Here is a 115,343-nt window from a genome sequence, read left to right as displayed (position 1 = left end):
AAGAACGCTCTGATGCCGTCGTTCACGTGCTCCGCGTCGACGCCGCGCGACGGTACGGGGTGCGTTGCCAGGGCGCGCAGGGCTTGGTTCAGGTCCGACAGCCACTGATCGGACGGATCGACCTGACCGTCGGGAGTCATGCCGGCGCAGATGGCCGCGTCGGCGACAAAGGTGCTGACCTCCCCGCGCATCCTGCGACCGTTGTCCTGCCACTCCCGCCACCGCTTGACCGTAGGCTTCGGTACGCCCTGGATCGCGTTGGCGGCAACGTTCTGGTCGAGGTATTCGCCATCGCCCCACTCGGGGTCGGCGTAAACGACCCGAAGCCAGGCGTCCTCGCCCGCATCGATCACGCGGCAACCAACCGAGTGCAAACGCCCGGTGTGCAACGGTCGCCCGACCCGCTCGACACCGAACTCCCGCGCGGCCCACTCCAGATGCCCCTCCATCCAATCACGCCGCCGCCGACCGTCGTCGCTCACCGCTCACCCTCTCTCGGCTGGCTGCTCCTCGGGGACAGCATCGCCTACGATGGCGCGAGTTGGCTCGAGGACCCAGTGACCGGAGGTTTCAGTGGCGGCCGTACGACCTGACACTTCCAGTGCTCTGTTTGCTGGGGTTGCGGCTGCGCAGAGTGACGGGCGGTTGCCGTCGGTCAGTGCTGGGGTGGTTCGGGACGGGGCCTTGGTGTGGACCGGGGTGCGGGGGCGGTTCGCGACGGCGGACGGCGGTGCGCCTGGGGCGGATGTGCAGTATCGGATCGGGTCGATCACTAAGACGTTGACGGCGATTCTGGTCCTGCAGTGCCGGGACGACGGGTTGCTGTCGTTGAACGATGCTGTGGGCAAGCATTTGCCGGGGGTCGCGTTCGGGGACCGGACGGTTCGGCAGTTGCTGGCGCACAGTGGCGGGATGAACGCGGAGCCGGTCGGTCCGTGGTGGGAGCGGAACCCCGGCGTCACGTTCGACGAGCTGACCGCGGCGATGGACGATGCGCAGGCGGTCGGTCCGGCGGATCGCCGGCACCACTACTCGAACCTCGGGTACGGCCTGCTCGGCGAGATCGTCGCCCGGCTGCGGGGCGCGTCGTGGCTCGAGCTGGCGCAGGCCCGGATTCTTGATCCGCTCGGCATGACCCGGACGACGTACTTTCCCTCGAGCCCGGCGGCCGAGGGTTTCTCCGTGGACCCGTTCAGCGGGCAGTTGGTGCCGGAGCCGGCGTACGACTCGGGGGCGATGGCGCCGGCCGGGCAGCTGTGGAGCACGATCGAGGATCTGGCGCGGTACGCGATGTTCTGGATCGATCCGGTGCACGAGGTGCTCAGCCGGGACTCGGTCGAGGAGATGACCACGCCGGTCGCCGCCGATCCGCGGGAGAGACTCACCGCGTCGTACGGCCTGGGGTTGCGGTTGATCGCGGATGATCCGCACCTGCTGATCGGTCACACCGGCTCGATGCCTGGGTTCCTCGCGGGGCTGTTCGTCGATCGGGTACGGCGGGTCGGCGCGGTCACCCTGGGCAACGCGACGTACGGCCGGGTCGCGTCGCTGGCGCCTGATCTGGTGCGCATCCTGATGAGCCACGAGCCGCCGATCGCGCAGGAGTGGGTCCCGGAGCCGCCGCTGGCGCAGGGTGCTGAGCTGCTCGGTCACTGGTACTGGGGCAACACGCCGCTCACGATCTCCGCGACGGCCGGCATTCTGCAGCTCTCCGGTGGTCTCAGCACCCGGCTCGCACCGCTCGAACCCGACCTGTATGTGGGCCGCGACGGCTACCTGGCCGGCGAGAAGGTCCGGGTCGTCCGCGACGGCGACACGATCTCGCACCTCGACGCAGCGACATTTGTCCTGACCAGAACGCCGTACGGCGGCTAGGCTGTAGCGCACTGCATGGAGTAGATCAGGGGTAGATCACCCGGCTGCTTACCGGGAGGGCGCAGGTTCGAGTCCTGCCTCCATGTCTGATGGAGCTGTCTCACATCCAGAGGACGGGGGTTCCGGATGCCGGACGAGCCGATGGTGACCGCTTCGGCCGAGTACGCGGTCGGCCGCCTGCAGCACGCGCTCGAGCGCGCCCTGGTCGCGGACGATCTCGCCGTACGCCGGCGCGCCGCGGCCCGGGTCGATGCCTGGCGCAACGTTCTCGACGGGATGGCGTCGGGACGGCTGACGGTCGGCTCGCGGACGCCGGTCGCGGACACCCCCGCGTGGGTCACGCTTGAGGTGGCGCACGGCGGGTTCGCGACCGGCCGGTACCTCGCCGAGGTCCCGGTGGATCCGGACGAGCTCGCCCGGGTGCCGGCCGACGCGCCGGGGGAGACGGATCGCGAGCGGGTCAACCTCTGGTACCTCGGCGACGAAGGGCTCGCGGAGCTCGGGCAGGCGCTCCGGACCGGGCGGTACCGCGTGGATGTCCCGGAGGAGTCGGCGCTGCTCGTCGTCGCGTGGTTGCTGGAGAACCGGCACGACGCCGCGGCACTGGACCTCGTGGCCGAGCTTCGTCCGCTGCTGCACCGGCTGCGGTTCACGCCGACGTTCACCCCGTCGTCCTTGCCGTCCGGAGCGGTCGTCCGACTGCAATCGGTGGGTGAGGTCGGGGACATGTTGCGGCGGGCAACGGTCCGACCGCAGATCGCCGCTCAGCTGGAGACGCTGCGCGTCTGGAACCCGCTGTACGACCGGCTGGTCGCGCTGTGGTGCGACACGGTCGACGGCGACCTCCCAGAGTTGGTCAGCTCGGAGCAGGTCGTGGGTGGCTGGCCGTGCCGGGTCTGGCCCGACGACTGGGTCGAGCGGCGGCGCCAGTGGCTGGACGACTACGAGGCGGCGGCCACCGTCCATCGGACCTCCCAGCGGCACGCGAAGAGCAACTTCGCCCGCCTGCACGCAGTCCTGGAACAGTGCCCGGTCGACAGTTCGGCGCTGAGTGGACGCGACGTGGGCTGGATCCGGCGTGCGCTCGCCAACACGGTCAGCGCCCACGGAGCGCCAGGATCCGAGCCGCGGGCGGCCTTGCGTATGACACAACGCTCGGTGGCCGCGCGTCCGACGTACGCGACGTTGGCGCACGTGCTGGGCGCTCGGCTGGACCGCTTCCCGCGGGACGGTGGTCTGCCGTCGCTCGACCCGATCGACGGTGCGGTCGACGGTCAGGAGGCGCCTGCTGCCGCCGGAGCCGCGATCCCGCCGCACCTGCTGGCGAAGGCCGCGCGGGCCGTCGAGGCTCCGATCGGCGAGCTGGTGGATCGTGGGGTGATCAGCTCGGGGGAGGTGCTCGCCCGCGTGCTGCCCCAGATCACGTCCCAACTGCTCGCGGCGAACATCGAGGACCCGTCGCTCGCGACGGCGTACGCGCAGACGTACGCCGCGTTCCGGCGCCGGCGGAGTCTGCTGCTGCTCAACCTCGAGCACCAGGTGCGCTTCGACGAACTGCCGTGGGTTGAGGCCGTCGCGCCGTACCGCGACCGGCGTGAGCAGTCGACCCGCGCCGCCGCGCAGTCGCTGCGCGAGACGACGGTGGTGGCGCTCACCGCCTTCCCGCACGCCATCCTGCCGAACCCGCTGGTCGGGGAGTTCGGGGCACTCGCCGCGCAGGCAGACCTGAAGATCCCGCTCGTCGAGGAAGTCGCCGCGGACATCTTCATGGGCACGTTCACCATGAAGTGGCGGTCCGCGGGCTGCGTCGCGAGCCGGGTGCTGTTCGGTACGACGTACGCGCGGTACTACGACCTGCCGACGTCCTGGCCGACCGTCGAGGAGCCGAAGGGATGGCGCAAGCGGTGGGGCAAGCCGACCGCTGACGACTTCGCCGAGGCCTGCAGTATCCGCGCGAAGGAGGCGCAGAGCGCCGAGAAGCCTGGGTACGTCGCGCAGAACGGCACGGAGCTCGAACAGGCGCAGATCCTGACGTCCCACAACCTCGCCGCGCTCGTCGACGCCATCGATCTGACCGACTGGCTGCGCGAGGCCGCGCCTGAGCTGGCGGGCCGTGCGTTCGCCTGGGCGGTTCAGCGGCAGACGCAGCCGGCGCCGACCTGGATCAGTGCGCTCCAGGGCATCAAGAACTCGGCGTACGCGTGGCGGCAGGCGATCTTCTTCCTGAGCTTCTGCACCCCGGCCGCGCAGCAGGACGTGCTGGCCGAGCTCGACGGTCGCGCCGGTGTCCTCGGTCCACGCTTCGCGCCCGCTGTCATCGGTCTGCGGCAGGTGATCGCAGGGGAGTGCTTCGACGCGACGGGCCGGACGAGCGGCGGGCGCCGGCTGCTCGGCTGGAGTGCCGGACCGCACTGGTGCATGCCGGATCCAGCTGGTTCGTGAGGATGTTCACGTCTCGGGTGCCCGAGTTGACACGGTGAGTGAGCCGGGCAAAAGTTAGGGCTGCCTTAGTAAGGGTTGCCTTACTCGACAACTTCCCCGGGAGATCTGGATGTCGCAGCCCGCGCGCCTGACCGCGCTGCCCGCCCCCGCCACGGCCCCTGTTCAACTCCGTGACCCGTTCGCTGCCCGCTGGCCGTTGGCGTCGACGGTCTCGGACCGTGAGCGTGGACCGTTGCCGCACGGTTCGCCGGGAGCGGTACTGCGCCGGGCCGCCGAGGTACTGGGGGAGCCGCGGGTGCCGTCGACCGGGGTGGGGGAGCCCGCCGCGCTCGACCTGATCGCGGGCCTGCTGGACGAGACCGGGATCGACCTGAGCCACCCGCACGCGGCGGCGCACCTGCAGCCGCCGGTGCTCCAGGTCGCGGTCGACGCGGACGCGCTGGCCTCGGCGTCGAACGCCTCGATGGACACCTACGACTCCGGTCCGGCGACGCTCGCGATCGAGCAGTGGGTCGTTCGGGCCCTCGCCGACCTGGCCGGCTTCGGTCCGCGAGCCGACGGCGTACTGACTCCCGGCGGCTCGATCTCGAATCTGCTCGCGGTACTGATCGCCCGCGACAGCGCGGCCGCCGCCGCGGGCGTCGACGTACGGCGGAACGGGCTGCGCGGGCTCGACCGTCCGGTCGTGTTCTGCTCCGAACTCGCGCACTTCTCGGTCCAGCGAGCCTGCGCCGCCCTCGGGCTCGGTGAGGAGGCCGCGATCACGATCGCCTCCGACGAGAACTTCCGGATGCGCACCGACGTACTCGCCGACGAACTCGCGAAGCCCGGCCGTACTCCGGTCGCGGTCATCGCCACCGCCGGTACGACGGACTTCGGGTCGATCGACCCGATCGCGGCGATCGGGGAGTTGGCCCGGCGGTACGGCGCCTGGGTGCACGTGGACGCGGCGTACGGGTTCGGGGCGTTGTTCTCCGAGCGGCTCGCGCCGCTGCTGGTCGAGGTCTCGCTGGCGGACTCGGTGACGCTCGACCTGCACAAGATCGGCTGGCAACCCGCCGCGACCAGCGTGCTTCTGGTGGCCGACCGGACCCGCTTCTCCGCGTTCGACCGGTCGGTGGACTACCTGAACCCGGCCGACGACATCGACTCCGGGCTGGACGGGCTGCTCGGTCGGAGCCTGCAGACCACCCGGCGGCCGGATGCGGTCAAGGTTGCCACCACGCTGACGGCATACGGGCGGGCCGGACTGGGCACGATGCTCGACACCTGTCACGAGCTCGCGCACGCCGCCGCGGCCCGGGTCGTTGCCGACAGCAACCTCGAGTTGCTGGCGCCGGTGACCCTGACCACGGTGTTGTTCCGGGTCGCCGGGCAGGGGCTGGAGGCGGCGGACAGCGTTTCGCTGGACGCTCTTCAGGGTGAGGTCCGGCGCCGGTTGCTGACCTCCGGACGGGTGCTGATCGGCCGGACCAAGGTGCCGGCCCGCGGCAGCCGCCCGGCGGCGGTCGCGTTGAAGCTGACGCTGCTGAACCCGAATGCCACCGCGACGGACATCGAAGACCTGCTCGACCAGGTCGTGGCCACCGGCCTCGACGTCCTGACCGGCGAAGGAGCGGCGTGAGAGTAGCTTTTGATGCCCACCTGAATGCGATTCTGCGGTGCTACACGCGGGAGGCTGCGGTTCCGGTGGCTGTCGGACCGTTGAGCTTTCAGGTGGGTGGGGCGACGGTGACCGCCGCGGTGGAGCATGCGTCGCGGACGGGGCTGCACCGGTTCAGCGACGTACTGCTGGACGGTGTGGCGCCGGCTCCCGAGGAGCTGGTGCGGGTGCTGTCGGCGGATGCGGATCCGGCTGAGATCGAGGATCTGGTGGCGCGGACGGCGGAGTCGGTGCGGAACGTCGACGTGTTCGTGGCGGCGGCCGACGGGGAGCGCGGGCCGGGGCGGTTTCTGGAGACCGAGCAGGCGTTGTTGTTCGGGCATCTGCATCACCCGGCGCCGAAGAGCCGGGACGGACTGAGCGGTGCCGAGCTGGCGGCGTACTCGCCGGAGCTCGGTGGCCGTTTCGCAGTGCACTGGTTCGAAGCCGACGCCGAGCTGGTGTCGTCGGACCAGGTGGCCGGCGCGCCCTCGCTGCAGGGACTGGACGCTGTGCAGCTGATGGGCGCGCTGGCCGGTATCACCCCGTCGGCGGGCCGGGTGCTGATCCCGGCCCACCCGTGGCAGGCCGAAGCGGTTGCGTCGCGGCCGCGGGTCGCCGCGCTGATCGAGGAGGGCCGGGTCAAGGCACTCGGGCCGCACGGCGCGCAGTGGTACCCGACGTCCTCGCTGCGGACGGTTTTCCATCCGGATCTGCCGGTGATGCTCAAGCTGTCGCTGGGGCTGCGGATCACCAACTCGCGGCGGGAGTCGACGCCGACCGAGCTTCGGCGTGGTCTCGAGATCAATCGGCTGCTCGACGCGGCGTACAACGCGGGGACGGCGACGGCGCATCCGCGGTTCTCGATCGTCCGCGACCCGGCGTGGGTTGCTCTTGACGAGGGTGGACCGACATTGACCGGTCTTGACGTCGCTGTCCGAGAGGTGCCCGCCGACGTCAACAGTTACGCCTGTCTGGCAGGTCTCGTCGCGCCGCGTCCCGGTGGGGTCAGCCGATTGAGCTCGTACGCCGAAGAGGACCCGGCAGGATGGACGGCGGCGTACATCGACAACGTGCTGATTCCGATGCTGCACCTGTACGCCGAAACGGGCATCGGACTCGAAGCCCATCAGCAGAACACCCTGGTGCGGCTGGACGGGCTAGGGCGGATCAAGGGCGGTGCGTATCGCGACAACCAGGGGTACTACCTCGCGTCGTCGTACCTGAAGGGTCTGTTGGGGGTCACCGGGCTGCGCGACTCGACACTCGCGGTGGTGGACGATCCGATCGTCGACGACCGGCTCACGTACTACCTGCTGCACAACCAGGTGCTGGCCGTCGTCGGTTGTCTGGCGGCGGACGGGGTCGCAGATGAGAGTGAACTGCTCGGTGTGGTGCGGGATCGGCTGACACTCGCGTTGCCGTTGCTGAAGGCGGCTGGGCCGGACGGTGATCGGCTGGCGCGCCGATGGCTCGACGCGGACACGCTGCCGTGCAAGGCGAACATGCTGACTCGACTGCGCGGCATCGACGAGGTGGTGGCTCCGCTGGACGCGCAGTCCGTCTACCTCGACATCCCGAACCCGCTGCGGTGAGTGATCTGTTCGCGCTACGCCCCGCAATACCTGCTGACGCTCCTCGCATCGCACTGTGGATGTCACAGCCTCATGTCCAACGCTGGTGGCATCAGAGCTGGTCGGCGGAGCGCTGGGCGCAGGAGATCGAGCAGCAGTCGGCCGGTGACCACTCCGTTCCTTGCGTGGCCACCGTCGACACAGAGGAGATCGGGTACGTCGAGTTGTACCGCGTACGCCACGACCGGCTGGCGGGGTACTACGCGTACGACGAGAACGACTGGGGCGTCCACGTGGCGATCGGCGACGTCACACGCGTCGGCCGCGGTCTCGGGCGCCGCCTGCTGCGTGCAGTGGCCGATGGCGTGCTGGCGGACGAACCGGCTTGTCAACGCGTCGTCGCCGAGCCGGACATCGAGAACACGCCATCCGTCCGGGCCTTCCTCGCGGCGGGCTTCGATCCGCAAGGGGAGCTACAGCTGCCCGAGAAGACAGCCCTACTGATGGTCCGCACCCGGACCGTGGAGGAGTGACATGTACGACGTGATCGCGATCGGCTGTGGGCCGTTCAACCTCGGACTCGCCGCGCTGGCCTCCGAGGTCGACGACATCGAGCTCGCCGTGCTGGACAGCCGGCCCGAGTTCACCTGGCACCGCGGGCTGATGTTCGACGACGCGATGCTGCAGGTGTCGTTCCTGGCGGACCTGGTGTCATTGGTCGAGCCGGCTCACCACCTGTCGTTCCTGTCCTACTTGAAGGACAGTGAGCGGCTGTACCAGTTCTACGTGCGGGAGAAGTTCCATCCGACGCGGCGGGAGTACGAGACGTACCTGCGGTGGTGTGCGGCCCAGTTGGACTCGCTGCACTTCGGTCACCACGTGCGGGACGCGGTCTGGAATGGCGCATCGTTTGAGCTGACGGTGGAGCGCGGCGACAGCGTTGAGCAGTTCGAGGCTCGGCATCTGGTCGTTGGTGTCGGCACTGAGCCGTCCATCCCCGCAGCGCTCGCTGGACTGCCGACTGAACGCTTCCTGCACTCAGCGGACTACCTGTTCCGTCGGGAGGACTTGCTGCGCACAGGTCACGTCACCGTCGTTGGCTCCGGTCAATCGGGTGCTGAGTGCGCACTGGACCTGCTGCGGTCCGAAGGCCCAGCGGTGTCCTGGTTGACGCGTACGCCGTCGTTCGCACCGCTGGACTACTCCAAGCTCGTGCTGGAGATGACTACGCCCTCGTACGTCGACTACTTCCACGGACTCGACGAGCCGACGCGTGACCGGCTCGTGAAGGAGCAGTGGCGGCACTACAAGGGCATCTCGTCGGAGACACTGGACGACATCCACGATGCCTTGTACGCAAGGGATCTGAGCGCTGCGCCGGTGGAGCTGCAGTGCGGCGTGGCGGTGGTGTCGGCGGTGGCGCGTGCCGATGGGCTCGAGCTGACGATGCTGCACGCGGACAGCGGGAAGCCGTTCCAGCACACCACAGACGCCGTAGTCGCCGCCACCGGGTACCGGAACCGGCCGCTGCCTTTCCTGTCCAGCGTGCAGGAGCAGTTGCGCCACGACGCGGCCGGCCGGTGGGTGATCAACCGCGATCACAGCGTCGACGCTGCCGACGCGCTGGCAGGCCGGATCTTTGTCGCGAACGCGGATCTGCACAGTCACGGTGTCGCGGCGCCGGACCTGGGCATCGGAGCGATCCGGAACGCGGGCATCCTGAACAGCATCGCCGGCCGCGAGGTCTTCCGGTTGCCGAAGTCCACCGCCTTCACGACGTTTGCGATCCCCGGATGAGCGTCTGGGCGCGGTGTTCGGCCGAATTGCTCGCCAAGCTGATCTCACAGTTCTGCACGGAGGGCTTGCTGACGCCCGAAGGCAATCGTTTGAGCTTGGGTGCGGTGTCCTATGTGTTCGAAGCGAGTCGTGGTGGTTTCGGCAGTTGGCGGGTCGATCCCGCGTCGATCCGGCGTACCACGTCCGGCATTCTCGGGAACGGCGAGAGCGAGGTGGCCACTGACCCGGTGCAGTTCTTCGTCGAAGCGGCCGACGTACTGCAGCTCGACGGCTCCACGGTGGCCGGGTATGTCGCCGAGTTGACGAGCACGCTGGCGGCCGACGTACGGATGGCCAAGTCCGCTGCGCCGGCTGAGGAGCTTCTGGGTCTGCACCACAGCCGGCTGGAGGGACACCTCACCGGCCACCCGCTCCTGGTCGCCAACAAGGGCCGCCTGGGCTTCTCAGCCGCCGACAGCGAACGCTACGCCCCCGAGGCCCGCACACCGCTCCACCTCACCTGGCTCGCCGTCCGCCGCGGCCTCGCCGAGTTCCGCGGTACGCCGGACCTCTCGGAGCACTCGGTCATCGCACGCGAACTGGACCCGTCGACCGTGGAAGCGTTCCGCGCCAAGCTGGACGATCCGGACGCGTACGTCTGGCTCCCGTGCCACCCCTGGCAACTCGACCACGTAGTCCGCACCCAATGGGCCCGCGAATTGGCCACCGGCGAGATCGTCGCCCTGGGGCAGAACCCGGACGAATACCTCCCGACCCAGTCCATCCGCACCCTGGTCAACATCACGCAGCCCGACCGCTACCAGGTCAAGCTCCCGCTCAAGATCCTCAACACCTCCGTCTACCGAGGCATCCCCGAGCACTGCACGTTGGCCGCACCAATGATCACGCAGTGGCTCCGCGGCCTGTGGTCCCGCGACGAGACCTTCCGTGCCCTCGGCACCGAACTCCTCGGCGAGGTCGCCTCCGTGACCGTCCGGCACCCCGAACTCTCGACGCACGCCGGCATCCCGTACCAGTGGACCGAGACCCTCGGCTGCATCTGGCGTGACCCCGTCGACGCTCGCCTCCGCGAAGGCGAGACGGTGTGGCCGCTGGCCGCCGTACTCCACCCCGGCTTCACCGCGACCGCGATCAGCCGCAGCGGAACCGATCCCCAGACCTGGCTCAGCCATCTCCTGGCGACGATCCTCCGGCCGCTGCTCCACCTCCTCCACCACTACGGCATCACCGTCAATCCGCACGGCGAGAACCTCGCCATCATCTGCGCACCCAACGGCCTCCCCGCCCGCCTGGTGATCAAGGACCTGGTCGACGACATCAACATCTCGACCGACCCGATCCTTGCCCGCGGCCCCGAGCCCGACTCGCACGCCAGAGTCCTCCCACGCAAACCCTGGCCCATCCTCCGCCAGTACGTCGTGGACGCCCTCCTCCTCGGTGTCCTCAACCCCTTGTCCGCCCTCACCCTGATCCCCGAGGACACGTTCTGGGGCCTGACCCGCGGCGAGGTAGACCGCTACACCACCACCCACCCAGAACACACCGCCCGCCTCACCGCCACCGCCCTCACCGCCGAAACCTTCACCCGCTACCCCCTCAACACCTACCGCCTAACCCTCGGCTACACCGACCTGGCCACCCGCCCCCCAATCCCCAAAACCGGCACCATCCCCAATCCTCTGCACGGTGCTCGAGCCGTCCCGCCAGCCGAATAAAGAACCGATGCCCGCCCGGAATTTCCCGGGCGGGCGTCGGCAGTAAACAGATGGATCAGTGCGCCATGATGTTCGCGAGATGGTAAAGGCCGAAGCAGAAGATCAGCACGATGCCTACCAGAATCAGAGTGAGCAGCTGCTTCCACAGCGAGACCATCAGCACCGCGCTCGCGAGCGTCACCAACGTTGCGAGAATCTGCGTGTGATGCATGATGTCCCTCTCTTTCTCTGTCACTTCCTCGATGTGTCGTCGTTGGCTACCGTCCGGCCGGAAGGTGGCGTTCATCCAAGGGTTCGCACTTCTATTGCACCCGACGACAATCGGCTGTCAATCCACAGAATTTGGCGCCGGGTAACGCGCCAAATTCGTTGAGTTTATTTGGCTGCCGGCCCTGCCTCGACGATTTGGCGACCGCGGAACGATACGCGGGCGGCGGTTGCCGTACTACTCCCTGCCAGTTGGCAACGCCGTTCTGCCAACTGGCAGGAATCGGCTGTCTGGTGGGCCAAAACTTGTCACGCGGATGGTTACTCCGGGCGCGCGGCGGTCGGATAGTCTCCCGCTGTGTCGACGACTGCGCCGGAGACGGGCGCCGAGCTGTCCGCCAGCCTGCCTTCAATGTCCGCGGGCCGGAGGCCCAGGCGTCCCCGATTTACGCTCGATGATTGCCGAAAGCAAGATCCCGAGTTCGAACGCCTGCTGTCAGATGTCGCCACCGAGTACGACGTCTACTGGCGGGCACTCGAGGTACGTACGCTCCTGCATTTGCCGCGCGTTGCTCGCCCCGACGGCACTATGTCTTCAGGTGCGGTGCACGCTGAACTGAAACGCAATGCGAAACAGTTGCGCAGCGATCAGTGGGAAATCAAGGACATCGTTCCGACGGATGAATTCTTGCTGTCCGATCTGCGTTTCACGGCCATTGACAGCCGGCAGGCCGATCAGGTCTTCAGTAAACTTCATTATCTGCGCAGTGCGCGGCCTGGGTCGATGAACTTCGCGCTGGTGGACCCGCTCAACCATCTGCCGGTGACGCTGTGCAGCGTCTCTCCTCTGGACTGGGCGCGGGTGGGCAGACGGCTGCAAACACAGTTCGATGTCCCGAACGGTGCGGCCTGGGACGTGTCCCGCGTCTACTCGCACAGCGTTGCGCCGAAGTTCGCGATTTCGCACCTCTTGTCGCGCGTCCGGCAGGTCATGGCGCGCGAGATCCCGGAGGCGCAGGTCCTGACCACAGCGGTCGACCCGAACCTCGGATTCCTGGGGACCAGTTATCGCGCCGCGAACTGGCAACAGTGGATGTCGATCGAGGCGCGGCCCTATCTCTACGTCGATGGTGCGTACGCTAGTCCGCGGCAACTGCGCAGTCAGTGGGGCGGCGCGAACCTCACGCTGTTGCGCGGGCAGTATCGCAAGACGGTCTTCGAGCAGAGCCGCGCGAAACTATTGGATTCACTGATCTTCTGCTGCCGGCTGCGCGAGGTCACCGAAGCCGTTCCGGCCGACGAACGGCGCCGTATCCGGCGCTGATGCCTGCGGAGTAGCGCTGGGTTCGTTGATGCGGAAGGACCGGCCCAGGAGGGCATCGATACTGCTGCGCGCCGGCATCCAATCGGGCTGCGAATAGTTGGCCGCGGCGCACGACATCGCCGCTGCCGCCCAGAGAGCGACCTCGCTCGAGAAGACGCCGTTGCTGTCGATGAGCTTGGCTGCGAGAGCGGCGCAGAAAGCGTCGCGGGCGGCGGAGGTCTCCTTGTAGATCGTCGGCACGATAGGAACACCCAGAGGGTCTTTCGCGCGGTTCGAGTAGACGGTGCACCCGCCGTTGACGAGAAGGCACAGCGTGTCGACTCCGAAGGCGAGAAGATTCCGCGCCACGGGATCCGGGTTGAACGGCACCTGTCCCTGCGCAAAAGGCCCGAGTTCCCAAGGGTGTGCGACGAGGTAGTCCATCCGCGAGAGTGCCTCGTGCGAGATGCGTTCGTTGGTGTACGGCTGGCCCGGAGTGACGATCGTCAAAGGACGGCTCTCTCGCACGCGATGGGCGATGGCGAGCACTTCCTGGACCGTGTCACGGGGTACTTCGAAGGTCATGAGTACCGCATCGCAAGCCTCGATCTGAGGCTGGCAGTCGCGCAGATCGCCGGGGGAGAGATGAATCTCGGCGTCGTTGCGCCAGTTCACGGCGATGCTGTCGCCGAGCTCCTTCTCGAAGACACCGGTGAAAGGAGTGCGAGCCCCGCGGACCCGTTTGACCAGCGACGTGTTGACTCGCTTGCGCCGAAGGTAGTCGAGAATTTCGTCGCCGAACCTGTCGTCGGCGACGGCGGCGACGAGATAAGTGTCCAGACCCAGATGAGCAGCGGCGACGGCCTGGGTGAGGCCCTTGCCACCCGGCGTCAGGTCGAAGCTGAACGCTTCGCTGGAGGTCTCGGGATCGGGCAGGTTCCGCGCTCGGAATATGACATCCATGACTGCGCCGCCGACGATGACGACGCGGCCCGCTGATTCGCCGCTGCGAGCCCCGACGAGGTCGGTCTGCGTGCGGTGCCTCGGTTCGTCGGCGTAATTGCGATGGATCAGGGATCCGGCCAGAGTGCGGAGTACCGCAGGCTCAGTGCTGCCGCGCAATGATCGGTCACTGGGAGCCGTGTCCGGTTCGGCTCCCAGAGCGCGATGGATGCGATGCCAGTTGCTGAGCAAGGTCTGACGGCGGCGCGTCACAGAGGGGTTGTACAGCGAGCGCGTGATGTGGACTTCGAGGCCGGCCTCCGCATACGTCTCTAAATGAAGTCTGAGGCCGAGAACGGCATCCGCGATGATCTGCTGAGTCCCGACCAGGTCTTCACGCACGCAGCTCTGGACGAGCCTGAATGCGGCCACGGCCAAGTCGTCGAGCTGATGAAGTGTGGCGTAGTGACGGGTCGCGGCGAGGTCGATCAGAGGAGCTGTGAGGCCGGTTCTCTCCGAGCTGAGCCGCTCAAGGGTCAGGCCGTCGTGAGTTCGGAGCTTCTCCAGCATGCCGGCGAGCAGCAGCACCTTGTCTGCCTGATTGTCGCTGCCGTCGATCATTCGCTCCCACCGACTTCATGCACTGTCGGCTGCCGGGACGCCGCCACACAGTGTGAGCAAGTGTGCCATTGACCTGTGTCACTCGCAGCGCCGGTTCGCTCGTTTCGATATGTTATGAAACTGGCGAGTCTCGCGGGTCGCCGTGCCGACTCGAGGTCAGGAACTTGGAAGGACGCCTCGGTCGGTCCTTCGGCAAAGTGGTCGGACATGTGTGCGCCCCCAGCACCGCGAGGTCAACACAGCCATTATGCGATTGCCCAGGGCAGCTCGCTCTGGTTGCCTGCGCGTCGTGTATTTGCAGTGCTTTCCGGAAACGATCGGCTTCCCGGAAAGTCGGTCGCTTTTGTTGTGGCAAGCAAATGTTTTCAGGGTGTCGGTAAGGCTGTGGGCGGGAGGGAACCGGTTGGTGGGTGGGTGCGTCTGGTTGGTGTTGTGACGTAGGCTGCTGCGGTCTGTCGATCGGCCAGGTCGGTGGGGCGAACACGGGGAGCACGATGAAGACTGGGCATGTCGAGCTTGCGAGAGCTCAGCAGGAGCGGTGGGAGTCGGCGTACGCGCGGCAGCCGCGGTTGCACGGGTCGGAGCCTTCGGCGGCGGCGCGGTGGGCGGCCGAGGCGTTCGGTGCCGCGGGCATCGATGACGTGCTGGAGCTGGGCGCGGGGCACGGGCGGGACGCGTTCTTCCTGGCCAGACAGGGATTCAGCGTGCATGCGACGGACTTCAGCGAGGCGGCGCTGGACCAGTTGCGTCAGGAAGCGCAGCGGGCCGGGCTCGACGATCGCGTGACCGCCGCGCTGCACGACGTCCGTGATCCGTTGCCGCCGGCCGACGCCACGGTCGACGCGGTGTTCGCGAATCTCCTGCTGAACATGGCGTTCTGGCCGTCGGAGTTGCGTTCGCTGGTGGCCGAGACGCACCGGGTGCTCGGCCCGGGCGGCCGGTTCGTGTACGCCGTGTGGTCGACCGACGACCCGTGCTCGCGGTACTGGCAGCAACTGGACGGTGGCCTGTCGATGCACGACGGGTTCGTGGGACGGTTCTTCGACGACGCTCTGGTGACCGAGCTCGGCGCGAACTGGCAGCTCGACGACGCGACGCCGTACCAGGAGGGGCAGCGGCGGATGCTCCGCGTCACGATGACGAAACAGTAATCAAGCTGAAGCCGGGTCTAGGAGTGCCGGTTCCGAACAGGTGACGTTGCCTGCGGTTCCGGCGCGCCAGATTGCGGTGTGGTCACCAAAGCGAAAAGTTGCATTGACGAACCCGACCGGTTCCGACAGGCTCTGTCCGCGTCTCACCTTCAAGCATCGGAGATACAGCAATGCAGTGGTACATCGACGTCCTGAAGAAGTACGCCGTGTTCGACGGACGGGCCCGGCGCAAAGAGTACTGGATGTTCGTGCTCTTCAGCGCGATCGCTTCGATCATCCTGTCCATCCTGGACCGGGTCCTCGGGCTGACCTACGGCGCCGGCGGCTCGTCCGGCTGGCTGCAGACGATCTACGGTCTGGCCGTCCTGCTGCCCACGATCGGTGTGGCGATCCGGCGTATGCACGACACCAACCGTTCCGGCTGGTGGATCCTGATCAACCTGATCCCGTGTGTCGGGTTCATCTGGTTCATCGTGCTGGCGGCCCAGGAGGGGACCGCTGGTGACAACCAGTACGGTCCGGACCCGAAGGGCGCCGAGCGGTTCGGCGGCCCGGGCCAGGCGGGGCCGGCCGAGCCGGGCTACCCGACCGTCTGATCAGCAAGCAAAGAACGCCCCCGCGACCAGCACGGTCGCGGGGGCGTTCTGCGTTCTCAGTTGGCCTGGCTGACGCTCGACATGTTGAAGTCAGGCACCAGCAGCGGCGGTGTCGCGGTCCGGGAGAAGTAGTCGCCCCACTCCCGCGAGAACGACGGCACGGTCGTGCCGGCGGACGTGAACCGGGCCAGCAGATCGACCGGGCTCTCGTTGAACCGGAAGTTGTTCACGGCACCGGTCACCTCGCCGTTCTCGACCAGGTACACACCGTCCCGCGTCAGACCCGTGAGCAGCAGGGTCTGCGGATCGACCATCCGGATGTACCACAGGCAGGTCAGCAACAGACCGTTGTCGAGCCCCGCCACCAGATCGTCGGTCGAGCCGCTCGCGCCGTCCACCGTGACGACGTAGTTGTCGATGTCCGGCGTCGCCGTCGGTACGTCGATCAGCTCGGCCGTGAACCGACTCGTCATCAGGTGCTCGAGCTTCCCGCCGCGGATCCAGTCGGTCGCCGCGAGACTCAACCCGTTGTCGAACACGCTCGACGAACCACCGGAGGACCGCGCCACCGCGAACGCGAACGCCTCGAGGCCGGCCAGCGCCGGGTCCGAGTGCAGGGACACTGGCTGCGTCGACAGCGTGTCCCCGAGCCGGGTGCCGCCGCCGGGCTTCGAGAACACCGTCCGGCCCTCGAACGCGTCCCGCCCGTCGAGCTGCCAGAACAGGTACGTCATCAAGTCCGCGACCGCGGCGGGCGGCAGGATCGTCGGGTGCCGGCCGGCGTCGACCGCGACCGAGCGGGCGGCCCAGCCGAGCCGGCGAGTCAGCTCGGCGTCGAGCGCGAGCGCGTCCACGTCGCTGAAGTCGCGCGTCGCGGTGCCGACCCAGGCCGAGTGGCTGAGGTCGGCGTTCTTACCGGTCGACGAGACGTAGCCGCGGGGCAGCGCCTGACGCAGCCGCAGTCCGGTCGAGGAACCGACGTACAGCGTGACGACCTCGTGGTTCGCGAAGCCGTAGAGGCGGCGCTTGTCCGCGTCGGCGCGCTTCAGCGACTCACCGAGCGTGGGCGCGAACTTCTCGTAGACGCCCACCGAGGTCACCTCCGGCTCCAGCTCCCAGTCGGCGCTGACGGTGCCGTCGACGAGCGGGCGCGCGTCCTCGGCGGGCCCGGCCGCGCGGGCGGTCGCGATGGCCGCCGAGACGATCTCGCGCAGTGCGTCCTCGGTGACCGAGGAGCGGCCGATGACGCCCGCCGCCGTACCCTCGCCGGAGCCGACCGTGGCGATCACGGTGACGCTCGAACCGCGCATCGCGCCGTTGGTGGTGAGTGTGTTGTTCGCCCAGCGCAGGTTGGTGCTGGAGGTCTCCGCGACGATCACGACGCAGCCGTCGGCGCCTTCGGCCGCGGCGAGTGCGAGACCCCGCTCGATGGTGTCCTGCGGGGTGAGTTGAATGCCCGTCACCGGCCGGCCTCCTGAGTGGTGTTGAGAATGCGGACGCCGCGGAACAGCGCGGACGGGCAACCGTGGCTGACGGCACCGGACTGCCCCGGCTCGGCCTTGCCGCAGTTCAGCGCGCCGCCGAGGACATAGGTCTGCGGGCCGCCGACGGCCTCCATCGAGCCCCAGAAGTCGGTCGTGGTGGCCTGGTAGGCGACGTCGCGCAGTTGACCGTCGAGCTTGCCGTCGGTGATCTTGTAGAACCGCTGACCCGTGAACTGGAAGTTGTACCGCTGCATGTCGATCGACCACGACTTGTCGCCGACGATGTAGATCCCGTTCGTGACCCGGCTGATCAGCTCCTCGGTCGAGGGGCCGTCCGCGGCGGGTTGCAGCGAGACGTTGGCCATTCGCTGGATCGGGATGTGGCCCGAGGAGTCGGCGTACGCGCAGCCGTTGGAGCGCGGGGTGCCGAGCACGTCCTCGTTCTTCTTCGCCATCCGGCGGTCGACCTGGTAGCCGACCAGGATGCCGTCCTTGACCAGGTCCCACTGCTGGCCGGCCACGCCCTCGTCGTCGTACCCGACGGTGGACAGGCCGTGCTCGGCGGTGCGGTCGCCGGTGACGTGCATGACCGGCGAGCCGTACTTCAGCGTGCCGAGCTGGTCGAGGGTGGCGAAGCTGGTGCCGGCGTAGTTCGCCTCGTAGCCGAGCGCGCGGTCCAGTTCGGTGGCGTGGCCGATCGACTCGTGGATCGTGAGCCACAGGTTCGACGGGTCGACGACGACGTCGTACGCGCCGGCCTCGACGGTCGGGGCGGCCATCTTCTCGGCCAGCCAGCCGGGGATCCGGGCGAGCTCGTCGTCCCAGTTCCAGCCGGTGCCGGTCATGTACTCCCAGCCCCGGCCGGCCGGGGGAGCGGTGGACGACATCGAGTCGAACCGGTCCTCGGCGACCGCATGCGCGGTGATGTCCGGGCCGATCCGGACCCGCTGCTGCGTGTACGACGTCCCAGCCGTGTTCGCGTAGTACTTGCACTCGTGGATCGTGGCGACGTGGACGCCGACGTGCGCGACGCCGTCCGCCTTCAGCAGCCGGTCGCTGTAGTCGGTGAGCAGCGCGACCTTCTCCGCCCGCGGCACGCTGAACGGGTCGATCTCGTACGCCGAGATCCAGCGCACGTCGTCGTACACGGGCTCGTCGGCGAGCTCGATCGTCTCGGCGTTGATCGGGCGCGACACCTGGGCCATGTTCACCGCCTGCTCGGCGAGACTGACCGCTTCGTCGACGGTGAGCGCGACGCCGGCGGCGAAGCCCCAGGTGCCGTCGTGGATGACGCGCACCGCGAGGCCCAGGTCTTCGTCGTCCTTCGCGCTCTCCAGCACGCTGTCACGCAGGGAGATGGACTCGGACCGGATCCGTTCCAGCCGGAACTCGGCGAACGTCGCGCCGAGATCGCGGGCGCGCTGCAGGGCGGCCGCGGCCAGCTCCTGCCGGGGCAGAGCGAGGAATGCTGCGTCGATATCAGGCACGAAACCGACCCTATACAGCCGCTCGCCGGACCGGCGAAGGTTATCCCCAGGCTTAGAGCCGGGCCGCCAGCTCGAAGCCGTCGAACAGCCGCCCGCCGTACCCGTCGAGGATGCGATCCACCGCGACCACGAGCCGGTCGTCCGTGGCCCGGACGCCGTCCATCAGGGCCACCGCGTGATCGGTGCCGTGCGCAACGTCGTACGCCGCCACCTCGCGCAGCAACCCCTTGCCGGTACCGGACCAGTGGCCGGCGCCGGTCAGCAACAGACGCGCCGCGTCCTGCCACAGCACCGACGCGATCGCCAGGCGGGTATCGCCCGACGCATCGGTCAGATCGTCCACCAGGTTGGTGATCGTGTACCGCAGCAGGTCCAACTCGTCACCCGACAACGGGCGAGGCCCAGCCGCCACCTCGGCCCGGAACTCGTCCTGCAGACGCGCCCCAAACCCATCCGTGTCGAGCAGTACGACGGATTCGCCGACCAACCGCATCATCGTCGGCTGCCGCCGGTCCTGGTCCTTGTCGGCGAAATAGCGCAGCGACTTCTCGGTGTGCACGAACAGTTCGACGGGCCAACCGCCGTACCGTAGGGACCGCCGGCGTGGTGCCGGTGGGCCGTCGAGCAGCACCGTGATGTCGAGATCGGACGTCGGCCTCGCCTCGCCACGCGCAACACTTCCACCCAGCCAGGCGGCTCGGGCGTCCGGATACAGATCGTTGACGAGTTGGCGTGCCAGGTCCATCAGGACAGTGTCAGCCATCGCAGGAGTTCACGGTACGCATTTGTCGGCGGGATGTGACCGCCCACGTAGTACCGGCGCTCGGCGTGCGGCATGGCCGCGGCGAGGTGGTCCGCGTGCTTGCCCGCACGTTCGTCGGCGGACCCGTGCCAGATGCTCACCGGCACCGTGATGTCCGCGAGGTCGAAGCCCCACGGACCGGCGAACGCGATGTGGTCGTCGATCCACCCGTCGTGACTGGTCACGAAGGTGGCGGTCAGGCGGGCCATGGCGGCCGGGTCCTCCCGAGCCGGCGGACCGGGCGGCGAGCCGGGATCCGGCGGGAACTCCGGACCGCCCTCCTCGACGGCGGCCATGATCGTCCGGGCCGTCTCCTCGAGTTGCGGCCGCAGGTCACTCCGCGCAGCCAGCCAGGAGGTGCGGTTGCGCCGCGGATCCGCTCGTTCCTCGTCCTCGGTCGGCTCCGGACCGTCGACGATGGCCGGCGCGATACCGCCGGTGATCGCGCAGCGGGTGACTCGATCGGGCAGGAGCGCGGCGCACGCCAGCGCATGCGGCCCGCCTCCCGAGCCGCCGGTCACCGCGAAGCGTTCCCACCCGAGCGCGTCCGCCAGCGTCGCCGCGTCCTCGACCACGGACGCCACAGTCCGGCCGGGTTGGCGCGTGGATCCGCCGTACCCTGGCCGGTCCGCGACAGCCATTCGCAGGCCCGACTCCTCAATGGCTCCGACCGCGTCCGGACGCTTCCAGCGGGTGCTGGGCGTACCCCCGAAGGAGATCGCAGGGAGACCGCCATCCGAGCCGTAGAGGGTGTAGAGAACCATCCGGTCGCCGACCTCTAGGAGTCCTTCCACGCAGCGGAGCGTAACCGGCCGAATAGGGCTAACCCCAATCTGGAGTTACCGACCTGAGATTCTCGGAATTCGAGATGCGGGCGAGGTGGTGGAAGGATGCGGCCTAGGTTTTGTCGGCTGCAGCTTCGAACCTGTCGGGAGTACTTGTGAGTTCCTCGGTCGCCGGGACCGTATCGCCCACCCGGCAGGCGTTACGCCGGCTCCGGCGCGACCGCAGCGCGCGGATCGGCGTCGCGCTGGTCGGTCTGCTGATCGTGATCGCGGCGGCGGCCCCGCTGCTGGTCGCACTGTCCGGCCAGGACGCGACGACGTACCACATCGATCTGCTCGATCCGGGCCGCGGGAACGCGCCGCGCGGCGCTCTCGGCGGGGTGAGCGGCAGCCACTGGTTCGGGGTGGAGCCGCTGACCGGCCGGGACCTGTTCGCGATCGTCGTGCTCGGTCTGCGGACGTCGCTGTTCATCGCGGTCGTGGTCACCGCGATCACCACCGTGGTCGGCACGCTGGTCGGGATCAGCGCGGCGTACCTGGGCGGCTGGTACGACGCGGTCGTGTCGCGGCTACTGGACTTCCTGTTCGGGTTCCCGCAGCTCGTCTTCATGATTGCCCTCGGCATCATTATCCCGGCGCGCTTCCCGCGCTGGCTGCTGCTGATCCTGGTACTGAGCTTCTTCGGCTGGGCCGGACTGGCCCGGCTGATCCGGAACCAGGCACGCTCGCTGGTCGCCCGCGAGTTCGTCGAGGCGGCCCGCAGCGTCGGCTCGAGCAGTTGGATGGTCATCACGCGTGAGTTGTTGCCGAACCTGCTCGGTCCGGTCCTGGTGATCGCCACGCTGGCGATCCCGGGGTACATCGGTGCCGAGGCCGCGCTGTCCTTCCTAGGTGTCGGCGTGCCTCCGCCGACGCCGAGCCTCGGCCGCTCGATCTCGGACTCGATCGCCTGGGTGTACACCGGCGCCGACCCGTGGTTCCTGCTGTTCCCGGGCATGATGCTGTTCTTCGCCGTGCTCGGCTTCACGCTGCTCGGTGACGGGGTGCGGGACGCGTTCGACGTCCGGTTGCGGAGGACGAACTGATGCCCGATCTCGTCTGGTTCCTCATCCGGCGGCTCTTCGCCGCCCTGCTGGTGATGCTCGCGCTGAGCCTCGCTGTCTACCTGGTCTTCTACGCGATCCCGGCCGACCCGGCGCACCTCGCCTGCGGCAAGCCCTGTACACCAGACCGCCTGGAGCAGGCCCGGCACTTCATGCAGCTCGACCAGAGCACCCTGCAGCAGTACCTGAGCTTCCTCAAGGGCATCTTCGCCGGCCGCACCTTCGGAGACGGTACGGCGGCTGTGCACTGCAACGCACCGTGCTTCGGGTACTCGTTCCCCCTGGCCCGTCCGGTCACCACCCTGATCCTGGACCGGTTGCCGATCACCGCCTCGATCGCGCTCGGTGCCGCCGTACTGTGGCTGCTCCTCGGCGTCTCGCTCGGGGTGGTCGCGGCGCTGAACCGCGGCCGATTCCTCGACCGGGCCGCCATCGGGGTCGCGCTGGTCGGGGTTTCGACGCCGTCGTTCCTGCTCGGTCTGCTGGCGATCCTGGTGTTCGGGTTCTGGCTGAACATGGTCCCGGTGAACGGCTACGTGCCGCTGACCGAGAGCCCGGTCGACTGGGCCTGGCACCTGATCACGCCGTGGATCGTGCTGGCGATCCTGCAAGCAGCGTCGTACATCCGGCTGACCCGATCGCAGATGCTCGAGGAGCTGAACCTCGACTACATCACCAGCGCCCGGGCGAAGGGTGCCGGTGAGGCGCGGGTGGTCCTGACGCACGGGCTGCGCGGCGTACTGGTCCCGGTGGTGACGCTGTTCGGCCTCGATCTCGGCGCGCTGCTCGGCGGCGCGATCCTGACCGAGAAGGTGTTCAGCATGCAGGGCCTCGGCGACCTGCTGATCACCGCGGTCGGTCAGCTCGACGTGGCCGTGGTCGTCGGCGTCACGTTGTTCTCGGCGTTCCTGATCATCCTCGCGAATCTGGTGGTGGACGTGGTGCACGGTGTGCTCGACCCGCGGGTGAGTCATGGCTGAGCCGGTGCTGGAGGTCCACGACCTGCACGTCACGTTCAGCACCGAGGGCGGCCCGGTGCCGGCCGTCGACGGCATCGACTTCGCGGTCGCGCCGGGCCAGACGCTGGCGATCGTCGGCGAGTCCGGCTCCGGCAAGAGCGTCAGCTCGGCCGCGGTGATGGGCCTGCTGCCGTCGAACGCCGAGGTCACCGGTGAGGTGCTGCTGAACGGCCGCGAGCTGATCGGCCTGCCGAACGACGACCTCCGCAAGATCCGCGGCAACGACATCGCGATGGTCTTCCAGGACGCCTTGTCCGCGCTGAACCCGTACTACAGCGTCGGCTGGCAGGTCGCCGAGGCGTACCGGCTGCACCACGACGTCTCCAAGAAGGTGGCGCGGCAGCGGGCCGTCGAGATGCTCGACAAGGTCGGCATCCCGGACGCGGCCCGGCGGGCCGACAGTTACCCGCACGAGTTCTCCGGGGGAATGCGGCAGCGGGTCGTGATTGCTATGGCTCTGGTGAACGACCCCAGAGTGCTGATCGCGGACGAGCCGACGACCGCACTCGATGTCACCGTGCAGGCGCAGATCATGCGCCTGCTCGACGACGTCCAGGCCGAGTTCGGAACGGCACTGATCCTGATCTCGCACGATCTCGGGGTGGTCGCCGAGGTCGCCGACGACGTCCTGGTGATGTACGCCGGGCGCGCGGCCGAGCGTGGCACCGTCCGCGACCTGTTCTTCCGCGCGGCGCATCCGTACAGCCTGGGTCTGCTCGGTGCGATGCCGCGGGTCGACGTACCGCCGAAGCCGCGGCTGACCACGATCCCAGGGAGCCCGCCGACGCCGGGGGCGATCGCGACCGGGTGCCCGTTCCAGCCGCGGTGCGCGTACGCGCATCTGGTCGGTGAGCGGTGCGTGACCGAGCGTCCCGAGCTGACGCCGCGTCCGGGGGAGGGCGACCACGAGGCCGCTTGCCATCTGGGCCGCCGTCCGGAGGTGATCGAGTGAGCACCGTGAGTACCAAGCGCGATACCGACGAGCTGCTGCGTCTCAAGGACGTCAAGAAGTACTTCGGCCTGCGCGGCGTCCCGTGGCGGCAGGCGCAGGCCGTGCGCGCGGTCGACGGCGTGAACCTGCTCGTCCGCAAGGGCGAGACGCTCGGCCTGGTCGGCGAGTCCGGCTCGGGCAAGTCGACGCTCGCGCGGGTCGCCACCCGGCTGCTCGACCCGACCCAGGGCCGGGTCGAGATCGGCGGCGAGGACGTCACCAAGGTCCGCGGCCGCCGGCTCCGCCCGATCCGCCGTCGGGTCCAGATGGTGTTCCAGGACCCGCAGGCCTCGCTGAACCCTCGGCAGTCGGTCGGCACCATCCTGAGTACGCCGTTCCGCGCGCAGGGCGTCCGCCCCACGCGGGCCCAGCTCGTCGAGCTGCTGGAGCAGGTCGGGCTCGCCGAGCAGCACCTCGAGCGCTACCCGCACGAGTTCTCCGGCGGTCAGCGGCAGCGGATCGGCATCGCCCGGGCGCTGTCGGTGAAACCCGAGCTGGTGGTGTGCGACGAGCCCGTGTCGGCGCTCGACGTCTCGGTGCAGGCCCAGGTGCTCAACCTGCTCGCCGACCTGCGCGACGAGCTCGGTCTCTCGTACGTACTGGTCGCGCACGACCTGGCCGTCGTACGCCAGGTCGCCGACCGGATCGCGGTGATGTACCTCGGCACGATCGTCGAGGAAGGCCCCGCGGAACAGGTGTACGACGCTCCGGCGCATCCGTACACGAAGGCGTTGCTGTCCGCCGTACCGGTCCCGGAGCCCGGCGTGGTCCGCGAGCGGATCGTGCTGACCGGCGACGTACCGACCCCCATCTCGCCGCCGTCCGGATGCCCCTTCCGGACCCGGTGCTACAAGGCGCAGGACGTATGCGCGACCGAACGACCGGTACTCGAGCCTGTCGAAGGTTCGACCGAACACCGGGCCGCCTGCTACTTCCCTGAGCCCCCCACCCCTGAGAGGACCCCATGAAACGCATAACCCGGGCAGTCGCGGTAGCGGCCGTGCTCGCGCTGGCGGCGGCCGCCTGCAACGCCAACGACAAGTCCACCGCCGGTGCCGGCAGCACCGCGGCCGCGGAGCAGGGTGGAACCTTCCACATCCTGACCACCAGCAAGGAGATCAGCCTCGACCCGGCCAAGAGCCAGAACCTCGGGATCAGCTCGATCCACCTGGTGCTGCGCGGCCTGACGTCGTGGAAGACCTCGCCGGACAAGGCGGCCGAGCTGGTCCCGGACCTGGCCACCGACACCGGTCAGGTCAGCGACGGCGGCAAGACCTGGACGTACAAGCTGAAGCCGGGTCTGAAGTACGCCGACGGTTCGCCGATCGTTGCCGCCGACATCAAGTACGGGATCGAGCGGTCGTTCGCGCCGGAGCTGTCCGGAGGTCTGGGCTACCACAAGTCGCTGCTGGTCGGCGGCGACAAGTACACCGGTCCGTACAAGGGCGGCGAGCTCGCCTCGGTCGAGACACCCGACGACACCACGATCGTCTTCAAGCTGAACAAGGCGTACGGCGACTGGCCGTGGATCGTCAGCATGCCGGCGTTCTCGCCGGTGCCGAAGAAGGCCGACACCGACCCGGCGCACTACGGCGAGAAGCCGATGGCCAGCGGTCCGTACCAGGTGAAGTCGTACGCCCCGGGCTCGAAGCTCGAGCTGGAGCGCAACCCGAACTGGGACAAGTCCACCGACCAGGCCCGCACCGGCCTGCCGGACTCGATCGTCCTGGACATGGGCCTGCAGCCCAACGTGGTGAACCAGCGGCTGATCGCGGACGCCGGCGACGACAAGTTCGCCGCCACCACCGGTACGTCGGTCCCGGCCTCGCTGATCCCGACGATCAACGGCAACCCGGCCGTCAAGGCTCGGGTCGCGACGTCGCCGGCCGGTGCGCTCGAGTACCTGGCGATGAACACCAAGCGCCCGGCGCTGGCCAACCCGGCCGTCCGCAAGGCGATCGAGTACGCCGTCGACAAGCAGGCCGTCCAGGTCGCCGAGGGTGGTCCGGAGTTCGGCGGTGAGATCGCGAGCACGCTGATCACGCCAGGCATCGAGGGGTACAACAAGTACGACCTCTACCAGGCGCCGCCGGCTGGTGACCCGGAGAAGGCCAAGCAGATGCTGGCCGCGGCCGGGGTGAGCAACCTGAACCTCGTGCTGGTGGCCGACAACGCGACCGGTCTGGATGTCGCGCAGGCGATCCAGCAGGGTCTGAAGCGGGCGGGAATCACCGTCCAGATCAAGCCGCTGGACAACGAGCCGCTGACCGACCTGATCACCGGCAACAAGCCGGACTTCGACCTGACCGTGTCCAGTTGGCTGCCGGACTTCCCGAGCGCGATCGGCAACATCCAGCCGCTGTTCGGCACCTCGGAGATCGGCAACGGCGGGTACAACATCTCCCGCTACTCCAACCCCGCCGTCGACACCGCGATCGCCGCCGCCACCGCCGAGACCGACCGCACCAAGGCCGCCGGTATGTGGGGCTCCATCGACAAGCAGATCATGGCCGACGCCCCGATCGTCCCGCTCGTCTACGCCCGCAACGCCTTCCTGCACGGCTCGAAGGTCCAGAACTTCTACCTCTCCTCCTACCCGCCCTACCCCAACCAACTAATCATCGGCCTCAGCAAGTAGCACGTCGCCCCACGCGACGTAGTACCGGCCCCTGGGATGAGTAAGCCACTCGTCCCAGGGGCCGTGGCATACCGGCGGAGGACGGCGTGCCGTGGTGAGTGGATGAGACGGCCGCGATCCAGCCGTACGGATCAACGGGTAGTGCACGCTGAACCGACGGCTGCGCCGCACCGACCAACGGGTAGTGCACCCGCGAGAGGCCGTACGCGCCACCCGCCGCACGCTGAACCGCAGCACCGAGGCCGCCGCACTACCCGTTGTTCGGTACGCCGCGCCGCCGCACTGCCCGTTGTTCGGTACGGATCAGGTGCGGCCTTCGGTGTCTTGGGCTTCGAAGAGGGTTGGTTGGGACTCGGGGTCGAGGCCCCAGTCGGCTCGCATGACTTTGTAGCCGGCCTTTTGGGCTGCCGCGACGACCTTTTCGTCGTCGTCGACGAGGATGGCTACCGGGCGTTGTTCGGCGAGGCGTTTGAGGCGGCCGAGTTTCATCAGCGCGGACGGGCGGCGGTCGGTGTTGCCGCGCATGTAGACCTTGCCGGCGGGGAAGCCGTTGTCCTTCAGCCATTTCTCGGTGATCCGCCGGGTGCGCTCCGGGCGGCCGGTCAGGTAGACGATCTCGTGGTCCGCGGCGAGCGTCGTCGCGACCGCGAGACCTTCGTCGAGGACCGCGTCGTCCTTGGCGTGCGTGAAGAACGAGTCCCAGTCCTTCGGCTTCTGCTCGATGAAGCGGAGCCGCTTGCTGGTGTCGGACAGCGTCGCGTCGATGTCGAGTACGGCGTACGGCCGGTCGTCACTCATGGGCACCAGCCTCCCAGGTACGCCGGTCGATCGCGTACAGCACCTCGCCGAACTCGGTTCCGGGCAGCGGGTCGTCGAAGTGCTCGTGGTACACCTTCAGGAACCGTAGCCCCGAGCGCCGCATCACCGCCCGCGACCGGTGGTTGACCGCCATCGTGTCCGCCACCACCCGTTCCATCCCGAGCGCGAAGGCGTGCGCGATCAACGCCTTCGTCCCCTCGGTCGCGTAGCCCTTGCCCCACGCCGCGCGGTGCAGCCGGTACCCGACGCCGACGGTCGCCGGGTCGTCGGTCGGTTGCATCCCGAACCACCCGACGAATCCCTCGGGCGCTTCCGCCGCGAACGTCCCGAGCCGCGGATGCTCGGCGTACACCTTCAGGATCTCCGGCAGTACGACGTTCTCGATCTCGGACCGTGGTGTCGGTGCACCGGTCAGGAACCGCATCACCTCGGGATCGGAGTCCAGCTGCACCAGGAGCTCGACATCGTCCGCGGTGAACCGGCGAAGCACCAGCCGCTCGGTCTCCAGGTACGCAGTCACCACGGGATCGTAGGACCTTCGCGAGTGAAATGCTGGCGATATGTCAGAGGTATGGATGATCACGGGTGCCAGCGCGGGGTTCGGCCGGGCGCTGGCGGACGAAGCATTGGCCGCGGGGCACACCGTCGTCGCTGCGGTCCGGCGGCCGGAGGCCATGGAGCTGGAGCACGAGCGGCTGTCGGTCGTGAAGCTCGACGTGACCGATGGCGACGCGATCCCCGAGGTCGTGGCGGGTGTGCTGGCCGAGCACGGGCGGATCGACGTACTGGTGAACAACGCGGGCCGGGGGATGGTCGGCGCGGCGGAAGAGACCACCGACGACGAACTGCGTGGCCTGATGGAGCTGCACTTCTTCGGGCCGGTGGCGTTGACCAAGGCGGTTCTGCCCGGGATGCGGGAGCGCAAGAGCGGCACGATCGTGCAGCTGACCAGTCAGGGCGGCCGGTACGCGTTCGCCGGGATCAGCGCGTACAGCGGGACGAAGTTCGCCCTCGAGGGCTGGTCGGAGGCGCTGTCCTACGAGACGAAGGACCTCGGCATCCGCGTGCTGATCGTCGAGCCTGGCGCGTTCCGTACGTCGTTCAACGAACCGTCCGCGCTGCACGTGACCCAGATCAGCGAGATCTACGAGGGCCCCGTCGGCGCTGTCCGCGACGCCCTGTCGAACGGCAACGGCACGCAGCCCGGCGACCCGGTCCGCGCCGCGCGGGCGATCCTGACCGCCGTCGCGAGCCCGGAGCCGCCGCTGCGACTGCCGCTCGGTTCGGACGCCGTCGAGGCCCTCCAGGGTGTGTACGCCGCGGCGCAGGCCGAGGTCACTCGGTGGGCGGAGCTGTCGAGCAGCGCCGACTTCCCGCGCTGACCCGTAGTACACCCTCGGTGTGGGTTCCGGAACTGTCCGGAGTGTGGGCGGTGTAGGCCGTTTGTGTGTGTTGGGTTGGGAGGTTGTCGGCGGCGCGGGTTAGCGTTCATTCCGCGATGGACGACTCGATCACGTTTCTGCACAGCTCGGACTGGCAGCTGGGGATGATGCGCCGGTTCCTGGGGCCGGACGGCCAGGCCCGGTGGGGTCAGGCGCGGCTGGATGCTGTCGCACGGATCGGCGAGGTCGCGGAGCGCACCGGGGCGGCGTTCGTGGTCGTCACCGGGGACGTGTTCGAGCACAACCAGGTCGAGCGGCAGACGATCCTGCGGGCCTGCGAGGCGCTGAAGCGGATCCCGGTCCCGGTCGTGCTGCTGCCCGGTAACCACGACGCGCTCGAGCCCGGCTCGTTGTGGACGTCCAGCCAGTGGCAGGCGCACGCGCCGGAGCACGTCACGGTGCTGACCGAAACGACGCCTTTCCAGATCCTGCCGGGAGTCGAGATCGTCGGCGCTCCGTGGCGGTCACGGCGCCCGCTCTCGGATCCGGCCGCGCCCGGGTACGCCGAGCTGACGGCTGATCCCGGCATCAGCAGGATCCTGCTCGCCCATGGACAACTGACGAGCCTGTCGGGCGGCATGTCCGACGTGCCGACCATCGACCAGGTAGCGCTGGAGGCCGCGGTCGCCGATGGTCGCCTGCAGTACGTCGGCCTCGGCGACCGGCACTCCACCACTCGGGTGACCGACCGGATCTGGTTCTCCGGGACGCAGGAGGTCACGTCGCCCGAGGAGGACGCTCCGGGGAACGTGCTCAAGGTGACGATCGGTGGCGACGGCATCGAGGTGGAGCCGGTCCGGGTCGGTGCCTGGCACATGGTCGACCACCGCGTCGAACTCTTCGACGAGGAGGCGATCCAGGCCCTCGAGGACTGGTTCGCCGAGCTGCCGGACAAGGAGCGGACGTACGTGCGGCTGGCCGGCGACGGGTCGCTGCCGCTGCCGGCGCTCAGCCGGCTGGACGCGATGATCGACGCGCAGGGCGAGGTGTTCGCCAGCGTCGAGCGGTGGGCCAAGTTCTGGACGGTGCGGCCCGCGCCGGACGCGGCCGACCTGGAGTCGCTGCAGCTGAGCGGGCCTGCCCGGGCCGCGATGGAGGAGCTGCGGCAGGCGCTGGCCGGTGGCGACGAAACGGCCGGCGCGGCGTTGTCGCTGATGCACCGATTGGCACGGGACGCGGGATGAGATTACACAGCTTGGCGCTACGGGACTTCCGTGGCGTCAAGGACCGTAGTGTCCAGTTCCGCACACTCGGCACCACCGTCGTGGTCGGCGACAACGAGGTCGGGAAGTCCAGCCTGGTCGAGGCGTTCGGCCTGGTCTTCGAGCTGCCCGACGACTCGAAGTCGACCCGGATCCGCGACATCCAGCCGGTCGGCCAGGACGTCGGTCCGGAGGTCACCGTCGAGCTGAGCCTCGGTGGTCGCGAGCTGACGTACGCGAAGCGCTGGCTGAAGAACCGCTCGACCGAGCTGACCGTGGTCGAGCCGGACGGCCGCCGGCAGTCCTGGACCGGACGCGAGGCGCACAACGAGGCCGAGCGGCTGTTCCACTCCCACGTCGACCCGGTGCTCTGGCAGACGTTGATGGTCAGCCAGGGCCAGTCGTTGGTGCTCCCAACGCCGGCCGATGCCGAGCCGCTGATCACCGCGGTCACCGCCGAGTCCGGCACGCCGGTGGACGGCGCGTCGATGCCGCTGGTGTCGGCGGTCGAGCACGAATACCTGCGGTACTGGACCCCGCGCGGCAAGCCGACCGGCGACTTCGCCCGGTCCGCGAAGACGGTGGCGGCGACCGAGCTGACCGCTGCCCAGGCCCTGCAGGCGATGGAGGAGGTCCAGTCCGACATCCGCCGGGCCGAGCGGTTGAACCTCGACCTCGACGACGTGGCGAGCCGGCTGGCCGATCACCTCACCGGCGTCGAGCAGCTGCGCGAGCGGAAGAAGGCGACCGACGAGATCCTGCTCCGGCGCGACTCGATCCGGTCCCGGGCGGAGACCGCGCAGGCCCGGTTGGAGAACCACACCCGGACCAGGCTGGAGCGCGAGCGGCTGCTCGACGAGGTCGAACGGTTCACGAAGACCGAGGCCGAGCTGGCGACCCGGCGGGCCGATGCCGAACTGGTCGCGAAGACCGCCGCCGACATGGTGCATGCCGCCGAGGCCGCGCTGGCGGAGGTCGTGGAGCTCAAGGATCTCCGGCGTACCGACGTACAGGCGGCGGAGCGGCAGGTCGCGCAGCTGGTCGATCGCGCCGAGCTTGACCGCTTGCTCGGGCAGCAGGACGAGCTCGTCGACGTCCGCGCCCGGATCGCCGCGGCCGGCACGATCCTGGACCGGATCAAGGTCGACGACGCGATCGTGGCGGCGTTGGAGAACGCCCGCGCCGCGGTGGTCGAGGCCCGCGCGGCGCTCGCGGCCGGCGTCCCCGAGGTGACGGTACGCCGTCTCGGCGCGGAGCCCGTGGAGTTGTCGGGGACCGGCCTGGACGGGTCCCAAGGTGCCGTGCCGGCGGAGCTCGGGTTCGACGAGTCGACCGAGGTACTGGTCTCCGGTGAGCTCGTCGTCGGCGTGCCGGGTCAGGTCGAGGTGACGGTCCGCGCCGGTGGTGAGGCGGCGACGCTGCGGTCCCGGGTCGACGACGCCGTACGGCGGGAGACGGACCTGCTGAAGAAGGCCGGCGTGAAGGACGTCGCGGCCGCGCGGGAGTTGCTGCGCAAGGCGGACACCGCGAGCGCCGAGCTGAACGAAGCCCGCCGGACCGAGAGGTCGCTGACGGCCGGCGGCGATCCGGGGGAGCGGATCGCGGTGCTGACCGCGCGGCTCGGAGCCGCGCAGGCGGACGAGGCCGAGGAGAGCAGCGCGAAGCAGCCGGCGATCGAGGGTGTGCCGGGGCAGATGTCGCTGTTCGCGGAGTTCACCGAAATCGCCTCGGCGCACGACACGTTGTTCGACGACATCGAGGACCCGGCGCCGCAGCCGAGTGATCTCGCGGGAGCCCAACGCGCGCTCGAAGTGGCCCGGAACGGGCTCGCCGAGGCGGAGCGGCTGCTGACGGACGCCGAGTTCGCGGCCGCGCAGGCTCGCAAGGCGGCTGACGAGGACCGGTCCGAGGCCCAGAACGCGCGAGCCCGGTCGGAGTTGGCGGGGGAGCGGTTGGCTGCCGCGGTCGAAGGACTGGACGCGGCCCGGGCGGTGCTCGATGACGAGGCGGTGGCCACGGCGGAGACCGCGGCGACCGGTGACGTCGAAGCGGTGCTCGAGGAGCTGACCGCCGTACAGGAGCAGGCGGATGCGGCCGGTGCGGATCAGGTCGCGGGGGAGCTGGCGGATGCGCTGGCGGTCGCGACCCGGTTGCAGGGCGAGCGGGACACGCTGCGCGATGCCTTGCGTACGACGGAAGGGCGTCTGGAGCAGTCCGGGCGGGACGGGCTCGCGACGCGGCGCGATCTGGCCGAGCTCGAGCTGGCCGCCGTACGGGCGGAGCACGACAGCCTGGAGCGGCGCGCGGGGGCGGCCCGGCGGGTCCACGAGACGTTGAGCCGGCATCGGGCCGAGGCGCAGACGAAGTACTCCGAGCCGCTGCAGAGCCGGATCGAGTCGCTCGGGCGGAGCGTGTACGGACCGTCGTTCCGGGTCTGGCTGGACGACGACCTCGCGGTCGCGGAGCGCGAACTGGACGGCACGCGGTTGCGGGTCGAGGCGCTGTCTACCGGTGCGCAGGAGCAACTCGCGATCATCACGCGGCTGGCGATCAGTCACCTGGTGAGCACCGGTGACAGCAGCGTCCCGGTGATCTTCGACGACGCCCTCGGCTGGTCCGACAAGGCCCGGCTGCGGGACATGGGCGCGCTCCTCGGCCGCGCCGGGGACCACGGCCAGATCATCATCCTGACCTGCATGCCGGACCGCTACGAGTACGTCCCGAAGGCCACCTTCATCAAGCTGGACGACTGACCGGATCAGCGCGCGTAGGGGTGGCGGCGGTAGTAGTACCAGAGCGCGCCGCTCGCCAGTCCCGCGCCGACGACGGCGCCCGCGATGGTCTGCGCGATCTCGTTGGCGGTGTCGTCCACTGGGACCTCGACGACGGTCGTCTGCTGGTGCTCGACGATCGTCTGCTGCGGATGGTGCGGGTCCTCGGGGTCGATGGCGCGGGCCGAAGCCTGGGCCGCGCCGACGACCGTCGCGCCGCAGACCAGGATCGGTAGCGCGATGACGGCGTAGCGAATTTTCACGATTCCCCCTCCACCTCCACGATCCGGCGGTGGCAGGGGTGGCACATCAGACCTGGCGGATGATCCGCTCCGGTGCGCTGTAGGCGACGCAGCGCTCACCCCGGGTGAACCCGGCGATCGTGACGTCGAAACGGCGGGCCAGTTCGACCGCGAGACTCGACGGTGCACCCACCGCGACGATCATCCCGACTCCCGCCGCGACCGCCTTCTGCACGATCTCGTAGCCGACCCGGCCGCTCACGGCGAGCACCAGACCCTTGCGACTGCGCTGGTTGAGGACGGTCCAGCCGACGACCTTGTCGACCGCGTTGTGCCGGCCGACGTCTTCCTTCACCACGACCTTCTGCCCGTCCGCGGTGAACAGGCCCGCCGCGTGCAGACTGCCCGTCCGGCTGAACATCGGCTGCGCCTCACGGAGCAGGTCAGGCAGTCGGCGTACGACGTCGATCGGGACCTCGACCGGGTCGACCGGGTCGTACTCGCGCTCGGCGAGCTCGTCGAGGCTCTGCTGGCCGCAGACGCCACAGGCGGCCGAGGTCACGCCGTACCGCTGGGGTGGCTCGCGGTCCGGCGGACCGTCGAGCGCGACCGTGACCGTGTTGAACTGCTGCTCGCGGGTGAGCGCCACATCGGTGCAGTAGGCAACGGTATGGATCGCGCCGGGGCGGACGGCGAAGCCTTCGCCGAGGCAGAAGCCGGCGGCGAGCTCGAAGTCGGCACCAGGGGTACGCATCGTGACGACGAGCGGCTCGGGCGGCCGGTCCGGCCACTCCAGGCGCAGCTCCAGCGGCTCCTCGGTGGTGACCAGATCCTCCCGGCGCGACGTCCGGTCACCGTCGAGCACCTCGACCTTGAACCTCGTCGTCGGCCCTTTGCTCATGCCTCCACAGTAGGCCGCTCACCAGCCCCGGCGTACGGCGAGCCAGTCGAGGTGGCTCCAGGCGACGAGCCGTTGGTGATCGCGCAGCACCGGCGTGCATCCCGGCGGTGGCGGCGTGTCGGCGACCCGCAACACGTACGCCGTGATGGCCGCGGCGAAGGCGTCGAGGTGATCATCGGGTACGTCGGCCGTCAGCGGGCTGCGAGTGATGGCTGCCAAGGTGTCGATGCCCTGGTGCTGCGCGAGCGGCAGGAGGCCGACCCAGTCCACCCAGCGAGGGCCGAGGGTGAGCCAGTTCCAGTCGACCGCCCAGCAGGTGCCGGCGGCGTCGATGATCAGGTTGTCCGGTCGCAGGTCGGAGTGCAGCGCGGTGTCGCCGGTCAGCACCTCGGTCGCGGCATCGGCCAATTCGCCGAGCTCGGGAAGCACGCGCGGCACCCAGTCCTGCAGTCCGGTGGGCAGCTGCCGGTCACCGGCCAGGATCTGCGCGGGCACCTGTACGTCGTCCTCGATGAGGCTCGCGAAATGGCTCAACCCGGTCAGTGGCGCAGGCCGTAACACTTCGGCCATCTCCTCGCAGGTGGTGGTAACTCGGGCGAAGTCGTCCTGCGTCCACGGAGCCCCGGGCATCCGCCCGTCGATCGCTTCGGAAACCACTGCGAACCACCGCGTGCCGGGAGTGCCCGCATGCGCCGTGGTGATGATGGCCGGTGCCCGCACCGAGCGCGGGAGCTGGGGAACCACCTCGGCCTCGCGCTGGTACGCCTCGTACGCGTGCATGCCCTCCGGGGCTGCCTTGATGAAGACCTGGCGGCCGTCGGAGAGCGTCGCCCGGGCCGCGAAGCCGCCGGTGAACCCGGACGTGACGGAGCGCGCGACGGACGCGATGTCGGTGCCCAAGGCAACGGTGAGGGAGTGCTGGAGGGCGGCCGGCAGCGTGCTCCAGTCCGGGCGGGCGGAGGTGGCGGAGTAGTCGACCTCGGGGGCGCGGCTCATGCCCACCCACGATAGAAGGACAGGACCGCGGGCGCTCGTGGTTTATCCCGCAACCCGTGACGGCGGCGCCCATCCGTTGACCACGGCAACCAGTTCGATGTACCGCTGCCATCGCGGTCCGCCGGTGGTACGCCGCAACTCGATCAGCCGCCCGCGCAGCTCCGGGTCGGACCACAGCAGATCGTCTCGCGCGAGTGCGCGGTAGCCCACCGCCATCCGGCGTACCGCTGCTCGGAAGTCCTCGTCGGAGGCGAGCGTGGCGAGCTCCAGCCAGGCCTGCACCTGGCGCGGCTCGGCGTTGTCGGGGAGGACCGGCGTGAGGTTCTGACGCATCGCGGCGAGGTGGGGATCGTCGCCGATCACGCTGTCGAGGAAGCCGGCGATCAGCGCGCGGCGGTCCTGCTCGGACTGTGCGGTCAGGTCGTGCATGCGAGTGAGCTCCTCAGGAGTCGAGTGATGATGAGCGACCACCGAGACGACGGCATGCTGTGCCTGCAGCGTCCGGATCTGTACGGCGAGTGCCTCCGCGTGTGCCGCGAGTACGTCGGCCAGCGTCCGCTCCTGCTCCAGCACGGTCCGCACCGTCTCCAGATCCAGACCCAGAGCACGCAACGTGCGGACCAGCTCCAGCCGCGCCACCGCGTTCCCGTCGTACCGCCGATGACCGGCACTGGTACGACGCGACGCGAGCAGCCCGAGGTCGGAGTAGTACCGCACGGTCTTCACCGACACTCCGGCCAACCGCGCCACCGCACCGATCGAGTGGTCCATACCCGTCACCCTCACACCTCCCGTAACCGGAGATTCAAGGCTAGTTGTGGGCGAACCGTTCTTTGGGTCGAGCGAACGTGATGGAGATCGCGGCGACGATCGCGCAGGCGATGCCGACGCCGAACGGAACCCAATACGCCTTCGACGGGCCCCAGACGTCGACGGCATGTCCGGCGGCCGCGTTGCCGGGAGCGACGCCGAGGAGGATGCCCGTGACGGTCCAGGTGATCGCCTCGGTCAGGCGCTCGGGCGGCACCCACTCCTCGACACAGGCGGTCACGGCGACCATCGTCGGAGCGATCGTCATACCGCAGCAGAACAGCACCGCGCCGAGCATCGGCACGCTGTTGACCCAGGGGAGCGGCGCGAGAGTGATGGCGAGCGCGATCGTCCCGATCAGCAGCCGCCGCTCAACCGGGGCCCGCCAGTGCACCGATCCGTACCAGAGTCCCGCCAGCAGGCTGCCGAACGCCCAGACCGCGAGTACGACGCCGGACAGCTCGGCCTGCCCCTTCTCGGTGGTGAACGCCACGGTGATCACCTCGGCGCCACCGAGAGTCGCGCCCAGGCCGAGACCGATCAGGCTGAGCAGCATGATCGAGAGCCAGGGGAGCGGCGCCTGCTCGGCACCGTTCGACTTGCCGCGTCCCGGTGGGTCGGATCCGCGCAGCAGCGCGAGCCAGAGACCGCCGGCGAGCCCGAGTACGCCGGCCGCGGACAGGGCGGCGTACGGGCTCATCTGCGTCGCGAGGGTGGTGACCAGGACCGGACCGACGATGAAGACCACCTCGTCGCCGACCGCCTCGAGAGCGAAGGCGGTCTGCAGCGCGCGACCGCGGCCGAGCAGATGCGTCCAGCGGGCCCGGACGAACGAGCCGACCTGGGGACGGGCGCCGCCGGCAAGGAACGACAGCGCGTAGAGGATCCAGGTCGCCGCACCAGCACGCACGGCGAGCAGCAATCCGGCCAGGGCGACGGTGCAAGCCACCGAACCGATCAGCAGCAGACCGCGCTGACCGAAGCGGTCCACGAGCCGGCCCTGGATCGGGCCGGTCAGGGCACCGGCGATCACGGCCACGCCGGAGATCGCGCCGGCGAGCCCGTACGAGCCGCTCTCCTGGGCGATCAGGATGACGATGCCGAGACCGATCATGGAGATCGGCATCCGCCCGAGGATCCCGGCGGAGAAGAACGCGCCGGCGCCGGGCCGGCGCATGAGGTGAACGTAAGGCTTGAGCATGAGAGACCGGGAGCAGCCTAGAGCATGGCCGTCTGAGAAGCTTGGGATATGTCGCCAGGTGCACCTCCCTACGATGCGGTCCTGTTGCTCTCCTTCGGTGGTCCTGAGAAACCCGAGGACGTCCTGCCCTTTCTGCAGAACGTGACCCGTGGCCGGGGGATCCCGGACGAGCGGCTCAAGGAGGTCGGGGAGCACTACTACTCGTTCGGCGGCAAGAGCCCGATCAACGACCAGAACCGGGCGCTGCTGGCGGCGCTGCGGTCGTCGTTCGACGAGATCGGGCTGGACCTGCCGATCTACTGGGGCAACCGCAACTGGGCGCCGTACCTGACCGACACCCTGCGCGAGATGACCGCCGACGGGGTACGCCGGGCCGTGGTGATCGTCACGTCCGCCTACCCGTCGTACTCCGGCTGCCGGCAGTACCGGGAGAACCTCGAGGACGCCGCCCGCGAGGTGCCGGACGCGCCGCGGATCGACAAGCTCCGGCACTACGCGAACCACCCCGGCTTCGTCGGGTCGTTCGTCGAGTCGACCGCCGAGGCGCTGAGCAAGCTACCGGACGGTTCCGCGATCGCCTATGTGACGCACTCCATCCCGACCGCGATGAACGCGACCAGCGGTCCGGACGGCAACGGGTACGTCGACTGGCACACCGATGTCGCCGCCGAGATCACCGCCGAGCTCGAGCGCCGGACCGGGCGGACCCTGCGGACCGACCTGGTCTACTGCTCGCGGTCCGGTCCGCCGCAGGTGCCGTGGCTCGAGCCGGACGTGAACGACCACCTCGAAGAGCTCGCCGCCGCGGGAGTGCCCGGCGTGGCCGTCGTACCGATCGGGTTCGTGAGTGACCACATGGAGGTCATCTACGACCTCGACACCGAGGCCGCGAAGACCGCCGCGAAGCTCGGGCTGCCGATGGCACGCGCCGCGACCCCGGGCACCGGCGAGAAGTTCGTCACGATGCTCCGCGACCTCGTCGTCGAGCGGGCCGCCGCCGAGCGTGGCGAGCAGCCCGCCCGGCCCTGCGTCGGCAGGCTCGGCCCAGGCTGGGACGACTGCCGGCCCGACTGCTGCCCTGCCCTGCGCCGACCGACCCCGAAGGAAGCTGTATGAGCCCCGAGAGCCCCCAGGACCTCCTCAAGCTGGCCGTGGAGGTCGCGGAGGAGGCCGCACGGCTGATCGTCGAACGCCGCCGCGGCACGATCACGGTCGCCGACACCAAGAGCACCGTCACCGACGTCGTCACCGCCGTCGACCGGGAGTCCGAGGAGCTGATCCGCGCCCGGGTCCTGAGCGCCCGCCCGGACGACTCGTTCCTCGGGGAGGAGGGCGACGACGTGGTCGGCACCAGCGGCGTGCGCTGGGTGGTCGATCCGATCGACGGCACCGTCAACTACCTCTACGACCTCCCGACGTACGCCGTCTCGATCGCGGTGGAGTACGCCGGGGAGACCGTCGCCGGCGTGGTGGTGGACGCACCGAAGGGTGAGGTCTTCACCGCTACCAAGGGTGGCGGCGCGTTCGCGGACGGCAAGTCGATCCAGGTATCCGGCGAGACCGAGCTGGGCAAGGCCCTGGTCGGTACCGGGTTCGGGTACGACCCGGCGCGGCGCCAGGTCCAGGCCGAGGTGATCCAGCACCTGATCGCCGAGGTCCGTGACATCCGCCGGATCGGGGTCGGCGCGGTCGACCTGTGCTACGTCGCCTGCGGGCGGCTGGACGTGGTCTACGAGCGCGGTCTGAACCCGTGGGACTACGGAGCGGGCGCGTTGATCGCGGCCGAGGCCGGCGCCGCGGTCGGCGGGCTGCACGGGGCCCCGGTGTCGCCGGAGATGTCGATCGCGGCCAGTCCGGCGCTGTTCGGGCCGTTCCACGATCTGTTGGCCGCCGCGAACCCGCTGCGTGCTTAGACACCGCTGAGTGCTCGTTTCTGCGCACTATCGCGCATTAACGAGCATTCGTGTGTTCGGTCCTGACATTTGTCGCGACACGCGGGCCACAGCATGGACCCAGTCGTGCATTGCGGAGCGTTATAGGGCACAATCCCGTCCTCGGGAACGGTGTTTGCCGGTCCCGGCCTGGCTGTCAAGGGTTTCGGGGGACGAAGGTTCAGCGCGGTGCGCCGACGCGGAATTTCTCGGCCGCTCCACCCGTTCAAGGGCTCAGCAGGCAACACCACGGGTACGAAGAGGGCAGGGAAACACCATGGCGACTGATTACGACGCCCCGCGCAAGACGGACGAGGACGCTTCCGAAGAGTCGATCGAGGAACTGAAGACTCGCCGTCACGACAAGAACTCCGGCAAGGTCGACGAGGACGAGGCCGAGGCCGCGGAGAGCTTCGAGCTGCCCGGCGCGGACCTGAGCCACGAGGAGCTGGCGGTCCGGGTCCTCCCGCGTCAGGCCGACGAGTTCACCTGTTCGAGCTGCTTCCTGGTTCACCACCGCAGCCAGCTCGCCGAAACGAAGAACGGGCAGCTGATCTGCCGCGACTGCGCAGCCTGACCGAGCGGCCCTGCTTCGTCACAAACAAAAACAGCGGGACCGGCCCACACGCGGTGGGCTGGTCCCGCTGTTGTGCGTCGGTGGCCGGTCAGGCGTTTGAACCGACCACTCGCTTGAACTGACCACTCGCTTGAACTGACTACTCGCTTGAACTGACTACTCGTCGTCCGACTTCTTGCTGATGCTCTTCAGCAGCGTCCCGTCGGCGGCGGCCTGCTCGTAGCCGGGCGGGGCGTATCCGGTGGACTTCAGCCAGTAGGCGGCGGCCCGGCGCTCGGCGAACAGCTTCGCGGCGGCCGCGGCGGCCGCACTGGTCGCCGCCCAGGTGATCACCTCGGCGTACCCGCCCTCACCGTGCTTCGGCGGCTTCCCACCGGATCCGAGCTTCCAGGCCGTGCTGACCGCCTTGCTCGCGGCCAGGCCAACCACGATCGTGAACGCGGCCTGCACCAGCTTCCAGCCGATCTTCGCTCCGACCACTGCACCCTCCTAACACGACTGCTGACACACATGACTCAAGACAGTCAGGATCTTCCCACGCTGTGCCCGCTCAGCGCGGCAGCCAACCGATCGGGGTGGCGCGTCGCGATCACCCAGTACGGCGACGGATCGCCCGGATCGGTGATCTGGACCCGCACCGCGCCCCGCACGTAGCTGCGCAGTACCAGGAAGGCCTTGGGGTCACAGTCGCGCCCGAACGCCAGCCGGGCCTGGTCACCGGTGAGCGCCTCGACCGTGCCGAGGTACGAGCGGTCGATCTCGGCGCGTCCGGCGCGCAGGTGCCGTTCGTCGACCTCGACCCGCGCCCCGCCGTACCGCAGGAACATGACCAGCAGCAGTACGGCGGCCAGTCCGGCGACGATCACGCCGGCCGGGACAGACACCGGCACCGCGACGATGGCGAACAGCGTGATGACGGCCGCGGTGGCGATGATCCACCAGGACACCGGCACCCGCAGACTCTCCCGATACGTACCCACAGGGCCAGCCTGGCACGAACCTGGTCGCGCGCGCTCGATAGGGTCACCTCTCGTGACCGAGGTACTGATCCAGCGACTCGACCCCGACCTGCCGATCCCGTCGTACGCGCATCCCGGCGACGCCGGCGCGGACCTGGTGGCGGCCGCCGACCTGACCCTGAAACCGGGGGAGCGCGGCCTGGTCGGCACCGGCATCGCGATCGCCCTCCAGGACGGGTACGCCGCGTTCGTGCACCCGCGCTCGGGCCTGGCCCACAAGCACGGCGTCTCGATCGTGAACGCGCCCGGCACCGTCGACGCCGGTTACCGCGGCGAGATCAAGATCAACCTGATCAACCTCGACCCGCACGCCGAGGTGACGGTGCGGCGCGGCGACCGGATCGCCCAGCTGATCGTCCAGCAGGTGGAGAAGGCCCGGTTCGTCGAGGTGACCACGTTGCCCGGTTCGGCGCGCGGTGACGGGGGACACGGGTCGACCGGCGGTTTCGGAGATGTGACACGCTGATCAGGTGCACCCGCTGACCTGGCGGATGCGGGAGACTACGGCGCTGTACCAGCGGCCGGACAAACATCGAGGAAGTAGGCAACAGCTGTGATCTTCCGCCGTAAGGGCAAGAACGAAGACCCCGAGACGGACGCCGGGACCGTCGACGAGGCGCCCGCGGACGTCCGCGCCGAGGGGCCCTTCGACTCCTCCGAGGTCGGCCCCGAGGTGCTCGAGGCGGAGGAGCGGATCGACCTGGGCGCGCTGGTGATCACCGGCATGCCCGGCATGGAGCTCGGCCTGCAGGTCGACGAGCAGAGCGGTGTCGTCCAGGCGGTGCTGATGATGCTCGAGGACTCCGCCCTCGAACTGCGCGCGTTCGCGGCGCCGAAGAAAAGCGGCATCTGGGACGAGGTCCGCCAGGAGATCGCCGCCGAGGCCAGCCGGATGGGCGGTACGGCGACCGAGACCGAGGGCACGTTCGGCACCGAGCTGGTGCTGGTCGTCCCGGTCGAGGACCCGCAGGGACAGATCTTCAGCCAGACCTCCCGGGTGATCGGCGTGGACGGCCCGCGCTGGCTGCTCCGCGGCACCGTACTGGGCCGCGCCGCGGTCGAGCCGGACGCCGCGCTGCCGATGGAGGAGACGCTGCGCAACGTCGTCGTGGTCCGTGGCGACGAGCCGATGATCGCCCGCGAGTCGCTGCCGCTGCAGATGCCGCCGGGCGCCCAACCGCCGGGCGAGCCCGAAGAGGCCTGAGCGGACTACACTCGAGATCATGGGTAGCAACAAACCCGCGGGGCTGTGGAAGCGTGCCTTCCGAGGGCTGGCCGGAGACCGCGATCAGCAGGACGCCGAGGTCCTCCAGGACTTCGCGCACGACTGCGGCGCGCGGTCCATCACCGGCTGCCACGACCGGGAGCTGGTCACGCTGTACGGCACGCTGCGCACCATCACGTTCAGCCCGCGCGGCGGCGTACCTGCTTTGGAGGGTGAGTTGTACGACGGAACCGGCACGGTCAAGCTGATCTGGCTCGGCCGCCGCAAGATCGGCGGGATCCACGCCGGCTCGGAGCTGATCGCTTCGGGCCGGATCGGGGTCGTCGACGGCGATCGGGTGATGTTCAACCCGCGCTACGAGCTCCGTCCCCAGGAAGCTCATGGCTGAGGCGGCGAAGAAGTCCGGCTCGCAGCAGATCGGCGGCTGGGTCGGCATGCTGGTCGACGTCGGCCTGCCCTGGATCGCGTTCACCCTGGTGTACGGATTCAGTGACCACAACCTGAAGCTCGCGCTGATCGTCGCCATCTCGGCGGCCGGCGTGGTGGCGGTGTTCCGGCTGGTCCGGCGCAAGCCGATCGCCAGCGTGATCGCCGGCTTCGTCGGGGTCCTGATCTCCGCCTGGACGGCGCACCACACCGGCCAGGCGGAGGACGCGTTCCTGCCCGGCATCCTGCTGAACACGTTCTTCGGCGTGGTCTACCTGGTCACGATCCTGACCCGGTACCCGCTGTTCGGCGTCCTGTACGGCGCGATCACGCAGACCTGGATGGCCTGGCGCGACGACCCGGTGCTGTTCCGGGCGCTGAACCGGGTGACGATCGTGTTCGCGGCCCAGGTCGGGACCCGGCTGGTGATCATGGTCCCGCTGTACCTGGCGCACAACGTGGACGCTCTCGGCATCGCCAAGATCGCGCTCGGTCTCCCGTTCTACGCGGTGACCCTGTGGGCGGCGTACTCCGTCCTGCGCGGCTCGATGCCGGAGGACAAGTGGGACGAGGTCAAGGAGAACTTCACCCACATGCTGCGCGGGACGAAGCCGGAACCCCGGCCGGAGCCCGAGCCTGAGAAGGAACAGTCCGAGACCAAGTAACAACAGAACGCCCCGGCCTCTCCGGCCGGGGCGTTTTCCTTTGTCCGTCTACTCCGCTTTGCGGTGGTGCGGGGAGAGCATGTCCTCGAGCTGTTCCTCGGTCTCGTCGGCCGCGACGAACAGCAGCTCGTCGTTGAGCTCCAGCGTGCCCTCCGGGTCCGGGCGCAGTACCCGGCCCTCGCGGAGGATCACCACCAGCGCGGTGTCCAGCGGCCAGTCGACGTCGCCGACCCGCTGACCGATCATCGGGGAGTCCTCGGGCAGCGTCAGCTCGACCAGGTTCGCGTCGCCCTGGCGGAAGGTGAACAGCCGGACCAGGTCGCCGACCGAGACGGCCTCCTCGACCAGCGCGGACATGATCCGTGGCGTCGAGACCGACACGTCCACGCCCCAGGCCTCGTTGAACATCCACTCGTTCCGCGGGTGGTTGACCCGGGCAACGGTCCGCGGGACGCCGAACTCGGTCTTGGCGAGCAGCGAGACGACCAGGTTGACCTTGTCGTCACCGGTGCTGGCGATCGCCACCTGGCAGCGCTGCAGCGCCGCCTCCTCGAGCGACGACAGTTCGCAGGCGTCGGCCAGCAGCCACTCGGCGCGCGGCACCGACTCGGCCTTGATCGCCCGCGGGTCCTTGTCGATCAGCAGTACTTCGTGACCGTTCTCCAGCAGTTCGCCGGCGATCGAACGACCGACGTTGCCGGCTCCGGCGATGGCTACCCGCATCACAGCTCCTCAGGCCTCTTCAGGTTTGGTGCCGAGCTGGGACTCGATTGCGGCGGCGTCCCGCTCCAGCATCACCACATGGACCAGATCACCCTCCTGGATGACCGTGTCGGCCCGGGGCAGCAGCCCCTCGCCGAGCCGGGTCAGGAACGCGACCCGGGCGCCGGTGGCCTTCTCGATGTCGAACGCGAGCCGGCCGATCCACTCGGCGTGCACGTGCACCTCGGCGAGCCGGACGGTGCCGGACGGGTCCCGCCACTCCGGCTCGGAACCCTCGGGCAGCAGCCGGCGCATCATCTGGTCGACGGTCCAGCGGACCGTGCCGACCGTGGGGATACCGAGCCGCTGGTACACCTCGGCGCGGCCCGGGTCGTAGATCCGGGCCACCACGTTGCTGATCCCGAACGTCTCCCGGGCCACCCGGGCGGCCAGGATGTTCGAGTTGTCACCGTTCGAGACCGCGGCGAAGGCCTCGGCGTCCTCGATGCCGGCCTCGATCAGTACCTCCCGGTCGAAGCCCATCCCGACGATGGTGCGGCCGGTGAAGTTGGGGCTCAGCCGGCGGAACGCGTCGGCCGCCTGGTCGATGATCGCGACCGTGTGACCCCGGCGTTCCAGACCGCGCGCGAGCATCGACCCGACGCGGCCGCAGCCCATGATGACGACGTGCACTTCGTGATCACTCCTCGCCCCGTTCTGGGGCTGCTGGCTCGGTTCGGCAGGGATAGACGCTACACCGGAACTGTGGGCCCTCTAACATCACCGGTGTGACTCCCGCTCTAGGCGATATCGGTAAACGGCTGCTGCTCGGGCGCAAACTGCGCAGCACCCAGCTGGGTGAGACCCTGCTGCCGAAGCGCATCGCCCTCCCGGTGTTCGCGAGCGACGCGCTGTCGTCGGTCGCCTACGCTCCTGACGAGATCTTCCTGACGCTGTCGATCGCCGGACTGGCGGCGTACGGCTACTCCTGGAAGATCGGCCTGCTGGTCGCGTTCGTGATGCTCGTCGTGGTGGCGTCGTACCGGCAGAACGTGCACGCCTACCCGTCCGGCGGCGGTGACTACGAGGTCGCGACGGTGAACATCGGGCCGACCGCCGGCCTGACCGTCGCCAGCGCGCTGATGGTCGATTACGTGCTGACCGTCGCGGTGTCGATCTCCTCCGGCGTCCAGAACGCCAAATCGGCGCTGCCGTTCCTGGAGGGGCACGAAGTGCCACTGGCGGTCGGCCTGGTGCTGCTGCTGGCCGCGATGAACCTGCGCGGGGTCCGCGAGTCGGGGGCGGTGTTCGCGGTCCCGACGTACATCTTCATGTTCTCGATCATCGGGATGGCGCTGTGGGGGCTGATCCGGCTGAGCGCCGGGAACCTGCCGCCCGCCGAGAGCGCCGGCTTCGAGGTCCGGGCCGAGTCCGGGCACGAGGTGTTCACCGGGCTCGCAGCGGTGTTCCTGCTCGCCCGCGCGTTCTCGTCCGGTTGTGCGGCGCTGACCGGTGTGGAGGCGATCAGCAACGGCGTACCGGCGTTCCGGAAGCCGAAGAGCCGGAACGCGGCCACCACGCTGCTGCTGCTCGGCACGATCGCCGTCACGATGCTGATGAGCATCCTGTTCCTGGCCAGCAAGATCCACCTCCGGTACGCCGAGAATCCCGCGACGCAGCTGTACCGCGACGGGCAGCCGGTCGGCGACAGCTACACCCAGAAGACCGTGATCGGCCAGATCGGCGACTCGGTGTTCTCGAACTTCCCGCCGGCCTTCTACCTGGTGATCGGCGCGACGATGCTGATCCTGGTGCTGGCCGCCAACACCGCCTTCAACGGCTTCCCGGTGCTCGCCTCGATCCTGGCCCGGGACGGTTACCTGCCGCGCCAGCTGCACACCCGGGGCGACCGGCTGGCCTACAGCAACGGCATCATCCTGCTGGCGCTGTGCGCGGCCGGCCTGATCATCGCGTTCGACGCCCAGGTCACCAAGCTGATCCAGCTCTACATCGTGGGCGTGTTCGTCAGCTTCACGCTCAGCCAGTTCGGCATGATCCGGCACTGGACCCGGCACCTGAAGACCGAGACCGACGCCGCCAAACGACGGCACATGGTCCGGTCCCGGGTGATCAACACGGTCGGCCTGACGATGACCGGCGTGGTGCTGGTGATCGTGCTGCTGACCAAGTTCACCCACGGCGCCTACATCGCGATCATCGCGATGGCCGCGCTGTTCCTCTTGATGAAGGGCATCCGCCGGCACTACGAGACGGTCGGCCGGCAGATGTCCGCGGAGGACGCCGAGCCGCTGATGCTGCCGTCCCGGGTGCACTCGATCGTGCTGGTCTCCAAGCTGCACAAGCCGACCCTGCGGGCGCTGGCGTTCGCCAAGGCGGCCCGCCCGTACACGCTCGAGGCAGTCACCGTCGACGTCGACCGCGACGAGTCCGACGCGCTGCAGGCCGACTGGGACGCGCGCGGAATCCCGATCCCGCTGAAGCGGCTCGCCTCGCCGTACCGGGAGATCACCCGGCCGATCCTGCAGTATGTGCAGGACATCCGGCGGCAGTCGCCGCGGGACGTGGTGATGGTCTACATCCCGGAGTACGTCGTCGGGCACTGGTGGGAACACATCCTGCACAACCAGAGCGCACTCCGGCTCAAGGGGCGGCTCTTGTTCACACCTGGTGTGATGGTTACGTCCGTTCCTTACCAGCTGCTCTCGTCGCAGGGGGCCGAGGAGCGGCAGGACCGGGTGGAACGGGTGGCCGGCCAGGTACGGCGCGGTGCCCGCAAGACGACAGGAGATCGGTGACAGACGAGAACATCGTCGGGACAGTCGTAGAGCTGGAAGTGGGTCCAGTCGCGCACGGGGGACATTGTGTAGCTCGGCACGAGGGGCAGGTCGTGTTCGTCCGGCACGCGTTGCCGGGCGAGCTTGTGCACGCGCGGATCACCGAGCAGACGGCGAAGTACCTGCGGGCCGACGCGGTCTCGGTGCTGACACCGTCGCCGCAACGGATCGAGCCGCCCTGCCCGTACGCCGGGCCCGGCCTGTGTGGCGGGTGCGACTTCCAGCACGCGAACATCGTCGAGCAGCGCCGACTGAAGGCGACCGTGGTGTCGGACACCCTCCGGCGGATCGGCGGCATCGAGCGCACCGTGGTGATGGAGTCGCCTGGCGACGACGGTCTCGGCTGGCGGACCCGCATGCGGTACGCCGTGGTGGACGGCCGGCCCGGGATGTACGCGCACCGGTCCCACGACCTGGTACCGGTCGAGCGCTGCCTGATCGCGCATCCGGGGACTCCCGAAGTGCTGTCGGAGCGCTGGCCGGGCGTGTCCTCGGTGCAGGCCGTGGTGTCGTCCGAGGGGAAGACCGCCGTGACGACCGACCAGGATTCTGGTGAGCGCCTGGTCGAGGTAGTGCGCGACCGGCGGTTCCTGGTCGAGGCCGGGGGCTTCTGGCAGGTGCACCCGGCGGCGCCGGAGACGCTCGTGGACGCCGTACTGAGTGGGTTGGAGCCGGTCGCGGGTGAGACGGCGCTGGACCTGTACTCCGGGGTCGGGCTGTTCGCCGCGTTCCTGGCCGAGGCCGGCTGCGCGGTGCTGGCGATCGAGGGCGACAAGGACGCGGTCCGGAACGCCCGCCGGAACCTGCGCGACCTGGACGGCGTGACGCTGGAGAACGGCGACGTCGACCGGGTGCTGAACGCGGCGGCCGGTCAGGGGCTCGAGCACGTGGACCTGGTGGTCCTCGACCCGCCGAGGGTCGGCGCCGGGAAGGACGTCGTACGGCGGATCGCGGCGCTCGGACCGCGACGGATCGCGTACGTCGCCTGCGATCCGGCGGCGCTGGCGCGGGACCTGAAGACGTTCGGGCGGCTCGGCTACGGGATTGCCTCGCTGCGCGCCTTCGACCTCTTCGGCATGACCCACCACATCGAATGCGTGGCCGTGCTCCAGCCTGTGGACTCTGCTGATGCCGCGACTCCGTCGCGGCGGGTCATGGGGCTGTAACTCCCGTCCTTCCCTCGTCGCTCCAGTCGCTTCGCTCCCTCCGCTCCTCAGTCCAGGACGGGAGGCCCCATGACCGGAAGTGGTGAGTACTGGGGGCCTCGGGTAGCGTTCTGGCCCTGGATTCCAATGCGCTGGAGACCTGATGCCGCTCGTTGACTTGGACGACCCGGAGGAGTTGCGGGCTCGTTGGACCGCCCTCGCCGCGGTCGCCCATGCCACGGGCTTCGACCGGCGGTGGTATGCCGACGGCGACGGGTACCACCACCAGGACGAAACCGCCTCGGTGCTCCGGATGGTGCGCCTCGGCGACGGGCGAGTGGTGCTGTGGGGCTTCCACACCCAGCACAGCCTGACCGCCGGCGCCGACCTGCTGGCCGGCTCACCCGACTGGATCGCGCAGCCCGAGGTGCGGCAGCGGCAGTCGGCGGGCGAGCTGGGATTCGTGTACGGCGCGTTCAACGGGACTTGGGCGCGGGCGTCGTACCCCGGCGATCCGTGGCAGCCGGCCGAGGACGGGTTCGCCACGATCGGCCAGTGGATCACGTCCGACGAGGCCGCCGCCGACGAGATGATCGAGTGGGTCGCCGAATGGTCCGACTATCTCGGTGGCCTCGACGAACTCCGCCCGTACGGCGTCGACCTGATCCGCTCGGGGGTGTCGCCCGAGGCGCTCGGCGCGTTCTTCGCGCACTTCGCGATCGACCCGCGGTCCCCGGTCCAGCCCGACCTCCCGGCCGGTGCCGCCGCGGCCGAGGACTTCACCCGAAACTTTGCAGTACCGGCAAGTTTCGCCGAAGACCCTGACACGGCCGAGGTGTCGGTCGTTGAAGACCACGTGATCGGAGACCAGCGGCCTGCGGAGGACGAAGAATCCTTCGTAGTACCCCCAGGCATCAGCCCCTTCACCGGCCAACCCATCGACGACCCGCCACCCGGCGCCCAGCCGTCGACCGACCTGTCTCCGGCCCCGACGCCCTCCGCCGACGACGAGTACGGCGTCATCTCCAAACGACAAGGCTGGCTCCGCCGCCGCAAACAAGACCCCACCGAAGACCCCAACCGAGGGGCCGAGCCCGAGCAAGACCACGGCTTCTTCGGCCTGCAACCCGAGTCTCGCGCCGAGTCCGGTGCGCGCTCTGAGCAGGACCACGGCTTCTTCGGCCTGCAACCCGAGTCTCGCGCCGAGTCCGGTGCGCGCTCTGAGCAGGACCACGGCTTCCTCGGCCTGCAGCCCGAGTCTCGCGCCGAGTCCGGCGCGCGGTCTGAGCAGGATCACGGGTTCTTCGGTCTGCAACCCGACCCGCAATCCGAGCCCGGCCCGGGCTCCCAGGCCTACGCGGACCCGCACGGCCAACCCAGCCCTCAGGGCTACTACGGTCCGCACGCGCAGCACGACCCACGCGCCCAGGCCGGCCCGCACGCCCAGCAGGACCAGGCGTACGCGGACCCGCATGCCGGGCCTCAGGCTCGGAACGGAACGTACCCACCCCACCGCCCGCAGGACCCCGCCGCACCCGGCGCATACCTCCCGGACGGCATCTCCGCCCCCGGTCTCCCCACCGCGCACCCGCCGTACAACCCGGTCCTCCCGTCCTCCGAACCCCCACGCGTAGGCGGCGGCCGCTACGAAGGCGAGGACTTCTACAACAGCCTCTTCGCCGACGCCCCCGCCTCGGCGACCCCCACCGCCGACCAGGACTGGGAAACCGCCGAACAGTCGTCCTGGTCCGACCAGGAATCCACCAGCCAGTACGACCCCTTCGCCGAAGACACCACCAACCACCCACCCGCCGCCACACCCCAGCCCTCCGCCCGGTCACCACACAACGACTGGACCGGCCCAGCCTGGATCAACGGCGAATGGGTAGAAGACCCGGCGGCCCTCAACCAGCCCACGGTTCCGACAACCTCCCCCTTCGCCCCAACCGGAGACCCGAGCCTCGCGCCGAACCCCGGGAACGCAAGCGGCCCGGACACACCGTCCGCGGATCCCACTGGAGACGTGCCACCTGGCATCTCCCCGTTCGCCCCGACGGCACCCCACGACGCGCTCCCCGCCGACTCGCACCTCGCGCCGAACGCGCGCGGAGACTCGACGACCGCGGACTCCCGACACGATCCGACGGCTCGCGGGGACGCCGGGCCTGCCGACTCGCCATTCGCACCGACCCGGCACGGGGACGCAGCGCCCGGGGATCTGCCGTTCGCGGAGACCGCCTTCGGAGACTCAAACGATGCTCCGCTCGCGTCGGCGCGATCAGCCGAGGACGCTGGCGCGAGCGACTCGCCGTTCGCGCCAGGCCGAGACGCGGGCGCCGGAGGCTCGCAGTACAACGCGGCCTCGGGCGGTTCGCAGTACGACGCGGCTGCGGGAGGCGCACCGTACGACGCGAACGCGGGTGACTCGCGGTACGGCGAAGGCTCGGGTGACTCGCAGTACGACGTGGGCGCGGATCTTGAGGATGATGACGCGCCTACGGCTGAGATCGAGGCGGTTCTCGACGCCGACCCGGCCGACCACGAGGAGGAGCCGGCTTCCTTCACCGGCCCTTCGCCCTTCGCCCCGGTAGCCCAGGCCGAGCCCAGCGCCCCCGAGCATGTGCAGGGGCAGCAGGACTCGGATCCGGTGGCCGCGGACTTGGATGCGGACGACCAGACCGCGGAGATTCCCGCGGTGGTCGACGTGCCGGGGGAGACGCAGGCGCTCGACGTACCGGAGTACGTCGAGGCATCCGAGCGCCAGCCGGAAGAAGCCGCAGATAGAGCCGAGCGGCCGACGTACCGGCGCGACGACGTCCTGGGCGGCCGTACGTCGAGCGTCGACGCGTTGGATGCAGACGACCACGAAACCTTCGGAGCGTCCGCTGCGGCACTCGATGCCTCGGGCCCCGAAGCTAAAGCTCAAGTAGAGCCTCACCCGCAACCCCAGCCCTGGCCGCAACCGCAACCTCAGCCAGGTCCGTGGCCGCAACCAGAACCCCACCCGGCCCCATGGCCCGAACCGTCCCCGCCGACCCCGGAACCGAGCCCCGAGCCGTTCCCAGGTCGCCCCGAGCCGACCCCAGGCCCCGGCCCGATCCCGACGCCAGGTCCGAGCCCGATCCCGGGTCCGGAGCCGACTCCGCGGCCGGTGCCCGCTCCGGAGCCGGAGCCACTGCCGGAACCCGAGCCGGAGCCGTACCCCCAGCCCGATCCAGAGCCCATGCCGGAACCGGAGCCCGGCCCGGCTCCCGAACCGGAACCCGAGCCCTGGCCCGAGCCATACCCCGACCCGGAGCGCATCCCGAGGCCGGACCCCGAACCCACCCCAGACGAGCGCCCCAGCCACCAGCCCGCGCCGTCCCACGACTCCGAACCTGCGCCGAGCTACGACGCTGAACCCGCCGCATCCGACGATGGCCGGGCTGACCTGGAATACGACGCCGAGTCAAAGCCCTGGTACGACGCTGAGCCGACGCCCACGTACGACGCCGAGGCGACGTCGAGGTACCGCGACGAACCGACACCTGGGTACGAGGCTGACTCGGCGCCCGGACCCGGCGACGAGCCGGGAGCCGGATACGGCGAGTCGCGGCCTGCTGCGCGGGCGGACTCGGAGCGGTCGGATGGCGATTGGGTCATGGGCTCTGGCCGTTCCGACGCGTCGGCCGAGTTCGCGTCGGAGGAAGCAGCCGACGGGGCAGCCAACGAGGCAGGTGCGTTCGGGGGTGATCCGGACGATGAGGTTCCCACCGGGTTCGTGCCTGTGGTGGAGGACGACGAGCCGACCGGTGTGATGCAAGCCGTCGGGTTCGCCGATGAGTTCGGTGAGTCGGACGAGCCGGACGAGCCGGCGTGGGACGCTGCCGACCGTGGCGAGGACCGCGAGCGGAACCCGTACGGCGGAGATCGCGAGAGCGACCCGTACCGCACGGAGAACGCGGACCGCGAGAGCGATGCGTATGGCCTCGGAGCGGATCGAAGCGTCGGCTCTGGTGATGCGCATGGGCTGAATGGCGCCGGGCGTGCGAACGGTCTTGAGGGGGATGTTGCGGCCGCCGTAGCTGGCATGGGGGTTCCGGGGCTTGGACTGATCGGGGATGCGGGGCCTCGGGTCGCGCCTGCGGCTGGGTCGCTCGAGGAAGCGATGCGCGCCGAGGTGGAGCGGCCTCGGCCGCGGCCGGAGAAGTCGGAGGCGTTTCGGGCGTTGCACGACTGGTGCCGGGCGCGGACGAAGATCGTGCCGTCGGGGTTCACGATCCAGGTGCAGGTGCTGGATCCGAACGCGCCGTCGTACCGGTTCGATCTGGAGCCGCCGGAGGTCGAGGACCCGGAGTTCGCGGCCGACAAGCTGACGGGACTGCTGGGTGACCTCTGGCTGACCGAGGCGCAGAACGAGCAGGGCGGCTGGCTGTTCGCGCGGCTCGACGCGGCCGGGCGGACGCTGCGCATCGACCGCTGGTACGACCAGGTGCCGGACTGGTGGGACAACCCCGTCGAGGAGCGCCTCGACGTCGACGGGCTGGTACGCCGCTTGTACAACCGCGGTCCGCAATGGCAACCGTCGTACCTGGAGAGGCTGTACACCAGCGCGAGATAGCGTTGGCGCCATGCTTCTCAGGATCTTCACCGAACCTCAGCAAGGCGCCTCGTACGACGACCTCCTGGCGGTGGCCCGGAAGACGGAGGAGAACGGCTTCGACGCGTTCTTCCGGTCGGACCACTACCTGGTGATGGGCGACAACGACGGCCTCCCGGGCCCGACCGACTCCTGGATCACGCTGGCCGGGCTGGCCCGCGAGACCCAGCGCATCAAGCTCGGCACGCTGGTCAGCTCCGCCACGTTCCGGAACCCGGGCGTGCTCGCGATCTCGGTCGCCCAGGTGGACCAGATGAGCGGCGGCCGCGCCGAGCTCGGTCTGGGCGCCGGGTGGTACGAGCAGGAGCACAAGGCGTACGGCCTGACGTTCCCCGACACCAAGGGTCGCTTCGACATCTTCAGCGAGCAGCTCGAGCTGATCACCGGACTGTGGGACACGCCGGTGGGGGAGACGTACGACTTCCAGGGCGAGCATTACCAGATCTCCGACTCGCCGGCGTTGCCGAAGCCGGTCCAGCAGCCGCACCCGCCGATCATCATCGGTGGCGCGGGCAAGAAGCGGACGCCGGCGCTCGCCGCGCAGTACGCCGCCGAGTTCAACGCCGGCTTCCGTGGCGTCGAGGAGACCGAGACGCTGTTCAAGCGGGTCCGCGCGGCCTGCGACGCGATCGGCCGCGACCCGAAGACGCTCGCGCTGTCCACGGCCCACACGGTGATCGTCGGTAAAGACGACGCCGAGGTGAAGCGGCGCGCTCAGGCGATCGGTCGCGAGCCGCATCCCGAGAAGGACATCGCCGGCACCCCAGCTCAGGTCGTGGATCGGCTCGGCCAGTTCGCCGCCGCCGGATCGGACCGTCAGTACGTCCAGATCCTCGACCTGCACGACCTCGACCACCTCGACCTGATCGCGTCGGAAGTTCTTCCACAAGTCTCCTGAATGTCAGCCGGAAAGCGGGGGTTAGGACGCCGTCCGGTGACCTTGGACAGGTTATTTCCTGTGCATGGCGACCGGATCCTGTCCGAGCCCCCGCTTCGCGGTCGGGGACATGCCAGAGTGGCTCGATGTCGTGTATCTTGATGTCGAGAGAGTTTGCGGCGCGAGGTTAGGGCAACCTGACCTCGCGGCCGGGCGGTGCGCTCGGCAGGATGGGCCTGAGCGAACACAGGACGGACAGAGGAGCGGGTTGATGGCGAGCGTCGACAGCTTCGGTGCCAAGGGGGCACTCGAGGTCAACGGGCAGTCGTACGAGATCTTCAGGTTGGCGGGCATCGAGGGTGCGGACACGCTGCCGTACTCCCTGAAGGTCCTGCTGGAGAACCTGCTGCGCACCGAGGACGGCGCGAACATCACCGCCGAGCACATCACCAAGCTCGGCAACTGGGACCAGAACGCGGCGCCCGACACCGAGATCCAGTTCACCCCGGCTCGGGTGATCATGCAGGACTTCACCGGTGTCCCGTGCGTGGTCGACCTGGCCACGATGCGCGAGGCGGTCGGCGAGCTCGGTGGTGACCCGACCAAGATCAACCCGCTGGCGCCGGCCGAGCTGGTCATCGACCACTCCGTCATCATCGACGTGTTCGGTACGCCGGACGCGTTCGAGCGCAACGTCGAGTTCGAGTACGGGCGGAACAAGGAGCGGTACCAGTTCCTGCGCTGGGGCCAGACGGCGTTCGACGAGTTCAAGGTCGTCCCGCCGGGCACCGGCATCGTGCATCAGGTGAACATCGAGCACCTGGCCCGCACCGTGATGGTCCGCAACGGCCAGGCGTACCCGGACACCTGCGTCGGCACCGACAGCCACACCACGATGGTGAACGGCCTCGGCGTGCTCGGCTGGGGCGTCGGCGGTATCGAGGCGGAGGCCGCGATGCTCGGCCAGCCGGTCAGCATGCTGATCCCGCGGGTCGTCGGCTTCAAGCTCACCGGCGCGGTGCCGACCGGCGTGACCGCGACCGACGTCGTACTGACGATCACCCAGATGCTGCGCAAGCACGGCGTGGTCGGCAAGTTCGTCGAGTTCTACGGTGACGGTGTCGCGGCGGTGCCGCTGGCCAACCGCGCCACCATCGGCAACATGAGCCCGGAGTTCGGCTCCACCGCCGCGATGTTCCCGATCGACGACGTCACCCTGGACTACCTGCGGCTGACCGGCCGCGCGGACCAGGACGTCGCGCTGGTCGAGGCGTACGCGAAGGAGCAGGGCCTCTGGCACAACCCGGCCGTCGAGCCGCGGTTCTCGGAGTACCTCGAGCTGGACCTGTCGACGGTCGTGCCGTCGATCGCCGGCCCGAAGCGCCCGCAGGACCGGATCGAGCTGAGCAAGGCCAAGGAGTCGTTCCGCGGCGTGCTGCCGGACTACGCGGCCGAGGAGAAGGACGTCGACCCGTCGGAGACCGGGAGCTTCCCGGCCAGCGACGCGCCGAACGGCCACGGCCACCCGGACGACAACCCGCACGAGGTGGCAGCCGCGAAGGACCGCCCGTCGAAGAAGACCACGGTCTCGCTCGAGGGCCAGGAGATCGAGCTCGACCACGGCCACGTCGTGATCGCGTCGATCACCTCCTGCACCAACACCTCGAACCCGTCGGTCATGCTGGCCGCCGCGCTGCTCGCGAAGAACGCGGTCGACAAGGGCCTGGCCTCGAAGCCGTGGGTCAAGACGTCGCTGGCGCCGGGGTCGAAGGTCGTCACCGACTACTACGAGAAGGCCGGCGTCACGCCGTACCTGGAGAAGCTCGGCTTCCACCTGGTCGGCTACGGCTGCACGACCTGCATCGGCAACTCGGGCCCGCTGCCCGAGCCGATCTCGGCCGGCGTGCAGGAAGCGGACCTCGCGGTCGTGAGTGTGCTGTCCGGCAACCGGAACTTCGAGGGCCGGATCAACCCGGACGTGAAGATGAACTACCTCGCCAGCCCGCCGCTGGTGATCGCGTACGCGCTGGCCGGCACGATGGACTTCGACTTCGAGACCGATGCCCTGGGCAAGGACACCGACGGCAACGACGTGTTCCTGAAGGACATCTGGCCGACCGCCGACGAGGTCGAGGCGACGATCGCGACGTCGATCAACAAGGAGATGTTCGCGAAGGACTACGCGGACGTGTTCGCCGGTGACGAGCGCTGGCAGTCGCTGCCGACGCCCGAGGGCAAGACGTTCGCCTGGGACGCCGAGTCGACGTACGTGCGGAAGCCTCCGTACTTCGAGGGCATGGCGAAGGACCCGTCGCCGGTCACCGACATCGCCGGGGCCCGGGTGCTCGCCAAGCTGGGCGACTCGGTCACCACCGACCACATCTCGCCGGCCGGTTCGATCAAGGCCGACAGCCCGGCCGGCAAGTACCTCGCCGAGCACGGTGTGGACCGCAAGGACTTCAACTCGTACGGTTCCCGCCGCGGCAACCACGAGGTGATGATCCGGGGCACGTTCGCCAACATCCGGCTGCGCAACCAGATCGCGCCGGGCACCGAAGGCGGCTTCACCCGCGACTTCACCCAGGACGACGCCCCGGTCACCACGATCTACGACGCCGCCCAGGCGTACGCCGAGCAGAACACTCCGCTGGTGATCCTGGCCGGCAAGGAATACGGCTCGGGCTCGTCGCGCGACTGGGCCGCCAAGGGTACGGCGCTGCTCGGGGCGAAGGCCGTGATCACGGAGTCCTTCGAGCGCATCCACCGGTCGAACCTGATCGGCATGGGCGTGCTCCCGCTGCAGTACCCGGAGGGCGAGACCGCGGAGTCGCTCGGCCTGACCGGCGAGGAGACCTTCGACATCACCGGCGTGACCGAGCTCAACAACGGCTCGATCCCGCGCACGGTGCACGTCAAGGCCACGTCGCCGGATGGTGCGGTCGAGGAGTTCGACGCGGTCGTCCGCATCGACACCCCCGGTGAGGCGGACTACTACCGCAACGGCGGCATCCTGCAGTACGTCCTGCGGTCGCTGATCGCGGGCTGACGAATGCAGCGCCGGACCGGCGGGGACGACGGCTTCGTCCGGTTCTGGCACGACGACGAGGGCTGGGGCGTCATTGACTGCCCCAGCACTCCCGGCGGTTGCTGGACGCACTTCTCGGTGATCGAGGCCGAGGGCTTCCGGTCCTTGGCGAAGGGCGCCGTGGTGCGGGTGCGCTGGGAAGCGCCCGGCCAGGACGGGTACGACTACCGTGCCGAGTGGGCCAAGGCCTACCTGTCCACCTGATGCTCCGGCCGCTCGGCCCCACTCCGCTGCGTCGCGGCGGTGCCCGGAGCCGACGGCGTACCCGTGGGCGGTGTCTGCGGAGCGAGCACTTCGGCCGGGCTCAGCTCCCGGATGGTGACCGGCTTCGACAGGTCGGCGCCGCTCCGCTCGACGTTCTCGGGTTCGATCGCGGCGAGGTCCTGTCCGGCCTTGATCACGACCCCGGCCGCGTCTTGACCGATCGCGTAGCCGTACTGCTCGGCAGCCTCGATGGTGCTGATCGTGAGCTTCCTGAACGAGGACGTCCGGGCCCACTCGCGGCCCGCGGCGCGCTGCACCTCGGTGGCATCGACATCGATTCCCTTGGCCGCGAGCTCGGTCACCACGCCGCGGTGCCGGGACTCCGCCACCAGACTTGTCGCGAACGCCCAGCGGTTCCCTTTCGCGCTTCGCAGCAAGGTGTCGAACACTCGGTCGCGGGGGATGCCGGTCGCGTCGGTGATCCCGTCGACCAGGCCGCGGGCCGCGGCCGTGGACACTGTCGAGAGATTGTTCAGGCGGAACGCGGACGTGTTCAACGGCCCGGCCGACAACCCGTGACCGCCAAGCGCAACTTCCGGCGCGTCGGGTTCGTACGCGTCGCCCAACCCGTTCTGGGTCATCACGTGCTCCGCGATCTCGTACGTCCGCTGCTCGGTGAGAGCCCGATCCAGGTCGCGCACGCCGGCCGGCAACGCGCTGTCGAGCGGCTTGTTGGCCTCGCCCCGTGCGCTCGTCGGGCTGGCCACTCGCAGCGCCTCGTAGATCACGCTGTACGACGCGTCGCGGGTCGCCTTCGGGTTCCACCACCGGTCGTGCCCGCCGGCACCCGCTCGGCGCAGCGGCGCGATCACGTTCCGCGGATGCAGGTGGATCGTGCCGTCGCGATCCGTGCGGCTGTAGGTCCGGCTGGTCGTCGGCAATACGCCGACCCGGCCGTTCCACCAGTGTGAATCGGTGACCCCGACAGACTCGTGTGCTGATCTGATGAGTCCGGCAACGATCCGGTACTCGTCCGATGACGGGTCGAGCTGTCGTCCGTCGGCCATCCGCCCTGCCTTTCGTCGCTGGTGAACCCGATGAGCGTAGTGAGGACCTGGGTCAGCGTGTGATCGGAAGTTGTCGGTGGCAGGCGATTTACTGGGTCCGTGTCCGTGGAACGGGAGAAACCCAAGGACGTGATCCTCGCGGCGTGCTCGGAGTACGGCGAGGACGCGGTGATCGACTGGTGTGTCGCCTTCCTCACCGGCGAGATCTCGGGCGAGGCGGCGTACGAGGTCGAGTTGCCGAAGCTCGTCGCGATCACCGGCTCGGACAACCCGGGTGGGTGGAAGGCGCCGGTCGACCCGGTGAACTACTACTGGATCCGGGTGTGGGCCGCCCGCGTGTTCCTGTACGTCTGGCGGGACGACGTGGTCGACGCGCTGCAGATCGCCGCGAACGATCCGGCCTGGCGGGTCCGCGAGCACGTCGCGCGGATCACCGCGCAACGCGAGCTCGGCCAGCTCGTCGACGCGTTGCTGCCGATGCTCGACCACGAGCTGCCGCGGGTTCGGGTCGCGGCGGTCCGGGCGATCGGGGCGGCGGGCGAGTTCGAGCACGCGGCCGCGATCCGGCCGTTGGCCGACGACCCTGACCAGACGGTCCGCGCCGCGGTCGAGCGTGCGCTGGAGAAGTTGGAGGAACGCCTTGACCGGCCAGTCCACTGAGATCACCACCCGCACGGCGACCGTGAGCGACGGTGCCGCGGTCGGCGAGATCCACGCTGCCTCGTGGGCCGCGGCGTATGCGCCGCGCTTCCCGGCCGAGTTCGCCGAGGCGGGGATCGCGGATCGCCTGACCCGCTGGCACGCGCGGATCGCGGACGGCGACGGGCTGATCCTGCTCGGCATCGTCGACCACAAACCACTCGCGATGTCGTGGTCCAGGCCGTCGGAGACACGTCCCGGTCTTGCGGAGATCTACAGCTTCTACACCCACCCCGACGGCTGGGGGAGCGGCGTCTCGGCCGCCCTGATGGAGGCGACTCTGCGGCAGCTGCGGGTCGACGGTTACGACCGCGTCCACCTCTGGACGCTCCGCGACACCCCGCAGTCCCGCCGGTTCTACGTCAAGACGGGCTTCGCCGAGACCGGCGCCACCCAGACCCGCGACTTCGGCGACGGCACCCCGCTCGCACAAGTCGAGTACGAGCGCGGCACCGGCTAGCCGGCCAGCGCCGCGCGGAGTTTGCCGGCGTACTCCTCGGCTTCGGCTGTGTCGGCGTACTTCGTGCGTGGCCAGAAGAAACCGCGCAGCCCGTCACCCTTCGTCCGGGGTACGACGTGGACGTGGAGGTGTGGCACCGACTGGGACACGACGTTGTTGACGGCAACGAACGAGCCCTGCGCGTCGAACGCGGTCCGCACCGCCGCGGCGACCGAACGTGCCGCGCCGAACAGCGGGACGGTGAGCTCGTCGGGCAGTTCGACGAGCGTCGGCACGTGGGCGCGCGGCACGATCAGCGTGTGCCCCTTGAACACCGGCCGGACGTCGAGGAACCCGACGACCTCCGGGGTGTCGAGCACGATCTGCGCCGGTGTGGTGCCGGCGATGATGGAACAGAACAGACAGTCGGCCACCAGGTCAACCTAGCCCAGCTTCTCGTCGAGGAAGCACCAGCGCCACGTCTCGCCGGGCTCGAAGCTCCGCATCACCGGGTGCTTGGTCGCGTCGAAGTGCTTGCTGGCGTGCTTCATCACCGAGGAGTCGCAACACCCGACGTGACCACATCCCAGGCACAACCGCAGGTGGACCCACGTTCCGCCTTCGGCCAGGCACTCCTCGCAGCCTTCCGGCGTGTTCGGCGTGACGACGAGCGGCGAGTGTTCGAGGTGCTCGCAGGCCCCGCCGGGCGTCGTCTTCGGCCGCAGGTCCTCCGAGCGCCCGCCGACGTCGTCGTCCTCGTCGCGGTCCAGGATCGACTCCTCGATGTCGAGGACGTTCTGCGCCCGCTGCAGTACTTCGTCCGCGACCAGGCCGGCGTCGCGGACCTTGAGGATGTGTGAGCGTTCCGCCTCGAGCATCGCGATCCGCAACCGCCGGTACGCCTCACTCGGGGTCTCGTACTCGCTCTCCGGACGCCCGAGCCGCTCCCAGGCCGCTTGCGCCCGCGCCTCGCCACGCTGCCGCAGTACGTCGAGAACGGCCGGCGGATCGGACGGTGTCGCGAGCTCCTCGAGCTTCTCGATCGCGGCCCGATGAGCACCCTGCAGTACGGCGGCCTCCTGCAGTGCGTCCTCCGCGGGATCGGGGCCAGGCAGGCGCAACCGTCGTACCAGCCAGGGGAGTGTCGAACCCTGGACGAGCAGCGTGCCCGCGGTGACGGCCAAGGCGATGAACACGAGTACTTCGCGATGCGGGGTGGCCTCGGGGAGCGTGAAGACGGCGGCCAGCGTGACCACGCCGCGCATCCCGGCCCACGACACCACGATGAGTGCGCGGAACGGCACCGGTCCCGGCCGCGACGGCCCGAGGAACCGGCGGGACAACAGCGTCGTCGGCACGATCCAGATCGGCCGCAGCAGCACGACCGCGACGAACACCGCGATCGTCGTCGTCGCGATCAGCCAGCCCGGCAACGGGCTCGCGGTGAGGTCGTCCAGGATCCACCGGGTCTGCAGACCGATGAGCAGGAAGACCGTGTTCTCCAGGAGGAACTGGAACGTCCTCCAGTTGGTGCGCTCCGACATCCGGGACTTGGCCGACTGGATGATCGGCGCCTTGTGCCCGAGCAGCAGTCCGGTGACGACGACCGCGAGTACGCCGGATGCGTGCACGTAGTGGTTCTCGGCCGCGATGTAGGCGATGAACGGCGCGGTCAGGCTCAGCGTGGTGTCCAGCACCGGGTCGGTGAAGCGCCGGCGGATCTTCGCCAGCACGAACGTCACGATGATGCCGACCAGGACGCCGCCACCGGCCGCGCGCAGGAAGTCCAGCCCGACGTGCAGCACCGTCGGCGCCACCACGGCCGCCGCGATGGCGGTCCGCAGGCAGACCAGCGCGGTCGCGTCGTTCATCAGGCTCTCGCCCTCGAGGATCGTGACCACCCGGCGGGGCATCCCGACGCGCTTGGCGATCGCGGTCGCGGCGACCGCGTCGGGCGGCGCCACCACAGCGCCGATCGCGAACGCAGCCCAGAACGGCAGCGGCTCCTGACCGATCGACTCCGCGACCGCACCGAGCAGCCACCAGGCGACCACACCGACGCCGAGCGCGGTGAACACCACCAGGCCGACGGACAGCAGCCCGATCGATCGGCGGTGCTTGGTGAAGTCGAGCAGGCTGGTCTTGATCGCGGCCGAGTACAGCAGCGGCGGCAGGAAGCCGACCAGCACCACCTCGGGCGAGAGCTCGACCCGTGGGATGAACGGCAGGTACGACAGGGCGATCCCGATGACCACCAACAGCAGGGGAGCCGAGATCCCTATCCGCCGCGCCAGCGCGGCGCCCGCCGCAACGACGGCGATGAGGGCCACGACCTCGATCGCGATATGCACGCGGATAGTGTCCCAGCGCGGACGCCGCTCCGCCCACTGGCCCGCTCCCTGGTTCGCTCACTGGTCCTCGCACGGCTTCTCGTACAGCACGGCCTGACGATCCGCTCTGGGTCTGGTCAGCGGTACGCCGGTCCTCTAGCGTGTGCGGAGCGGAAGCCGTCGATCACCGGGAGTGACTGATGCGTCGTCGAGTACCGAGCCTTCTCGGAGTGATCGCGCTGCTGCTGTCGCCGGTCGTCCCGGCCGCCGCCGCGACGACGGTGACCAACGGCTGCGTGGACTCGGTGCCGGAACCTGGTACGACGACGCCCGTACGGATCTGCTACTCGCTCTTCCAACCCGCCGCCGCCTCCGCCCAGCACACCGTGCCGCTGATCTTCCACAGCCACGGATGGGGCGGCAGCCGGACCAAGGACCCGGCCGCGTTCAAGGACTGGCTCGACGCCGGGTTCGGCGTGCTCAGCTTCGATCAGCGCAGTTTCGGTGAAAGCACCGGCGTCGCGCACGTGATGAACCCCGACTTCGAGGGTCGTGACGTGGTCAAGCTCGTCGACCTGGTCGCCGGACTGGACTGGGTCACGAAGCAGGCGCCGGGCGACCCGTTGATCGGCGCCATCGGTGGTTCGTACGGCGGCGGGTACCAGTTCGCCGGCGCCTTCACCGAGCTTCGGGACAGCGGCCGGACCCGGTTCGACGCGCTCGCTCCCGAGGTCACCTGGTGGGACCTCAAGCAGAGCCTCGCGCCGCAGGAGGCCGCGCGGACGATGTGGCTGTCGATCCTGTTCGCGGGCGGCGGGACGCACCTACCGCCCGCGGTGTCGGCGGCGTTCGTCGCGCTGATCGCGACCGGCGCGTGGCCCGCGGGGCAGGCCGGCCGGGATCTCGACGCGTTCTTCGCGCACAACGGACCGGCCTGGCACGTCAAGGAGGGCCGCAAGCTCGACATCCCGGTGCTGTTCGGGCAGGGGATCTCGGACAACCTGTTCAACCTCAACCAGGGGCTGGCGAACTTCGACCGGGCGCTCACGTCCCGAGCCCGGGCCCGCTCGCTCTTCGTCGGGTACAACGGCGGTCACACGCTGCCCGCCGTCGTACCGCCGGGGTATGCGACGGCCGGCGACCCGTGCTCGATCGCGCTCGGGTCGCCGAACTTCTCCAGCCTGTCGATCCGGTTCATGCAGCTGCAGTTGCTGCACAGGTCGACCGGGCTGAGCGGGTTCGGCGCGTACCACCTGTCCACCGCCGGCGGCCGGTGCCTCACCCAGCAGAGCCTGACGCCGAACAAGCGCTACCCACTCGGCAAGATCGTCGCCCCGACCGGCGTCGGCCTGCCGGTGAACCTGCCGATCGCCAAAGGCCCGCTCACCATCGCCGGTACGCCGAAGCTCACCGCGACCGTCTACACAGTGATCCCGCAGTCCGCGGCGTACTTCGCGCTCAGCGTCGGCAAGAGCCCGCTGACCGCTAGGGTCGTGCAGAACAACACCATGCCGCTGCGCGAGAAGCACACCGCCCGGGGTGTGCAGCGCACGATCGAGCTGCCGGCGATCGCGGTCGACGTCCCGGCGGGGCAGAACCTGTACCTCACGGTCGCCCCGGTCGCGGACATGTACGCCGGCCAGCGCGGCCCGTTACCCGGCGTCATGATGCTCAAGAACGGGAACTTGAGCGTGCATCTCGGGAGGTAGCACGATGTCGGCCGGCACGGGAGAACTCGTCACCGAGACGTTCGAGTACGACGGCGGCCGCCGCGTCACGGCGTACCTGCCCTCGGAAACACCGCAGGCGGTGGTGTACGCCGGTGACGGTCAGCTGATCTCGGAGTGGGGCGACTACCTCGCCGCGACGTCCGACATCCCGACGATGATCGTCGCCGCGGATCGGCTGGACGACGAGATGGATCGGCTGCACGAGTACTCGCCGATCTTCGACGCGGAACGGTTCGCGGCGCACGAGAAGTTCTTCGTCGACGACATCCGCGAGTGGGTGTCGTCGCGTTTCGGTGTTGGGTTGCCGGCTGACCGTACGGCGGTGTTCGGGGTGTCGGCGAGTGGCGAGTTGGCGCTGGCTGCCGGGCTGCGGCATCCGGATGTCTACGGCGCGATCTTCTGCGCGTCGCCTGGTGGGGGTTACAAACCGCCGGGGGACATGCAGATCACGTTGCCGCGGACGTACTTGGTCGCGGGCACGGAGGAGCCGTTCTTCCAGGAGAACGCGGCTCGTTGGGCCGACGCACTGCGGGCCGCGGACGCCGACGTCGTCATGACCGAGCGGACCGGTTCACACGGTGACCCGTTCTGGCGTGAGGAGCTCCCGCTGATGGTCACCTGGGCGTTCGGGCCAAGGCCTTAGCGGACCTTGTCGAGGTGGGTTTTGTAGACCGTCAGGAAGGGCTCCTCGGTCGACACCGCTTTGAACAGCCAGTCGCACGTCTGCCGCGCCGTGGCGATCACGTCGGCCGGGTACCCGTACCGCACCTGGTGCTCGGCGAACTCGTCCTCGTCGTCGATGAACACCGTCCCGTCCCGGCGCTTGATCACGTCCAGGTCGAGGTCGATCATCGTCAGCACGTCGTCCGAGAAATCGACCGGGGTCGTGATGTCGGCGTAGATCTCGGTGTACCGCGGCTCGTCGTTGAAGATCGCCGTGAACCACTTGTCCCGCGGGAACAGCTGCACATGCGCCTGCTCCTGCGTCACGACCGGCTCGTCCCCGCGCTGCGACACCGATCCCGCCGGCGCCCCGAGCCAGACGCCGTACTCGTCCTCGCCCAGGTACCGCATCCATTGATGCCAGTGCAGCTTCTCGTCGAACTTGCGATAAACCACCCGGACATCACGCATAACCCCCAACCTATCCCGCACCGGGTGCGCCCCCGGACCTTTGCAGGTTGATGCAACTTTGCTGTCGGGAGTGGACCCGTCGCGCAATGCGACGGAGCATAGATGAGGTGCCGGCCCTGGCCAGCATCCAGATCGGCCCTCGTCGGCTCAGGGGGGCTCCTAGCCGACGGGGGTCGATTACCGCCCAACCCCACCGAGTCGTGGCGTTTGGTTCCTGCCCCGATCCGCGAGTCGTGAGTTCAGGCGCGACTTCACCAGCCAGAGCCCACGACTCGACGGTGATCGGGGCTGGAGAGGCTCGACGTGTGTGGGTGGGATCGCCCGCACCTGGCGGTACGACGCTCCGCTCGCCGCCGGGCAGCGGCGCGCACTCGTCGGCGGCAGCCGAACACCCCCGCGATGGCGCGAGGCGCGCGCCCCAGCACGTCGTGAGCTTGAGTACGCGAGCACTCCCGTCCCACCGCCTCGTTCCCTGCCCCGTCACGAGAGAGCCTCTCCACAGGTCTCTCGCAGCACGGTGACGGAGGAGTCGCGCGTAGCGCCGTGCGGGGGTCTCAGGTGCTGAGGGAGCGGATTTGTTCGAGGTAGGGCTTGTAGGCCGTGGTGAAGGGTTCTGCGGTGGTGATGGTGGCGGCTAGCTGTTGGCACACCGCCTCGGCGGTGGCGACGATTTGGGGTGGGTAGCCGTAGCGGACTTGGTGAGCCCGGAATTCGTCCTCGTCCATTACGTGCACCGTGCCGTCGCGGAGTAGGCGGATGTCGAGGTCCAGGTCCACGGCCGTGACGCTGTCGACGCCGAATTCCGCCGGCATCGTGATGTCGCAATAGATCGCGGTGTTGTGCGGCGTGTCGTTGAAAAGTGCGCTCCACCACTGCCCGTGTGGGAACAGGCGCACGCGGTGGTGGTCGATGGTGGTCCAGCTGCCGTCGGCGCGCTGGCCGCGGGTGCCGGGGACGGAGCCGACCCAGAGGCCGTACTCGTCCTCGCCGAGGCGCACCGCCTCGACCAGCCGGTGCGGCTGCCCGTCGTACTTGCGAAAGAGAGTCGTCACCATCTCCATGCCGATCACCCTAAGTGAGACGCACACCACGTCGAACCAGCGACTCCCGGGCGGCGTCTTGGTGTGTGAGATTGCGCAACACCGGTGTCGTGCGCTGTCGCCGAGTTCGGATTCCGGGCGAGGCGTGCATAGACTCAAGCATTCGAGGAAGACCTGCGGGAGGAGCTCGATGGGCGTGCTGGAGACGGTTGACGGTCCGGCGGACCTCAAGAAGCTGAGCGATCAGCAGCTCACCGATCTCGCGGCGGAGATCCGGGACGTGCTGGTCGAGACCGTGAGCAAGACCGGTGGCCATCTCGGTCCGAACCTCGGGATGGTCGAGATCACCCTGGCGATGCACCGCGTGTTCGACTCGCCGCGGGACCGGCTGTTGTTCGACGTGGGGCACCAGGCGTATGTGCACAAGCTGGTGACCGGCCGGGCCCCGACGTTCGACACGCTCCGGCAGCAGGGCGGCCTGTCCGGCTACCCGAACCAGGACGAGTCCGAGCACGACATCATCGAGAACAGCCACGCCTCGACGGCGCTGTCGTACGCCGACGGTCTCGCGAAGGCGTACCGGCTCCGCCAGGAGAACCGGCATGTGGTGGCGCTGATCGGTGACGGCGGCCTGACCGGCGGGATGGCCTGGGAGGCGCTGAACAACATCGCCGCCGCCCAGGACCTCAAGCTGGTGATCATCGTCAACGACAACGGCCGGTCGTACTCCGACACGGTCGGCGGCCTGGCCACGCACCTCACCAGTCTGCGCACCAACCCGCGGTACGAGAAGGTCCTCGACCTGATCAAGAAGAACCTCGGCCGGACGCCGTACGTCGGTCCGCCGATGTACGAGGTGCTGCACGGCATCAAGAAGGGCCTGAAGGACATGCTCGCCCCGCAGGGCATGTTCGAGGACCTCGGCCTGAAGTACGTCGGTCCGGTGCCCGGCCACGACCGCGAGGCGATGGAGGACGCGCTGCGGTCCGCGAAGGCCTTCGGCGGACCGGTGATCGTGCACGCGGTGACGAAGAAGGGCTATGGCTTCGCGGCCGCCGAGCAGGACGAGGAAGACAACTTCCACCAGGTCCGGCCGGCCAACAAGCCGCGCGGCTGGACCGATGTGTTCAGCGACGAGCTGGTGAAGATCGGTCACCGCCGCAGCGATGTGGTCGCGGTCACCGCGGCCATGCTGCACCCGACCGGGCTCGCCCAGTTCGCCGAGGAGTTCCCGGACCGGACGTTCGATGTCGGTATCGCCGAGCAGCACGCGGTGACGAGTGCGGCCGGTCTGGCGATCGGTGGCCTGCACCCGGTGGTCGCGATCTACGCGACCTTCCTGAACCGTGCCTTCGACCAGGTCCTGCTGGACGTCGCGCTGCACAAGTGTGGTGTCACGTTCGTGCTCGACCGCGCGGGTGTCACTGGTGATGACGGCCCGAGCCACAACGGCATGTGGGACATGTCGCTGCTGCAGCTCGTTCCCGGTCTGCGGCTGGCGGCGCCGCGTGACGGCAAGCGCGTGCAGGAGCTGCTGAACGAAGCGATCGACGTGGACGACGCCCCGACGGTACTGCGCTACGCCAAGGGCGAGGTGGGTCCGGACATCGAGGCGATCGACCGGATCGGCGACCTGGACATCCTGCAGCGCTCCGGCGACGACGTCCTGCTGGTCGGCATCGGTGCGATGGCCGCGACCGCGATGGATGTCGCGCAGCGCCTCGAGGCCCACGGTTTCGGTGTCACGGTGGTCGACCCGCGCTGGGTCAAGCCGATCAACCCGCAGCTGGTCGAGCTGGCTCCGAAGTACAAGCTGGTCGTGACGGTCGAGGACAACGGCCGTGCGGGTGGTTGCGGCGCGATGATCGCGCAGGCACTGCGTGACGCCGGGGTGCAGACCCCGATCCGCGACTTCGGCATCCCGCAGCAGTTCCTGCAGCACGCCAAGCGTCCCGTCGTACTGCAGGAGATCGGTCTCACCGGGCAGGAGCTGGCCAGGGAGATCACCGAGCTGATCTCGGAGCACCACGACGACGCTCTGAGCGAGCCGGACCGGGCGGGCGATCGCCCGGGCAGCGCCTAGGCACATCGATCAGGACGCAGGGCCACCGTGGCTGAGGGAGGGCGGCACAGCCGGCACGCGGCAACGAAGCGTCGCTCGCGGATCTGGCCGGTCCTGCTGTCCCTGGCCCTGGTGGCGGCCGCGGTCGGCGGCGGTCTGGCGCTGCACTGGTCGAGCCGGAGTACGGGCGGCTCGGCGGAGACCGTGGCGAGCGGCCCGACGGTCGACCTGGCCGCGCGGTCCGCGGCCGTCGACCAGCTGCTGAAGCGCCGCGCGCAGGCGGTCCTCACCGGCAACGAGAAGGAGTTCCTCGCAGACGTCGACGCCGCGGACACCAAGCTGGTCACGGGGCAACGGTCCCTGTTCTCGAACCTCCGGCAGTTCGGTTTCGCGAAGCTGACGTACCAGCAGCTGGCCCAGCAGTACGACGACAGCCTCGTGCAGAAGTACGGCCCGACGACGTACCTGGTGGCTGTCGCGATGACCTACCAGATCAGCAACATCGACCTGGTCCCGGTGCGCGCGATGCTCGGCTACACGTTCACCCAGCGGGCGAACGGTTCCTGGATGCTGGTCTCCGACTCGGATCTCGACAAGCGCCTTCCACGTGGCTCGCATCAGGAGGCCTGGGACATGGGCCCGGTCCTGGTCAAGCGCGCACCGCGGGTCCTGGTCGTCGTCGAGCAAGGTCAGGACGCCCTGGCGAACAAGCTGGTCACGATGTCGCTCAGCGCGGTCCAGGCCGTCTCGAAGAGCTGGCCCGGCGGCTGGAAGGGCGCCGGTGTGGTGATCGCGCTCAACGACAAGATCGTTCGCGGCGCCGACTACACCCAGCCGAAGAACGCCGAGGACGCGCTCGCGATGGCGACCTGGGTGTACCGCACGCTGCCTGGCGAGGTCACCGCCGCGGGGGAGCGGGCCGACTCGTACGTCGTCGTCAACCCGCACAACCGCGACAAGGTGGACGCGCGCACGCTGGCCCACGAGTTCACCCACGTGGCGACCGCGCCGTACGGGCCGTACGCACCGCGGTGGCTGGTCGAGGGCGCTGCGACGTACGTCGAGTTCCTGCCGATGGACGGGCAGAAGGATCTCGCGCTGGCGCAGTACCGGCTGGACGTGCGGACGAAGTACCTCGCGAAGGCGAAGGCGCTGCCCGCCGACGCGACGTTCTTCGACCAGGCCGACAGCTCGTACCCGCTGTCCTGGCTCGCCCTCGACTACCTGTTCACGCGCTTCGGCGGGACCGAGGTCGGCACCCTGTACCGCGAGTTGGCGTCGCTCGGTTCGACGCAGAAGGACCGCGATCGGATCATGCTCGAGCACCTCGGGATGACCGAGGCGGGACTTTTCCGCGCCTTGAAGGCTGCCGCGGCAGCATAATCCGCGACGGTCGAGTAGGGTGGCCCGGCTGCGACCATCGGGTACTCGGAGGGATCGACCCGAAGTGAGTGCAACGCCGCCCAATTCCGGGGCACCGACCGGCCCCCGCCGCTGGCTGGGTTTGCTGGCCGCGGTGGCCCTGGTTTGTGGCGGCATCGTCTACACCGTTGAACAACGCGAGCAGGACGCCCGCGAACGTCCGGTCGCTACCCGCACCGCGACCCCGGGTACGCCGAAGGCGACGAAGCCGTCCCGGATCGCCGCCGCGATCGCCGCCCGCCGGGTCGCCGTCGACACGATCCTGCTGCGCCGCGCGCAGGCCGTGGAAGCCGGCAACGAGCCGCTGTTCCTGGCCGACGTGGACCCGACCAACAAGAAGCTGATCGCCGCGCAGAAGATCCTGTTCGCGAACCTGGTCGAGATCGGCTTCAGCGAGCTCGGCTACAGCCAGGCCGAGGAACGGTTCGATCCCGCCGCGGTGCGGGCCCACGGCGGTACGACGTACCTCGTGCGGGTCCTGATGCGGTACCAGATCCCGAAGGTCGACTTCACGCCGGTGACGACCGAGCTCGGCTACACGTTCATCGCCCGCGGCGGCCACTGGCTGCTCACCGATGACGACGACCTGGACGCCGATCTCGGCCCGGGCGCACACCGGGAGGCCTGGGACCTCGGCCGGATCGAGGTCCAGCGTGGCCCGCGCGTACTCGTCGTGGTCGAGAAGGGCGACACGAAGCGTGGTCGCGCGATCGTGCACGCGGCGGCCGAGGGGCTCGGCGAGGTCACGCGGTACTGGCCACGGAAGTGGAACGGCTCGGTGTTCGTGATCGCACTCGACGAGACCGATGTCCGGGACGCACGGTTCGCCGACGAGGACATCGAGTCCGCGGCCAGCACCGGCTCGACGTTCGCCTCGCTGCCCGGTCAGGACACCGCGGACGGTACGGTCGCCGGCGGGTACGTCGTGGTCAATCCGAACGAACGCGACCGGGTCGACGAGATCCTGCTGTCGCACGAGATCACCCATGTCGCGACCGCGGATCTCGGCGGGTACGAACCGCTGTGGCTGGCCGAAGGTTCGGCGGAATACGTGTCCTGGCGGGGGATCGAGGCGATCAGCGGACCGGGCGAGGTCGCCAAGTGGGAGCAGGAGGTCATCGACGAGGCGCTGCCCCAACTGTCAGCGCTGCCGACCGACGCCGGCTTCTACCAGAACTCCGCCGACGTGTACGGCGTCAGCTGGCTGGCTGTCCGATACCTGGTGCACCAGATCGGACTTGGAAACGTCGAGGAGTTGTACGAGGACCTCGCGCGCAACGGCACCGATCAGACGGCCCGCGACCGGATTCTGCTCAGCCGCACCGGTCTGACCGAGGCCACGCTGTGGACCGCACTGGCAACATACCGGCCACAACGCTGAGTGGCGGTTTGACCTCGCGGTGTCAGAGGGGCAGTCTCGGATGGTTCCGTCCACCTCGAGGAGGCGCAGATGAGTCTTGTCCGGAAGAAGACGATCGAGCAATCGATCGCGGACACCGACGAGCCGGAGTACCAGCTCAAGAAACGCCTCACAGCGGTCGACCTGACCGTCTTCGGTATCGGTGTCATCATCGGTGCCGGCATCTTCACCCTGACCGGGCGCGCCGCCAAGCTGTACGCCGGTCCGGGCATCGCCCTGTCGTTCGTCCTGGCCGCGGTCTGCTGTGCGCTGGCCGCCCTCTGCTACGCCGAGTTCTCGTCCACCGTTCCGGTGTCGGGTTCGGCGTACACGTTCTCGTACTTCTCGCTCGGTGAGATCTTCGCCTGGATCATCGGCTGGGACCTGCTGCTCGAACTGATGCTCGGGGCAAGCGTCGTGGCCCAGGGCTGGTCGACGTACGCCAAGTTGTTCCTCGACGAGATCGGGTTGGGCTGGCCGGACTCGATCGGGCCGGACAGCCATGTGAACGTGCTGGCGATGCTGCTGGTCCTGGTACTGGCCACGCTGGCGACGATCGGGATCAAGGAGTCGCTGCGGGTCAACCTGGTGCTGGTCGGCATCAAGCTCTTCGTGGTGCTGTTCGTGATCATCGCCGGCCTGTTCTACATCAAGAGCTCGAACCTGACGCCGTTCGTCCCGCCGAGCGTTCCGTCGCCGGGTGGTGGCGTCGAGCTGACCACGCCGCTGTTCCAGGCGGTCTTCGGGTTCACACCATCGACCTTCGGGATCATGGGTCTGGTGTCCGGCGCCTCGCTGGTGTTCTTCGCGTTCATCGGGTTCGACGTCGTCGCGACCACCGCCGAAGAGGCGAAGAACCCGCAGCGCGACCTGCCGCGCGGCATCATCGGCTCGCTGGCGATCTGCACCGTGCTGTACGTGCTGGTCTGCATCGTCATCACCGGCATGGTGAAGTACTCCGACATCAACGGTGAGGCAGCGCTCGCGGAAGCGTTCCGTTCGGTCGGCAAGGGCGGGTTCGCGACGCTGATCTCGGCCGGCGCGGTCGCCGGTCTGACCACCGTCGTCCTGACCCTGATGATCGGTGCGGCGCGCGTCGTGTTCGCGATGAGCCGGGACCACCTGATGCCGCGGCAGCTCGGCAAGACGCACCCGAAGTGGGGTACGCCGTACCGTCTCACCATCGGGATCGGTGTGGTCGTCGCGATCATCGCCGGTGTCACCCCGATCGGGAAGCTCGAGGAGATGGTGAACATCGGTACCCTCGCCGCGTTCACGCTGGTGTCGATCGCCGTACCGCTGCTGCGCAAGAGCCGGCCGGACATCGAGCGTTCGTTCCGGGTGCCGCTGAGCCCGGTGATCCCGATCGTGTCGGCGATCATCTGCATCTACCTGATGCTGAACCTGTCGCTGGAGACCTGGCTGCGGTTCGCGATCTGGATGGTGCTCGGCTTCGTCATCTACGGCGTGTACGGCTACCGCAAGAGCCGCGTCGGGATCGAGCAGCGCACCGGCGAAGTACAGAAAGCCTGAGCCTGGCCCTCGGGTGGTCGGCGACCGGTAGGATCAGCCGACCATCCGAGGGGACCACCAATGAACCACCCGAAACGCCTGTTCGCGGGCGTTGCCGTGCTGGCGCTCGCGGCGTCCGGCGCGGTCGTCGCCGTCCACGTCCGACGCGGCGAGGAACCACCACCCGGCGTCGGCGCGGCCGCTGCCGAGGTCACGCCGAGTCCTCCAGCTGCCGATGACGCGGCTCGCAAGAAGGCGATCGACGCGGTGCTGGCCCGGCGCTCCACAGCGCTGCTGGCCGGCGATCTGAAGGGCTTCATGGCCCCGGTCGACCCGAAGCAGACCGAGCTGGTCGCGCGGCAGCGGTTGCTCTTCACGAACCTGCGGAAGTTCGGGTTCAGCTCTCTGCGGTACTTGACGGCTGATGCCTTCCGTCCGGTGCCGGGGCTGGTCGACAAGTTCGGTCCGACGACGTTCTCGACCCGGGTGATGATGCGCTACCAGCTCTCCGGGCTGGATCCGCTGCCGGTCCAGACCGATCTCGGGTACACGTTCGTCCAGCGCGCCGGCGCGTGGGTGCTCGTCGACGACAGCGGCACCGACGAGAACCTGAGCCAGGACGGGCATCGCCAGCCGTGGGACTTCGACGAGGTCCAGGTGGTACGCCGGGGCTCGGTCGTGGTCGTGGTGGACAAGCGGGAAGCGAGTCTCGGCACGAAGGTCGCGGTCGTCTCCGAGAAAGCGGTGAAGTCGGTCCGCAAGCATTGGGCGCGGCCGTGGAACGGCGCCGTACTGGTGGTCGCGATGCCGCAGGAGCGGGTGATGTCGACGCTCTGGACCGCCGGCAGCGGCGACGGGTGGACGATCGCGGCGAAGGCCGTGACGCTGTTCGAGGGGGAGCAGCTCGGGAAGCCGGTCGGCCGTCCGATCGGGAGCCGGATCGTCGTCAACCCGGCGGTGCGCAAGCGGCTCGACAAGGATCTGCTGGTCCACGAGATGACGCACGTGGCGACAGCGACGCTCGGGTTGCGCGCGCCGATCTGGGCCGTCGAGGGACTGGCGGAGTACGTGCGCTGCCGGGGGATCGAGGACGATCCGCACTGGAGCGTCGACCCGTATCGCAAGCGCGTGAAGACGCAGTACCTCGCGAAGCTGACCACGCTGCCCGACACCACCACCTTCGCCGCCGACGCGGACCGCGCCTACGGCACCGGCTGGTGGATCACGGAGTACCTGGCCGACAAACTAGGCGAGAAAAAACTCGCCACCCTGTACGTAGACCTCTCCCTCCACGGCGAGTCGGTCCTCAAAAAAGACACCGGCCTCACCACCACCCAAATAGTCACAGCTGCCAAGAAGTTCAAAGGCTGAGTTTGCTGGGGGCCGGAGCGGGCTTCCGGCTCTGCACCGACCCCCAGCGGACTAGGCGAGGCTGGCGATGCCCTTGGGGAGGAAGCGGGTGCCGTTGACCTTTTCGGCGATTCCGCTGCGGTCCAGGTACGGCGTGATGCCGCCGAGGTGGAAGGGCCAGCCGGCGCCGAGGAGGAGGCAGAGGTCGATGTCCTGCGCCTCCGCGACCACGCCTTCGTCGAGCATGATCTTGATTTCTTCGGCGAGGGCAGTGAGCACCCGGGTGCGCAGCTCGTCGGCGGTCGACGGCTTGTCGCCGACCGTCACCAGCGCCTCGACCTCCGGGTCGACGACCGGCTTACCCTCCGGCCACACGTAGAACGAACTCTTGCCCGCAGCAACAACCTTCGCGAGGTTCTCGGACACTGCGAACCGCTCCGGGTACGCCCGGTTCATGGTCTCCGCGACATGCAGCGCGACCGGCAGCCCGACCAGCTGCAGCAGCACGAACGGCGGCATCGGCAACCCGAGCGCGGAGAGCGCGCGATCGGCTTCCAGGATCGGCGTACCCTCGTCGACCGCCGCGCTGACCTCGCCGAGGAAGCGGGTCAGCAGCCGGTTCACCACGAACGCCGGCGCGTCCTTCACCAGCACACACGACTTCTTCAGCTTCTTGCCGACCGCGAAAGCCGTCGCCAGCGACGCGTCGTCGGTCTTGTCGGCACGGATGATCTCCAGCAGCGGCAGTACGGCGACCGGGTTGAAGAAGTGGAACCCGACGACCCGCTCCGGGTGCTCCAGGTCCGCGGCCATCTCGGTCACCGACAACGACGACGTGTTGGTCGCGAGGATCGCGTCCGGCCGGATGATCTTCTCCAGGTCGGCGAAGATCGTCTTCTTCAGCTGCAACTCCTCGAACACGGCCTCGATCACGAAGTCCGCGTCCGCGAACGCGCCCTTGTCCACCGACCCGGTGACGAGCGCCTTCAGCTGGTTCGCCTTGTCCGGACGGATCCGGCCCTTGCCGAGCAGCTTGTCGATCTCACCGTGCACGTACCCGACGCCCCGGTCGACACGCTCCTGGTCGAGATCCGTCAGTACGACGGGCACCTCGAGCCGCCGCGCGAACAGCAGCGCCAACTGACCCGCCATCAGGCCCGCGCCGACGACACCGACCTTGTTCACCGGACGCGCCAGCGACTTGTCCGGCGCACCAGCCGGCCGCTTGGCCCGCTTGTTCACCAGGTCGAACGCGTACAGCCCGCTGCGCAGCTCCTCGCTCATGATGAGATCGGCGAGCGCCTCGTCCTCGGCCGCGAACCCCCGGTCGCGATCGTTGTCCTTCGCCGCCGCAATCAGTTCCAGCGCTCGGTACGGCGCCGGCGCCGCGCCACTCACCTTGACGTCCGCAAAAGCCTTGCCCCGGGCAACGGCCGCGTCCCACGTCTCACCCCGGTCGATCTCCGGCCGCTCGACCACCACAGCACCGGTCAGCACCTTCGACGCCCACAGCAGCGACTGCTCGAGGAAGTCCGCCGACTCCAGCAGTACGTCGCCGATCCCGAGCTTCACGGCCTCCGGACCACTGAGCATCTTGTTCTGGTTCAAGGCGTTCTCGACGACGACCTTGACCGCGTTGTCCGCGCCGATCAGGTTCGGCAGCAGGAAGTTGCCGCCCCAGCCCGGGAGCAGCCCGAGGAACACCTCAGGCGTCGACAGCATCCCGGCCGCCACCGAAACCGTCCGATACGTTGCATGCAGCGCGACCTCGAGCCCACCACCGAGCGCGACCCCGTTGATGAAGCCGAACGACGGCTTCCCGCCGTCGACGAGCTTCCGCATCACGCCGTGCCCGATCTTGCCGAGCGCCAGCGCCTGCTCCCGGTCGGCCAGCTTCGGTACGCCGGTCAGGTCGGCGCCCGCGGCCAGGATGAACGGCTTGCCGGTGACTCCGATCGCGACGATCTCGTCCCGCGCCAGCGCCGCGTCGATGGCGGCGTTCAGCGACCCGAGCCCCTTCGGCCCGAACGTGTTCGGCTTGGTGTGGTCGTGCCCGTTGTCCAGCGTGATGAGCGCCATCAGGCCGGCCTTGTTCGGCAGTACGACGTCCCGCGAGTGCGCCAGCGTGACGACCTCGTCGGTCGACAGGGCAGAAGCGCCGTCGATCAGTTCCTGCAGGCTCATTTGAACTCTCCGCTTCGCTCCGAGCTCAAATGAGCCTTTGGGCTGCTGAACATTCTGTTCGCTGCGCTCACGCGGCACCTTCCCAGTTCGGGTTCTCCCAGATGACCGTGCCGCCCATGCCGAGGCCGACGCACATGGTGGTGAGGCCGTAGCGGACCTCGGGGCGCTGCTCGAACTGCTTGGCCAGCTGGTTCATCAGCCGGACCCCGGACGAGGCCAGCGGGTGGCCGTAGGCGATCGCGCCGCCGTACGGGTTGACCCGCGGATCGTCGTCGGCGATGCCGTAGTGCTCCAGGAACGCCAGCACCTGGACCGCGAACGCCTCGTTCACCTCGAAGGCCTGGATGTCGTCGATGGTCAGCCCGGCCAGCTTGAGCGCCTTCTCGGTCGCCGGCACCGGGCCGACGCCCATCACCTCGGGCTCGACACCGGCGAACCCGTACGAGACCAGCTTCATCTTCGGCGTCAGCCCGAGCTCCTCCGCGGCCTCGGCCGACGTCAGCACGCAGGCGGTCGCGCCGTCGTTGATCCCGGCCGAGTTGCCGGCCGTCACCCGGCCGTGCGGGCGGAACGGGGTCTTCAGCGTGGCGAGGTCCTCGACCGTGGTGCCCGGCCGCATCGGCTCGTCGGTGGTCGCGTAGCCCCAGCCCTGCTCGGCCGACCGGGTCGCGATCGGGACCAGGTCCGGCTGGATGAGGTCGTTGGCGTACGCCTTCGCGGCCTTCTCCTGGGACGCCGCGGCGAACGCGTCGGCGCGGTCCTTGGTGATCCCCGGGAACCGGTCGTGCAGGTTCTCGGCGGTGGAGCCCATCACCAGCGCGGAGGTGTCGACCAGCTTCTCGCTGATGATCCGCGGGTTCGGGTCGACGCCCTCGCCCATCGGGTGCCGGCCCATGTGCTCGACACCGCCGGCCACCACGACGTCGTACGCGCCGAACGCGATGCCGGCGGCGGTGGTCGTCACGGCGGTCATCGCGCCGGCGCACATCCGGTCGATGGAGTAGCCGGGCGTGGTGTTCGGCAGGCCGGCCAGGAGCGCGGCGGTGCGGCCGATGGTCAGGCCCTGGTCGCCGATCTGGGTGGTGGCCGCGATCGCGACCTCGTCCACCCGCGCCGGGGGGAGACCCGGGTTCCGCCGCAGCAGCTCCCGGATGCACTTGATCACCAGGTCGTCGGCGCGGGTTTCGGCGTACTGGCCCTTGGCCTTGCCGAACGGGGTGCGAACGCCGTCGACGAACACGACATCGCGGATCTCACGGGGCACGAGGGCCCTCCTCTGGGGTCGGGAAAGCTACCGCCGATGCTACCCGTCGGTAACCGAACGGCCAAAGAACCGGGGGTTGTGGATCCGCTCACAGATCACACCGGTGTGCTCACTCAGCCGTAACCCGTGGCAATGCGGGCGGTTTGGGCGCATGCTGGTGGTCAAGGTCCGCGTGTCTGGAGTTGTTCCATGAACAATTTTGATCTGGCCGTACCGGTCCTCAGCCGGGGGAAACATCGCAATCCGCGCAAGGGCGCCTGCTTCATGGAGTTCGCCTCGTATCTGGCCGGCGAACCCTGGTCCGACCATCCAGCGTGCACACACGCGCTGCTGGCGGGTGTCGCGCGGGACGTCAACGACTGCACGACGGACTCCGGGCGCTCCAGGCTCGCTCCGTTGATCCCGTCGGTGATCGGGCTGACGCCTGACGACCCACACGTCGTACCGCGGGTGACGGCACGCTGCATCCAGCAGGCGCTGCCGATCGTCTCGCAGGAGCGCCAGTACATCCTGGCCGTCGCGTTGCTGGTGGGGGAGAAGCAACTGGCGGCGCTGGACGGCCGGCCGTACGACGACATCGAGCCGGACTCGCTGGCGGTGCTGCAAGCGGTGCCGTCGGCGACCAAGTGGGCACGCTCGTTCACCGGGCGGGCCCGCCGCGCCACACCGGACTTCGCCCGCCGGACGGCACCGCGTGCGGTGTCCTGCGCGGTCGAGGGCATCTCGCAGGCCTGCGTGCCGGATCCGGACGACCGGCTGTACAAGCTGCTCGTCGACGCGATCACGGAGACGAAGGCCTGGATGCCGGCACCCGCACCGAAGCCGGTCGCTCCCGAGGTCGTACGCTTCACAGTGTGACATCGGAGATCGATACCGGTTCAGGTTTCATCCCAGTCCACGAGTGGGGATCCGCCGACAGCGAGGCGCCGGGAGTTCTGCTCCTGCAGGAGATCTTCGGCGTCTCGGAGTACATCGAACGACGCGCGGCGGATCTGCACGCCCTCGGGTATTACGTGCTCGCGCCGGAGATCTACTGGCGCCTGGACGACACCGAGCTGGACGAGTCCTCCCCGGAGCTGCTCCCGCGGGCGATGGGCATCGTCGGCCGGCTCGACTGGGACCAGGCCGTCAAGGACGCCGTCGCCACGCTGGAGTACCTGAAGGCGCGCGGTAAGGGCACCGCGGTCGTCGGCTTCTGCTTCGGCGGCGGCCTGGGCTTCAACGTCGCCGCCGAGTCGTCGCCGGACGTGCTGGTGAGCTACTACGGCTCCGCGCTGCCCGGCCTGCTCGAGCTCGCGCCGCAGGTCACCGCGACGAGCCTGCACCACTTCGGCAACACCGACGCGTACCTCGACGTGGACGCGATCGTGCCCGCGCTGCCTGATGCCGAGGTGCACCGGTACGACGGCGCCGGTCACGCGTTCGACAACCCCCTGCCGATGTTCCACCACGCCGAGGCGTCCGCGCTGGCGTGGCGCCGTACCGAAGACTTCCTCACCCGTCACCTCCCAACCTCCCAAGGATGAGCATGAGCCTGTACGACATCCCGCTGACCGCCCTGTCCGGTGCGCCGACCTCGCTCGGTGAGTACAAGGGCAAGGCGATTCTCGTTGTGAACGTGGCGTCGAAGTGTGGGCTGACGCCGCAGTACGAGGGCCTGGAGAACCTGCAGAAGAAGTACGAGGCCCGCGGCTTCACCGTGCTCGGTGCGCCGTGCAACCAGTTCGGCGGGCAGGAGCCGGGAACCGCCGAGGAGATCGACACCTTCTGCTCGACGACGTACGGCGTCACGTTCCCGATGCTCGACAAGCTCGAGGTGAACGGCGACGGCCGGCACCCGCTGTACTCCGAGCTCACGCTGACTCCGGACGCGGCCGGTGAGGCCGGTGACATCCAGTGGAACTTCGAGAAGTTCCTGATCGGCACCGACGGCACGATCGCGGCCCGGTTCCGCCCGCGCACCGAGCCGGAGTCCGACGAGGTCGTCGCCGCCATCGAGGCGCAGCTCCCGGCCTAGCTCGCCCGAGGCCCTGATCGGCCGCCGTCCCCCGTCGCGCAGCCGCGGCGGGGGATTTCTTTGCGAGCCATTGCAACGACTCTTTCGAAAGAGTACTTTCCATGCATGTCGATCCCGCACCGTCGCCTCAGCGACCCGCGTGAACTCAACGCCCTGGCCCATCCGGTTCGGATGGCCATCGTCGAACTGCTGTCGATCAGTGGCCCTCTGACCGCGACCGAGCTCGCCGACCGACTCGACAAGACGCCGGCCAATTGCTCCTGGCACCTCCGGAAGCTGGCGCAGCACGGGTTCGTCGTGGAGGCCGAGGGTGGCAAGGGCCGCCAGCGGCCGTGGAAGGTGCCCGGGCTCGGGTTCCGCTGGGACGACGAGCTCGCGTCGAGCTCGATCGAGGAACGCCGGGCGGCGCAGGCGCTGTCCGAGGTGATGCTGGGCCGCGCCATCGACCGGCTCCGGGAGGCGCAGCAGCGCGCTCCGGAGGAGTCCGAGCAGTGGCGGGCGGCGCAGAACAACACCGAGATGGTCGCTTGGCTGACCGCGGACGAGCTCAAGGAGATGAACGAGGCGATCGCCGCCGTGCTCGAACGTCATCTCGAGCGGCTGACCGACCCGGCGCAACGACCGGCGGGCGCGCGACTGTGCGAGTTCGTGTCCTGGGGCGTGCCGGCGTACTTCCCGGGGGTCGATCCGGCATGAGGAAACTGTTCGCGCAGCCCGGGTTCCCGCGCCTGTTCGGTGGCTTGAGTACGTCGATGCTCGGCGACTCGGTGATGCTGCTCGTGCTCAGCATGTGGGTGAAGTCCCTCACCGGCTCCAACGCGCTCGCCGGGCTGACGTTCTTCTTCATGGTGCTGCCGGCGCTCGGTGCTCCGCTGCTCGGTGTCTGGGTCGACCGGCTGCCCCGCAAGGCGATCCTCGTCTGGGGCAACTTCGCCAGCGCCCTCGCCGTACTCCCGCTCGTGCTCGTCCGGGACGCGGGCGACGTCTGGCTGATCTGGGTGGTCTCCTTCTTGTACGGCGTCTCGTTCGTGGTGCTGCCCGCCGCGGTCAACGGTCTGCTCAAGGAACTGTTGCCGGACGAGCTGCTCGTCGACGCCAACTCCAGTCTCGCTACGATCAAGGAGGGCTACCGGCTGTTCGGCCCGCTGGTCGGCGCCGCGATCTTCGCGACCGCGGGCGGCTGGCTGGTGGCAGTCGTCGACGCGGCGACGTTCGCGATCGCCGGGCTGCTGATCGCGACGCTCAAGATCACCGAGACTCCGGCCGCGGCCAAGAACACCTTCCGCGAGGACGTGCTGGGCGGCATCCGCTTCCTGATCGACGACCGGGTACTGCGGCATGTGCTCGCCGGTCTCGCGATCTCGATCCTCGTCATCGGCTTCTTCGAGTCATCGATCTACGCGCTGATGGACGCCTTCGGCAAGCCGCCGACATTCTCCGGCGTCTTCGTGACCTGCCAGGGCGTCGGCGCCATCCTCGGCGGTCTCACCGCGAGTCGCGCCGTACGCCGTCTTGGTGAGGTGGCCGTCTGCGCTGCCGGTCTGACGGCGCTGGCCGTGGCGACCGTGGTCTGTATCGCCGCACCGACCATCGCCGTAGTACTCGTCGGCGCGGCCATCTGTGGTGTCGGGCTGCCGTGGACGTTCATCTCGTTCACGACACTGCTGCAGCGCCGCTCGCCGAGCCATCTCATCGGCCGGGTGTCGACGGCGGTCGAGGTACTCGTCTCCACGCCGCAGGCGATCTCGCTCGCACTCGGCAGTCTGCTCGTCAGCCTGCTCAGCTACCGCCAGATCTTCGCGATCATCGCAGTCGTCATCCTGCTAGGCGCGCTCCAGATCGTCCTCACCCTCCGCGACCAGCTGGGGTTGAGACAAGATCCGGGGACCGGAGACCTGCTATTACCTGTGCCCGCCCCCGAGAAGGGGTCTGAACCCACCGGAGGCGAACGTCCGGAGGTCTCTGGCTAGTCGAGGGGCTTGGCTGCGGCTTCGGAGGACATCGCGTCGGTCAGCACCTCGGCGGTCAGACCGATCTGCCAGGGGCGAGCGTGGTGGTCGCGGAGGAACGTCGTGACCACGTCCAGGTCGAGGTCCTTCGGGGGCGACCAGGCGAGACGTCGGATCGTGTCCGGAGCCAGCAGGTTCTCGGTCGGCAGGCGGTGCGCCTCGGCGATGTCGGCGACCGCGGTCCGGGCGGCCGACAACCGGGCCGCCGCGTCCGGGTCACGGTCGGCCCAGGCGCGGGCCGGCGGCGGACCGTCGTACCGCGGTCCTTGTTTGGGGAGCTCGGAGTCGGGGAGCCGGCGGGCGTGGTCGACCGCCTCCCACCAGGTCCGCATGTGCCGGTGCGCGCCACGGCCCTTGAACGCGGTGAGCTTCTGCAGCGCGTCGCGGTCGGTCGGCATCGCGGACGCTGCCTCGACGATCGCGGCGTCCGGCAGCACGCGGCCGGGGGAGGTGTCGGCGGACTCGGCGATCTGGTCGCGGGCCTCCCACAGCGCCCGCACCACGCCCAGGCTGCGGCGGTTGCGGACCCGGTGCATCCCCGACGTACGGCGCCACGGATCCGGCTTCGGCTCCCGCGGGGGAGCGTCCAGGATCGCGGCGAACTCCTGCTCGGCCCACTCCCACTTGCCCGCGCGGCGCAGCTCCTGCTCGATCGCGTTCCGCAGCTCGATCAGCATCTCGACGTCCAGGGCGGCGTACACGAGCCAGGGCGACGGCAGCGGCCGGGTCGACCAGTCGGCGGCCGAGTGCTCCTTGCGCATCCGATAGCCGAGTACTTCGCTCACGAGCGAGGCGAGCCCGACCTTCGGGTACCCGAGCAGGCGGCCGGCCAACTCGGTGTCGAACACCTGCCGCGGCACCATCCCGACCTCGGCCAGACACGCCAGGTCCTGGTTCGCGGCGTGGATGATCCACTCGGCGTCGACGATCGCGTCACCGAGCGCGGACAGGTCACCGAACGGGATCGGGTCCACCAATGCGGACCCGGAACCCTCGCGGCGCAGTTGCACCAGGTATGCGCGGTGCGAGTACCGATAGCCGGACGCGCGCTCGGCATCCACGGCCACCGGCCCGCTGCCGGAGCGGAACGCCTCGACGGTGCCGGTCAGCGCCGGATCGGTGTCGATCACCTCGGACAGGCCGTCCCTGAGCTCCAGCAGAGGGAGGCTCGCGGTCGGGTCGTCCGGTGTCGACGGCTGGGTCTCTACTGGGCTCATCGGCCCCGCTGTCCACGCCGGGTCGGCATCGCGACCACCCCCGGCGGCACCGGCGGCAGCCCGGCCGCCGTGCAGAGCACCTCACCCCAGGCCTCCGCGTGCCCGGTCACGTCCACCTGGCCACCAGGCCCAGGGACAGGACTCCAGGACGCACGGATCTCGATCTCCGCCGTCGCGTCGTCGTCGGCCATTCCGCCGAAGCTCTCGGATACCACCCTCGTGACGGTACCGCTCGGCGCCAGGAACTCGGCACCCCGGTCGGCCAGAGCCTCCATCAGCCAGGTCCAGCCCACGCCACCGAGCAGCGCGTCGGTCACCATCTCCGGTTCGACGGCGGCGCGCACGTATGCGACACAGCGGAAGGTCGACTGCCAGGCGTCGTTCCCGGCCGGGTCGTAGAGGATGACGAGCCGGCCGGTGGCGACATCGTCGCCGTCGACCGTCACGTCGGCGCTGACCGCGGCCGCGTGCGGTGCTATCCGCTGCGGCGCGGGCATCTCCTCGACGAAAACCTCGGGCCGGAACCGGGCACCTCGTAATTGCGAGACTGCCTCGGCGAACTCCGCGGGTGGCGCGTCGACCTGCTTGCGGGCACCCATGGTTGGCAGCCTACGACCGATTACTCACAGACGCTTGTTTAGACGCGCCGTTAACGGGGGGCGACCAGCTACCTGGGCCGGATTCGCAGCGTGGGATCATCGCTGTGTGCCTTCGACGTCACCCGCTCCGCTGGACAGTTCGCCGTACCTGCTCGCTGCCCGGGGGGAGCGTCCGCCGCACACTCCGGTGTGGTTCATGCGACAGGCGGGGCGGGCGTTGCCCGAGTACCGCGCGGCGCGGGAGGGCATCTCGATGCTCGAGTCCTGCATGCGCCCCGACCTCGTCGTCGAGATAACGCTGCAGCCGGTCCGCCGTTACGGCGTCGACGCGGCGATCTTCTTCTCCGACATCGTCGCGCCGCTCCAGTTCGCCGGGTACGACATCGAGATCAAGCCCGGCATCGGCCCGGTGGCGGGGGACCCGATCCGGGACGCCGCCGGCATCGCGGCGGTCCGCCCGATCACCCCGGCCGATGTGCCGTACACCACGGAGGCCGTCCAGCAGCTCGTCTCCGAGCTCGGCGGTACGCCGCTGATCGGGTTCGCCGGTGCACCGTTCACCGTCGCGTCGTACCTGGTCGAGGGTGAGCCGAGCAAGGACTTCGCGAAGACCAAGGCGATGATGCACGGCAACCCGACGCTGTGGCATGCGCTGGCCGACCGGCTCGCCGACGTCGCGATCGCGTACCTGAGCGTCCAGGTGGAGGCCGGCGCGTCGGCGATCCAGCTGTTCGACTCGTGGGCGGGCGGTCTGTCGCCGCGGGACTACGAACGGTTCGTCCAGCCGCACTCCGCGAAGGTCTTCGACGCGATGGCCTCGTACGGCGTCCCGCGGGTGCACTTCGGCGTGAACACCGGTGAGCTCCTCGGCCTGATGAGCGCAGCGGGCGCGGACGTGGTCGGAGTCGACTGGCGCGTCCCGCTGGACGAGGCGGTACGCCGGATCACCGCTGCGGGCGCCGGCCCGAAACCGGTCCAGGGCAACCTCGACCCGGCCCTGCTGTTCGCCGGCTGGGACGCGATCGAGCCCGAGATCGACCGGATCCTCGACGAAGGCAAGGCCGCGCCTGGCCACATCTTCAACCTCGGCCACGGGGTCCCGCCGGACGCCGACCCCGCCGTGCTGGAGCGAGTCACGAAGTACGTCCAGTCCAAGTCGGCGGCTGGCTCAGCGGCGGCCGCGGAGTGATCCGGCTGCCGGATCACCCGGTGACGCTGGAACCGCTGTCCGCCGCGCACGCGGACGCGGTGCTGGCCTTCGAGCTGCAGAACCGCGAGTACTTCGCCTCGTGGATCTGGGACCGTGGCGACGAGTACTTCGCGGAGTTCGCGGAGCGGCACGCGGCCATGCTGGCGGAGCAGGCGGCCGGGATCTGCCGGTTCCACGTGCTGGTGGACGACACCGGCGCGATCGCCGGGCGGGTGAACCTCGTCGACCTCGAGAACGGGGCGGCCGAGCTCGGCTACCGGATCGCCGAGAAGTGGGCCGGTCAGGGGCTGGCGACGGCCGCGGTGCGCGCGATCATCGGGGTCGCCGCCACGGAGTACGGGCTGACCGCGCTGTCGGCCGGTGCCTCGGACCGGAACCCGGCCTCACAGGCGGTGCTGACGCGCTGCGGGTTCCGGGTGGTGGGCACCTCGAGCACCGATCTCGGGCCGGGGAAGAAGTACGAGCTGATGCTGGAGGACGCGTGAGCCGGGTTGTCGTGGTCGGTGGCGGGATCAGTGGGCTGGCGGCGGCGCACGCGCTGGCGACCGGACCGAACCCGCCGCAGATCACGGTCCTCGAAGGGTCGCCGCGACTCGGCGGCAAGCTGGCCGGCGCGGAGGTCGAGGGCGTCCCGGTCGACCTTGGCGCCGAGTCGGTGCTCGCCCGGCGGCCGGAGGCGGTGGACCTGATCCGCGCGGTCGGGCTCGGTGACGACGTAGTACACCCGGCCACGCTGACCGCCGGTCTGTGGGTCGGCGACCGGATCCGCGCGATCCCGCCGACCGTGATGGGTGTCCCGGCGGACCCGTCCGCGACAACCGACGTCCTCGGGCCTGCGGCTGCGGAGCAGGTCGCGCGCGAGGCGGAGCTGCCGGCGCCGGCGTTGACCGAGGACGTGGCGATCGGCCGGTTCGTCGCCGAGCGGATGGGCTCCGCGGTCACCGACAAGCTGATCGACCCGCTGCTCGGCGGGGTGTACGCCGGGAAGGCGGACGAGATCTCGCTCGCGGCGGCCGTCCCCGACCTCTACGCGAAGCTGCGGACCGCGCCGAGCCTGCTCGCCGCGACCGCCGAACTACGCGAGCTCAGCCAGAAACGTGCCGGCCAGCCGGTGTTCGCGGGCCTCGTCGGCGGGATCAACCGGCTCATCGGCGCCCTGGAGCAGGATCTGACCGCCCGAGGCGTCGAGATCCGCCGGAAGCTCGCCGTACGCCGGATCACGCGCGAGGCGGACGGCTACGCGCTGGAGGCAGGCCCGGTCCCGGACCCGACGTACCTGACCGCCGACGCCGTCGTCGTCGCGGTCCCGGCGGCGCCCGCGGCGCGGATGCTGGCCGAGGTGGTTCCGGCGGCGTCGACCGACCTGGCGACGATCGAGTACGCCAGCATGGCGATCGTCACGCTGGCGGTCCGCAAACGCGACTGGCCGGCTGACGCGACCGGCTCCGGGTTCCTGGTGCCGTCCGTCGAGGAGCGGACGATCAAGGCGTCGACGTACTCACACGCCAAGTGGGCCTGGTCCGCCGAGGCCGGGGGAGAGCTTGCGGTACTGCGTGCCTCGGTCGGCCGACTCGGCGAGGAGTACGTGCTGCAGCGCTCCGACGACGAGCTCGTCGCGCTCGCGGCCGCGGACCTGCGCACAGCGATCGGTCTGCGCGCCGAGGTGGTCGGGTCGCTCGTGACACGCTGGGGTGGCGGCCTCCCGCAGTACGCCGTCGGGCACCTGGATCGCGTCGATCGGGTGGAGAGCGCGGTGGCCGGCGTACCGGGGCTCGCGGTCTGCGGAGCGGCGTACCGGGGTGTCGGGATCGCGGCGTGTGTGGCGTCGGGTGGCAAGGCGGCCACCCGGGTGCGGGAGCACCTGGAGGCATTGGAGACAATGAAATCGTGACTGGTAAGCCGAAGGCCCGTGAACTGAACGACGTCATCCGCTACACCCTGTGGTCGGTCTTCAAGGTCGAGACCCCGCTCGGTGACGTGGACCGCGACGAGCTGACCGCCGAGCTGACCGAGCTGGTCGGGAAGCTGGCCGCCGACGACGTGGTGATCCGCGGGTTCTACGACGTCGAGGGCTTCCGGGCCGACGCCGACTTCATGATCTGGTGGCACGCGCCGACGTCCGACGCGCTGCAGCAGGCGTACCACGCGCTCCGCCGCTCGCGGCTCGGGCGGTACCTGGTGCCGGTCTGGTCGCAGTTCGCGCTGCACCGGCCTGCCGAGTTCAACAAGAGCCACATCCCGGCGTTCCTGGCCGACGAGGAGGCGCGCGGCTACATCTGCGTGTACCCGTTCGTCCGGTCCTACGAGTGGTACCTGCTGCCGGACGAGGAGCGCCGCTTCATGCTCGCCGAGCACGGCAAGATGGCGCGCACCTACCCGGACGTCCGGGCGAACACGGTGGCGTCGTTCGCGCTCGGCGACTACGAGTGGATCCTCGCCTTCGAGGCCGACGAGCTGCACCGGATGGTCGACCTGATGCGCGACCTGCGGGCGTCCACCGCGCGCCGGCACGTGCGCGAGGAGATCCCGTTCTACACCGGCAAGCGGACCGAGCTCGGCGACCTGATCGCGAATCTGGTCTAATCCGATGCACCGCAAGGCCTTCCCGGTGCTGTACGTCACCGACGTCCCCCGGGCCATCGAGTTCTACACGCTGCTCGGCTACGAGTCGACGTACCAGTTCCCGCTCGAGGGCGACCCGCACTACGTCGGCCTCGAGCGCGGCGACTCGTCCCTCGGCCTCTCGGACGCCAGCTGGCCGGAGGCGCAACTCGGCATCACCGTCGGGACCGCGCCCCGCTTCGAGCTGTTCGTGTACGTCGACGACGTCGAGGCGGAGGTGGAACGCTTCCGCGCGGCCGGCCACCCGGTCCTGCAGGAGCCGGCCACGATGCCGTGGGGCGAGCGCCAGGCGTACCTCGCCGACCCGGAAGGCAACCCGGTGGCGCTCGCGACTCCGGTCTAAGTCCCGGGCTTCTGCAGCAGGTAGTCCTCGGCGCGCATCGACGTCGGGGGCCGTACATCGGCCGGGATCAGCTCGCGCAGGTCCCGCTCGGTGAGCTTGTCGGGGTCGCTCGCGGACAGCCGGGTGGCCTGGTTGGAGACGGCCTCCTCGAGCACGTTCCGGATGAAACGACCGTTACCGAAGCTGTGGCCACGGGGCGCGGGCGGGATCACGGTGCGGACCTTGTCCAGCACTTCCTCGCCGTAGATCATGCCCTTCTGCCGCGCCTGCAGCTCGAAGATCGCGACCAGCTGGTCGGTGTCGTACTCGCTGAACGACAGCAGCTTCGGGAACCGGGACTGCAGACCGGTGTTCGACTCCATGAACCGCTGCATCTCGCGGTGGTACCCGGCGACGATCACGATGCAGTCGTTGCGGTGGTCCTCCATCATCTTCAGGATCGTCGCGACCGCTTCGAGGCCGTAGTCGCCGGGCGTGTTCTCCGGCGTCAGGCTGTACGCCTCGTCGATGAACAGCACGCCGCCGAGCGCTTCGCGGAACTTGCCCGCGGTCATCGGTGCCGTCGAGCCCAGCCCGGCACCGACCAGGTCGGAGCGGTCGACCTCGACCACGTGGCCCTTCTCCAGGACGCCGAGCTGGTGGTAGATCCGGCTGAGCAGCCGGGCGATCGTGGTCTTCGCCGTACCGGGCTTGCCGACGAACACCATGTGCCGGGCCCGCTCATGACTGGGCAGGCCGAGCTCGGTGCGGCGAAGGTTGGTCTTCACCTCGGCGACCATCTTGCGGACGGCGTCCTTGACCGACTCCAGGCCGATCAGCGAGTCGAGCTCGGCCAGCGGGTTGTCGCTGAAGTCGAGCACATCCGGCAGCGGCTCGTCGTTGGCACCGCCGCCGGCCTTCGAGGCCTCGTCGTTCTTGACGCCCTGCCAGGCGGCCGACAGTGACGCCTCCTGGTTGGCCGCGGCCGCGGTCTCGAGGCTGTTCCAGCGTTCCCGGTCGAGCATCCGGAACAGCGTGGTGAGGTCCGGGACCTCCGCGTCCGGCCACGGCCCCTTCGAGAGCACGCCCGACAGGTGTACGCCGACCCGCGCGGCGGACGCGCCCCACGAACGGGCGAGCACCGACTGGCCGTTGCGGATCGCGCGCGCCATCCACTGGTTGACGTGACCGTGCCAGGTCTGCAGCTTGAACGTCGTGTGGATGTCCTCCATCGCCTTGTGGACGTCGATGGTGGCTTCGCCGAGGACGTTCGCGACCGACTGCGGGATGCCGCGCAGGCCGGACGCCAGGATCAGCTCTGCCATCACCTGGGCGAAGTCACCGGCGTACTCGTCCGGGCTCACCATCAGCAGGCGGGCGTGCGTGTCGCGGACCGAGTTCAGCGAGTAGCGCAGGGCGGCGCTCGGGCCGGCCAACTCCGGGAGTACGGCGCGCTCGCGGTCCTTGAGGGCCTCGGTGCGCCAGTACTTGACGATCTCGTCGTACTCGCCGGTGATGTGCAGTTCGGTGGTGTTCTTGTCGGCCAGCACCCGGTCGAAGGCGGCGGTCAGCGCCTGCGAGCGGGCCGCCATCGGGGGCGCGTCGGCGAACAGCGCCACCGCGTCGCGGGACAGCTTCAGGGCCTGCCGGCGACCGTGCTCACGGAAACCACGGGCCCCGGCGATCGCCTGCAGGTGCCAGTCCGTCGGGGCCGTGTAGATCACGTGACCGTTGCCGCCGAGGCGCGCGGGCGGCCGGTAGAACTCCCGGGTCAGCTCGGTCGACAGGTCGGCGTACTCACCGTGCAGGACCGGGATCCACCCGGTCAGCAGCGGGGCCACCTGGTGGGTGAACCAGACCGCAGCCGGGGTGCCTTTGACGAAGTTCGGGAAGGCTTCGGCTCGCAGCGGCTTGAGCGCCTCCGGATCCTCGGACCACGCGCGGAGCTGACCCCGCACCCGGGCCGTCCACTCGGCGGGCACCTCCCACGGCTCCTCCGCCGCCAGCACATCCAGAACCCGCGGTGCACGGATGTCGTCAGCCACCAATTTCCTTCCCCAGGGGAGCCACCAGCCGACCCAGTCTAGGGCCCCACCGGCCGACTCACGCCCAGGTCAGGTGCGGGTGCGGCTGACGACCCAGCGAGCCGATCAGGCGGGGGTGAGGGTGAGGCTGATGCTGTTGATGCAGTAGCGCAGGTCGGTGGGTGTGCCGTAGCCCTCGCCCTCGAAGACGTGCCCGAGGTGCGAGCCGCAGTTGGCGCACCGGACCTCGACCCGCTTCATGCCGAGCGTGGAGTCCTCGATGTATTGGACCCGGTCCTCGGCGAGCGGGGCGAAGAACGACGGCCAGCCGCAGTGCGAGTCGAACTTCGTCTCGCTGCGGAACAACTCCGCGTCACAGGCCCGGCACTTGTAGACCCCGACGGTCTTGGTGTCGGTGTACTCACCGACGAACGGCCGCTCGGTCCCGGCCTGGCGCAGCACCTGGAACTCGGCGGGGGAGAGCTGCGCCTTCCACTCCGCGTCGGACTTCTGGACGGCGTACTGCTTGGTGGAATCTGTCACGCTTCCGATTATCGCGGCCCGGGCAAACAAAACCCCGCCCGGGCCGACGACGTAAGCGTGGCGTTAGCGCACCCAGGACGGCAGCGGGATCAGTTTCACCACCTGCGGGTCGTGGTCGGAGATCTGGTCCGGGAACTCCGCGTTCATGTGGATGACGTCGTACGCCGAGGCCGGGCGCAGGTTCTGCGAGATCAGGATCTGGTCCAGGATCTGGCTGTTGCCCTCGAACACGTAGGAGTACCGCTCCTTCAGCGGCAGCGTCCGCGGCAGGTCGACCAGCGCGGTCTTGCCCGAGCCGACCAGGATGTCCGCGGTCTCCGACCAGTCGAAGTCGTTCAGGTCGCCCAGTACGACGACGTTCGCGCCCTTGTCCTTCGCCAGGATCTGGTCCACGAAGCCGCGCACCACAGCGGCCTGCTGGTGGCGCTTCGGCGCGCTCGACTGCACCGGCGGCTGGAACCGGCCCCACAGCGGGTCGTCGCCACCCTTCGAGCTGAAGTGGTTCACGACCACGAACACGGTCTGCCCGTGCCACTTGAACTCGCCCGCGAGCGGCACCCGGGTCGCGGCCCAGGCCGGGTTCGCGGGGTCGATCCGGCCCGGCGACGAGCTCAGGTGCGGCCGGCCGGCGCGGTCGGTGACGATGGTGGTCGCGGCCGTCGGGCTGCCGCCCGGGGTGTCGACGAACTTCACCGGCTTGTCGGTCCGGTACAGGAACGCGACCCGGATGTTGCCACCCGGCTCACCGCCCTCGGCGTTGTTGACCGGGTCGATCTGCTTCCAGGTGTACTGCGGCCCGCCCGCCTTCACGATCGCGGCCGCGAGCATGCTCAGCGTCTTGTCCGCTGCCGTCGTACCGGAGTTGACCGCACCGTCGTTGTCCTGCACCTCTTCGAGACCGAGGATGTCCGGCGAGGCGAGGTTGTGCACGACCGCCTGCGCGAGGCCGTCGAACTTGGCGTCACCGTCGGACGGGTCGAGGTTCTCCACGTTGAACGTCGCGACCGACAGCTGCGCCGGCGACGAGGCCTTGGTGGTCTCCCGCTCGACCCCGCCGTCGACCACGGTCGGCGTGGTGGTCGGCAGGAACTTGAAGTTCCCGAACGAATAGTCGAGGACACCGGTGACGGTGCCGGCCAGCTTGTCGCCGGTCTTCGCGTCCGGGATCGGCGTCAGGACGTCGTCCAGCAGCACCCGCTCCGGGTTGCTGTCGGTCTTCTGCAGCAGGATGCCGCCGCGCACGGTCCGCACACCCGAGCCCGCCGGTACGACGGACAGCTCGCGGAACGAGCTCGTCGGGCCGGTGACCTCGGGCTGGTTGATGCCCAGCCACATCCCCTCGAGCGACTCCCAGAAGTCCAGGCCGTCGCTGTCCGGGTCGAAGGCGGTCGCGGTCTTCTCCACGTCACCGGCGGCGTCGTCCTCGATCACGGTCGACGGCGGTACCCGTCCGCCCGGACCCACGATCGTCGCTGCCGGTACGGCGGCGGTCCCGGTGACCGTGATCTTCGCGTTGGTCAGCTCGGTGGTGGTCAGGTTCGTCGTACCGCCGGAGCCGCCCGGGCGGAACTCGGCGACCGATCCTTCGGCCGTCACCGCGTCGCCGACGGACACTGTCGGCGCGGTGCTGGTGAAGACGAACAGGCCCTCGCTGGTCGCCGGGTTGTCGTCCGGCTGCGGGTCCTGGAACCAGAACCCGTTGCTGCTCTTCGCGGTCACCACTCCGGTGACGCCGGTGACCTGCTTGCCCTCCAGCGGCGACCGGTGCGCGGCGCCCTGGATGTCGTGGATCTTCGCGTCGACGGGCGGTTCGGCCGGACCACCGGTCAGCGTGCCCGGCGACGGGTTGCCCGCGGCGAAGTCGGCGCCGTTGTTGTCGGTGTCCTTGGCCGGGTCGGTCCGCGCGGCCGAGGTGGTGTTCGACAGGCCCGGCGCGGGCGCGGTCTCGGAGTCGTTCGCGGTGCCGTAGCCGACGTAGTCCTTGACGGCCGGGTCGGCGTGGCAGGTCGCTCCACAGGCGAGTGCGGTCTGGTTCGTGACCAGCGCGATCTTGCCGGCGGTCGCCGACATCGGGATCGTCCCGGTGGCGTTCGGCGTCGGCATCGGCTGACCGTTGGCGCCACCACCCTCCTGGACGAGGTACGCCGTACCCGGGGCGATGCTGCCGGTCAGTTTGGTGACCTGCCAGGAGCTACCGCTCGCCGAGGCGTACTGGATCGACCAGCCGCTCACGTCGATCGGGGCCGAGCTGTTGTTGGTCAGCTCGACGAAATCGTTGGTGTACGGGGCGCCGCTGTTCCCGCCACCGCCGTACACCTCGGTGACGACCACATCGGTCGAAGCGGCCTGCGCGGGCGCGGCGGCGATCGCCACCGCCAGCCCGGAGGCGAGAAGACTCGTCGAGATCACTACGGCGCCCAGGCGGCGCCGCGGTTGGTTCAGGGCAGACATGGCCCGGATTCTCACACCGGCAAGGGGCCGTTCCAAGGGCCAACACATGAACAGCCGGTGTGCGTGCGAAAGGCACGGGTGATCATTCGCGCGGCGGCAGCTCGATGAGGTGGTACACCTCGACCGGCTCGGCCTTGCCCTTCAGCGCGAGCAGCCCGAGCGACTCGGTGCGCGCCGTCGGCAACTGTGCCTTGGTCGCCGGACCGATCGCCACGCCGCCGCCGGGAGCCTTTCCCTCGATCCGCGAGGCGACATTCACCGTGTCGCCGATGACCGTGTGGGTGCGTCCGCCCTCCGTGCCGAGCAGGCTCACCGACGCGATGCCGGAGTTGATCCCGACCCGGAACCGCGGCCAGTTCGGATGCGCGGCCCGCACGGTGGCCGCCGCCTCCTGCAGCGCCAGCCCGGCCGCGGCCGCCCGGACCGCGTGGTCCGGCTGGTCCCCGCGCTTGTTGAACGTGACCATCAGCGCGTCCCCGATGATCCGGTCCACGTCGCCGCCGTGCCGCCGGACCACCGGCGGGACGACGACCTCGAAGTACGTGTTGAGCATCGTGGTGACCTCGGCCGGGTCGTGGTTCTCGGAGAACGTGGTGAAGCCCTCCAGGTCCGCGAACAGCACGCTCAGCTCGCGCCGCCCGGAGACCGTGTCCTCCTGGTACAGGTCCGCGAACCGCTCCTCGTACCACTGGATCCGCACCCCGGCGACGACCAGCACGAACGCGAGCAGCAGCAGCGCGTGCCACTCCCACCAGGACAGCGCCCAGTTCCGGGCGAACGCCAGCGCGATCATCGCCTCGCCGAGCAGCACGAACGCCGCGACCATCGACAGCAGCATCAGCGACGGCCGGTCCCACCACGTCCGCAGGTAGCGGCCCGCGGTCACGCCGTACAGGAGGACCGCCGGTACGGCGAGCGTCGCCAGGATGCCGTCGGCAACTTCCGGGACCGACGTGGCGTGTAATGGCGGCAACCGCAGTACCGATGCCGCCGCCCACAAGGCCATTAGGACCAGCAATGCGGCCCGCAGCCGTCGGCCCCACTTGACGCCGGAGATCGACAGACTCGAGAGGAACGCGAACACCGACCCGAGTGCGACACCCACCGGTGTCGCAAGTGTGAAGCCGGCGTTGGGAGTGTCGAGCAGGACCTTCGGTGTCGCGAGTGCGTGCAACCCCAGGAACCCGGCCGCGGACAGGAACGTGAGCGACACGAACAACACGCGCGCGTCACCACGACGCAGCGCCGCGGCGCCGGTCGCGTAGGCCAGCACGGCAGCCAGCGCGGCGGTCAGGAGTACCAGCCAGAAATGTGTCGGATGGTGTTCCCAGTGCACGTCGAGCTGGGATCTTCCGAGCAGTAGGCCGAGGCCGACGATCGGGACGAGGAGGACCAGCGACGTCAGGCCGACCATGGCCGGTGTGTAGGCGAAGCCCCGATCAGCCATCCGCCGAGACCTTGAGATGGGCGTGGATCTGTGACACCACCACAGACCCTTCACCCACGGCCGAGGCCACTCGCTTCACCGAGCCCGACCGGACGTCCCCGATGGCGAAGACCCCGGGCAACGTCGTCTCGTAGGGCTGCGGTGGCCGGCCCGCGTCCCACGACGGATTCACGCCGGCGTCCGCACCGGTGAGCACGAACCCGCGCTGGTCGCGCGCCACCTGATCCGGCAGCCAGTCGGTCCCCGGCACCGCACCGATCATCACGAACAGCCCGTCGATCGGGATCGACTCCTCGGCGCCCGTCCGGCGGTCCCGCAGCGTCACGTGCTGCAGCCGCCCGTCGTCACTGCCACCGTCGACGACCTCGCTGGACGCCCGCACGGTCACGTTCTCCGCCGCGTCGATGGCGTCGATCAGGTACTGCGACATACTCGCCGTCAGGTCTTCGCCGCGGATCACCAGCAGCACGTGCCGGCAGTACTTGGCCAGGTGGATCACCGCCTGCCCGGCCGAGTTCCCGCCGCCGACCACGCACGCGTCCCGGCCCGTTAACCCATGGGCCTCCGACACGCTCGCGCCGTAGTACACGCCGTTCCCGACCAGCGCCTCCAACGCCGGTACTTCGAGACGCCGGTACGACACGCCCATCGCCAGGACCACGGCCCGCGCGGTCACCTCGCCCACGTCACCGATCACCGCGCGGAACTCACCGTCCTGCTGCTCCAGCTTCTCGATCGTGCGCATCAGCACGAAATGCGCTCCGAACACCCAGGCCTGCTGATAGCCGCGCTGCGCCAACTCGGACCCGCGGATACCCCGCGAGAACCCCAGATAGTTGCGGATCAGCGAGCTCGTCCCAGCCTGCCCGCCGATCGACTCTCGCTCCACGACGAGCGTCCGCAACCCCTCGGACGACGCGTACACGGCTGCCGCCAGCCCGCCCGGACCGGCGCCGATCACCAGCATGTCGAACGCACTGTCCTCGGACTCCAAGGTCGTTGGTACGCCCCACGCCTCGGCGATCTCCGCATCGGTCGGGTCGTGCAGGACCGGCCCGCCGATCGCCGGCATCCAGACCAGCACCCCAGGACCGGGGTCCGGCTCGCCGATGAACTCCAGCGCGTCGGTCGCGAGACTCGAGCCACTCGGCCGGAACGCGCTCGGGATCCCGTTGCGGGCCAGCAGGCTGCGGATCGCCTGACCGCGCACCGAGTTCTCCGCGGCGATCACGACCACTTCCCGCAGGTTCGCGACCTCGTACCGCGACCACTCCTGGATGAACTCGGCGACGGTCCGGTGGAACAACTCGTCGCGGACGGTCCACGGCTTGAGCACGTAGTAGTTGATGTCGCCTACCGACATCGCGGACAGGATCGCCGACGCCGTCGTCCGGTCGGCCCAGGCACCCCACTCGATCAGCAGCGCGCGGCGCGCGTCCGGGTGCGCGGTCCGGGCGGTCGCCAGGACCCGGGCCCGGTCGTCGTCGGCGAGCGCCTGGTCGACGAGCACCACCGCGACCCGCTGTTCCCAGCCGTGTGCTTGCTGTAGGCAAGTGATCGCGGCGTCGGCGGTGAGCTCTCCGCGGACCCTGAAATCCACGCCGAAGGCTCGGTCGAGCTCGGTCTCGCAGCGTTCCAGACGCTCCGGGTCGGCGTCGACGACCAGCAGCAACGGCCGGGCCGCACGCAGTTGCGGCCGTGCCTGGACAGCGCCTCCGGGTTCCCCACCCATGCTTGTGACGGTAGGTCCGCGCCACCGTGGTGGCAATGGCCAAAACGTTTGTTCGCCGGCCCCGCCCACCCCAGAGGGACAGGACCGGCGAACCCTTCTAGAGCGTCAGTTCACGCTGACCGCGGACCAGGCCGCGGCGACCGCCGCCCGCTCGGCACTGCTCGCGCCGTACAGGTCGGTGGCCGCGCTCAGCGTCGCGGTCCGGGCCTGCGCGTACGTCGTACCGCTGGTCATGTACGTCGTCAGCGCGCGGAACCAGATCTTGCCGAGCTTGTCGTGGCCGATGCCGGTGAGCGTCGAGCCGTTGCAGGTCGGCGAGTTGTGCGGCAGACCGCCGATCGTCTTCGCGCCGGTGCCCTCGGCGAGCAGGTAGGCGAAGTGGTTCGCGATCGCGGACGAGTAGTGCACGTCCAGGTTGCCGACATCGGAGGAGTAGCAGTCCGGCGACGTACCGTCCCGGCTCGGCTTGTCCATGAAGCGCAGCGCCTGGCGGTCCTTCATGATCTTCTCGCCGATGTAGTAGTCACCGGGGTCGGAGGTGTTGTTCGCGTAGAACTCGACCATCGTGCCGAAGATGTCGCTGGTCGCCTCGTTCAGGCCACCGGACTCACCGGAGTACGTGAGGTTCGCGGTGTGCTCGGTGACGCCGTGGGACATTTCGTGGCCGGCCACGTCGAGCGAGACGAGCGGACCGGCAGCCACGTTGTCGCCGTCGCCGTACGTCATCTGCTTGCCATCCCAGAAGGCGTTCACGTAGTTCGAGCCGTAGTGGACGCGGCTCGGGACGCCCTTGCCGTCGCCGAAGATGCCGTTCCGGCCGTGCACGAACTTGTAGTAGTCGAACGTGGTCGCGGCGCCGTAGTGCGCGTCGACGGCCGCCGTCGCCCGGTCCGCGTTGCTGCCGGAACCCCAGTGGTTGTCGGCGTCGACGAACTTCGTCGGCGTCGGGCAGCCGAGCTGGAACAGCTGGCACAGGATCGAATCGGTCTTGTTGTTCGCGTCGGCGGTGAAGCCGTTCCCGCGGGTCGCGTCGGTCAGCGTGAAGCCGCCGGTCGCCGTGCTCGTCTGGAGCGGCACGGTGCCGGAGTACAGGCTCTTGCCGTCACCGGTCGCGGTCTCGATGTGCTGCTCACTGACCAGCTTCGCACCGGTCAGGGCGTCGATCGTGGTGGTGACGCGGCTCGGCGTACCGTCGACCTGGGTGCCGGCCGTGGTGACCAGGTAGGCCAGCCGGGGTGCACCCTTGCGAGCCTCGATCACCAGACTCGGCTTGCCCTTGGTCTTCAGGCCTTTGGTGAGCGCCTTGGACGTCGCGGTCGCGACGCTGACCTTCGGCGTACGGGCGACGTTCGCGCTCCGGCTCAGGGTCAGGCTGGCGCTCTTGAAGGCGCCGTCCTTGGCCTGGTGGACGACGACGTCGCCGCCGAGGACCTGGAGGCCGCCGATGGTGCGGTCCATCCGGACATGGCTGCTGCCGTCCTTGTCGACGATCACGTCCTTGACCACGAACGCGTCGGCCGTGGTGGCCCGCAGTGCGGTCAGGTTCTTGCTGACCGCTGCCTTGGCGTCGGCGACGGCCGCAGCGGGAGTGGGGACAGGTGACGCCGCCGGAGCACCGGTGGCAGTCGTGGCGCTGGTCAGTCCGAGGGCGGTGGTGGTCGCCACTGCAGTCGCAGCGGCGAACAGGGCGGATCTGTTCATCCTCGCGCTCCTTGTCAGGTGTCCCGGGGGCCTCACGCCCCAGGAACGAGGTGCTGGAACGTTACCGCTCGGTCACGTGGCGTGGCCAGGGGTCGAGAAAACTTGCCTTTCCGCCCTGTGGCCGACGGAATTGGTCGGTCCGGGGCGATACCGTCACGGGATGGCGAAGAGCACGGCGGTGGTCGTCACCGCGGGGGACCGGGAGGTCCGGGTCTCCAGCCCCGAGCGGATCGTGTACGAGGCGACCGACTGGGCTCCGGAGGTCACGAAGCTTCAGGTGTGCGAGTACTTCATCGCGGTGCGGTCGGCGTTCATGCACGCCTCCGGCGACCGCCCGGTCGCGCTGGAGCGCTGGCCCGGCGGATGGCGCGAGGGGATGACGCTGTCGGTGGACGCGGTCGGCCGCCAGACGGGTGACGGGTTCTACTCGAAACGGCTGCCGAAGGGCGCGCCGGACTGGCTCGAGACCTGCCGCGTGCTGACGCCGAACAACCGGCCGATCGACGAGCTGTGCCTGACCGAGATCGCGTCCGTGGTGTGGGCGGCCCAGATGGGCACGCTGACGTTCCACCCGTGGGCGGTGCGGAAGGGCGATCTCGACCGTCCGGACGAGCTGCGCATCGACCTCGATCCACAGCCCGGCGCGACCTTCGCGGATGCCCGGCGGGTGGCCGGCGTCGCTCGGGAACTGCTCGAAGAGCTGGGGCTGCGCGGATACCCGAAGACGAGCGGCAACCGGGGGATCCACATCTACGTGCGGATCCGGCCGGAGTGGTCCTTCGACGAGGTCCGGCACGCCGCGATCGGCCTGGGGCGGGAGCTCGAGCGGCGCGACGACGGCGTCACCACGGCCTGGTGGAAGGAGGAGCGCGGCGACGCGTCCATCTTCCTGGACTTCAACCAGAACCTGCGTGACCGGACGGTCGCCGGCGCCTGGTCGCTGCGGCCGCGACCGGGAGCCCCGGTGAGTACTCCGCTGACCTGGGAGCGGCTGGCCGAGGTCGACGATCCGCGGGCGTTCAACCTGCACACGGTTCCGGAGTACCTCGCCGACGGCGACCCGTGGGCGGACATGGACGAGACGTCGTACTCGCTCGACGTGTTGCTGCGGCTGTGGGAGGACCTGCCCGGCGGCGAGCTGAACTTCCCGCCGGACTATCCGAAGATGCCGGGGGAGCCGCCGCGCGTGCAACCGAGCAAGAAGGTGGCCGAGCACTGGGACGAACAGGGCAACAGGATCCCGGACTGACACTTCGTGAGCCTGTCTCGTCGGGTGGGGTGTCAACACGTTCACTCGCTAGGAGAGACACCCTTATGGACGCTCGTCTGAACCTGTTCACCAACCCGGTGATCGGCAAGTTCATCAAGCACCTCAACGCGGGGGCGCGGGTCGCGCTGGACGCCGGTATTCCGCTCAGCACCATCGAGCTGATCGACCTGCGGGTCAGCCAGATCAACGGCTGCGCGGTCTGCGTGGACATGCATTCGAAGGATCTCGCACACCACGGCGAGAGTGCGGTCCGCATCAACCTCGTCGGGACCTGGCGCGAGGCGACCGTCTACACCGACGCCGAACGCGCCGCGCTGGCCCTCGCCGAAGCCGGCACCCGGATCGCCGACGCCGCCGGGGGCGTCCCCGACGACGTGTGGCTGAACGTCACCAAGTACTACGACGACGACCAGGCGGCCGCCCTGGTCATCGCGATCGCCGGTATCAACACCTGGAACCGCATCAACATCATCACCCAGCAGCCGGCCGGCGATTACGTACCGGGCCAGTGGGGGTGAGTGCGGATCTGCAGGCCATCACAATCGCCGGTGAAGCGCCGCGCTAAGCGTGACTCTCGCGGGGAGAACCGGATTGTGATGGCCTGGCGGTCCGCCGCTCACGGTCAGATGGTTCGGAGTGCGCCGCCGTCGATCGGGATGATCGTGCCGGTCAGGTAGGAGGCGGCGGGGGAGAGGACGAAGGCGGCGACCCGCCCGAACTCGTCGGGGTCACCGTAGCGGCGCAGCGGGATGGTCTTCTCGGAGGCCCGCCGGGCCGCGTCCGGGTCGCCGCCCTTGCCGTCGAGCTCCTTCAGGCGGTCGGTGGCGATCCGGCCCGGCATCAGGCCGTTCACCCGGATGCCGTTCGGGCCGAGCTCGTCGGCGAGCGTCTTCGCGACCATCGCCAGGCCGGGGCGGAGACCGTTCGAGATCGCCAGCCCGTTGATCGGGGACTTCACCGACGACGACAGCACGAAGGCGATCGACGTACCCTCCGCGCCGGTCCGCGCGACGGCGCGCGCGATCCGCAGCCCGCCGAGGAACACGCTGTCGAAGGCCGCCCGCCAGTCCTCCTCGTCGGTGTCCAGCGCGGTGCCGGGCCGGGGACCGCCGACGCTGATCAGGGCGCCGTGCAGCTCGCCCCACTTCGCGACCGCGGTCGCCGCCAGCCGTTCCGCGCTGTCCGGCTCGGCGTTGTCGACCGGGATCCCGACGACGTTCGGGCCGAGCTCGGCGGCGGCCCGCGCGATCGACTCCTCGTTGCGGCTGGAGATCACCAGCCGCGCGCCTTCGGCGGCAAGGGCCTTCGCGGTGGCGAAGCCGAGTCCGGCGCTGGCGCCGGTGACGATGTAGGTGCGATCGCGCAGTCCGAGGTCCACGTCACCATCCTGCCGCACCGCACCCCGGAGCGCACCTCGACAGTTCGTGGCCGATGGCAAGAACCCGGGCCGGCGGCGTCGATTCCCAGGCGGGGCGATTCCTAGTACGCCGAGCGCCGTAATGGTGACTCGGCGGTGGTCAGGTGCCACGCGGTGTTCACCAGACCGAGGTGCGAGAACGCCTGCGGGAAGTTCCCGAGCATCCGGCCCGTGGTCACGTCGTACTCCTCCGCGAGCAGTCCGACGTCGTTGCGGAGGGCAACGAGCTTGTCGTACAGGTCCCGGGCCTCGCCGACCCGCCCGGTCATCGCCAGCGCGTCGGCCAGCCAGAACGAGCAGATCAGGAACGTCCCCTCGCCATCGGTCAGCCCGTCGTCGGTGTGGTCGGCCAGATACCGGCGGACCAGCCCGTCCGCGGCCAATTCGCGCTGGACGGCGTCCACGGTCCCGACCACCCGCGGATCGTCGGCCGGCAGGAACCCGACCTGCGGGATCAGCAATACGGCGGCATCGAGCGCCTTGCTCCCGTACGCCTGGGTGAACGTGTTCCGCTCCGCGTCGTACGCCTGCTCGAGGACCGCTCGATGGATCTCGTCCGCCCGCGCGCGCCACTGTTTCGCGGGCCCGCGCAGCCCGAACCGCTCGACCGCCCGTGCAGCCCGGTCGAACGCCACCCACGCCATCACCTTCGAGTAGGTGAAGTGCTGCCGCCCGCCGCGGACCTCCCAGATCCCTTCGTCGGGCTGGTCCCACACCTCGTCGAGGTGCCGCATCAGAGCGTGCTGCACCTCCCACGCCTCATCAGTCGCCCCGATCTGGGCCTCCCTGGCGAGCGCGAGGACGTCCATCACCTCGCCGTACACGTCGATCTGCAGCTGCTCCGCGGCCGCGTTCCCGACTCGCACCGGTGCCGAGTCCGCGAACCCCGGCAGCCAGGGGGCCTCGAACTCGGGGAGCCGGCGTTCACCGGTCACGCCGTACATGATCTGCAGGTCCTCCGGCGAGCCCGCGATCGCGCGCAGCAGCCAGTCCCGCCAGGCGTGCGCCTCGTCGCTGTACCCGCAGCGCAGCATCGCGGAGAGCGTCATCGTTGCGTCACGCAACCAGCAGTACCGGTAGTCCCAGTTCCGGGCGCCACCGAGCATCTCCGGCAGCGACGTGGTCGGCGCCGCGACGATGCCACCCGAGGGCGCATAGGTGAGCGCCTTCAGCGTCAGCACCGAGCGGGTGACCTCCTCGCCGACGGTGATCGAGCTGGTGCTGCGCGCGACCCATTCCGTCCAGAACGACTCGGTCGGCTCCAGCGACCCGAGCGCGTCCGTCGGCTCCGGCACCGGGTGGTGCGACGGATGCCAGGTCAGCACGAACCAGGCCCGGTCGCCCTCCGAGACCCGGAAGTCCGAGTACGTCGTGAGGTCGCGCCCGTACTGGTGCACGTCGGACCGCAACGACACCGCGTCCGGACCCGCGATCGCGTCCACCTGACCATCAGAGCGCCGTACCCACGGGACCACGTGACCGTAGTCGAACCGCAGCTTCAGCTCGGAGCGCAGATCCACGGACCCGCTGACACCCTCGACGATCCGTACGACGTCCGGTGCGGCATCCCGTGGTGGCATGAAGTCGATCACCCGGACCGTTCCGCCGGGCGTCGTCCACTCGGTCTCCAGGACCATCGTGTTGCCTCGGTACCGGCGGTTGCTGACCGCGTCCGCGGCCCGGGGTGCGATCCGCCAGTGCCCGTTGTCGTCGCTGCCGAGCAGCGCCGCGAAGCAGGCCGGCGAGTCGAAGCGCGGGAAGCACAGCCAGTCGATCGATCCCTGCTTCGACACCAGTGCGGCGGTCTGCAGGTCACCGATCAGCGCATAGTCCTCAATCCGGCGTTCCGGCGTGGGCCTGCGGCCGGTCGGCGGCTTCTGGTTCCTGCTTCGCGGACTTGCCAACGCGCGCCTCCTGTCGGGAGAAGTAGACGAGCCCACCGATGGCCAGCAGGGCGAAGAAGAACCACTGCAGGGCGTAGAAGAAGTGTGGACCATCATCGATCTCCGGCCCCGGGAAGCCGCTGAACGCGGCGTCGTTGGCCGGCTCCTGCTTGTCGACGGTCAGGTACCCGTCGTACAGGTTCAGCCCGAGGACCTTCGCGAAGTCAGGCCCGTTGATGAGTCGCGCCGTACCGTCGTCCGGGGTGCCGCCGTTGGTGTGGCCGCCGCGTTCGCTGCGCTGCAGGCGGCCGGTGACCGTGACCTCACCCGTCGGTACGGCGGGAACGTGCGTCGGCATCAGCTCGGAACTCTGCCGCGCCAGGAACCCGCGGTCGACCAGGACCGCCTTCCCGTCGGCCAGGATCAGTGGCGTGACGATCTCGAACCCGGGTTTGTCCTCGACGTTGCGGTATTTGAGGATCACCTGCTTCGAGGCGTCGTACCGGCCTTTGACGACCGCCGTGCGCCAGGCGTGCTGGTCACCGACGACGCCCTGCGGCCCGACGATCTGGTCGATCGGCGCGGGCGCGGCGGCCAGGTTGGACCTGGTGACCTCGTTCCGCGCTTTGCGCTCGTCGAGGCGGTGGAACTGCCAGCGACCGAGCTGCACGCACACGGCGGCGAGCACGAGGACTCCCAGCGCGGCGGCTACCCAGCGGACATTCATCAAGCGGACCACGTCTCGAACTTAAGCCATACCCTGAAATGCCCGACGCGCGGCACGTACGCTGAGGGGATGACGGCGATCGAGGAAGTCACGGCGACGGGGCTGGCGGACCGCTACGGCCGGGTCGCCACGGACCTCCGCGTCTCGCTCACCGACCGCTGCAATCTGCGCTGCACGTACTGCATGCCGGAGGAGGGCCTCGACTGGCTCGCCAAGCCCGAGCTGCTCACCGACGACGAGGTGGTCCGCCTGGTCTCGGTGGCCGTCACCCACCTCGGTGTGAACGAGATCCGCTTCACCGGCGGCGAACCGCTGCTGCGCCGCGGTCTGGTCGGCATCGTCGCCCGTACGACGGCCCTCGCGCCCCGCCCGGAGGTGTCGCTGACCACCAACGGGATCGGACTCTCCCGGCAGGCCGGGGCCCTGAAGGAGGCCGGCCTGGATCGGGTGAATGTGAGCCTCGACACGGTCGACCAGGAGACCTTCCAGCGGCTCACCCGCCGGGACCGGTTGAAGGACGTGATCGCCGGACTCGAGGCCGCCCACGACGCCGGTCTCACGCCGGTCAAGGTGAACGCGGTCCTCATGCGCGGCGTGAACGACGAGCAAGCGCCGCAATTGCTGGAGTTCTGCCTCGAGCGCGGGTACGAACTGCGGATCATCGAGCAGATGCCGCTGGACGCGCAACACGGCTGGGACCGGTCGACGATGGTCACCGCCGATGAGATCCTCGACAAACTCGGCGCCCGGTTCGCGCTCACCCCGGATGACGCCTCGAAACGCGGGAGCGCCCCGGCCGAGTCGTTCCTGATCGACGGCGGTCCGCAGACAGTCGGCATCATCGCGTCGGTCACCCGGCCGTTCTGCGGTGACTGCGACCGGGTCCGGCTGACCGCCGACGGCCAGATCCGGGACTGCCTGTTCGCGCGCACCGAGTCCGACCTGCGGAGCGCGCTGCGGGACGGGGCCGACGACGCCGAACTGGCCGGCCGCTGGCGGCGCGCGATGCGGAACAAACTGCCGGGTCACGGCATCAACGACCCGAGCTTCCTGCAACCGGCGCGGCCGATGTCAGCGATCGGCGGCTGAGGCCGAACAGGTCGCGAAACCTGTCGCGATAGCTGTAGTGATACCGGTTGCGATACCGGCCCAATCCGGAAATGTACTTTTTCGGTGTCGCGCATTCACCCCGTGAATGGTTCGACCTCGCGCAGGAATGACCGCCGGCCGAGGAAGTCGGACAAGCTCTCCTTGTGTTCGTCGCAGGCGAGCCAGGTCTTCCGCCGGTCCGGGGTGTGGATCTTCGGGTTGTTCCACAGCAGGGACCAGGTGGCGGCGTTGCCGCAGCCGTTGGCCGAGCAGACGGCCGGTGAGGCGTGTTCAGTCATCCATTCCTCTGCATTCCTGATGCCTCAAGTAATCAAAGGCCCGGACAAAATGAAGCGACGTCGGACAGCCACGGGGGGAGCCGTCCGACGCCGCATCAAGTCTCTGAATTCCACTCGTGAACTTCAGAGCACGCGGGAGATTCTGACACGGATCAGCACAAGTTTTCCAGTCCCGGCCCAGATCACTTTTCGGTGTCGGTCCGAAGGTCGTCACGGGGCTCCTGACGAGCCTCTTCCTCGGCAGGTACGACGACCGTCGGACGCTCCCCGATCGCGGGCCGCGCGGGCGCCACATAGGGGTCCGCGGCGGGCTCCGTCGTCGACCGATGGGCGTTCGCCAGCACCACCGCGAAGTACGGCAGGGCGATCGCGCCGACGACGAACAGCCAGCGCCACGGCGACGGGGTCAGGACCGCGAGGACGAAGCACACGATCCGGATCGACATCATCCACGCGTAGCGAACGATCCGGCTGTCCAGGTCCTCGGACCGCCCCGGCTGCGCGCTCGTCACCGAAACGACGTGCTCGCCACTCCGCTCATGGCGTCTTGACATCTATCCTCCTCAGCAAGAACAACGGTACGCCGCGTCGTCCGCCCGCGCGCAGCTGGATGGAGAGGAACGTCGCAATGACCGATCGCACCTACCGCGTCACCGAGATCGTCGGCACCTCGAAAGAGGGCGTGAACCAGGCCATCACCAACGGCCTCGCCCGGGCCGGCGAGACCCTGCGGCACCTCGACTGGTTCGAGGTCACCGAGATCCGCGGCCACCTCGTCGACAACGAGATCGACCACTACCAGGTGGGTATGAAGGTGGGCTTCCGCCTCGAAGACTCCTGACTCCGAACCTCCGGCCCCAGTGGGATAGCGTTCCTCCGACCGACGACGTGAGGAGGGCTTGTGGGCAGGTCTGTGCTGGTGACCGGAGGCAACCGGGGGATCGGGCTGGCGATCGCCACGGCGTTCAAGGAGGCCGGTGACCAGGTCGCCGTGACCTACAACTCCAGCCCGCCGCCGGAGGGTTTCCTGGCGGTCAAGTGCGACATCACCGACCAGGAGCAGGTCGACGCTGCCTTCGAGACCGTCCAGGAGCAGCAGGGCCCGGTCGAGGTGCTGGTGGCCAACGCCGGCATCACCCGCGACACCCTGCTGCTGCGGATGTCCGACGACGACTGGGACACGGTGCTGCAGACCAACCTGACCGGCTCGTTCCGGGTCGCCCGGCGCGCCGCGAAGGGCATGCTGCGGTTGCGCAAGGGCCGGATCGTGTTCATCTCCTCGGTGGTCGGCCTGCTGGGCTCGCCGGGCCAGGTGAACTACGCGGCCAGCAAGTCCGGCCTGATCGGGATGGCCCGGTCGATCGCGCGCGAGCTCGGCAGCCGGGGCATCACCGCGAACGTGGTCGCCCCCGGGTTCGTCGAGACCGACATGACCGCGGTGCTGCCGGAAGACACCCAGAAGCAGTACCTGAGCCAGATCCCGCTCGGCCGCTTCGGGCTCAGCGAGGAGATCGCGAACGCGGTCCGCTGGTTGTCGTCGGAGGAGGCCGGGTACATCACCGGTGCGGTGATCCCGGTCGACGGCGGCATCGGCATGGGCAACTAACTCATCTCGACGAGAAAGGGCATGCCGGTGGGCATCCTCGACGGCAAACGCATCCTGGTCGCGGGCGTCACGCTCGACTCCTCGATCGGTTTCGCGACCGCGAAAGTGGCGCAGGAGCAGGGTGCGACCGTGCTGATCTCCAACTTCGGCCGTGCGCTGAGCATCACCAAGCGGATCGCGAAGCGGCTGCCGACCGAGCCGCCGGTGCTGGAGCTCGACGTCACGAACGCCGAGCACCTGGCCGCGCTCCCGGATGCCGTCCGCGAGCACGTCGACGGGCTCGACGGCGTCGTGCACTCGATCGCCTACGGCAACCCGGAGACGATCCTCGGCGGCAAGTTCCTGGACGGGCCGTGGGACGATGTGGCGCAGGCGGTGCACGTGTCGGCGTACAGCCTGAAGGCGCTGGCCGTCACCTGCGCGCCGCTGATGGGCCGCGGTGGCAGCGTCGTCGGGATGACGTTCGACGCGACCGTCGCCTGGCCCGGGTACGACTGGATGGGGGTCGCCAAGGCGGCCCTGGAGTCCACCAACCGGTACCTGGCGCGCGATCTCGGCGCGCAGGGGATCCGCTGCAACCTGGTGTCGGCCGGTCCGCTGAAGACGCTGGCCGCGAAGGCGATCCCGGGCTTCGAGAAGTTCGAGGAGCCGTGGCTGGACCGCGCCCCGCTGGGCTGGGACCCGTCCGACCTGGAGCCGACCGGCCGTACGATCGTCGGCCTGCTCAGTGACTTCTTCCCCGCGACCACCGGCGAGATCGTGCACGTCGACGGTGGCTACCACGCGATGGGAGCGTAGTGGCCACTTCTCTCGTCGAGCTCCGCGTCCTGGACGGAGCCAACCTCTACTTCAGCCGCGCCGCGGTCAAGCTGACCCTCGACGTGTCGGCGCTCGTGGACGCCCCCTCCCCGGCGGCGAAGGCGTACGCGCAGGCGATCGGTCTCGGCAGCACGCGCCCGGGCCGGATCGGGTCCGGATTCCGGCAGCGTTTCGCGATCCGGGTCGCGGGTCACGTCGTACGCCGGATCGCGCGCGAGGCGGGGATCGGACGAATCGGCGTCCGGGTGCGCCCCGAGGCCGACGTACGGCGGCTCGTAGTGGCGTTCCCGTGGGCGCACGAGGGCCGGGCGCGGGCGCTCGGCGCGGCGATCGTCGAGGTCCTGGACGCGTTCGGGTCCGAGGACCTGTCCGGGCTGTTCACGGCTGTGGGCGAACGGGTGCGGGACGAACCGCCCGGCAACCCGCCGCCGACGATCCGGCCGAAGGTGCCGGTCGTCGCGGTCACCGGCACGAACGGCAAGACCACGACGTCGCGGATGATCGCGCACATCGGCCGCGCCGCCGGCCTGCACGTCGGCTGGTCCAGCACCGACGGCGTGTACTTCGACGGCGAGCTGGTGAAGTACGGCGACTTCTCGGGTCCGAGCGGCGCGGGACAGGTGCTGTCCCAGCCCGGGATCGAGCTCGCGGTGACCGAGACCGCCCGCGGCGGGATCCTGCGCCGCGGCATCGGCGTCGCGTACAACGACGTCTCGGTGGTCACCAACGTCAGCGCGGACCACCTCGGTCTGGGCGGGATCGACACCATCGACCAGCTCGCCGAGGTGAAGGCGGTCATCACCCAGATCACCCGCCCGCGCGGCTGGTGCGTGGTGAACGGCGACGACCCGCGGACGTTCGCGATGCGGCTCGGTTCGCCGGCCAAGTGCTGGGTGTTCTCGCGGGACCCCGACTCGCCGTCGATCCGGACCGTGCTGGACGCGGGCGGCCGGGCGACGACCGTGCTCGACGGGTTCGTCACGGTGCTCGACAACTCTCGCGACCCGGAGCCGCTGCTCAAGGTCGTCGACGTACCGATGACGCTGTCCGGGCTGTCGCACTACAACGTGGAGAACACGCTGGCCGCGGCGTCGGCGGCGCTCGGGCTCGGGCTGCCGCGGGCGGCGGTGATCGAGGGGCTGAGCACGTTCGCCCCGAACGAGAACAACCCCGGCCGGATGAACATGTACTCGCTGCGCGACTTCACCGTCGTCATCGACCTCGCCCACAACGAGGCCGGGCTGGAAGCGCTGCTCGAGATCATGAACGGTGTCCGGCCGGAGGGTGGCCGGCTGATGCTCGCGCTCGGCTCGCCCGGTGACCGCTCCGACGACATGGTCGCGGCGCTCGGTGCGATGGGTGCGCGGGCGACCGACCGGATCGCGATCGGGCACAAGGACGACTACTTGCGCGGGCGGCCGCCGGAGGAGCTCGAGGCGGTGTTCCGGGCGGGAGCCGCGTCGGTCGGCGTGGACGACGTACCGGCGTATCCGACCGAGACGGCGGCGGCGCAGGCGCTCGCCGCCGAGGCGCGGGCCGGGGACGTGGTGGCGGTGATGTCTCTGCAGCATCGGGCGAGTCTTGACGCCTGGTTGCGGTCCGAGGGAGCTACTGTCGACACACCGGAGACCTTGAAGAGCAAGGTCGAGAAAGCCCAGCACTAGCCCCGTCCGCCCCCAGCACGGACCGGTTGGGGCGGGAACGGGGTTGCGATGCGCTACCTGTGGTCGGTCCCGGCCGCGGTGGTCGCCTGGTTCGTGGGCGGCTTCTCCGCGACGTACCTGAAGGGGTTGCCGGAGGGTACGACGATGTTCGTGCCGCCCCGGGTCGACTTGGTGCTGCTCGGCGGCTTCGCGGGTGGCGTGCTCGCCGGGTTGCTGGTCGCGCGGATCCGGATCGCCGTACCGCTGGTGCTGGTAGTCGCCGGGGGTCTGTGGTGGCTGAGCGGGAACTCGTTCGCCGACCGGAACCTGCTGATCACGTTGCTGGTGGCAAGCGCTCTCGGCGGGTTCTTCGGTGCCCTGGGCACCAAGAGTTCGGTGGTCGCGGCGTTCGCGCTGGCGCTGCCGGTCGCCTGGACGGCGCTCCGCCCGGCCGAACAGCTGACCGAGTGGCGCTGGCTGTGGCAGCTCAACGGGCTGCTCGTCGGTGCCGGTCTCGCGCTGCTGCTGTACGTCGCCTGCTGGAAGCGCGGGTGGCGCTCGGTCGGGTCGTGGCTCCCGCTGATCGGCTTCTACCTGGTGTCGTTCGGTGTGGTCGAGTCGGTCCGGCTGGTCAGCAACTCGTCCGGCAAGACGATGGACGCGGTCGGCGACGCGTCCACCGAGGCGTTCTTCCAGTCCTTCGAGCCGATGCTGCGCGAGTACTGGCCGTGGCTGGTGGTCGGCGTACTGCTCGCGATCCCGATGACCGCGCTCAAGCTGCGCGCCCTGCCGCCACCGCCGCCCCCGCCGGACCCGTACGCCGACCGCTCGAACGACGCAGTACTGTCCGACGACCTCGACTGGATCGACCAGGAGGACCCGCGTCGCCGGATCCTCCCGCGTCGTCAGCCTGCCTCCTAGCTCGTCGCGGTGACCGCGGTGATGTCGGACTCGCCGGCGGGGAAGACGAGCGCGAAGAACCGGAACTCGGTGGTGACCGGTGTGCCGACCGCCTCAGCGGTGTAGCTCTTGCTGCCTGCGGTGATCCGCACCTTGCGGGCATCGACGGACACCGCACCCATGATCAGGGTCAGCTCGGCCGGTGACCCGAGGTTCGGCACGTTCGCCGGTGTCGTCTGGTAACGGACGCCCTGACGCGACGGCCAGTCCGCGACGCAACCGTTGGCTCCACCGAAGCTCTTCGCCGGGCCCTCGTCGGTCACGATCAGGCAGGACTTGTTGCGGTTGTAGGCCGCGACGGCCCAGCTCTCGTTCGGGATGCTGCCGCGGGTCACGTAGAAGGCCGGCGCGTACTTGAGCGACTCCGGCTGTTTCGTGAACGCTGCCTCCTCGGACCAGGGCTCGGGGAGCCGGGTGTAGGTGTACTCGAGCGTGGTGCTCCTCGTGCTGGGCGTCGCGGTGGGAGAGGTCGCCACGCCCGGCTCGGCCGAGTGCAGTTGGCCGAGGACCGAACTGGTCACCACGACGGCGGCCGTCGCGACCACTGCGGTCACGGACGCGGCCACGGTCCGGCGACGCTGCCGACGGCGCTTGATCCGCCGCCGGATCGCGCCCGCGGGGTCCGCGGGTTCGGGCCGGTCCTCGGTCAGTACGGCGAACTTGGTGCTGAGGTCGTCGGTCATCGGATCCCTCCTTCGGCCAGCTCGGCCAGCTCATCAGGGGTGTCGAACCGCCGCTCCAGCGCCGGCGCCGACCGGACAGGAACGTGGTGGTGACGATCTTGCGCAGGTACCCCTCCGGGCTGCCGCCCTTCAGCTTGCGCCAGTGGAACCACAGCTTCGTGAACGCCTCCTGCGCCAGGTCCTCGGCCTTCTGATGGTCCAAGGTGAGCGCGTAGGCGAGCCGCGCGGTCGCGGTCCATCGCGCCCGCACGAAGTCGTCGAAGTCGTCGTCCGGTCTCATCGGCATCCCCTCATGCCCCTTGAACGCCTTGAACAGCGTCGCAGGGTGACAGGTCAGCCGAGAAGTTTCTGGCCCAGCCAGCCGCCGGGCTGGAAGCCGGGCGGCAGGGCGAAGACGGCCGAGCCGATGGTGGTGGTCCACTCGTTCAATGCGTCGGCGGCGTCCAGGCGGGTCAGCAGGGGGAGGAACTGGCCGGAGATGCTCGCCTGGTGGCTCAGGAAGACCAGGCCGGACTCGCGGGTGGCGCCGGTGTCCTGGACGTAGTTCAGGCCCTTGCGGAAGATCCGGCGGCCGTCGTTCTCGGAATGGTGCGAGAGGCGGGCGTGGGCGTTCTGCGCGATCACCGGGCGGCCGTCGGCGTCGCGGGCCTCGAGGTCGAGCTCGTCGTGCTCGGCGGTGCCGGTGAGAGGCGCGCCGGTGGCGAGTTTGCGGCCGACGGCGCGTTCCTGTTCGGAGCGGGTCAGCTCGTCCCAGGTGTCGAGGTTCATCCGGATCCGGCGGACGACGAGCATCGTGCCGCCGCGGAACCAGTCGGGGCCGTCGCTCGACCAGACGGTCTGATCGAATTCCGGCGTACCGAAGGTGGGGTTGCCGGTGCCGTCGACCTGGCCGAAGAGGTTGCGCCCGGTGACGGGCTTGCCGTCGGCGCCCGTGCCGTCCCAGAAGCCGGTCTGACGCCAGACCGGGGTCGCGAAGGGCTTGGCGTCCGCGATCAGCCGCCGTACGGCGTGCACCACGCTCACCGAGTCGTCGGCAGCGACCATCACGAGGAGGTCCCCGCCGGACCAGGCGGGCTGCAGCCGGTCGTGCCGCATCACGGGGAGGTCGTCCAGGCCGATCGGCTTCTGTCCGGTCAGCGTGAACACCCGCGGGCCGAAGCCGACTGTCACGGTCAGGCCCTTGTTCGCCACCGCGAGCTCGGGCGCGGTGTCACCGGGCGCCGCCCGCCCGTCGGCGAGCGCGACGATGTCGCTGCTCCACAACCGCAGCAACCGCCCGAGCCCGGCGCGATCCGTCCCGAGCTTGAACGCCACCAGTTCATTCGCCGCCGACGCAGCGCGGGCGATCCCCGGCTGATGGTCGCCGTACGGCGAGATCGTCCGCGAGACCGGCTGCTCCTTGCTGCCGTCGGTGCTCAGAGCAACAACACCGCCGGTTGCTGCGGCACCGGCGGCCGCAGCCCCGGCGTACCCGAAGAACTGCCGTCTACTGGTCACTTGCTCGTCGGGGTGGGGTGGTAGTGCTCTTCCTCCTCGGTGAAGGCCTTCACCGGCACCTTCAGGTCGTGCGTCGTGTTGTCGGAGAACTTGAGCGTCAGCGGTACTTCGTCACCGGGCGCGAGCGCCTGCTTGAGGGACATCAACATGATGTGGTCGCCGCCGGGGGAGAGGTGCGTGTGCGAGCCGGCCGGGACCGTGATCCCGCTGGCCTTCTCGCGCATCACCATCTTGCCGCCCTGCATCGCCATCTCGTGCAGCTGGACCACACCGGCGGCCGGAGAAGTTGCCGAGGTCAACTTCACGTCCGTGGTGCCGGGGTTGGTCAGCGACAGGAACGCGGCCGTCATCGTGGTGTCCTTCGTACCGGCGGTCGACCGTACCCAGGCGTCCTCGATCAGGATGCCTGGAGTTGTCACGGCTTCCTGCACAGCAGGCTTGGGTTCGTTGGAACCGCAGGCGGACACCAGGATCGGCAGGGCCGCGACGAGCGCGGCCGTCAGCAACTTCGTCTTCACGCAACGGGCAACGAGGCTTGCCCTAGGCAAGTTCCCGGGCAGCCTCTTCTGTGATCTCTTCGTCGGGCTTGACGAAGTCCGGGTCGCCGCCCTCGTCGCCCGACCGGGCGCCGGCCTGGGCCAGGTGCGACACCGACTCGAGCTCGGCCAGTACCTGCTGGTGCTGGTCGACGCAGAGCACGACGAGATCACCCGGGTTCGACAGCTCCAGCGCGGACCGTACGGCGTCCAGCTCGTCGAGGACCACGTCCACCCGGCGGCACCGCGCACCGTTGTCCATCGCGGCCTTCACACCGGCCACCACCAGCTCCGCCGACTCGCCGCGCTTGCGCCCACGCAACCGGACGTCCTCGCGGACGACGACCACGTCGAAGTGCTGGGCCGCGACCTCACCGAGCTCGCGGATGTCGTCGTCGCGCCGGTCGCCCGCGGTCGCGACCACACCGATCCGCGACGGCCGCCCGACCTCCGACGACGCGCTCAGGCTCTCGCCGATCCGGTCCACGAAGTCGCCGAGCATCCGCATCGCCGGCGCGTTGTGGCAGTAGTCGACGATCACGCTCCGCCCGTCGACGTCGATCTCGTTCAACCGCCCGGGGGACAGGTAGTACGACGTACTGAACGTCCGCAGGCCCTGCCGGATGTCGTGCAGCGGCGCGCCGGCCGCGAACGCCGCGGCGGCGGCCGCCATCGCGTTCTGCACGTTCATCATCGCCCGCCCGCCGAACGTCGCCGGCAGCAAGTGTGTCCACGCGAGCTGCATCGACCGCCGCCCGTGCTTCACCACGATCATGTCGCCGAGATCCGACCGCTCCAGGACGACAGCGCGACCACCGCGCCGGCAGTGCCCCTCGATGTAGTCGCGGACCTCGCTGCCCGGCTCGGCCATGCTGAACCACACGACCTGCCCCGAACACTTCCGCCGCATCTTGCGCACCAGCGGGTCGTCGGCGTTCAGTACGGCGTACCCCGTCCGCGGAACCGCCTCGACCAGCACCGCCTTGACGTCGGCGAGCTGCTCCAGCGTGTCGATCCCGCGCAGGCCGAGGTGATCCGGCTGGACGTTCAGGACGACGGCGACGTCGTTGCGCTCGTACCCGAGCCCCTCGCGCAGGATCCCGCCACGGGCCACCTCGAACACCGCGAAGTCGACGCGCGGGTTCTGCAGCACCATCCGCGCGGACTTCGGGCCGGACGCGTCCTGGCGGATCACCAGCCGCTCGTCGATCACGATGCCGTCGGTCGACGTCATCCCGACCTTGCGGCCGAGGCCCTTGAACACGTGGCTGATCATCCGCGCCGTGGTGGTCTTGCCGTTCGTCCCGGTTACCGCGACGATCGGGATCCGGCTGGTCGCGCCCGGCGGGAACAGCATGTCGACGACCGGCTTCGCGATGTACTGCGGTTCGCCGATCGTCGGGTTGGTGTGCATCCGGAACCCGGGCGCCGCGTTCACCTCGCAGATCGCGCCGCCGGTCTCGCGCACCGGCTGGGTGATGTCCGGGCAGATGAAGTCGATGCCGGCGATGTCGAGCCCGATCATCCGGGCCGCCTCCTCGGCGATCTCGACGTTCTCCGGGTGCGCCTCCCAGGTCCGGTCGATGGAGATCCCACCGGTGGACATGTTGCCGGTGAGCGTCAGCTTCACCATCTCGTCCTCCGGCGGTACGTCGTCCAGCTCGAACCCCTGGTCGCGGACCAGCGCCCGGGCCGCGTTGTTGATCGTGATCCGGGTCAGGATCTTCTCGTGGCCGACACCGCGGCGCGGGTCGGCGTTGGTGATGTCGACCAGTTCGGCGACGGTGTGGAGGCCGTCGCCGACCACGTGCGCGGGCACGCGTTCGGCGATCGCCTCCATCCGGCCGTTGATGATCAGGCACCGGTAGTCCTTGCCGGTGACGAAGTTCTCCACGATCACGTACCCGCGCCGGGACTGCTCGGCGGCGATCGGGAACGCCTCCCGGACCGCGTCGGCGTCCAGCAGGTTCAGGCAGACGCCACGCCCGTGGTTGCCGTCCAGCGGCTTGCAGACAACCGGGTAGCCGATCTTGTTCGCGACGCTGACGGCCTCCTCGACGGTGCGGATCGACTCCGACCGCGGCACCGGCAGACCGGCCGAGGCGAGCAGCCGCGTGGTCAGGTCCTTGTCGCTCGCGACGTCCACCGCGATCGACCCGGTCTCGGACGTCATCGTGGCCCGGATCCGCTTCGCGTGCACGCCCTGGCCGAGCTGCACCAGGCTGGCCTTGTTCAGCCGGATCCACGGGATGTCCCGGGACACCGCCTCGTCCACGATTGCCTGCGTCGACGGCCCGAACGCGGTCCGCTCGGCCTGCTTGATGAACCGCTCCAGCTCGGTCGTGAAGTCGAACTGCGGATCCGGCTGGACGAGCTGGTTCACGAACCGGACGGCGAGCTCACCCGCGGCGAGACCGACCGACTCGTCGGCGTACGCGTAGGTGATGTTGTAGACGCCGGGCGAGCCCTTGACCTGTCGCGTCTTGCCGCGCCGCATGTCGTGGCCGGCCTCCTGCTGGAGCTGCAGCGCGACGTGCTCGGCGATGTGGCCGAGCCAGGTGCCTTCGTGCAGGCGCTCGATGAACCCGCCGCGGCGGCCGCGCGAGCAGTGGTGCTGGTCGAGCCGCGGCAGGTCCTCGAGCAACCGCTCGGTGAAGCCGGGGATCGTGTTCGACGGGAAGTTCTCCAGCGAGCCGAGGTCGACGACCAGGTGGATCGCCGGGTCGTAGCTCCAGACGTTGGGGCCGCGGTAGACGCGGGTCTCGATGATCTTCAGGTCGGGGGAGGGCGTGCCGTGGGAGTCGGTCATCCGTTGGGGGTCACTGTTCTGGTCGCGTGCGGTCGGGGAGATCGGGGTCGGCGCCGGCCGTGATCGGCTCGGTCGCCTCCGGTCTGGATTCCCCGACAGCGGCAGATTTATTCGTCTTGGTACGACGACCCTCCCGCCGCTTCCGCTCCGCGTAGTACCTCGGTGACACCCCTTCGGCGGCGATTTCCCTGGCCAGCTTGCGCAGATCCGCTTCGGCGGCCGCCATCTCGGCGATCTCCTCGGCGGGCGGCTGCGGACCGTACGACAGCAGCACCCGGTTCTGCAGGTCGAACGTCGCGGTGGCCGGCAGCACGTGCAGGACGACACCGGACGCGAGGATCGGCTCCGAGCGTTTCGCATAGTGCGCGTTCGAGGTGATCCGGCTGCCGTCGAAGATCGTCACGGCGCCACGACCGACGACCTCCAGGTGACTGCCACGGACGACTGCCGCAGTGTCCTCGTCGACGCCGATCCCGAGGAGGCCGGGGGACTGCGCGACGAGCGACAGCAGGCGGCCGTACCGGTTCCGCTGGGCGAAGTGCTGGTCGACGATCGCGCCCTGGACCAGGCCGAGACCACCGGACAGCTGGCTCATCCGCTGCCGCGGGGTCGCGCCGGAACGGCCGAAGGCGATCATGTGCTCGGCCAGGATGCTGGCGCCGGCCGACGTACCGCCGACGGCCGCGCCCCGGGAGTGCGCGGCGGTGACCGCGCGACCGAACGCCGTACCGGTGACGACACCGGCGAGCTTGAGCTGGTTGCCACCGGTCATGAAGATCCCGGTCGCGTCGTTCAGCGGGGCGATGAACGCCGGGTCGTCCGCGTCCTCCCGGTTCTCCGGGCGGACGCCGACCACGCTCTCGGCACCGAGCGCGGCGAACAGCGCGCGGTACACGTCGATGACGTCGGGCCCGAGCGAGGACGCCGTGGGGACGACCACGATCCGCGCCTTGGAGCCGCCGGCGGCGTCGACGAACTCCTGCAGCACCGTCCGCTTCTTCAGCTTGTCCTCGGCGCCACCGATCGCGAACAGGGCCCCCGGCCCACCCTGCAGTTCAGACATAAGCCGAAGGATAGGTGCTTACCCCTGCTCGGACCGCAATCCGGTCGCCCCGACCCGCAGAACGGCCCGCCCCTTGATCCGGTGCGCGAGCACGTCCGCGACCACCTCCGCCGCGTCCTGCCACGGTCGCTCGACCTCGACACCGACGTCCAGCCTGAGGTTCTGGACGAGTTCGACGAGCCGCGCGAGTTCGCTGTGCAGCGTGTCGTGAGGGGTCACGTCATCGAGATCGTCGAGGAACTGCAGCCGTACGCCGGCGGACCGATCGGCGCGCCGGGTGCGGAACCGGACGCGGCCGTGCGGGTCGGGTGTCGCGACGGAGACGAGCAGTCCGCGCGGCTCGACGTACTCGATCGCCTCACCGAGGACGTCGCCGCCGACGGTCTCGATGACGAGGTCGAACCGACCCGGCAGGAACTCCGTGACGATCTCGGCGCCGGGGATGTGGTGCAGCGGGCGGTAACTGCGCGGCCGCCGCTCACCCGGCCGCACGAACGCGGTCACGTGGGCACCCGCGAGCGCGGCCAGTTGGCAGGCGATCCGCCCGACGGCACCGCGAGCACCAGTGACGAGGACCTGTTTGCCGACCAGGAATCCGCCGAGCTCGAGCGCTCGCCAAGCGGCGAGTCCGGCGGTCGGGAGGACACAGCCCTGGACGTCACCGACGTTGTCCGGGAGCCCTGCGAGCCGGGTGTCCGGGACCGCGACGAGTTCGGCCCAGGCGCCGCGCGGGACCGTGCCGATGACCCGAGCGGTCAGGACGGCGCTGAGCTTCGCTGTCGGCTCGATGACGGCCGGGTATTGCTCGAGTGTGCCGGCGAAGTCCTGACCGAGCGGAGTACGCGCGGGCTGGTCGGGGAGGTCGACGAGATCGCGGTGCAGGACAGGGAAGGTGTTGACTCGCACGAGCGCTTCATGCGGCAGCGGCACCGGGTCGGGGACCTCGATGAGCGCCACCGACGCACCACGGCGAGTGAGAGCCAACACCTTCCGGCGGTACGGCGGTCAGTGGCCGAAGGTGAACCAGTTGAGGTTGACGAAGTCCGCCGGTTGGCCACTGGTGAAGGTGATGTAGACGTCGTGCGTTCCGGTCACCGCCGACATGTTGGCGGGAACGGTGCGCCACGACTGCCAGCCGCCGGTGTTGCCGATCGCGAAGCTGCCGATCGGCGCGTTGCTCCGGCTGTCCAGCCGTACTTCGACCAGCCCGCTGACCCCACCCGCGGCCCCGGAGGCGACCCGGGCCACGAACTGCGTGGCCGCCGTACTGCCGAAGTTGATGCCGCGGTAGAGCGCCCAGTCACCGTTGCCGACCTGCTTCAGGTTCTGGCCGCCGCCGGTGTCGGTCGTGGTCTCCAGGCCCACGCCCGACTGCTGGCCGTACGACTCCGCCTGCAACGTGCTGTACGCCGACGTGCTGCCTGGCGGGGGAGTCGTCGTACCGCCGCCCTTCGTCGACACCGCCACGTAGTCGACGACCATCGGATGGCCCGGCACCGTCGACGCGCGCGGGGTCGGACCGTTGAGCGCGTCCGGGAACGCGCCACCGATCGCCAGGTTCAGCAGGACGAAGTACCCGGCGTGTGAGGTCATGTTCGACCAGGTGTC

General features: G+C 69.3%; 103 protein-coding genes, 1 tRNA gene and 1 pseudogene (2 of these 105 only partly in view). 59 read left to right on the top strand and 46 right to left on the bottom strand.

Annotation, left to right across the window (positions count from 1 at the left end; all coding sequences use genetic code 11):
• Nucleotides 1-482 carry the 5' portion of a hypothetical protein gene (locus tag AC0662_RS10515; protein ID WP_452193882.1) on the bottom strand. It extends 343 nt beyond the left edge of the window, so the window shows 482 of its 825 coding nt (coding positions 1-482); its start codon is at nt 480-482; its stop codon lies beyond the left edge, outside the window.
• A 91-nt stretch (nt 483-573) separates the two neighbouring features.
• Between AC0662_RS10515 and AC0662_RS10510 the strand changes: the two genes are divergently transcribed.
• The 8 genes from AC0662_RS10510 to AC0662_RS10475 all read left to right on the top strand — a co-directional run bounded on the left by AC0662_RS10510 (nt 574) and on the right by AC0662_RS10475 (nt 11,045).
• Nucleotides 574-1,875 (top strand): serine hydrolase domain-containing protein, encoded by a 1,302-nt coding sequence (locus AC0662_RS10510; protein ID WP_478299887.1) that lies wholly within the window; start codon nt 574-576, stop codon nt 1,873-1,875.
• A gap of 14 nt (nt 1,876-1,889) precedes the next feature.
• A tRNA-Ser gene (locus tag AC0662_RS10505) sits at nt 1,890-1,961 on the top strand.
• Between the two features lie 40 nt (nt 1,962-2,001).
• On the top strand, nt 2,002-4,317 hold the full coding sequence (locus AC0662_RS10500; RefSeq protein WP_478299885.1) for a hypothetical protein: 2,316 nt from the start codon (nt 2,002-2,004) through the stop codon (nt 4,315-4,317).
• 109 nt (nt 4,318-4,426) lie between these two features.
• Nucleotides 4,427-5,941, top strand: a complete 1,515-nt coding sequence (locus AC0662_RS10495; RefSeq protein ID WP_478299883.1) for a pyridoxal phosphate-dependent decarboxylase family protein — start codon at nt 4,427-4,429, stop codon at nt 5,939-5,941.
• 107 nt (nt 5,942-6,048) lie between these two features.
• A complete protein-coding gene (locus AC0662_RS10490; RefSeq protein WP_478299881.1) occupies nt 6,049-7,554 on the top strand; it encodes an IucA/IucC family protein in 1,506 nt (501 codons plus the stop codon).
• Nucleotides 7,551-8,066: a GNAT family N-acetyltransferase gene (locus tag AC0662_RS10485; RefSeq protein WP_478299879.1), complete on the top strand. Its 516-nt coding sequence runs from the start codon at nt 7,551-7,553 to the stop codon at nt 8,064-8,066. Before AC0662_RS10490 ends, AC0662_RS10485 begins: the two co-directional genes overlap by 4 nt.
• Nucleotide 8,067: 1 nt before the next feature.
• The gene (locus AC0662_RS10480; protein ID WP_478299877.1) at nt 8,068-9,330 is read left to right on the top strand and encodes a lysine N(6)-hydroxylase/L-ornithine N(5)-oxygenase family protein; all 1,263 of its coding nucleotides are present in this window, start codon (nt 8,068-8,070) and stop codon (nt 9,328-9,330) included.
• Nucleotides 9,327-11,045 carry an IucA/IucC family protein gene (locus tag AC0662_RS10475; protein WP_478299875.1) on the top strand — a complete coding sequence of 573 codons (1,719 nt, stop codon included), beginning with the start codon at nt 9,327-9,329 and terminating at the stop codon, nt 11,043-11,045. The genes AC0662_RS10480 and AC0662_RS10475 overlap by 4 nt, the downstream gene beginning before the upstream one ends.
• 55 nt (nt 11,046-11,100) lie before the next feature.
• On the opposite strand, the gene AC0662_RS10470 is transcribed toward AC0662_RS10475, so the two are convergent.
• Nucleotides 11,101-11,331: a hypothetical protein gene (locus AC0662_RS10470; protein WP_478299873.1), complete on the bottom strand. Its 231-nt coding sequence runs from the start codon at nt 11,329-11,331 to the stop codon at nt 11,101-11,103.
• Nucleotides 11,332-11,610: 279 nt separating this feature from the next.
• On the opposite strand from AC0662_RS10470, the gene AC0662_RS10465 reads away from it, so the two are divergent.
• Nucleotides 11,611-12,576, top strand: a complete 966-nt coding sequence (locus AC0662_RS10465) for a Mom family adenine methylcarbamoylation protein (RefSeq protein WP_478299872.1) — start codon at nt 11,611-11,613, stop codon at nt 12,574-12,576.
• Here AC0662_RS10465 and AC0662_RS10460 read toward each other — a convergent pair.
• Complete coding sequence (locus AC0662_RS10460; protein ID WP_478299870.1) at nt 12,499-14,118, bottom strand: PfkB family carbohydrate kinase; 1,620 nt, start codon at nt 14,116-14,118, stop codon at nt 12,499-12,501. The two genes, AC0662_RS10465 and AC0662_RS10460, sit on opposite strands and share 78 nt — an antisense overlap.
• A 494-nt stretch (nt 14,119-14,612) precedes the next feature.
• Here AC0662_RS10460 and AC0662_RS10455 point away from each other — a divergent pair, with 494 nt between their 5' ends.
• Both AC0662_RS10455 and AC0662_RS10450 read left to right on the top strand, forming a co-directional pair.
• The gene (locus AC0662_RS10455) at nt 14,613-15,269 is read left to right on the top strand and encodes a class I SAM-dependent methyltransferase (RefSeq protein ID WP_478299868.1); all 657 of its coding nucleotides are present in this window, start codon (nt 14,613-14,615) and stop codon (nt 15,267-15,269) included.
• A gap of 170 nt (nt 15,270-15,439) precedes the next feature.
• Entirely contained in the window at nt 15,440-15,865 is a 426-nt protein-coding gene (locus tag AC0662_RS10450; RefSeq protein WP_452193857.1) for a DUF805 domain-containing protein, read from the top strand.
• Nucleotides 15,866-15,921: 56 nt separating this feature from the next.
• Here AC0662_RS10450 and AC0662_RS10445 read toward each other — a convergent pair whose 3' ends face one another.
• The 4 genes from AC0662_RS10445 to AC0662_RS10430 are packed head-to-tail and all read right to left on the bottom strand — an operon-like array spanning nt 15,922 to nt 20,432.
• A complete protein-coding gene (locus AC0662_RS10445) occupies nt 15,922-17,328 on the bottom strand; it encodes a metallopeptidase TldD-related protein (protein WP_452193855.1) in 1,407 nt (468 codons plus the stop codon).
• A complete protein-coding gene (locus AC0662_RS10440) occupies nt 17,325-18,836 on the bottom strand; it encodes a TldD/PmbA family protein (RefSeq protein ID WP_452193853.1) in 1,512 nt (503 codons plus the stop codon). The genes AC0662_RS10445 and AC0662_RS10440 overlap by 4 nt, the downstream gene beginning before the upstream one ends.
• Nucleotides 18,837-18,888: 52 nt before the next feature.
• Nucleotides 18,889-19,599: a nucleotidyltransferase domain-containing protein gene (locus AC0662_RS10435; RefSeq protein WP_452193851.1), complete on the bottom strand. Its 711-nt coding sequence runs from the start codon at nt 19,597-19,599 to the stop codon at nt 18,889-18,891.
• The gene (locus AC0662_RS10430) at nt 19,581-20,432 is read right to left on the bottom strand and encodes an alpha/beta hydrolase (protein WP_478299864.1); all 852 of its coding nucleotides are present in this window, start codon (nt 20,430-20,432) and stop codon (nt 19,581-19,583) included. The genes AC0662_RS10435 and AC0662_RS10430 overlap by 19 nt, the downstream gene beginning before the upstream one ends.
• A 146-nt stretch (nt 20,433-20,578) precedes the next feature.
• Between AC0662_RS10430 and AC0662_RS10425 the strand changes: the two genes are divergently transcribed.
• The 5 genes from AC0662_RS10425 to AC0662_RS10405 are packed head-to-tail and all read left to right on the top strand — an operon-like array spanning nt 20,579 to nt 26,174.
• Nucleotides 20,579-21,508, top strand: coding sequence for an ABC transporter permease (locus AC0662_RS10425; protein ID WP_452193849.1), 930 nt, complete (start codon nt 20,579-20,581; stop codon nt 21,506-21,508).
• The gene (locus AC0662_RS10420; protein WP_452193848.1) at nt 21,508-22,506 is read left to right on the top strand and encodes an ABC transporter permease; all 999 of its coding nucleotides are present in this window, start codon (nt 21,508-21,510) and stop codon (nt 22,504-22,506) included. Before AC0662_RS10425 ends, AC0662_RS10420 begins: the two co-directional genes overlap by 1 nt.
• Nucleotides 22,499-23,497 carry an ABC transporter ATP-binding protein gene (locus AC0662_RS10415; RefSeq protein ID WP_452193847.1) on the top strand — a complete coding sequence of 333 codons (999 nt, stop codon included), beginning with the start codon at nt 22,499-22,501 and terminating at the stop codon, nt 23,495-23,497. The genes AC0662_RS10420 and AC0662_RS10415 overlap by 8 nt, the downstream gene beginning before the upstream one ends.
• Entirely contained in the window at nt 23,494-24,504 is a 1,011-nt protein-coding gene (locus AC0662_RS10410; RefSeq protein ID WP_452193846.1) for an ABC transporter ATP-binding protein, read from the top strand. The genes AC0662_RS10415 and AC0662_RS10410 overlap by 4 nt, the downstream gene beginning before the upstream one ends.
• Nucleotides 24,501-26,174 carry an ABC transporter substrate-binding protein gene (locus AC0662_RS10405; protein ID WP_478299861.1) on the top strand — a complete coding sequence of 558 codons (1,674 nt, stop codon included), beginning with the start codon at nt 24,501-24,503 and terminating at the stop codon, nt 26,172-26,174. Before AC0662_RS10410 ends, AC0662_RS10405 begins: the two co-directional genes overlap by 4 nt.
• A 303-nt stretch (nt 26,175-26,477) precedes the next feature.
• On the opposite strand, the gene AC0662_RS10400 is transcribed toward AC0662_RS10405, so the two are convergent.
• The gene (locus AC0662_RS10400) at nt 26,478-26,972 is read right to left on the bottom strand and encodes a phosphatase domain-containing protein (protein WP_478299859.1); all 495 of its coding nucleotides are present in this window, start codon (nt 26,970-26,972) and stop codon (nt 26,478-26,480) included.
• On the bottom strand, nt 26,965-27,513 hold the full coding sequence (locus AC0662_RS10395; protein ID WP_452193841.1) for a GNAT family N-acetyltransferase: 549 nt from the start codon (nt 27,511-27,513) through the stop codon (nt 26,965-26,967). The genes AC0662_RS10400 and AC0662_RS10395 overlap by 8 nt, the downstream gene beginning before the upstream one ends.
• 40 nt (nt 27,514-27,553) lie before the next feature.
• On the opposite strand from AC0662_RS10395, the gene AC0662_RS10390 reads away from it, so the two are divergent.
• The 3 genes from AC0662_RS10390 (at nt 27,554) to AC0662_RS10380 (ending at nt 32,390) form a co-directional block, all read left to right on the top strand.
• Nucleotides 27,554-28,375: an oxidoreductase gene (locus tag AC0662_RS10390; protein WP_478299856.1), complete on the top strand. Its 822-nt coding sequence runs from the start codon at nt 27,554-27,556 to the stop codon at nt 28,373-28,375.
• Nucleotides 28,376-28,491: 116 nt separating this feature from the next.
• Nucleotides 28,492-29,619, top strand: a complete 1,128-nt coding sequence (locus AC0662_RS10385; protein ID WP_478299854.1) for a metallophosphoesterase family protein — start codon at nt 28,492-28,494, stop codon at nt 29,617-29,619.
• The gene (locus AC0662_RS10380; RefSeq protein WP_478299852.1) at nt 29,616-32,390 is read left to right on the top strand and encodes an AAA family ATPase; all 2,775 of its coding nucleotides are present in this window, start codon (nt 29,616-29,618) and stop codon (nt 32,388-32,390) included. Before AC0662_RS10385 ends, AC0662_RS10380 begins: the two co-directional genes overlap by 4 nt.
• 5 nt (nt 32,391-32,395) lie before the next feature.
• Here the strand turns inward: AC0662_RS10380 and AC0662_RS10375 are convergent, their stop codons facing one another.
• Genes AC0662_RS10375 through AC0662_RS10355 form a run of 5 tightly spaced genes read right to left on the bottom strand, consistent with a single transcriptional unit; the run spans nt 32,396 to nt 36,534 of the window.
• A complete protein-coding gene (locus AC0662_RS10375) occupies nt 32,396-32,671 on the bottom strand; it encodes a hypothetical protein (RefSeq protein WP_478299850.1) in 276 nt (91 codons plus the stop codon).
• 46 nt (nt 32,672-32,717) lie between these two features.
• Nucleotides 32,718-33,551: a formate dehydrogenase accessory sulfurtransferase FdhD gene (gene fdhD / locus AC0662_RS10370; protein WP_452193832.1), complete on the bottom strand. Its 834-nt coding sequence runs from the start codon at nt 33,549-33,551 to the stop codon at nt 32,718-32,720.
• Nucleotides 33,552-33,569: 18 nt separating this feature from the next.
• On the bottom strand, nt 33,570-34,547 hold the full coding sequence (locus AC0662_RS10365) for a phosphotransferase family protein (protein ID WP_478299848.1): 978 nt from the start codon (nt 34,545-34,547) through the stop codon (nt 33,570-33,572).
• Nucleotides 34,548-34,589: 42 nt separating this feature from the next.
• The gene (locus tag AC0662_RS10360; protein WP_452193828.1) at nt 34,590-35,318 is read right to left on the bottom strand and encodes a MerR family transcriptional regulator; all 729 of its coding nucleotides are present in this window, start codon (nt 35,316-35,318) and stop codon (nt 34,590-34,592) included.
• 40 nt (nt 35,319-35,358) lie between these two features.
• Entirely contained in the window at nt 35,359-36,534 is a 1,176-nt protein-coding gene (locus AC0662_RS10355; RefSeq protein WP_478299846.1) for an MFS transporter, read from the bottom strand.
• A gap of 72 nt (nt 36,535-36,606) precedes the next feature.
• Here AC0662_RS10355 and AC0662_RS10350 point away from each other — a divergent pair, with 72 nt between their 5' ends.
• The 3 genes from AC0662_RS10350 (at nt 36,607) to AC0662_RS10340 (ending at nt 39,066) form a co-directional block, all read left to right on the top strand.
• Nucleotides 36,607-37,674 carry a ferrochelatase gene (locus tag AC0662_RS10350; RefSeq protein WP_478299844.1) on the top strand — a complete coding sequence of 356 codons (1,068 nt, stop codon included), beginning with the start codon at nt 36,607-36,609 and terminating at the stop codon, nt 37,672-37,674.
• Nucleotides 37,671-38,471: an inositol monophosphatase family protein gene (locus AC0662_RS10345; RefSeq protein ID WP_478299842.1), complete on the top strand. Its 801-nt coding sequence runs from the start codon at nt 37,671-37,673 to the stop codon at nt 38,469-38,471. The genes AC0662_RS10350 and AC0662_RS10345 overlap by 4 nt, the downstream gene beginning before the upstream one ends.
• Before the next feature lie 295 nt (nt 38,472-38,766).
• Nucleotides 38,767-39,066 (top strand): DUF4193 domain-containing protein, encoded by a 300-nt coding sequence (locus AC0662_RS10340; protein WP_130379292.1) that lies wholly within the window; start codon nt 38,767-38,769, stop codon nt 39,064-39,066.
• A 156-nt stretch (nt 39,067-39,222) separates the two neighbouring features.
• Here the strand turns inward: AC0662_RS10340 and AC0662_RS10335 are convergent, their stop codons facing one another.
• The gene (locus AC0662_RS10335) at nt 39,223-39,546 is read right to left on the bottom strand and encodes a DUF4235 domain-containing protein (RefSeq protein WP_387773762.1); all 324 of its coding nucleotides are present in this window, start codon (nt 39,544-39,546) and stop codon (nt 39,223-39,225) included.
• Nucleotides 39,547-39,590: 44 nt separating this feature from the next.
• On the bottom strand, nt 39,591-40,046 hold the full coding sequence (locus AC0662_RS10330; protein ID WP_452193821.1) for a DUF3093 domain-containing protein: 456 nt from the start codon (nt 40,044-40,046) through the stop codon (nt 39,591-39,593).
• Between the two features lie 52 nt (nt 40,047-40,098).
• Between AC0662_RS10330 and dut the strand changes: the two genes are divergently transcribed.
• The 4 genes from dut (at nt 40,099) to AC0662_RS10310 (ending at nt 42,401) form a co-directional block, all read left to right on the top strand.
• Nucleotides 40,099-40,551: a dUTP diphosphatase gene (gene dut, locus AC0662_RS10325; RefSeq protein ID WP_452193819.1), complete on the top strand. Its 453-nt coding sequence runs from the start codon at nt 40,099-40,101 to the stop codon at nt 40,549-40,551.
• A gap of 87 nt (nt 40,552-40,638) precedes the next feature.
• On the top strand, nt 40,639-41,289 hold the full coding sequence (locus AC0662_RS10320) for a DUF3710 domain-containing protein (RefSeq protein WP_452193815.1): 651 nt from the start codon (nt 40,639-40,641) through the stop codon (nt 41,287-41,289).
• A 19-nt stretch (nt 41,290-41,308) separates the two neighbouring features.
• Entirely contained in the window at nt 41,309-41,698 is a 390-nt protein-coding gene (locus tag AC0662_RS10315) for an OB-fold nucleic acid binding domain-containing protein (protein ID WP_387773773.1), read from the top strand.
• Complete coding sequence (locus AC0662_RS10310) at nt 41,691-42,401, top strand: DUF3159 domain-containing protein (protein WP_478299838.1); 711 nt, start codon at nt 41,691-41,693, stop codon at nt 42,399-42,401. Before AC0662_RS10315 ends, AC0662_RS10310 begins: the two co-directional genes overlap by 8 nt.
• Nucleotides 42,402-42,449: 48 nt before the next feature.
• Here AC0662_RS10310 and AC0662_RS10305 read toward each other — a convergent pair whose 3' ends face one another.
• Together AC0662_RS10305 and AC0662_RS10300 are read right to left on the bottom strand one after the other, a co-directional pair.
• Nucleotides 42,450-43,124: a potassium channel family protein gene (locus AC0662_RS10305; protein WP_387773778.1), complete on the bottom strand. Its 675-nt coding sequence runs from the start codon at nt 43,122-43,124 to the stop codon at nt 42,450-42,452.
• A 9-nt stretch (nt 43,125-43,133) separates the two neighbouring features.
• On the bottom strand, nt 43,134-43,796 hold the full coding sequence (locus AC0662_RS10300; protein WP_478299836.1) for a potassium channel family protein: 663 nt from the start codon (nt 43,794-43,796) through the stop codon (nt 43,134-43,136).
• 95 nt (nt 43,797-43,891) lie between these two features.
• Between AC0662_RS10300 and AC0662_RS10295 the strand changes: the two genes are divergently transcribed.
• From AC0662_RS10295 to AC0662_RS10270, 6 genes are all read left to right on the top strand, one after another.
• Nucleotides 43,892-45,919 carry an APC family permease gene (locus AC0662_RS10295; protein ID WP_478299834.1) on the top strand — a complete coding sequence of 676 codons (2,028 nt, stop codon included), beginning with the start codon at nt 43,892-43,894 and terminating at the stop codon, nt 45,917-45,919.
• Nucleotides 45,916-47,124 (top strand): class I SAM-dependent RNA methyltransferase, encoded by a 1,209-nt coding sequence (locus AC0662_RS10290; RefSeq protein WP_478299832.1) that lies wholly within the window; start codon nt 45,916-45,918, stop codon nt 47,122-47,124. Before AC0662_RS10295 ends, AC0662_RS10290 begins: the two co-directional genes overlap by 4 nt.
• A gap of 142 nt (nt 47,125-47,266) precedes the next feature.
• Nucleotides 47,267-51,703: a DNA polymerase III subunit gamma/tau domain-containing protein gene (locus AC0662_RS10285; protein ID WP_478299830.1), complete on the top strand. Its 4,437-nt coding sequence runs from the start codon at nt 47,267-47,269 to the stop codon at nt 51,701-51,703.
• Between the two features lie 10 nt (nt 51,704-51,713).
• On the top strand, nt 51,714-52,640 hold the full coding sequence (locus AC0662_RS10280) for an LLM class F420-dependent oxidoreductase (protein ID WP_478299828.1): 927 nt from the start codon (nt 51,714-51,716) through the stop codon (nt 52,638-52,640).
• 250 nt (nt 52,641-52,890) lie between these two features.
• Nucleotides 52,891-55,665, top strand: coding sequence for an aconitate hydratase AcnA (gene acnA, locus AC0662_RS10275; protein WP_478299826.1), 2,775 nt, complete (start codon nt 52,891-52,893; stop codon nt 55,663-55,665).
• Nucleotides 55,666-55,668: 3 nt separating this feature from the next.
• On the top strand, nt 55,669-55,908 hold the full coding sequence (locus AC0662_RS10270; protein ID WP_452203503.1) for a cold-shock protein: 240 nt from the start codon (nt 55,669-55,671) through the stop codon (nt 55,906-55,908).
• Here the strand turns inward: AC0662_RS10270 and AC0662_RS10265 are convergent.
• Nucleotides 55,893-56,975 (bottom strand): hypothetical protein, encoded by a 1,083-nt coding sequence (locus AC0662_RS10265; RefSeq protein ID WP_452203504.1) that lies wholly within the window; start codon nt 56,973-56,975, stop codon nt 55,893-55,895. The two genes, AC0662_RS10270 and AC0662_RS10265, sit on opposite strands and share 16 nt — an antisense overlap.
• A gap of 99 nt (nt 56,976-57,074) precedes the next feature.
• Between AC0662_RS10265 and AC0662_RS10260 the strand changes: the two genes are divergently transcribed.
• Entirely contained in the window at nt 57,075-57,635 is a 561-nt protein-coding gene (locus AC0662_RS10260) for a HEAT repeat domain-containing protein (RefSeq protein WP_478299823.1), read from the top strand.
• Nucleotides 57,616-58,134, top strand: a complete 519-nt coding sequence (locus AC0662_RS10255) for an N-acetyltransferase family protein (RefSeq protein ID WP_478299821.1) — start codon at nt 57,616-57,618, stop codon at nt 58,132-58,134. The genes AC0662_RS10260 and AC0662_RS10255 overlap by 20 nt, the downstream gene beginning before the upstream one ends.
• Here AC0662_RS10255 and AC0662_RS10250 read toward each other — a convergent pair.
• Together AC0662_RS10250 and AC0662_RS10245 are read right to left on the bottom strand one after the other, a co-directional pair.
• On the bottom strand, nt 58,131-58,547 hold the full coding sequence (locus AC0662_RS10250) for an HIT family protein (RefSeq protein ID WP_452203507.1): 417 nt from the start codon (nt 58,545-58,547) through the stop codon (nt 58,131-58,133). The genes AC0662_RS10255 and AC0662_RS10250 overlap by 4 nt on opposite strands.
• Nucleotides 58,548-58,556: 9 nt before the next feature.
• Nucleotides 58,557-60,464 (bottom strand): Na+/H+ antiporter, encoded by a 1,908-nt coding sequence (locus tag AC0662_RS10245; RefSeq protein ID WP_478299819.1) that lies wholly within the window; start codon nt 60,462-60,464, stop codon nt 58,557-58,559.
• Nucleotides 60,465-60,643: 179 nt separating this feature from the next.
• On the opposite strand from AC0662_RS10245, the gene AC0662_RS10240 reads away from it, so the two are divergent.
• Both AC0662_RS10240 and AC0662_RS10235 read left to right on the top strand, forming a co-directional pair.
• Nucleotides 60,644-62,152 (top strand): CocE/NonD family hydrolase, encoded by a 1,509-nt coding sequence (locus tag AC0662_RS10240; protein WP_478299817.1) that lies wholly within the window; start codon nt 60,644-60,646, stop codon nt 62,150-62,152.
• Nucleotides 62,153-62,156: 4 nt separating this feature from the next.
• Nucleotides 62,157-62,816, top strand: coding sequence for an alpha/beta hydrolase (locus AC0662_RS10235; protein WP_478299815.1), 660 nt, complete (start codon nt 62,157-62,159; stop codon nt 62,814-62,816).
• Here the strand turns inward: AC0662_RS10235 and AC0662_RS10230 are convergent.
• The gene (locus AC0662_RS10230) at nt 62,813-63,307 is read right to left on the bottom strand and encodes a DUF402 domain-containing protein (protein WP_478299813.1); all 495 of its coding nucleotides are present in this window, start codon (nt 63,305-63,307) and stop codon (nt 62,813-62,815) included. The genes AC0662_RS10235 and AC0662_RS10230 overlap by 4 nt on opposite strands.
• Before the next feature lie 554 nt (nt 63,308-63,861).
• Complete coding sequence (locus AC0662_RS10225; RefSeq protein WP_452203512.1) at nt 63,862-64,368, bottom strand: DUF402 domain-containing protein; 507 nt, start codon at nt 64,366-64,368, stop codon at nt 63,862-63,864.
• 169 nt (nt 64,369-64,537) lie between these two features.
• Here AC0662_RS10225 and dxs point away from each other — a divergent pair, with 169 nt between their 5' ends.
• The 5 genes from dxs (at nt 64,538) to AC0662_RS10200 (ending at nt 72,113) form a co-directional block, all read left to right on the top strand.
• Nucleotides 64,538-66,430 carry a 1-deoxy-D-xylulose-5-phosphate synthase gene (gene dxs, locus AC0662_RS10220; RefSeq protein WP_478299811.1) on the top strand — a complete coding sequence of 631 codons (1,893 nt, stop codon included), beginning with the start codon at nt 64,538-64,540 and terminating at the stop codon, nt 66,428-66,430.
• 27 nt (nt 66,431-66,457) lie between these two features.
• On the top strand, nt 66,458-67,792 hold the full coding sequence (locus AC0662_RS10215) for a hypothetical protein (protein WP_478299809.1): 1,335 nt from the start codon (nt 66,458-66,460) through the stop codon (nt 67,790-67,792).
• A gap of 64 nt (nt 67,793-67,856) precedes the next feature.
• Nucleotides 67,857-69,212: a hypothetical protein gene (locus AC0662_RS10210; protein ID WP_478299807.1), complete on the top strand. Its 1,356-nt coding sequence runs from the start codon at nt 67,857-67,859 to the stop codon at nt 69,210-69,212.
• Nucleotides 69,213-69,281: 69 nt separating this feature from the next.
• Complete coding sequence (locus AC0662_RS10205; protein WP_478299805.1) at nt 69,282-70,763, top strand: APC family permease; 1,482 nt, start codon at nt 69,282-69,284, stop codon at nt 70,761-70,763.
• 60 nt (nt 70,764-70,823) lie between these two features.
• A complete protein-coding gene (locus tag AC0662_RS10200) occupies nt 70,824-72,113 on the top strand; it encodes a hypothetical protein (protein ID WP_478299803.1) in 1,290 nt (429 codons plus the stop codon).
• A gap of 51 nt (nt 72,114-72,164) precedes the next feature.
• Here AC0662_RS10200 and AC0662_RS10195 read toward each other — a convergent pair whose 3' ends face one another.
• Together AC0662_RS10195 and AC0662_RS10190 are read right to left on the bottom strand one after the other, a co-directional pair.
• Nucleotides 72,165-74,276, bottom strand: coding sequence for a 3-hydroxyacyl-CoA dehydrogenase NAD-binding domain-containing protein (locus AC0662_RS10195; protein WP_478299801.1), 2,112 nt, complete (start codon nt 74,274-74,276; stop codon nt 72,165-72,167).
• Nucleotides 74,277-74,343: 67 nt separating this feature from the next.
• On the bottom strand, nt 74,344-75,540 hold the full coding sequence (locus AC0662_RS10190) for a thiolase family protein (RefSeq protein WP_478299799.1): 1,197 nt from the start codon (nt 75,538-75,540) through the stop codon (nt 74,344-74,346).
• A gap of 189 nt (nt 75,541-75,729) precedes the next feature.
• Here AC0662_RS10190 and AC0662_RS10185 point away from each other — a divergent pair, with 189 nt between their 5' ends.
• The 5 genes from AC0662_RS10185 to AC0662_RS10165 all read left to right on the top strand — a co-directional run bounded on the left by AC0662_RS10185 (nt 75,730) and on the right by AC0662_RS10165 (nt 79,527).
• Nucleotides 75,730-76,398, top strand: coding sequence for a hypothetical protein (locus tag AC0662_RS10185; RefSeq protein ID WP_452203520.1), 669 nt, complete (start codon nt 75,730-75,732; stop codon nt 76,396-76,398).
• Nucleotides 76,395-77,066 (top strand): dienelactone hydrolase family protein, encoded by a 672-nt coding sequence (locus AC0662_RS10180; RefSeq protein ID WP_452203521.1) that lies wholly within the window; start codon nt 76,395-76,397, stop codon nt 77,064-77,066. The genes AC0662_RS10185 and AC0662_RS10180 overlap by 4 nt, the downstream gene beginning before the upstream one ends.
• A gap of 2 nt (nt 77,067-77,068) precedes the next feature.
• The gene (locus AC0662_RS10175; RefSeq protein WP_478300214.1) at nt 77,069-77,557 is read left to right on the top strand and encodes a glutathione peroxidase; all 489 of its coding nucleotides are present in this window, start codon (nt 77,069-77,071) and stop codon (nt 77,555-77,557) included.
• Nucleotides 77,558-77,662: 105 nt separating this feature from the next.
• Nucleotides 77,663-78,253 (top strand): helix-turn-helix domain-containing protein, encoded by a 591-nt coding sequence (locus AC0662_RS10170; RefSeq protein ID WP_478299797.1) that lies wholly within the window; start codon nt 77,663-77,665, stop codon nt 78,251-78,253.
• Nucleotides 78,250-79,527: an MFS transporter gene (locus AC0662_RS10165; RefSeq protein ID WP_478299795.1), complete on the top strand. Its 1,278-nt coding sequence runs from the start codon at nt 78,250-78,252 to the stop codon at nt 79,525-79,527. The genes AC0662_RS10170 and AC0662_RS10165 overlap by 4 nt, the downstream gene beginning before the upstream one ends.
• Here AC0662_RS10165 and AC0662_RS10160 read toward each other — a convergent pair.
• Both AC0662_RS10160 and AC0662_RS10155 read right to left on the bottom strand, forming a co-directional pair.
• Nucleotides 79,524-80,783 (bottom strand): ribonuclease D, encoded by a 1,260-nt coding sequence (locus AC0662_RS10160; RefSeq protein ID WP_452203524.1) that lies wholly within the window; start codon nt 80,781-80,783, stop codon nt 79,524-79,526. The two genes, AC0662_RS10165 and AC0662_RS10160, sit on opposite strands and share 4 nt — an antisense overlap.
• Nucleotides 80,780-81,382, bottom strand: coding sequence for a DUF3000 domain-containing protein (locus AC0662_RS10155; protein ID WP_452203525.1), 603 nt, complete (start codon nt 81,380-81,382; stop codon nt 80,780-80,782). Before AC0662_RS10155 ends, AC0662_RS10160 begins: the two co-directional genes overlap by 4 nt.
• Nucleotides 81,383-81,488: 106 nt before the next feature.
• Here AC0662_RS10155 and hemE point away from each other — a divergent pair, with 106 nt between their 5' ends.
• The 5 genes from hemE to AC0662_RS10130 are packed head-to-tail and all read left to right on the top strand — an operon-like array spanning nt 81,489 to nt 85,557.
• On the top strand, nt 81,489-82,571 hold the full coding sequence (hemE, locus tag AC0662_RS10150) for a uroporphyrinogen decarboxylase (RefSeq protein ID WP_478299792.1): 1,083 nt from the start codon (nt 81,489-81,491) through the stop codon (nt 82,569-82,571).
• Nucleotides 82,572-82,591: 20 nt separating this feature from the next.
• A complete protein-coding gene (locus AC0662_RS10145) occupies nt 82,592-83,077 on the top strand; it encodes a GNAT family N-acetyltransferase (protein WP_478299790.1) in 486 nt (161 codons plus the stop codon).
• The gene (gene hemG, locus AC0662_RS10140; RefSeq protein WP_452203528.1) at nt 83,074-84,483 is read left to right on the top strand and encodes a protoporphyrinogen oxidase; all 1,410 of its coding nucleotides are present in this window, start codon (nt 83,074-83,076) and stop codon (nt 84,481-84,483) included. The genes AC0662_RS10145 and hemG overlap by 4 nt, the downstream gene beginning before the upstream one ends.
• Nucleotides 84,477-85,175 (top strand): hydrogen peroxide-dependent heme synthase, encoded by a 699-nt coding sequence (gene hemQ, locus AC0662_RS10135; protein WP_452203573.1) that lies wholly within the window; start codon nt 84,477-84,479, stop codon nt 85,173-85,175. The genes hemG and hemQ overlap by 7 nt, the downstream gene beginning before the upstream one ends.
• A 4-nt stretch (nt 85,176-85,179) precedes the next feature.
• Complete coding sequence (locus AC0662_RS10130) at nt 85,180-85,557, top strand: VOC family protein (protein WP_452203529.1); 378 nt, start codon at nt 85,180-85,182, stop codon at nt 85,555-85,557.
• Here the strand turns inward: AC0662_RS10130 and AC0662_RS10125 are convergent.
• The 6 genes from AC0662_RS10125 to AC0662_RS10100 form a co-directional block, all read right to left on the bottom strand.
• Nucleotides 85,554-87,581, bottom strand: a complete 2,028-nt coding sequence (locus AC0662_RS10125; RefSeq protein ID WP_478299787.1) for an AAA family ATPase — start codon at nt 87,579-87,581, stop codon at nt 85,554-85,556. The two genes, AC0662_RS10130 and AC0662_RS10125, sit on opposite strands and share 4 nt — an antisense overlap.
• Nucleotides 87,582-87,686: 105 nt before the next feature.
• Nucleotides 87,687-88,103: a peptide-methionine (R)-S-oxide reductase MsrB gene (gene msrB, locus AC0662_RS10120; RefSeq protein WP_452203531.1), complete on the bottom strand. Its 417-nt coding sequence runs from the start codon at nt 88,101-88,103 to the stop codon at nt 87,687-87,689.
• Between the two features lie 63 nt (nt 88,104-88,166).
• On the bottom strand, nt 88,167-90,554 hold the full coding sequence (locus AC0662_RS10115; protein ID WP_478299785.1) for a lamin tail domain-containing protein: 2,388 nt from the start codon (nt 90,552-90,554) through the stop codon (nt 88,167-88,169).
• A gap of 82 nt (nt 90,555-90,636) precedes the next feature.
• Nucleotides 90,637-92,001 carry an adenylate/guanylate cyclase domain-containing protein gene (locus tag AC0662_RS10110; RefSeq protein ID WP_478299783.1) on the bottom strand — a complete coding sequence of 455 codons (1,365 nt, stop codon included), beginning with the start codon at nt 91,999-92,001 and terminating at the stop codon, nt 90,637-90,639.
• Nucleotides 91,994-93,733: an NAD(P)/FAD-dependent oxidoreductase gene (locus AC0662_RS10105; RefSeq protein ID WP_452203534.1), complete on the bottom strand. Its 1,740-nt coding sequence runs from the start codon at nt 93,731-93,733 to the stop codon at nt 91,994-91,996. The genes AC0662_RS10110 and AC0662_RS10105 overlap by 8 nt, the downstream gene beginning before the upstream one ends.
• A gap of 105 nt (nt 93,734-93,838) precedes the next feature.
• Complete coding sequence (locus AC0662_RS10100) at nt 93,839-95,434, bottom strand: M4 family metallopeptidase (protein WP_452203535.1); 1,596 nt, start codon at nt 95,432-95,434, stop codon at nt 93,839-93,841.
• A 160-nt stretch (nt 95,435-95,594) separates the two neighbouring features.
• Here AC0662_RS10100 and AC0662_RS10095 point away from each other — a divergent pair, with 160 nt between their 5' ends.
• On the top strand, nt 95,595-96,683 hold the full coding sequence (locus AC0662_RS10095; protein WP_452203536.1) for a DNA polymerase domain-containing protein: 1,089 nt from the start codon (nt 95,595-95,597) through the stop codon (nt 96,681-96,683).
• Nucleotides 96,684-96,748: 65 nt separating this feature from the next.
• Complete coding sequence (locus tag AC0662_RS10090) at nt 96,749-97,222, top strand: carboxymuconolactone decarboxylase family protein (RefSeq protein WP_478299781.1); 474 nt, start codon at nt 96,749-96,751, stop codon at nt 97,220-97,222.
• A 104-nt stretch (nt 97,223-97,326) separates the two neighbouring features.
• Here the strand turns inward: AC0662_RS10090 and AC0662_RS10085 are convergent, their stop codons facing one another.
• From AC0662_RS10085 to AC0662_RS10075, 3 genes are all read right to left on the bottom strand, one after another.
• On the bottom strand, nt 97,327-98,082 hold the full coding sequence (locus tag AC0662_RS10085; RefSeq protein WP_452203538.1) for an SDR family oxidoreductase: 756 nt from the start codon (nt 98,080-98,082) through the stop codon (nt 97,327-97,329).
• A gap of 101 nt (nt 98,083-98,183) precedes the next feature.
• Nucleotides 98,184-100,025, bottom strand: coding sequence for a glycoside hydrolase family 15 protein (locus AC0662_RS10080; protein ID WP_478299779.1), 1,842 nt, complete (start codon nt 100,023-100,025; stop codon nt 98,184-98,186).
• Nucleotides 99,955-100,731: an SURF1 family cytochrome oxidase biogenesis protein gene (locus tag AC0662_RS10075; protein ID WP_478299777.1), complete on the bottom strand. Its 777-nt coding sequence runs from the start codon at nt 100,729-100,731 to the stop codon at nt 99,955-99,957. Before AC0662_RS10075 ends, AC0662_RS10080 begins: the two co-directional genes overlap by 71 nt.
• Before the next feature lie 69 nt (nt 100,732-100,800).
• On the opposite strand from AC0662_RS10075, the gene moaA reads away from it, so the two are divergent.
• A complete protein-coding gene (gene moaA / locus AC0662_RS10070; protein ID WP_478299775.1) occupies nt 100,801-101,820 on the top strand; it encodes a GTP 3',8-cyclase MoaA in 1,020 nt (339 codons plus the stop codon).
• Nucleotides 101,821-101,915: 95 nt separating this feature from the next.
• On the opposite strand, the gene AC0662_RS10065 is transcribed toward moaA, so the two are convergent.
• Nucleotides 101,916-102,119, bottom strand: coding sequence for a hypothetical protein (locus AC0662_RS10065; RefSeq protein ID WP_452203542.1), 204 nt, complete (start codon nt 102,117-102,119; stop codon nt 101,916-101,918).
• A gap of 182 nt (nt 102,120-102,301) precedes the next feature.
• Nucleotides 102,302-102,673 carry a DUF3099 domain-containing protein gene (locus AC0662_RS10060; protein ID WP_452203543.1) on the bottom strand — a complete coding sequence of 124 codons (372 nt, stop codon included), beginning with the start codon at nt 102,671-102,673 and terminating at the stop codon, nt 102,302-102,304.
• Between the two features lie 74 nt (nt 102,674-102,747).
• Between AC0662_RS10060 and AC0662_RS10055 the strand changes: the two genes are divergently transcribed.
• The 5 genes from AC0662_RS10055 to AC0662_RS10035 are packed head-to-tail and all read left to right on the top strand — an operon-like array spanning nt 102,748 to nt 107,108.
• Nucleotides 102,748-102,960, top strand: a complete 213-nt coding sequence (locus AC0662_RS10055) for a dodecin (protein ID WP_452203544.1) — start codon at nt 102,748-102,750, stop codon at nt 102,958-102,960.
• Between the two features lie 60 nt (nt 102,961-103,020).
• Complete coding sequence (fabG, locus tag AC0662_RS10050) at nt 103,021-103,725, top strand: 3-oxoacyl-[acyl-carrier-protein] reductase (protein ID WP_452203545.1); 705 nt, start codon at nt 103,021-103,023, stop codon at nt 103,723-103,725.
• A gap of 21 nt (nt 103,726-103,746) precedes the next feature.
• Nucleotides 103,747-104,523, top strand: coding sequence for an enoyl-ACP reductase FabI (gene fabI / locus AC0662_RS10045; RefSeq protein WP_452203546.1), 777 nt, complete (start codon nt 103,747-103,749; stop codon nt 104,521-104,523).
• On the top strand, nt 104,523-106,208 hold the full coding sequence (locus AC0662_RS10040; RefSeq protein WP_478299772.1) for a Mur ligase family protein: 1,686 nt from the start codon (nt 104,523-104,525) through the stop codon (nt 106,206-106,208). Before fabI ends, AC0662_RS10040 begins: the two co-directional genes overlap by 1 nt.
• A gap of 48 nt (nt 106,209-106,256) precedes the next feature.
• Nucleotides 106,257-107,108, top strand: a complete 852-nt coding sequence (locus AC0662_RS10035; protein ID WP_478299770.1) for a hypothetical protein — start codon at nt 106,257-106,259, stop codon at nt 107,106-107,108.
• Here the strand turns inward: AC0662_RS10035 and AC0662_RS10030 are convergent.
• The 8 genes and pseudogenes from AC0662_RS10030 to AC0662_RS09995 form a co-directional block, all read right to left on the bottom strand.
• Nucleotides 107,105-107,830 carry a hypothetical protein gene (locus AC0662_RS10030; protein WP_478300224.1) on the bottom strand — a complete coding sequence of 242 codons (726 nt, stop codon included), beginning with the start codon at nt 107,828-107,830 and terminating at the stop codon, nt 107,105-107,107. The two genes, AC0662_RS10035 and AC0662_RS10030, sit on opposite strands and share 4 nt — an antisense overlap.
• Before the next feature lie 67 nt (nt 107,831-107,897).
• Nucleotides 107,898-108,110, bottom strand: a pseudogene (locus AC0662_RS10025) (sigma factor); the annotation flags it as partial.
• 53 nt (nt 108,111-108,163) lie between these two features.
• Nucleotides 108,164-109,327, bottom strand: coding sequence for a Dyp-type peroxidase (locus AC0662_RS10020; protein WP_478299768.1), 1,164 nt, complete (start codon nt 109,325-109,327; stop codon nt 108,164-108,166).
• Entirely contained in the window at nt 109,324-109,845 is a 522-nt protein-coding gene (locus tag AC0662_RS10015; RefSeq protein ID WP_478299766.1) for a copper chaperone PCu(A)C, read from the bottom strand. The genes AC0662_RS10020 and AC0662_RS10015 overlap by 4 nt, the downstream gene beginning before the upstream one ends.
• A 22-nt stretch (nt 109,846-109,867) precedes the next feature.
• Entirely contained in the window at nt 109,868-112,672 is a 2,805-nt protein-coding gene (cphA, locus tag AC0662_RS10010; protein ID WP_478299764.1) for a cyanophycin synthetase, read from the bottom strand.
• Between the two features lie 10 nt (nt 112,673-112,682).
• Nucleotides 112,683-113,735 (bottom strand): cyanophycinase, encoded by a 1,053-nt coding sequence (locus tag AC0662_RS10005; protein WP_478299762.1) that lies wholly within the window; start codon nt 113,733-113,735, stop codon nt 112,683-112,685.
• Nucleotides 113,736-113,753: 18 nt separating this feature from the next.
• Nucleotides 113,754-114,692 carry a zinc-binding dehydrogenase gene (locus AC0662_RS10000; RefSeq protein WP_478299760.1) on the bottom strand — a complete coding sequence of 313 codons (939 nt, stop codon included), beginning with the start codon at nt 114,690-114,692 and terminating at the stop codon, nt 113,754-113,756.
• Nucleotides 114,693-114,740: 48 nt separating this feature from the next.
• On the bottom strand, nt 114,741-115,343 hold the end of the coding sequence (locus tag AC0662_RS09995; protein ID WP_478299758.1) for a glycoside hydrolase family 16 protein. The gene runs 744 nt beyond the window's last position; the window shows 603 of its 1,347 coding nt (coding positions 745-1,347); the start codon falls outside the window, past its right edge; its stop codon occupies nt 114,741-114,743.

This window comes from Kribbella sp. NPDC043289 (assembly GCF_056436705.1).
This window is presented reverse-complemented; position numbering and strand designations above follow the sequence as displayed.

Excerpts from the sequence above, each read along its gene's own strand:
- AC0662_RS10500 (WP_478299885.1), top strand. The coding sequence starts at position 2,002 with ATGCCGGACGAGCCGATGGTGACCGCTTCGGCCGAGTACGCGGTCGGC.
- AC0662_RS10495 (WP_478299883.1), top strand. The coding sequence starts at position 4,427 with ATGTCGCAGCCCGCGCGCCTGACCGCGCTGCCCGCCCCCGCCACGGCC.
- AC0662_RS10480 (WP_478299877.1), top strand. The coding sequence starts at position 8,068 with ATGTACGACGTGATCGCGATCGGCTGTGGGCCGTTCAACCTCGGACTC.
- AC0662_RS10475 (WP_478299875.1), top strand. The coding sequence starts at position 9,327 with ATGAGCGTCTGGGCGCGGTGTTCGGCCGAATTGCTCGCCAAGCTGATC.
- AC0662_RS10470 (WP_478299873.1), bottom strand. The coding sequence starts at position 11,331 with ATGAACGCCACCTTCCGGCCGGACGGTAGCCAACGACGACACATCGAG.
- AC0662_RS10460 (WP_478299870.1), bottom strand. The coding sequence starts at position 14,118 with ATGATCGACGGCAGCGACAATCAGGCAGACAAGGTGCTGCTGCTCGCC.
- AC0662_RS10455 (WP_478299868.1), top strand. The coding sequence starts at position 14,613 with ATGAAGACTGGGCATGTCGAGCTTGCGAGAGCTCAGCAGGAGCGGTGG.
- AC0662_RS10450 (WP_452193857.1), top strand. The coding sequence starts at position 15,440 with ATGCAGTGGTACATCGACGTCCTGAAGAAGTACGCCGTGTTCGACGGA.
- AC0662_RS10435 (WP_452193851.1), bottom strand. The coding sequence starts at position 19,599 with ATGGCTGACACTGTCCTGATGGACCTGGCACGCCAACTCGTCAACGAT.
- AC0662_RS10420 (WP_452193848.1), top strand. The coding sequence starts at position 21,508 with ATGCCCGATCTCGTCTGGTTCCTCATCCGGCGGCTCTTCGCCGCCCTG.
- AC0662_RS10415 (WP_452193847.1), top strand. The coding sequence starts at position 22,499 with ATGGCTGAGCCGGTGCTGGAGGTCCACGACCTGCACGTCACGTTCAGC.
- AC0662_RS10405 (WP_478299861.1), top strand. The coding sequence starts at position 24,501 with ATGAAACGCATAACCCGGGCAGTCGCGGTAGCGGCCGTGCTCGCGCTG.
- AC0662_RS10400 (WP_478299859.1), bottom strand. The coding sequence starts at position 26,972 with ATGAGTGACGACCGGCCGTACGCCGTACTCGACATCGACGCGACGCTG.
- AC0662_RS10390 (WP_478299856.1), top strand. The coding sequence starts at position 27,554 with ATGTCAGAGGTATGGATGATCACGGGTGCCAGCGCGGGGTTCGGCCGG.
- AC0662_RS10385 (WP_478299854.1), top strand. The coding sequence starts at position 28,492 with ATGGACGACTCGATCACGTTTCTGCACAGCTCGGACTGGCAGCTGGGG.
- AC0662_RS10380 (WP_478299852.1), top strand. The coding sequence starts at position 29,616 with ATGAGATTACACAGCTTGGCGCTACGGGACTTCCGTGGCGTCAAGGAC.
- fdhD (WP_452193832.1), bottom strand. The coding sequence starts at position 33,551 with ATGAGCAAAGGGCCGACGACGAGGTTCAAGGTCGAGGTGCTCGACGGT.
- AC0662_RS10365 (WP_478299848.1), bottom strand. The coding sequence starts at position 34,547 with ATGAGCCGCGCCCCCGAGGTCGACTACTCCGCCACCTCCGCCCGCCCG.
- AC0662_RS10360 (WP_452193828.1), bottom strand. The coding sequence starts at position 35,318 with ATGGACCACTCGATCGGTGCGGTGGCGCGGTTGGCCGGAGTGTCGGTG.
- AC0662_RS10355 (WP_478299846.1), bottom strand. The coding sequence starts at position 36,534 with ATGCGCCGGCCCGGCGCCGGCGCGTTCTTCTCCGCCGGGATCCTCGGG.
- AC0662_RS10350 (WP_478299844.1), top strand. The coding sequence starts at position 36,607 with ATGTCGCCAGGTGCACCTCCCTACGATGCGGTCCTGTTGCTCTCCTTC.
- AC0662_RS10345 (WP_478299842.1), top strand. The coding sequence starts at position 37,671 with ATGAGCCCCGAGAGCCCCCAGGACCTCCTCAAGCTGGCCGTGGAGGTC.
- AC0662_RS10340 (WP_130379292.1), top strand. The coding sequence starts at position 38,767 with ATGGCGACTGATTACGACGCCCCGCGCAAGACGGACGAGGACGCTTCC.
- AC0662_RS10315 (WP_387773773.1), top strand. The coding sequence starts at position 41,309 with ATGGGTAGCAACAAACCCGCGGGGCTGTGGAAGCGTGCCTTCCGAGGG.
- AC0662_RS10310 (WP_478299838.1), top strand. The coding sequence starts at position 41,691 with ATGGCTGAGGCGGCGAAGAAGTCCGGCTCGCAGCAGATCGGCGGCTGG.
- AC0662_RS10305 (WP_387773778.1), bottom strand. The coding sequence starts at position 43,124 with ATGCGGGTAGCCATCGCCGGAGCCGGCAACGTCGGTCGTTCGATCGCC.
- AC0662_RS10285 (WP_478299830.1), top strand. The coding sequence starts at position 47,267 with ATGCCGCTCGTTGACTTGGACGACCCGGAGGAGTTGCGGGCTCGTTGG.
- AC0662_RS10280 (WP_478299828.1), top strand. The coding sequence starts at position 51,714 with ATGCTTCTCAGGATCTTCACCGAACCTCAGCAAGGCGCCTCGTACGAC.
- acnA (WP_478299826.1), top strand. The coding sequence starts at position 52,891 with ATGGCGAGCGTCGACAGCTTCGGTGCCAAGGGGGCACTCGAGGTCAAC.
- AC0662_RS10270 (WP_452203503.1), top strand. The coding sequence starts at position 55,669 with ATGCAGCGCCGGACCGGCGGGGACGACGGCTTCGTCCGGTTCTGGCAC.
- AC0662_RS10265 (WP_452203504.1), bottom strand. The coding sequence starts at position 56,975 with ATGGCCGACGGACGACAGCTCGACCCGTCATCGGACGAGTACCGGATC.
- AC0662_RS10240 (WP_478299817.1), top strand. The coding sequence starts at position 60,644 with ATGCGTCGTCGAGTACCGAGCCTTCTCGGAGTGATCGCGCTGCTGCTG.
- AC0662_RS10235 (WP_478299815.1), top strand. The coding sequence starts at position 62,157 with ATGTCGGCCGGCACGGGAGAACTCGTCACCGAGACGTTCGAGTACGAC.
- AC0662_RS10230 (WP_478299813.1), bottom strand. The coding sequence starts at position 63,307 with ATGCGTGATGTCCGGGTGGTTTATCGCAAGTTCGACGAGAAGCTGCAC.
- AC0662_RS10225 (WP_452203512.1), bottom strand. The coding sequence starts at position 64,368 with ATGGAGATGGTGACGACTCTCTTTCGCAAGTACGACGGGCAGCCGCAC.
- dxs (WP_478299811.1), top strand. The coding sequence starts at position 64,538 with ATGGGCGTGCTGGAGACGGTTGACGGTCCGGCGGACCTCAAGAAGCTG.
- AC0662_RS10205 (WP_478299805.1), top strand. The coding sequence starts at position 69,282 with ATGAGTCTTGTCCGGAAGAAGACGATCGAGCAATCGATCGCGGACACC.
- AC0662_RS10200 (WP_478299803.1), top strand. The coding sequence starts at position 70,824 with ATGAACCACCCGAAACGCCTGTTCGCGGGCGTTGCCGTGCTGGCGCTC.
- AC0662_RS10195 (WP_478299801.1), bottom strand. The coding sequence starts at position 74,276 with ATGAGCCTGCAGGAACTGATCGACGGCGCTTCTGCCCTGTCGACCGAC.
- AC0662_RS10185 (WP_452203520.1), top strand. The coding sequence starts at position 75,730 with ATGAACAATTTTGATCTGGCCGTACCGGTCCTCAGCCGGGGGAAACAT.
- AC0662_RS10175 (WP_478300214.1), top strand. The coding sequence starts at position 77,069 with ATGAGCCTGTACGACATCCCGCTGACCGCCCTGTCCGGTGCGCCGACC.
- AC0662_RS10170 (WP_478299797.1), top strand. The coding sequence starts at position 77,663 with ATGTCGATCCCGCACCGTCGCCTCAGCGACCCGCGTGAACTCAACGCC.
- AC0662_RS10165 (WP_478299795.1), top strand. The coding sequence starts at position 78,250 with ATGAGGAAACTGTTCGCGCAGCCCGGGTTCCCGCGCCTGTTCGGTGGC.
- AC0662_RS10160 (WP_452203524.1), bottom strand. The coding sequence starts at position 80,783 with ATGAGCCCAGTAGAGACCCAGCCGTCGACACCGGACGACCCGACCGCG.
- AC0662_RS10155 (WP_452203525.1), bottom strand. The coding sequence starts at position 81,382 with ATGGGTGCCCGCAAGCAGGTCGACGCGCCACCCGCGGAGTTCGCCGAG.
- AC0662_RS10130 (WP_452203529.1), top strand. The coding sequence starts at position 85,180 with ATGCACCGCAAGGCCTTCCCGGTGCTGTACGTCACCGACGTCCCCCGG.
- AC0662_RS10115 (WP_478299785.1), bottom strand. The coding sequence starts at position 90,554 with ATGTCTGCCCTGAACCAACCGCGGCGCCGCCTGGGCGCCGTAGTGATC.
- AC0662_RS10110 (WP_478299783.1), bottom strand. The coding sequence starts at position 92,001 with ATGGCTGATCGGGGCTTCGCCTACACACCGGCCATGGTCGGCCTGACG.
- AC0662_RS10105 (WP_452203534.1), bottom strand. The coding sequence starts at position 93,733 with ATGGGTGGGGAACCCGGAGGCGCTGTCCAGGCACGGCCGCAACTGCGT.
- AC0662_RS10100 (WP_452203535.1), bottom strand. The coding sequence starts at position 95,434 with ATGAACAGATCCGCCCTGTTCGCCGCTGCGACTGCAGTGGCGACCACC.
- AC0662_RS10095 (WP_452203536.1), top strand. The coding sequence starts at position 95,595 with ATGGCGAAGAGCACGGCGGTGGTCGTCACCGCGGGGGACCGGGAGGTC.
- AC0662_RS10090 (WP_478299781.1), top strand. The coding sequence starts at position 96,749 with ATGGACGCTCGTCTGAACCTGTTCACCAACCCGGTGATCGGCAAGTTC.
- AC0662_RS10075 (WP_478299777.1), bottom strand. The coding sequence starts at position 100,731 with ATGAATGTCCGCTGGGTAGCCGCCGCGCTGGGAGTCCTCGTGCTCGCC.
- moaA (WP_478299775.1), top strand. The coding sequence starts at position 100,801 with ATGACGGCGATCGAGGAAGTCACGGCGACGGGGCTGGCGGACCGCTAC.
- AC0662_RS10065 (WP_452203542.1), bottom strand. The coding sequence starts at position 102,119 with ATGACTGAACACGCCTCACCGGCCGTCTGCTCGGCCAACGGCTGCGGC.
- AC0662_RS10060 (WP_452203543.1), bottom strand. The coding sequence starts at position 102,673 with ATGTCAAGACGCCATGAGCGGAGTGGCGAGCACGTCGTTTCGGTGACG.
- AC0662_RS10055 (WP_452203544.1), top strand. The coding sequence starts at position 102,748 with ATGACCGATCGCACCTACCGCGTCACCGAGATCGTCGGCACCTCGAAA.
- fabI (WP_452203546.1), top strand. The coding sequence starts at position 103,747 with ATGCCGGTGGGCATCCTCGACGGCAAACGCATCCTGGTCGCGGGCGTC.
- AC0662_RS10035 (WP_478299770.1), top strand. The coding sequence starts at position 106,257 with ATGCGCTACCTGTGGTCGGTCCCGGCCGCGGTGGTCGCCTGGTTCGTG.
- AC0662_RS10030 (WP_478300224.1), bottom strand. The coding sequence starts at position 107,830 with ATGACCGACGACCTCAGCACCAAGTTCGCCGTACTGACCGAGGACCGG.
- cphA (WP_478299764.1), bottom strand. The coding sequence starts at position 112,672 with ATGACCGACTCCCACGGCACGCCCTCCCCCGACCTGAAGATCATCGAG.
- AC0662_RS10005 (WP_478299762.1), bottom strand. The coding sequence starts at position 113,735 with ATGTCTGAACTGCAGGGTGGGCCGGGGGCCCTGTTCGCGATCGGTGGC.